At 69.3% G+C, this 82,137-nt stretch carries 73 protein-coding genes and 3 riboswitches (1 of these 76 only partly in view); of the genes, 34 read left to right on the top strand and 39 right to left on the bottom strand.

Annotated features, from left to right (window positions below; genetic code table 11):
- The 3 genes from LRF89_RS04495 to smc form a co-directional block, all read right to left on the bottom strand.
- Positions 1–206 (bottom strand): DNA ligase LigA-related protein (locus LRF89_RS04495; RefSeq protein WP_443134959.1); only part of this gene is annotated, 206 nt, incomplete at its 3' end.
- 23 nt (positions 207–229) lie between these two features.
- Complete coding sequence (locus LRF89_RS04490; protein WP_238636660.1) at positions 230–1,411, bottom strand: cell division protein ZipA C-terminal FtsZ-binding domain-containing protein; 1,182 nt, start codon at positions 1,409–1,411, stop codon at positions 230–232.
- 13 nt (positions 1,412–1,424) lie between these two features.
- Positions 1,425–4,922 carry a chromosome segregation protein SMC gene (smc, locus tag LRF89_RS04485; RefSeq protein ID WP_238636659.1) on the bottom strand — a complete coding sequence of 1,166 codons (3,498 nt, stop codon included), beginning with the start codon at positions 4,920–4,922 and terminating at the stop codon, positions 1,425–1,427.
- 71 nt (positions 4,923–4,993) lie between these two features.
- Between smc and queF the strand changes: the two genes are divergently transcribed.
- Together queF and gluQRS are read left to right on the top strand one after the other, a co-directional pair.
- The gene (queF, locus tag LRF89_RS04480; protein ID WP_201171786.1) at positions 4,994–5,350 is read left to right on the top strand and encodes a preQ(1) synthase; all 357 of its coding nucleotides are present in this window, start codon (positions 4,994–4,996) and stop codon (positions 5,348–5,350) included.
- 13 nt (positions 5,351–5,363) lie between these two features.
- On the top strand, positions 5,364–6,251 hold the full coding sequence (gluQRS, locus tag LRF89_RS04475; RefSeq protein WP_238634533.1) for a tRNA glutamyl-Q(34) synthetase GluQRS: 888 nt from the start codon (positions 5,364–5,366) through the stop codon (positions 6,249–6,251).
- Here the strand turns inward: gluQRS and LRF89_RS04470 are convergent.
- Positions 6,234–8,306: a TonB-dependent siderophore receptor gene (locus tag LRF89_RS04470; protein ID WP_238634535.1), complete on the bottom strand. Its 2,073-nt coding sequence runs from the start codon at positions 8,304–8,306 to the stop codon at positions 6,234–6,236. The genes gluQRS and LRF89_RS04470 overlap by 18 nt on opposite strands.
- A 164-nt stretch (positions 8,307–8,470) precedes the next feature.
- Between LRF89_RS04470 and LRF89_RS04465 the strand changes: the two genes are divergently transcribed.
- From LRF89_RS04465 to LRF89_RS04445, 5 genes are all read left to right on the top strand, one after another.
- Positions 8,471–8,662: a hypothetical protein gene (locus tag LRF89_RS04465; protein WP_201171796.1), complete on the top strand. Its 192-nt coding sequence runs from the start codon at positions 8,471–8,473 to the stop codon at positions 8,660–8,662.
- Positions 8,652–11,609 (top strand): ATP-binding protein, encoded by a 2,958-nt coding sequence (locus LRF89_RS04460; protein ID WP_201242923.1) that lies wholly within the window; start codon positions 8,652–8,654, stop codon positions 11,607–11,609. Before LRF89_RS04465 ends, LRF89_RS04460 begins: the two co-directional genes overlap by 11 nt.
- 6 nt (positions 11,610–11,615) lie before the next feature.
- The gene (locus LRF89_RS04455) at positions 11,616–12,980 is read left to right on the top strand and encodes a sigma-54-dependent transcriptional regulator (protein ID WP_201171802.1); all 1,365 of its coding nucleotides are present in this window, start codon (positions 11,616–11,618) and stop codon (positions 12,978–12,980) included.
- Between the two features lie 159 nt (positions 12,981–13,139).
- Positions 13,140–15,077 carry an acetate--CoA ligase gene (gene acs, locus LRF89_RS04450; RefSeq protein WP_201171803.1) on the top strand — a complete coding sequence of 646 codons (1,938 nt, stop codon included), beginning with the start codon at positions 13,140–13,142 and terminating at the stop codon, positions 15,075–15,077.
- Between the two features lie 84 nt (positions 15,078–15,161).
- The gene (locus LRF89_RS04445; protein WP_201171804.1) at positions 15,162–15,356 is read left to right on the top strand and encodes a hypothetical protein; all 195 of its coding nucleotides are present in this window, start codon (positions 15,162–15,164) and stop codon (positions 15,354–15,356) included.
- Between the two features lie 138 nt (positions 15,357–15,494).
- Here the strand turns inward: LRF89_RS04445 and LRF89_RS04440 are convergent, their stop codons facing one another.
- The 3 genes from LRF89_RS04440 to LRF89_RS04430 all read right to left on the bottom strand — a co-directional run bounded on the left by LRF89_RS04440 (position 15,495) and on the right by LRF89_RS04430 (position 18,719).
- Positions 15,495–16,094, bottom strand: coding sequence for a tetratricopeptide repeat protein (locus LRF89_RS04440; protein ID WP_201171814.1), 600 nt, complete (start codon positions 16,092–16,094; stop codon positions 15,495–15,497).
- Positions 16,091–16,327: a hypothetical protein gene (locus LRF89_RS04435; protein WP_201171817.1), complete on the bottom strand. Its 237-nt coding sequence runs from the start codon at positions 16,325–16,327 to the stop codon at positions 16,091–16,093. Before LRF89_RS04435 ends, LRF89_RS04440 begins: the two co-directional genes overlap by 4 nt.
- A 100-nt stretch (positions 16,328–16,427) precedes the next feature.
- Positions 16,428–18,719, bottom strand: coding sequence for a sodium:solute symporter family protein (locus tag LRF89_RS04430; RefSeq protein ID WP_201171819.1), 2,292 nt, complete (start codon positions 18,717–18,719; stop codon positions 16,428–16,430).
- Positions 18,720–18,996: 277 nt separating this feature from the next.
- Between LRF89_RS04430 and LRF89_RS04425 the strand changes: the two genes are divergently transcribed.
- From LRF89_RS04425 to LRF89_RS04400, 6 genes are all read left to right on the top strand, one after another.
- The gene (locus LRF89_RS04425; protein ID WP_238636658.1) at positions 18,997–20,919 is read left to right on the top strand and encodes a putative nucleotidyltransferase substrate binding domain-containing protein; all 1,923 of its coding nucleotides are present in this window, start codon (positions 18,997–18,999) and stop codon (positions 20,917–20,919) included.
- 81 nt (positions 20,920–21,000) lie between these two features.
- The gene (locus LRF89_RS04420) at positions 21,001–21,378 is read left to right on the top strand and encodes a response regulator transcription factor (protein ID WP_201171826.1); all 378 of its coding nucleotides are present in this window, start codon (positions 21,001–21,003) and stop codon (positions 21,376–21,378) included.
- Positions 21,378–23,501 carry a 3'-5' exonuclease gene (locus tag LRF89_RS04415; protein ID WP_201171829.1) on the top strand — a complete coding sequence of 708 codons (2,124 nt, stop codon included), beginning with the start codon at positions 21,378–21,380 and terminating at the stop codon, positions 23,499–23,501. The genes LRF89_RS04420 and LRF89_RS04415 overlap by 1 nt, the downstream gene beginning before the upstream one ends.
- Before the next feature lies 1 nt (position 23,502).
- Entirely contained in the window at positions 23,503–23,700 is a 198-nt protein-coding gene (locus LRF89_RS04410) for a hypothetical protein (protein ID WP_201242928.1), read from the top strand.
- Between the two features lie 5 nt (positions 23,701–23,705).
- Positions 23,706–26,504: an ATP-binding protein gene (locus tag LRF89_RS04405; protein WP_238634655.1), complete on the top strand. Its 2,799-nt coding sequence runs from the start codon at positions 23,706–23,708 to the stop codon at positions 26,502–26,504.
- Positions 26,501–27,484: a hydrolase gene (locus LRF89_RS04400; RefSeq protein ID WP_238636657.1), complete on the top strand. Its 984-nt coding sequence runs from the start codon at positions 26,501–26,503 to the stop codon at positions 27,482–27,484. The genes LRF89_RS04405 and LRF89_RS04400 overlap by 4 nt, the downstream gene beginning before the upstream one ends.
- A gap of 13 nt (positions 27,485–27,497) precedes the next feature.
- On the opposite strand, the gene LRF89_RS04395 is transcribed toward LRF89_RS04400, so the two are convergent.
- From LRF89_RS04395 to LRF89_RS04370, 6 genes are all read right to left on the bottom strand, one after another.
- A complete protein-coding gene (locus LRF89_RS04395) occupies positions 27,498–29,537 on the bottom strand; it encodes a TonB-dependent receptor plug domain-containing protein (RefSeq protein ID WP_238636656.1) in 2,040 nt (679 codons plus the stop codon).
- A gap of 129 nt (positions 29,538–29,666) precedes the next feature.
- A riboswitch (cobalamin riboswitch) is annotated at positions 29,667–29,900 on the bottom strand.
- Positions 29,901–30,017: 117 nt separating this feature from the next.
- Entirely contained in the window at positions 30,018–31,466 is a 1,449-nt protein-coding gene (locus tag LRF89_RS04390; protein ID WP_430654668.1) for a cobyric acid synthase, read from the bottom strand.
- Positions 31,463–32,071: a cob(I)yrinic acid a,c-diamide adenosyltransferase gene (gene cobO, locus LRF89_RS04385; protein ID WP_201171838.1), complete on the bottom strand. Its 609-nt coding sequence runs from the start codon at positions 32,069–32,071 to the stop codon at positions 31,463–31,465. Before cobO ends, LRF89_RS04390 begins: the two co-directional genes overlap by 4 nt.
- Positions 32,072–32,131: 60 nt before the next feature.
- The gene (locus LRF89_RS04380; protein WP_238636655.1) at positions 32,132–33,412 is read right to left on the bottom strand and encodes a cobyrinate a,c-diamide synthase; all 1,281 of its coding nucleotides are present in this window, start codon (positions 33,410–33,412) and stop codon (positions 32,132–32,134) included.
- Positions 33,413–33,423: 11 nt separating this feature from the next.
- On the bottom strand, positions 33,424–34,275 hold the full coding sequence (locus LRF89_RS04375) for a universal stress protein (RefSeq protein ID WP_238636654.1): 852 nt from the start codon (positions 34,273–34,275) through the stop codon (positions 33,424–33,426).
- Between the two features lie 22 nt (positions 34,276–34,297).
- On the bottom strand, positions 34,298–35,791 hold the full coding sequence (locus LRF89_RS04370; RefSeq protein ID WP_201242935.1) for a SulP family inorganic anion transporter: 1,494 nt from the start codon (positions 35,789–35,791) through the stop codon (positions 34,298–34,300).
- A gap of 362 nt (positions 35,792–36,153) precedes the next feature.
- Between LRF89_RS04370 and LRF89_RS04365 the strand changes: the two genes are divergently transcribed.
- Entirely contained in the window at positions 36,154–36,945 is a 792-nt protein-coding gene (locus tag LRF89_RS04365; protein WP_201171842.1) for an AAA family ATPase, read from the top strand.
- A gap of 11 nt (positions 36,946–36,956) precedes the next feature.
- On the opposite strand, the gene LRF89_RS04360 is transcribed toward LRF89_RS04365, so the two are convergent.
- The 13 genes from LRF89_RS04360 to LRF89_RS04300 form a co-directional block, all read right to left on the bottom strand.
- Positions 36,957–37,412, bottom strand: a complete 456-nt coding sequence (locus tag LRF89_RS04360) for a YaiI/YqxD family protein (protein ID WP_238635550.1) — start codon at positions 37,410–37,412, stop codon at positions 36,957–36,959.
- Positions 37,413–37,442: 30 nt separating this feature from the next.
- Entirely contained in the window at positions 37,443–37,850 is a 408-nt protein-coding gene (locus LRF89_RS04355; RefSeq protein ID WP_201242937.1) for a fluoride efflux transporter FluC, read from the bottom strand.
- Positions 37,847–38,254 (bottom strand): CrcB family protein, encoded by a 408-nt coding sequence (locus tag LRF89_RS04350; RefSeq protein ID WP_238636653.1) that lies wholly within the window; start codon positions 38,252–38,254, stop codon positions 37,847–37,849. The genes LRF89_RS04355 and LRF89_RS04350 overlap by 4 nt, the downstream gene beginning before the upstream one ends.
- Positions 38,255–38,425: 171 nt before the next feature.
- Positions 38,426–39,631: an efflux RND transporter periplasmic adaptor subunit gene (locus LRF89_RS04345; RefSeq protein WP_238636652.1), complete on the bottom strand. Its 1,206-nt coding sequence runs from the start codon at positions 39,629–39,631 to the stop codon at positions 38,426–38,428.
- A gap of 2 nt (positions 39,632–39,633) precedes the next feature.
- Positions 39,634–41,997 (bottom strand): ABC transporter permease, encoded by a 2,364-nt coding sequence (locus LRF89_RS04340; protein WP_238636651.1) that lies wholly within the window; start codon positions 41,995–41,997, stop codon positions 39,634–39,636.
- On the bottom strand, positions 41,994–42,653 hold the full coding sequence (locus LRF89_RS04335; protein ID WP_370641494.1) for an ABC transporter ATP-binding protein: 660 nt from the start codon (positions 42,651–42,653) through the stop codon (positions 41,994–41,996). The genes LRF89_RS04340 and LRF89_RS04335 overlap by 4 nt, the downstream gene beginning before the upstream one ends.
- A gap of 146 nt (positions 42,654–42,799) precedes the next feature.
- Complete coding sequence (locus LRF89_RS04330; RefSeq protein ID WP_238636650.1) at positions 42,800–43,510, bottom strand: TVP38/TMEM64 family protein; 711 nt, start codon at positions 43,508–43,510, stop codon at positions 42,800–42,802.
- Positions 43,507–44,082 carry a methyltransferase domain-containing protein gene (locus LRF89_RS04325; protein WP_238636649.1) on the bottom strand — a complete coding sequence of 192 codons (576 nt, stop codon included), beginning with the start codon at positions 44,080–44,082 and terminating at the stop codon, positions 43,507–43,509. The genes LRF89_RS04330 and LRF89_RS04325 overlap by 4 nt, the downstream gene beginning before the upstream one ends.
- Positions 44,073–44,849: an ABC transporter ATP-binding protein gene (locus LRF89_RS04320; RefSeq protein WP_238636648.1), complete on the bottom strand. Its 777-nt coding sequence runs from the start codon at positions 44,847–44,849 to the stop codon at positions 44,073–44,075. The genes LRF89_RS04325 and LRF89_RS04320 overlap by 10 nt, the downstream gene beginning before the upstream one ends.
- 9 nt (positions 44,850–44,858) lie before the next feature.
- On the bottom strand, positions 44,859–45,920 hold the full coding sequence (locus tag LRF89_RS04315) for a FecCD family ABC transporter permease (protein ID WP_238636647.1): 1,062 nt from the start codon (positions 45,918–45,920) through the stop codon (positions 44,859–44,861).
- Positions 45,920–46,801 carry a cobalamin-binding protein gene (locus tag LRF89_RS04310; RefSeq protein WP_238636646.1) on the bottom strand — a complete coding sequence of 294 codons (882 nt, stop codon included), beginning with the start codon at positions 46,799–46,801 and terminating at the stop codon, positions 45,920–45,922. The genes LRF89_RS04315 and LRF89_RS04310 overlap by 1 nt, the downstream gene beginning before the upstream one ends.
- Before the next feature lie 40 nt (positions 46,802–46,841).
- Positions 46,842–47,411, bottom strand: coding sequence for a cob(I)yrinic acid a,c-diamide adenosyltransferase (locus tag LRF89_RS04305; RefSeq protein WP_238636645.1), 570 nt, complete (start codon positions 47,409–47,411; stop codon positions 46,842–46,844).
- A gap of 140 nt (positions 47,412–47,551) precedes the next feature.
- On the bottom strand, positions 47,552–49,396 hold the full coding sequence (locus LRF89_RS04300; RefSeq protein ID WP_238636644.1) for a TonB-dependent receptor domain-containing protein: 1,845 nt from the start codon (positions 49,394–49,396) through the stop codon (positions 47,552–47,554).
- 133 nt (positions 49,397–49,529) lie between these two features.
- Positions 49,530–49,767, bottom strand: a riboswitch (cobalamin riboswitch).
- Positions 49,768–49,866: 99 nt separating this feature from the next.
- On the opposite strand from LRF89_RS04300, the gene LRF89_RS04295 reads away from it, so the two are divergent.
- The 3 genes from LRF89_RS04295 (at position 49,867) to LRF89_RS04285 (ending at position 54,231) form a co-directional block, all read left to right on the top strand.
- Positions 49,867–50,622 carry a cobalt-precorrin-6A reductase gene (locus LRF89_RS04295; protein ID WP_238636643.1) on the top strand — a complete coding sequence of 252 codons (756 nt, stop codon included), beginning with the start codon at positions 49,867–49,869 and terminating at the stop codon, positions 50,620–50,622.
- Positions 50,623–50,679: 57 nt separating this feature from the next.
- A riboswitch (cobalamin riboswitch) is annotated at positions 50,680–50,921 on the top strand.
- Between the two features lie 212 nt (positions 50,922–51,133).
- On the top strand, positions 51,134–53,107 hold the full coding sequence (locus tag LRF89_RS04290; RefSeq protein ID WP_238636642.1) for a TonB-dependent receptor plug domain-containing protein: 1,974 nt from the start codon (positions 51,134–51,136) through the stop codon (positions 53,105–53,107).
- 2 nt (positions 53,108–53,109) lie between these two features.
- The gene (locus LRF89_RS04285) at positions 53,110–54,231 is read left to right on the top strand and encodes a cobalt-precorrin-5B (C(1))-methyltransferase (protein ID WP_238636641.1); all 1,122 of its coding nucleotides are present in this window, start codon (positions 53,110–53,112) and stop codon (positions 54,229–54,231) included.
- Positions 54,232–54,234: 3 nt separating this feature from the next.
- Here the strand turns inward: LRF89_RS04285 and LRF89_RS04280 are convergent, their stop codons facing one another.
- Positions 54,235–54,930, bottom strand: coding sequence for a hypothetical protein (locus tag LRF89_RS04280; protein WP_201171883.1), 696 nt, complete (start codon positions 54,928–54,930; stop codon positions 54,235–54,237).
- Positions 54,931–55,118: 188 nt separating this feature from the next.
- Between LRF89_RS04280 and LRF89_RS04275 the strand changes: the two genes are divergently transcribed.
- From LRF89_RS04275 to cysG, 3 genes are all read left to right on the top strand, one after another.
- Entirely contained in the window at positions 55,119–55,817 is a 699-nt protein-coding gene (locus LRF89_RS04275) for a ZapG family protein (RefSeq protein WP_238635563.1), read from the top strand.
- Between the two features lie 210 nt (positions 55,818–56,027).
- The gene (locus tag LRF89_RS04270; protein WP_238632772.1) at positions 56,028–57,239 is read left to right on the top strand and encodes an MBL fold metallo-hydrolase; all 1,212 of its coding nucleotides are present in this window, start codon (positions 56,028–56,030) and stop codon (positions 57,237–57,239) included.
- 100 nt (positions 57,240–57,339) lie between these two features.
- The gene (cysG, locus tag LRF89_RS04265; RefSeq protein WP_201171891.1) at positions 57,340–58,827 is read left to right on the top strand and encodes a siroheme synthase CysG; all 1,488 of its coding nucleotides are present in this window, start codon (positions 57,340–57,342) and stop codon (positions 58,825–58,827) included.
- Positions 58,828–58,933: 106 nt separating this feature from the next.
- On the opposite strand, the gene LRF89_RS04260 is transcribed toward cysG, so the two are convergent.
- From LRF89_RS04260 to LRF89_RS04240, 5 genes are all read right to left on the bottom strand, one after another.
- Positions 58,934–59,872 (bottom strand): dimethyl sulfoxide reductase anchor subunit family protein, encoded by a 939-nt coding sequence (locus LRF89_RS04260; protein WP_201171897.1) that lies wholly within the window; start codon positions 59,870–59,872, stop codon positions 58,934–58,936.
- A gap of 14 nt (positions 59,873–59,886) precedes the next feature.
- Positions 59,887–60,600, bottom strand: coding sequence for a 4Fe-4S dicluster domain-containing protein (locus LRF89_RS04255; protein ID WP_201171899.1), 714 nt, complete (start codon positions 60,598–60,600; stop codon positions 59,887–59,889).
- Entirely contained in the window at positions 60,600–63,521 is a 2,922-nt protein-coding gene (locus LRF89_RS04250; protein ID WP_207189778.1) for a molybdopterin oxidoreductase family protein, read from the bottom strand. The genes LRF89_RS04255 and LRF89_RS04250 overlap by 1 nt, the downstream gene beginning before the upstream one ends.
- Positions 63,522–63,595: 74 nt before the next feature.
- A complete protein-coding gene (locus tag LRF89_RS04245; protein WP_201171901.1) occupies positions 63,596–63,826 on the bottom strand; it encodes a sulfurtransferase TusA family protein in 231 nt (76 codons plus the stop codon).
- A 12-nt stretch (positions 63,827–63,838) separates the two neighbouring features.
- Positions 63,839–64,030, bottom strand: a complete 192-nt coding sequence (locus LRF89_RS04240) for an Alvin_2107 family globule sulfur oxidation protein (protein ID WP_201171903.1) — start codon at positions 64,028–64,030, stop codon at positions 63,839–63,841.
- Positions 64,031–64,320: 290 nt separating this feature from the next.
- Here LRF89_RS04240 and soxB point away from each other — a divergent pair, with 290 nt between their 5' ends.
- Genes soxB through soxZ form a run of 4 tightly spaced genes read left to right on the top strand, consistent with a single transcriptional unit; the run spans position 64,321 to position 67,890 of the window.
- The gene (soxB, locus tag LRF89_RS04235) at positions 64,321–66,066 is read left to right on the top strand and encodes a thiosulfohydrolase SoxB (protein ID WP_238636640.1); all 1,746 of its coding nucleotides are present in this window, start codon (positions 64,321–64,323) and stop codon (positions 66,064–66,066) included.
- Positions 66,041–66,997: an MBL fold metallo-hydrolase gene (locus LRF89_RS04230; RefSeq protein WP_238636639.1), complete on the top strand. Its 957-nt coding sequence runs from the start codon at positions 66,041–66,043 to the stop codon at positions 66,995–66,997. The genes soxB and LRF89_RS04230 overlap by 26 nt, the downstream gene beginning before the upstream one ends.
- Before the next feature lie 57 nt (positions 66,998–67,054).
- Positions 67,055–67,540, top strand: a complete 486-nt coding sequence (soxY, locus tag LRF89_RS04225) for a thiosulfate oxidation carrier protein SoxY (RefSeq protein WP_238636638.1) — start codon at positions 67,055–67,057, stop codon at positions 67,538–67,540.
- Positions 67,541–67,596: 56 nt separating this feature from the next.
- Positions 67,597–67,890 (top strand): thiosulfate oxidation carrier complex protein SoxZ, encoded by a 294-nt coding sequence (gene soxZ, locus LRF89_RS04220; protein ID WP_201171911.1) that lies wholly within the window; start codon positions 67,597–67,599, stop codon positions 67,888–67,890.
- Between the two features lie 65 nt (positions 67,891–67,955).
- Here soxZ and LRF89_RS04215 read toward each other — a convergent pair whose 3' ends face one another.
- Genes LRF89_RS04215 through LRF89_RS04195 form a run of 5 tightly spaced genes read right to left on the bottom strand, consistent with a single transcriptional unit; the run spans position 67,956 to position 71,915 of the window.
- On the bottom strand, positions 67,956–68,462 hold the full coding sequence (locus tag LRF89_RS04215; protein WP_201171913.1) for a DsrE family protein: 507 nt from the start codon (positions 68,460–68,462) through the stop codon (positions 67,956–67,958).
- A 31-nt stretch (positions 68,463–68,493) separates the two neighbouring features.
- The gene (locus tag LRF89_RS04210) at positions 68,494–69,057 is read right to left on the bottom strand and encodes a DsbC family protein (RefSeq protein ID WP_201171916.1); all 564 of its coding nucleotides are present in this window, start codon (positions 69,055–69,057) and stop codon (positions 68,494–68,496) included.
- A 14-nt stretch (positions 69,058–69,071) separates the two neighbouring features.
- Positions 69,072–70,379, bottom strand: coding sequence for an NAD(P)/FAD-dependent oxidoreductase (locus tag LRF89_RS04205; protein WP_201171918.1), 1,308 nt, complete (start codon positions 70,377–70,379; stop codon positions 69,072–69,074).
- 13 nt (positions 70,380–70,392) lie between these two features.
- On the bottom strand, positions 70,393–70,719 hold the full coding sequence (locus LRF89_RS04200) for a c-type cytochrome (protein WP_201171919.1): 327 nt from the start codon (positions 70,717–70,719) through the stop codon (positions 70,393–70,395).
- Positions 70,720–70,769: 50 nt separating this feature from the next.
- Positions 70,770–71,915 carry a porin gene (locus tag LRF89_RS04195; RefSeq protein ID WP_238636637.1) on the bottom strand — a complete coding sequence of 382 codons (1,146 nt, stop codon included), beginning with the start codon at positions 71,913–71,915 and terminating at the stop codon, positions 70,770–70,772.
- A gap of 312 nt (positions 71,916–72,227) precedes the next feature.
- On the opposite strand from LRF89_RS04195, the gene soxA reads away from it, so the two are divergent.
- The gene (soxA, locus tag LRF89_RS04190; protein WP_238635567.1) at positions 72,228–73,673 is read left to right on the top strand and encodes a sulfur oxidation c-type cytochrome SoxA; all 1,446 of its coding nucleotides are present in this window, start codon (positions 72,228–72,230) and stop codon (positions 73,671–73,673) included.
- Between the two features lie 109 nt (positions 73,674–73,782).
- Here the strand turns inward: soxA and LRF89_RS04185 are convergent, their stop codons facing one another.
- Together LRF89_RS04185 and LRF89_RS04180 are read right to left on the bottom strand one after the other, a co-directional pair.
- Positions 73,783–74,355 (bottom strand): hypothetical protein, encoded by a 573-nt coding sequence (locus tag LRF89_RS04185; RefSeq protein WP_238635568.1) that lies wholly within the window; start codon positions 74,353–74,355, stop codon positions 73,783–73,785.
- 2 nt (positions 74,356–74,357) lie between these two features.
- The gene (locus LRF89_RS04180; protein ID WP_201242254.1) at positions 74,358–75,014 is read right to left on the bottom strand and encodes a type I-MYXAN CRISPR-associated protein Cas6/Cmx6; all 657 of its coding nucleotides are present in this window, start codon (positions 75,012–75,014) and stop codon (positions 74,358–74,360) included.
- 212 nt (positions 75,015–75,226) lie between these two features.
- Between LRF89_RS04180 and dsrA the strand changes: the two genes are divergently transcribed.
- The 9 genes from dsrA to LRF89_RS04135 all read left to right on the top strand — a co-directional run.
- Positions 75,227–76,486 carry a dissimilatory-type sulfite reductase subunit alpha gene (dsrA, locus tag LRF89_RS04175; protein ID WP_238635569.1) on the top strand — a complete coding sequence of 420 codons (1,260 nt, stop codon included), beginning with the start codon at positions 75,227–75,229 and terminating at the stop codon, positions 76,484–76,486.
- A gap of 48 nt (positions 76,487–76,534) precedes the next feature.
- Entirely contained in the window at positions 76,535–77,623 is a 1,089-nt protein-coding gene (dsrB, locus tag LRF89_RS04170) for a dissimilatory-type sulfite reductase subunit beta (protein WP_201171949.1), read from the top strand.
- 13 nt (positions 77,624–77,636) lie between these two features.
- Positions 77,637–77,996, top strand: a complete 360-nt coding sequence (gene tusD / locus LRF89_RS04165) for a sulfurtransferase complex subunit TusD (protein WP_201171952.1) — start codon at positions 77,637–77,639, stop codon at positions 77,994–77,996.
- Between the two features lie 49 nt (positions 77,997–78,045).
- Entirely contained in the window at positions 78,046–78,426 is a 381-nt protein-coding gene (gene tusC, locus LRF89_RS04160) for a sulfurtransferase complex subunit TusC (RefSeq protein WP_201172551.1), read from the top strand.
- An 11-nt stretch (positions 78,427–78,437) separates the two neighbouring features.
- On the top strand, positions 78,438–78,737 hold the full coding sequence (tusB, locus tag LRF89_RS04155) for a sulfurtransferase complex subunit TusB (protein WP_201171954.1): 300 nt from the start codon (positions 78,438–78,440) through the stop codon (positions 78,735–78,737).
- Positions 78,738–78,803: 66 nt separating this feature from the next.
- Positions 78,804–79,136 carry a TusE/DsrC/DsvC family sulfur relay protein gene (locus LRF89_RS04150; RefSeq protein ID WP_011814742.1) on the top strand — a complete coding sequence of 111 codons (333 nt, stop codon included), beginning with the start codon at positions 78,804–78,806 and terminating at the stop codon, positions 79,134–79,136.
- A 49-nt stretch (positions 79,137–79,185) separates the two neighbouring features.
- A complete protein-coding gene (locus tag LRF89_RS04145; RefSeq protein ID WP_201171957.1) occupies positions 79,186–79,932 on the top strand; it encodes a respiratory nitrate reductase subunit gamma in 747 nt (248 codons plus the stop codon).
- Positions 79,933–79,939: 7 nt separating this feature from the next.
- Positions 79,940–81,493, top strand: a complete 1,554-nt coding sequence (dsrK, locus tag LRF89_RS04140) for a sulfate reduction electron transfer complex DsrMKJOP subunit DsrK (RefSeq protein ID WP_201171960.1) — start codon at positions 79,940–79,942, stop codon at positions 81,491–81,493.
- A 48-nt stretch (positions 81,494–81,541) separates the two neighbouring features.
- Positions 81,542–82,137 carry the 5' portion of an NAD(P)-binding protein gene (locus LRF89_RS04135; RefSeq protein WP_238636636.1) on the top strand. 1,348 nt of this gene lie beyond the right edge of the window, so 596 of the gene's 1,944 nt are visible here — the first part of the coding sequence; its start codon is at positions 81,542–81,544; its stop codon lies beyond the right edge, outside the window.

The following is an 82,137-nucleotide window of genomic DNA, read 5'->3' as shown; positions in this document are numbered from 1 at the left end:
ACCCGCCGGGTGGGCGAGTCGGCGGTGGCCAGATCGGGGTAGGCCGCCTCCAGGCGCTGCAGCTCGGCGAACAGGGCGTCGTACTCGGTATCCGAGATGCTCGGCCGGTCGAGGACGTAGTAGCGGTGATCGTGCTCGGCGATCTCGGCGCGCAGCTCGGCCACGCGTCGCTGCGCCTGCTCGCGGGACGGCGTCGATTCAGCCACGCTCGCTCCTTGTCGGGTGGGTCTTATTGGCGCTTATGCACGGCGATGTGCAGCCGCCGCCGGTGCTCGCGCAGCTGTTCGCGCATGTGCTCGGCGATCTGCTGCGTCATGGTGGAACGGGTGCTATCGAGCAACTCGCCACCGAGTTCCACGGATACCTGGTAGGCCGTGGCCAGCATCGCGTCGAGCACCTGCTCGCCATCCACTGGCAGGGGTAGCTGCATGAAGAACACCAGCCCCGGGGTCTCCAGGCCCGGCAGCGTCTCCTCCGGGTCCAGATACCCCGGCTCCACCATGCTCGCCGCACTGAACAGGGTCACTCGCCCCGTCTCACTCTGCCCGCGGCGGTGCCAGATGCGTTGCTCGCCCGGAACCATGCGCACCCGCCGCAGGGCCCGCTCGATCGCCGGCCCCCGGAAACGCTCGCCTTCCGGGGCGGCCACAAACGCCACCAGGATCTTCTCCGCTTCCTCGACATCGCCACTGCGGTAGGCGGCGATCTCCACCTGCGAGGCCGGCGAGAGCTTCAGCGGCGCCGGCTCCTCGACCCCGGCGGTGGCCGTCCCGGCGCCCCTCCCTGCCGGCGACGGCTCCGACTTCTCTGCCCCGCTCCCGGCGTCGCTTCCCCCGACCGGCTCCGCGTCGGCATGCCCCGCTGGCTGCGAACCGCTTCCGGCGGCGTCCGCCCCCGCCCCTACGGGTTCACCGGCCGCCGCCTGCGGCTGCTCCCCGGCTGGTGCCAGGCCGGCGCGTTCCGCCTCGGCGGCAGCGGAGCGGTGCGGCGTGCCGGTTCGCTCGTCCGGTTCGCCGGCGGCTGCCTCGGCGGACTGCCACCAGGGCCGATCGTCGCCCTGCTCGCCCGTCTGCGGCGTCGCACCCGACGCAGCGGGCCGTTCGCCCAGATCCAACCCCAGGTCGAGCTCCTCCGGGGCCAGCTCTTCCCGCTCGGCAAGGAGATCGTCGATGCCGCGCAGCTCATCGTCATCGATCACCGGGCGCTCTGACTGGCCGGGGCGCAAATCGCCGCCACCCCCTTCCTCGCCGGCGCCGGCGACGCCCCCGCGCCCCTGTGCGCTACCCGCCGCCGCGGCGGCCGGCTTCTGCTCGGCGTGCCGGCGGCGCCGATCCCGCCACCGGCCGAAGGCGTAGATCGCCAGCAACACCAGCACCCCTACGCCCAGGATCGTCCAACGCATCGCATCCATGGGTCTCTCTCCGTTATCCGGCCTCGGCGATATCGAGCGCCTCGTCCACGTCCACCGCAACCAGCCGCGAGACGCCGGGTTCGTTCATGGTGACCCCGAGCAAGTGGGAGGCCCGCTCCATGGTGGTCCGGTTGTGGGTGATCAGCACGAACTGGACCTTCTCGGACATCTCTTCGACCAGATCGCAGAAACGACCGACGTTGGCCTCATCCAGCGGGGCGTCCACCTCGTCGAGGAGACAGAACGGCGCCGGGTTGAGGTTGAAGATGGCAAAAACCAGCGCCACCGCACTCAGCGCCTTCTCGCCGCCGGAGAGCAGATGGATGCTCGATACCCGCTTGCCCGGCGGCTGCGCCATGACCACCACCCCGGTGGACAGCAGATCGTCGTCGGTCAGTTCCAGATAGGCGCGCCCGCCCCCGAACAACCGGGGGAAGAACCGCCCCAGCCCCTCGTTGACCTGATCGAAGGTCTCACGGAAACGCGCCCGGGTCTCCCGGTCGATGCGGCGAATCGCCGTCTCCAGGGTCTCCAGCGCCTCGTTGAGATCAGCGTGCTGCTCGTCCAGATAGCCGCGGCGCTCCTCCAGCTGCTGGCACTCGTCGATGGCCGCCAAGTTTACCGATCCCAAGCGCCGGATACGCTCGCTGACCTGCTCCAGGGCCTGCTCCCACGCGGCGACGGTGGCATCCGCGGCCAGGCGCTCGGCCACCTCGGCCTCCGATTCGCCGAGTTCTGCCAGGGCATCGGCCTCGTGGCTGCGGTGGACGCGCAGCTCGCCGGTCTCCAGGCGCAGCCCCTCCAGCCCCTCGCGCAACTGCTCGGCCCGCTGCTCGGCCTCGGCCCGCGCCTGCTCCTGCTCGCGCAGCTGATGATCCAGATGCTCAGCCTCGCTGCGCGCTTCGGTCAGCTGCGCCTCCGCTTCGGACCGGCGCGCCAACAGGGTCTCGCGCTTTTCGGTCAATTCGGCAACCGGGTCTTCATCGTCGCCCAGAGCAGTCTCCAGCTCCGCCCGACGGCGGTCGTAGCGCTCACGCTGCTCCTCGGAGCGGCGCAGCTGCTCGCGCACGGACTCCAGAGCGGTGCGGGCACTCTCGAGCTTGCCGGCCAGATCGTAGCGCCGCTCACGGGCCTCGCGCAGCCGCTCGCCGGCGCGCTCGAGTTGCTCGCGCTGATCCTGCTGCTGCGCCTCGACCTCGGCGGCGCGCTCGGCGGCCGTGGCGGCAGCGGCGGCGGCCTCCTCGGCAGCGGCGGCGGCCTCCTCCTGCTCCTCGCTGGCCGCATCGCGCTGCTCGACCAGGCGGCTGCGCTCTCCGGACAGCTCCTCGCGCCGCTTCCGAGCCTGCTCGAGGGACTCGCGGCGGTGTTCCAGACGAGCCTGCAGGTCGGCGTGGCGCCGGTGCAGCGGACCAAGCTCGGCAGCCAGTTCATCGCGCCGGCGCTCGGCCTCGGCGGCCCCGCCGCGGGCGTCGGCCAGCCGGCCCTCGGCCTCCTGGACCCGCGCCTCGGCATTCTCCACCTCCTCGCGCAGAGCCTGGATCTCCTGCTCGCGCTCGAGCACACCGCTCTCGGCGTCCTCCTGCCCGGGCAGGCGCACCCAGTTGGTGCCCATCCACACCCCGTCGGGGGTGACCACCGTCTCGCCGGCGGCCAGCCCGGGGCGCAGGGCCTCGGCCGTGGCGGCGTCCGGGGCGCAGCGGATCCCGGCGAGCAGCTCGCGGGCCGCCTCGCTGCCGTGAACGTGCGCCGCCAAGCGATCCTCGGCCGGTGCCGGCAGCGACTGGACCTCGCCGACCAGGGTCAGCGACCCGCCGTCCGGGGCCCCCTCGCTGGGCAGGGCTTCCGGCTCGATGCAGACAGCCTGCAGGGCGTCACCGAGGATCGCCTCCACCGCCCGCTGCCAGGCGGCATCGACACGGACCGTCTCGGCCAGGCGCGGGGCGGCGGCCCAGCCGCGGCGTTCGAGCCAAGCGTGGCGATCGTCCCCGCGCCGGCCCAGGGCCGACTCCTGGAGGGTCTCCAGGGAGGTCAGCCGCGCCCGCGTCCCGGAGACCGCCTCGCGGGCCGCTTCCAGCTCCCGGGCCGCCTCGTCCCGCTCGGCGGCGCGGGTCTCCAGCTCCTCGGCGGCGGCATCGCGGCGCTGCTGCAGGTCCTCAAGTTCGGCGGAGAGCTGTTCCTCCTCCGACTCCAACTCGCTGATGGCGCTCTCCAGCGCGTGCAGATCCACCGAGTCGCGCTCGTCGTCGAGGGCCTCGATGCGCTCGTCGAGCTCACGGACCCGGCGGGCGGCGGCGTCATGACGAGTCCGCTCCACCTCCTCGCGCCGCTGCGCCGAGGTCTGCTCGGCGCGGACGGCGTCGGCCTCGTCGCGCCAGGCATCCAGGCGCCCGCGAGCGTCCTCCTGAGCGGATTCCGCCACCTGCTCCTCTTCGCTGGCCGCCTCCAGGGCCGGTTCCAGCTCCTCGACCCGCTCCTCGAGGACCGCGCGCTTGTCCCGATCGGCGGTCACCGTGGCGTCCAGCTCCTCCAGCGCACGGCGGGCCTCGGCCAGCTCCTCCTCCCGCCGGCGACGCAGGTCGCGGGCACTCTGGATGCGCTCGTCCACCGAGGCGATCTCGGCCCCGATCTCGTAGTAGCGGCCCTGGATGGTGTTCAGCGCCTCGTGGCGCTCCCGGGCCGACTCGCGCAGGGCCTCGATCTCACGCTCGGCGCGGCGCTGCTCGGCCACCGCCGACTCGCGCTGGTTCTCCTGCTCGCGGATGCTGGCGTCGCGCTCGGCGATGCGCTGATCCAGATCACGCAGCCGCAACAGCGAGAGTTCACCGCGTAGGCGCCGTTCCTCAGCCTTGTAGGAGCGGTAGCGCTCGGCGGTCTCGGCCTGGCGGCGCAGCTTCTCGAGTTGCTTGTGGACCTCGTCGCGGACATCCTCAAGCCGCTCCAGGTTCTCGCGGGTATCCCGGATGCGGCGCTCGGTCTCGCGACGGCGTTCCTTATAGACGGAGATGCCCGCAGCCTCCTCGAGGTAGACGCGCAGCTCCTCGGGGCGGGACTCGATCACCCGCGAGATCATGCCCTGCTCAATGATGGTGTAGCCCCGCGGCCGCAGGCCGGTGCCCATGAAGACATCCGAGATATCGCGCCGCCGACAGCGGGTGCCGTTGAGGGCGTATTGCGACTGCCCCTCGCGATTGACCTGGCGCTTGACGGAGATCTCGTTGTAGGCGGCGTACTGGCCGCCGATGGCCCCGTCGGTGTTGTCGAAAATGAGCTCGATGCTCGCCTTCCCCACCGGCGAGCGGGCGCTCGAGCCGCTGAAGATGACATCGCTCATGGACTCGCCGCGCAGGTGCTTGGCCGAGCTCTCGCCCATGACCCAGCGCACGGCGTCGATGATGTTCGACTTGCCGCAGCCGTTCGGCCCCACGACGCCGACCATGCGTCCGGGCAGGGGCACCGAAGTGGGGTCCACGAAGGACTTGAAGCCGGCGAGTTTGATCCGCTTGAGATGCATCGTAGAGACGACGGGCGCGTCCGGTTAAGATAACGGACCATTATCAAGCCTCACCGGACCCTTGGAAAGCCATGTCGACTGAACCCTCGAACGCCCTGGAGACCTTCGCAAACCCCAACCCGGAGCGGGATTACACCATCCGGATGGAGATCCCGGAGTTCACCTGCCTGTGCCCGAAGACCGGCCAGCCCGACTTCGCCACGCTCAACCTGGAATACACCCCGGACCGGCACTGCGTCGAACTCAAGTCGCTGAAGCTCTACATCTGGTCCTACCGCGAAGTAGGCGGGTTCCACGAGGCGCTGACCAACCAGATCCTCGCCGACCTGGTCGACGCCACGCAGCCGCGCCATATGAAGCTGACGGCGCACTTCAACGTGCGCGGCGGGATCTGGACCACGGTCGAGGTGGAGCACCACGGCCGCTGACCCCAGGGACGGCATGAGCGGGCCCGGCGCACCGTTCTCAACCCGCTTCGCCCCCTCGCCCACCGGGCCGCTGCACTTCGGCTCGCTGGTGGCGGCGCTGGGCAGCTGGATCGAGGCCCGCCACCACGGCGGGACGTGGCATGTGCGCATCGACGACCTCGACCCGCCGCGCGAGGAGCCCGGGGCCGCCGATGCCATCCTGCGGATCCTGGAGGCACACGGGCTGGGCTGGGACGGCGAGGTGGTCTACCAGAGCCGGCGCGGTGCGGCGTACCAGGCCGCGCTGGAGCGCCTGCGCGGCGCCGGCCTGGCCTACCCGTGCGCCTGCTCACGCCGCGAGATCCAGGCCGCCGCCCGCCGCCACGGGGCCATCGGGGCGGTCTACCCGGGCACCTGCCGCGACGGGCTGCCCGCCGGCCGCGAGGAACGCGCGGTGCGGGTGCGCACCGACGGGGCGCGGATCCGCTTTACCGATGGCGCCGCCGGCGGGATCACCACCGAGCTGGAGGCAGAGGTGGGCGATTTCGTCATCCGCCGCGCCGACGGCTTCTTCGCCTACCACCTCGCCTGCGCGGTGGACGATGCCGCCTTCGGTTACAGCCACGTCATCCGCGGTCAGGACCTGCTCGTCTGCACACCGCCACAGATCCACCTCCAGCGCCTGCTCGGGCTGCCCACCCCGATCTACCACCACCTGCCGCTGGCGTTCAACGAGCACGGCCAGAAGCTCTCCAAGCAGAACCGGGCGCCGCCGCTGAGCGAGGACCGGGCCGCGGCGAACCTGGTCGAGGCGCTGGGTCTGCTCGGCTATTCGGCCCCGGAGCGGCTGCGCCGAGCCGCCCCCGCGGAGGTGCTGGCCTGGACCCTGGCGGCGCGCGCCGGATCAGAACCGCTGGCTTAGCGCCACCCGCACCTCGCGGCGCTCGCCCTGCACCCGCGGGGCCGCCAGGTAGCGCTCGTCGGTGGCGTTGTTGACGCGCAGGTCGAGCCGGGCGCCCCGGGACCATTCGAGGGTGCCGCCGAGGCTGTGCACGGTGTAGGCGTCGGTGCGGTACTCGTTGGCATCATCCAGGTACCAGCCACCCACGTACTCGCCGCAATACCAGAGGCTGAGCGGCAGGGCGGTGTACGCGCCCAGATCGTGGCGCAGCTCCAGGCCCGCCAGGTGGCGGGGTACGCCCTCCAGGTGGTTGCCGCGCTGCTGCGGCTCTTCCTCATCGTAGCTGCGGCTGCGCTGGATGGTTACGTTGGGCACCACCTGCCAGGCTTCGGTCTGCAGCCGGTAGTGCACCTCGACCCCTTCCACCTCCACCTCGCCGACCGCGCGGAAGTAGTCCTCATCCGGATACGCCTCATCCTCCTGCGGCAGGTTCTCCTCGCGCAGGTGGTAGGCGGCCACGGCCAGTTGCTGGCGGTCGGTCGGCGCATGACGCCAGCCGAGTTCGGTGATCGCGCTCTCCCGCGAGGGGAGAAAATCGCCGTGACGATCCTCGCCCTCATTGGGGCGCAGGCCGGTCCCGGCGTGCACGTAGACGCGGCTTCGCGGGGTCACATCCAGCTCCGCCCCGGCCTGCCAAGTGACCCCACGGTCCTCGGCCACCACCGCCAGCTGGGGATCGTCCTCATCGCCCTCGCGCACCTCGTACTCGTTGTGGCGCACCCCGGCGGTGAAGGCCCAGCGCTCGCCAAGCTCGATGCGATTGGCCAGGTAGGCCCCGTACCGATCGACCTCCTCCGGGCCCTCCTGGCGCTCCAGGGCCAGGTTGCCGAGGCGGATCCCGGAGAAGTCGGGATCCCGGGGATCAACGCTGAACTGCTGCCACCAGTCGCCCTCGTCATCCCAATAACGCAGCTGGTCGCGCTGGAAGTCGATCTCCTGTCGGTGCGCATCCGCGCCGGCGACCGCCTGCCACCGTCCCCAGTGGGTGCGCCGCTCGAAATCGACCTGCAGCCGAAGATCCTCCTGGGTGTATTGATCATCGACTCTGGCCGCGTAGCCGGCCACCGGCTCCGGCGCCGGCAACAGGCCAAAGGAGTAGAACCCCAGGATCAACTCCTCCCGGTCCACCTCGGAGTACGCGGCGCTGAGCGAGACGCCCAGGCCCTCGGTGAGCTGGTGGTCCCAGTAGAGCGCACTGCGCTGATAGCGCCGGTCGCTCTCCTGCTCCGGGCTGTGCAGCGGGGTATCGTAGACCGGGCCGTCCTCCAGCCAGACGGTGCCCATGTCGTAGGGCCGACGATTGCGCTGGAATTCGTGCTCGAGGCGCAGCTCGCCGTCGGCGTGGTAGCGCCAGGCGAGGCCACCGAGTACATGGAGCCGCTCGGTCGGCTGCGCGGCGGGACGGCGCTCGCCATCCTGGCCGGCCAGTGTCAGGCGGTAGGCGAGGTCGTCGCCGATCGGCCCGGTGCTGTCAGCCACCACGCGCCGGTGGTCCGGATGGCCCACCTCCACGCCCACCTCATGGGCCGGCGTGTGTTCCGGTCGCTTGCCGTGGTAACGGATGGCGCCACCGGGTGAGCCGACCCCCTGGAGGATCGCATCGGGGCCGGGGACGATCTCGACACGCTCAATCGTGTAGGGGTCGCGGACGAAGAGCCGATCGATATCCGTCAGACCGTTCCACTGCGGGGTAGTGACGGTGAAGCCGCGCAGGGTCCAGGCGGTGCCCAGGCCGCCTTCCTCGCGCCCGGCATGCCCTCCGGGCACCCCGCCGGCCAGCCCTTCCAGGCGATCGGGGCGGCGGGTCGCGAGGGTGGACTCATCCAACTCCGTGCGGCTGAAGCCGGCCCGGTCCGTCGCACGGGCGCCCTCGCCCCCAGGGATGTCGCTGCCCACAGCGGGCTCGGAGAGGACGGTGACAGGTGGCAGGGCGCCTTCCGCAGCAACGGCCCACCCCGCGGCCAGGGGGCCGCCGAGCACCAGTGCACCCAGGCTTATGGACGGTAGCGCGCGCATCAACATCCCTTTGGTGCGGTCGACTGGGGGCGAGGATACGGGACCCCGAAGCGTCGGAACAAACTGACGGCGGCTTCGGAAACTGGCCACGCTGCGGCCGCCGTGCTACTTTCCGTAACATAACGAGAGCGCCCCGAACCGGCGCCGCCTGGAGGAGATTCCTGTTGCGCAATGGACCCGGACCCGCTGCCGGAAGCGTGGCGCTGTTCCTGCTGGTGCTCTTCCTGCTGGCCACGCCGTTCACCGACTGGTGGATGCAGGCCCAGCCGCCCTGGTACGTGCCATACCTGGGCTGGGCAGTGGTCATCGCCTTGGGCGGCTGGCTGATCGAACGGGGGAGCGGGCGTGACCTTTGACCTGCTGACCCTGTTCCTGGTGGGGGTCGCCTACCTGGGGCTGCTGTTCGTCATCGCCTTCGCGGTAGACCGACGCTGGTTCCCGCGGGCGGTGGTCCGTCACCCGGTCTTCTACGTCCTCGCCCTGGGTGTCTACGCCACCACGTGGAGCTACTACGGCTCGGTGGGCTTCGCCGACGAGCACGGCCTGATCTTCGCCACCATCTACCTCGGGGTCACCGCCGCCTTCCTCCTGACGCCGGTGCTGCTCGCCCCCCTGCTGCGCCTGACCAGCAACCAGCAGCTAACCTCCGTGGCCGACGTCTTCGCCTTCCGCTTCTCCAGCCAGTTCGCTGGCGTCCTGGTCACCGCCATCATGCTCGCCGGCATCCTGCCCTACATCGCCCTGCAGATCCGTGCCGTGGCCGAGTCGACCCTGGTGCTCACCGGCGGGGGCCACGACCCGCGCCCCCTGGCGCTGGCCTTCTGTCTGATCGTGACGGTCTTCGCGATCATCTTCGGCGCCCGCCACGTCACTCCGCGGGTGAAGCACACCGGGCTGGTGGTCGCCATCGGCCTGGAGAGCCTGGTCAAGCTCGGCGCCCTACTGATGGTCGCCTGGGTGGCCGTCGACCTCGCCTTCGACGGCCCGGCGGGCCTGTCGGCATGGCTGCGCGAGCAGCCACAGCAGACGGACGACTTCTATCAGCCGGCGCTGGAGGGGCCGTGGCTAAGCCTGCTCACCCTGACCTTCGCGGCCGCCTTCCTGCTGCCACGCCAGTTCCACATCCTCTTTACCGAGAACCTGTCGCCGCGCAGCCTGACCCGCGCCAGCTGGGCCTTCCCGCTCATGCTCCTGCTGCTGGCGCTGGCGGTGCCGCCGATCCTCTGGTCCGGCACCGCGCTGGATGCCGGCACGGCCCCCGATTACTACGTACTCGGCCTGGCCGCCCTATCCGGCTCCGAGCCGCTGACCCTGCTGGTGTACCTGGGGGGCATCTCGGCAGCGACGGCGATGATCGTCGTCTCGACCCTGGCCCTGTCGTCGATGACCCTGAACCACCTGGTCATGCCGCTGATCAAGTCGCTACCGCATCAGGAGCCCGACCTGTACGCCACCCTCCGCTGGACCCGGCGGTTCCTGATTACCCTGCTCATCGTCTTCGGGTTCACCTTCTACGAGTTGCTCGACCGCACCGAAGCGCTGGTCGAGTGGGGGCTGATGTCGTTCCTAGCCATGGCGCAGTTCCTGCCCGGGATCATCGGCGTCCTCTACTGGCAGCGAGCCACGGTCTACGGCTTCGTGGCCGGCCTGCTCGGCGGTGCGCTGATCTGGCTAGACACCGTGCTGCTGCCGGCACTGGCTGGCACCGAGCCGTTCTTCCTGCTCGGCTTCCCCCAGGCCCGAGAGAGCGCCACTGAGCTCTACGGCATCGCCACCTTCTGGTCCCTGGCCCTCAACGGCCTGCTCTTCGTGGGCGTCTCACTGTTCACGCCGCAGCGCTCGGCGGAGCGACAGGCCGCCGAGGTCTGCCGCGACCAGACGGCAGCGGTCGCACCCGGCACCCTGCAGGCGGCCTCGCCCTCGCAGTTCGTGGTCCAGCTAGCACCGGTCACCGGCGAGGAAGCGGCACGCCAGGAGGTCTCCCAGGCGCTGCACGACCTGGGGCTGCAATGGAGCGAAAACCGGCCCGACCGCCTGCGCGCCCTGCGCGATCAGGTCGAGCGCAACCTCTCCGGGATGATGGGGCCGATGCTCGCGCGGATGATCGTCGACAAGCGGCTCCAGCTCGACCGGACGGCCCGCACGGCGCTGACACACAACATCCGCCAGATCGAGGAGCGTCTGGAGTCCTCACGCAACCGATTCCGCGGCCTCGCCGCGGAACTCGACCGACTGCGCCGCTACCACCGCCAGATCCTTGAGGACCTGCCTCTGGGGGTCGTAGCGGTCACCACCCACGGCCGCGTGGTGCGCTGGAACACGGCGATGCAGGGCCTGTCCGGCATCCCGGCGAACACCGCGCTGGGCTCAAGGATCTGCGACCTGCAGGCACCGTGGGATTACCTCCTGGACCGGTTCCTGACCATCGAGCAACCACAGCACCAGGAGCAGATCCCGCAATCCGGCGGTGAGCAGCGCTGGCTGTCGCTGCACAAGACGTGCATCCGCGAATCCGGCCGCGGGCGGACCGGAGACACCCTGATGATCATCGAGGACATCACCCACATCCGCCGCCTCGAGCGGGAGCTGGCCCACAGCGAGCGGCTGGCCTCCATCGGCCGACTGGCCGCGGGCGTGGCACACGAGATCGGCAACCCGGTGACCGGCATCGACTCCCTGGCACAGAACCTGCGCGGCGAGTCCGACCCCGAGATCCTGCGCGAGAGCGTCGACGAAATCCTCGAACAGACACGCCGGATCAACAACATCGTGCAGACGCTGATCGGCTACGCCCACGCCGGCTGCGCCGACGAGCGAACACCGGACCCCGTGCCGCTGAGCGAAGTTGTCGAAGAGGCGCGCCGGCTGGTCCAGCTGAGCAAGCGCGGCCAGGACCTGGAGATCGACAACCAGCTCTGGGCCGAACTCCAGGTCCGCGGCGACCGCCAGCGGCTGGCCCAGGTCTTCGTCAACCTCTTCTCGAATACGGCCGACGCCTGCGGCCCTGGCGGACGGATCGCAATCTCGGCGCGCCGGTACGGCGACCGCGTGCAGATCCGCGTGGTGGACAACGGCCCGGGGATCCCGGCCGAACTGCTTGATAAGGTGATCGAGCCGTTTTATACCACCAAAGCCGTGGGTCAGGGCACCGGCCTCGGCTTGCCGCTGGTCTACAACATCGTCAGTGAACAGGGAGGCGAGTTCTCGATCACCGCCGACAGCGGCGGCACCACGGCGTGGATCACGCTGCCGGTGCTCGATGCCGCGCCGCCGGCCGAGCACGCCGCGACCAAGGAGGAATAACCCCAAATGGCCGACCTGCTGCTCATCGAGGACGAATCGGTCATCCGCAAGGCCCTGGAGCGGCTGCTGAGCCGTCACGGGTACAGTGTCCACCAGGCCGACTCTCTCGAACAGGCCCAGGAGCGCTGGAACCTGGACGCCTTCGACCTGATCCTCGCCGACATGCGCCTGCCCGGCGAGCCCGGCACCGAGGCCATCGAGCGCACCACGGCCCCGGTGATCATCATGACCAGTTACGCCAGCGTGCAGTCGGCGGTGGAAGCCATGCGCCAGGGCGCAGCGGACTATATTGCCAAACCCTTTGACCACGACGAGCTGCTGCTGCTCGTCGAGCGCACCCTCAAGGAAGGCCGGCTACAGCGCCAGAACGCCGCCCTCAAGGCCCACGTCGAGCGCGATTACCCGGTCACCGGCATCGTCGGCAACTGCGAGGCGATGCGGGCGGTCTTCGAGCGCATCCGCAAGGTCGCCCCCACCGATACCTCGGTGCTGATCCTGGGCGAATCGGGCACCGGCAAGGAGCTGGTGGCCCGGGCGCTGCACGAGCAGAGCGAGCGCCACGAGGGGCCTCTGGTGGCGGTGAACTGCGCGGCGATCCCCGACGGACTGATCGAAGCAGAGCTCTTCGGCCATGAGCGGGGCGCCTTCACCGGCGCCGTCGGCGCCCGTGCGGGGCTAGTGGAATCCGCCGACGGCGGCACGCTGTTCCTGGATGAGATCGGCGAATTGCCCCAGCAGGCCCAGGGACGACTGCTGCGGGTCCTCCAGGAGGGGGAGATCCGGCGCATCGGCTCGACACAGGCCCGGCGGGTGAACATCCGCCTGGTGGCCGCCACCCACCGCGACCTCAAGAGCCTGGCCGGCGCCGGCGAGTTCCGCGAGGATCTATTCTTCCGGATCAACGTGATGGAGATCCGCCTGCCCCCGGTGCGCGAACGCGCCCCGGACATCCCCGAACTCGCCCGCTTCCTGCTGGAGAAGACCTGCCAGCGGCTCAACCGCGCCCCTCTGGAGCTCTCGCAGGCAGCCATCGACGCCATGGGCGCATACTCCTGGCCGGGCAACGTGCGCGAGATGGAGAACACCATCGAGCGGGCGGTGATCCTCAGCGAAGGCAACACCATCAGCCCGGATATGCTCGGCCTGCCCGCGGCCGAAAGCGCGGCAGCCGGGTCCGAATCCGGCGCCACGGCCGAGACTGGCCCACGCCAGGACCTGTCCCTGGAGGACTACTTCCGCCAGTATGTCCTGACACACCAGGATCACATGACCGAGACCGCCCTGGCCCGAGGGCTCGGCATCAGCCGCAAGGCGCTGTGGGAGAAACGACAGCGCCACGGGATCCCACGGCCGGGTAGCAACCGGGCGTGACGTGTTACCTTTCGACACACCTGTGGACCGGAAGGCGTGCAACCTCGTAACACTTTGCTCTGCTATCCTCCCCGCGTGACCAGAGCGCGGGCACTTACGGCCGGGTCGTCGCCAGGAGACGGCCAGCTTGACCGACCAGAAATCCGGGAGGAGAGAACGATGTCGGAGACCAAGGTGTACCCTGTCCCCGAGGCGATCCAGCGGGACGCCCATCTGAACTTCGAGCAGTACCAGGAGATGTACAACCGCTCGATCCAGGATCCCGAAGGGTTCTGGTCGGAGCAGGCGGATAAGTTCCTGGACTGGTTCAGCAAGTGGGGCACCACCTGTCACTGGGATCTGGCCAAGGGCGACATCCGCTTCTTCGAGGGCGGGACCCTGAACGTGGCCTATAACTGCGTGGATCGTCACCTGGAGACCCGGGGGGATCAGACCGCCATCATCTGGGAAGGCGACGAGCCGGACCAGGATGAGCACATCACCTATCGCGACCTGTACGAGCGGGTTGGCCGCTTCTCCAACGCCCTGAAGGCCCGCGGCGTCAAGAAGGGCGACCGCGTCTGCATCTACCTGCCCATGGTTCCCGAGGCGGCGGTCGCCATGCTCGCCTGCGCGCGCATCGGCGCCGTACACTCGGTGGTCTTCGGCGGCTTCTCGCCCGAGGCCCTGCGCGATCGGATCCAGGACGCCGATGCCGAGGTCGTCATCACCTCGGACGAGGGTGTGCGTGGTGGCCGCAAGATCCCGCTCAAGGCCAACACCGACAAGGCCCTGGAGGGCTGCCCCAACGTCAAGACGGTCTTCGTGGTCCGTCGCACAGGCGGTGATATCGCCTGGAACGACGGGCGCGACGTCTGGTACCACGAAGCCTGCGCCGAGGCCTCTCCGGACTGCCCGCCGGAGCACGTGGACGCGGAGGATCCGCTGTTCATCCTCTACACCTCCGGCTCCACCGGCAAACCGAAGGGGGTGCAGCACAGCACCGCTGGGTACCTGCTTGGCACGGCGATGACCCACAAGTACATCTTCGACTACCAGGATGGCGAGGTGTACTGGTGCACTGCCGACGTCGGCTGGGTGACCGGCCACTCCTACATCGTCTACGGCCCCCTGGCCAACGGCGCGAAAACCCTGATGTTCGAGGGCGTGCCCACCTACCCCGATGCCGGTCGCTTCTGGCAGGTGGTGGACAAGCACGAGGTCTCCATCTTCTACACCGCCCCGACCGCCATCCGCGCGCTGATGGGCCAGGGCGACGACCACGTGAAGAAGACCTCGCGCAAGAGCCTGCGCATCCTCGGCACCGTCGGTGAGCCGATCAACCCCGAGGCCTGGGAGTGGTACTACCACACCATCGGCGAGGACCGCTGCCCCATCGTCGACACCTGGTGGCAGACCGAGACCGGCTCGATCCTGATCGCGCCGTTGCCCGGCGCCATGGACCTCAAGCCCGGCTCCGCCACCCTGCCCTTCTTCGGCGTGGAGCCGCAGCTGGTCGACGACAAGGGCAACGTGCTCGAGGGCGCGACCAACGGCAACCTGGTGATCAACCGCGCCTGGCCGAGCATGATGCGCACCATCTACGGCGACCACGAGCGGTTCATCAACACCTATCTCGCCGCGTATCCGGGCAAGTACTTCACCGGCGACGGTGCCCGCCGTGACGAAGACGGCTACTACTGGATCACCGGCCGGGTCGACGACGTGATCAACGTCTCCGGCCACCGGATGGGTACGGCCGAGGTCGAGAGCGCCCTGGTGCTCCACGAGAAGGTGAGCGAGGCCGCCGTGGTGGGCTACCCCCACGACGTCAAGGGTCAGGGCATCTACGCCTACGTCACCCTCATGGCCGGCGAGGAGCCGAGCGAGGAGCTCAAACAGGAGCTGGTCAAGCTCTGCATCCAGGAGATCGGCCCCATCGCCAAGCCGGACATCATCCAGTTCGCGCCGGGGCTGCCGAAGACCCGTTCCGGCAAGATCATGCGCCGCATCCTGCGCAAGGTCGCCGCGAACGAACTCGACAGCCTGGGGGACACCAGCACCCTGGCCGACCCGACCGTGGTGGATACCCTGATCGAAGATCGGGCCAACCAGTAAGGCGGGAGACGGACGGGGCCGGGCAACCGGCCCCGTCCTGCTGTTCCTGAACCCGGACCCTAGAACACCAAGCCCTAGAGACCCATGTCACCCTGGATCTACTTTCTCGTAACCCTCGCCATCGCCTGGCACGGGCTGACCTACAAGGACCCGGACGGCGATCACCCCACTGTGCACCTGCTCTTCGGCTGCATCGCCCTGATCTTCGCGATGCGGTTTCTCTTCGTCGATATCCTCGGGCTGCCGATCCTCGGCGTGGCGCCGCTGGACGCGGCCTGAACCGCGCCACGGCACGGCCCGTTGAGGCGGGCCGTGGTGGGGTTGGGTCGGGTAGGGAGAAAGGCGGGACGGACATCCCACCCGGCAGGATCGGGCACGGCACGGCAGACGCCGCACCACCCCCTCTCTTCTGATGCGCTAGTCGGGCCGCTGCGTATAGGCCCGCTGCTGGCTGTCCTTCTCCGGATCGGAAAGCTTGCGCTCCGACTCCGGCAGCGCCAATTGTTCCTCGATATAATCAGCCCGCTCGGAAATGCTCGGCTGTCCGTCCGGACCCATGTGAAAGAACCGGGTCAACCACCCCGGGCCGTCGTCCACGGCCTCGTCCAGCTCCGCCGCTTTGCGGTAATCGGCCAGCGCCTTTTCGTGCTCGCCAAGCCGGTCATAGGCAATGCCCCGATTCGCGTAGGCGCCGGCGAATTCCGGGTCGATCCACTCGATGAACCGATCGTAGAGGTCGATAGCGCGCTCGAACTCGCCGAGCTCGAGCAGCGTGGTCGCCTTGCCCAGGTGGGCGTAACGGTGCTGCGGCGCCTCCTCCAGCGCCCGGGAATACTCTTCCAGGGCGCGCTCGTAACGCCGATCCTGGAAGGCACGGTCGCCGGCGATGGTCTTCACATCGCCCGGGCCCCGATCCGGTGCCACGCCCTGGTACAGGGCATAGCCCAGCGGCAGGAGCGCCGCCACGATGGCGATCACCACCCAGGTCCGGTACCCCCGCTCGGTAATCTTGATCATTGCAACACACCCAACGTTGCGGAATTCAGGAAGAAAGAAAACACCGGCAGGATGATGGCGGTCAGCACGCGGGCCCGCCGTTTCTGCCCCGCCAGCTCCTCTTCGGACAACTCCCGATCCAGTCTCCGCTGCAGCCGCCGGACGCTCAACACCCAGATCCACTGACTGACGGGATAGAAGAGCAGGACGACCAGCAAAACGACCCAGAACAGGAATTGAAGCGTCGGATCCATATCGCTCGCTCGAATGAAGCCTTCTGGAAGGAAGGGGCGTAGGGGACCGAAATGGCCCCCTACGCTTCCCGGTCAAAGTGATCCGATGATCACCGACCCGTTACGGACGGCTGACGTCGTAGCGGGCCTTGCCCTGATCCTCGTCGAAGAGGACCTCGATTTCCTTCTCGGGCACGGTGCTCATCTCACACTTGTAGCAGGTGAACCACATCATGTAGATACCGATCACCCACCACAGCAGCTGCCAGACCCAGATGGACGGCAGGCCGAAGAACCACCAGGTATCGGGGTTGGTCGGATCGCCGAAGACCCAGTTGCCCAGCAGGGCGCCCGGACCGAAGGCGAAGATCCACCAGCCGATGACGATGGTGAAGGCGATCGGGATCAGGTGACGCTTCTCGGCCGGCAGCGACGCATGCTCACGCAGGAAGGCGTGCACCGTCATGCGGTGATCGTAGTCTTCCTTGTTGTTCTGCGTCATTGCCGAGACGATCACGGCCACCAGGGCGTTGAGCACCAGGCCCCACCCAGCCGAGTGGATGGTCAGCGGCCAACGACCCCAGGGCACGTCGACGCCCATCGCCGCCAGCAGGTCGATGCCGAGGTTCTCGGTCATCAGCACGGCGATGATGCCCACGCTCAGGCCCCAGACGACACCCGGACGGGTGAGCCAGGGGAAGAAGCAGATGGCTGCCAGGGGCACCCACATCTGCGTACCCATCGCGGTGGCCAGACCGCCGAGCAGCACCAGGGCGTCGGTGGTCACCGTTGCCACGGTCAATGCTGCAAGCACCAGGATGGTGACGAAGATCCGCCCCGCCACGACCTGGGTCTGGTTGCTGGCGTTCGGCATGATGTAGCGACGCAGCAGGTCACGGGTGAACATGCCACTGGTGGTGGACATGTACGCCGCACCGGTGGACTGCATGGCCGCCAAGGCACAGACCGCCAGCAGGGCCGCCAACCAGGGCGCTGCCGCCTCCAGCATATTCAGCAGCTGGGGCACCAGCTCGCTGTCACCGCCCCGATCCAGGGACAGGTCCAGCCAGGCCCGCTCGAGATCCCCCGGCAGGGCTGCCAGCCAGTCCGGATCCATGTTGCGCGGATCCTCACCAATGGACAGCGCCGCCAGACCGGCCGCAATGACCTGCTCGACCTCCTGACGGTTCAGCTCGGGGTGCTCGGCCTGGATCATGCCACGCTGCATGACCGCCGAGGGCACCAGCGGGCTGAGGTTCATGCCGTCCAGGGACTCACCGGCATCGAGGCGCTGGCGCACCTCGTCGACTAGCCCCCGGTGTTCCGCACCCGGCTCGAACAGCGTCCGGTACTCGGCCAGCTCCTCGCCGTACTGGTCGGAGAAGATGTCCTTGGCGAACTCGGTGTTGCCGCCCAGGCCGTGGGTGGCCATTGCCTGGATCGCCAGGAACGTGAACATCAGGGCACCGACGCCCAGCGGGGACATCCAGGTCTGCTGCGGCGCAAACGGCCGCGGGTTCTGGTTGGAGAACGCCCACATGGTGAACGAGGGCGAAGCCATGATGCCGCCCAGCGCCAGCATGTAGGTGATGTTCATCACGCCGGTCCAGACGCCGCCCTGGGCATTGGCCGCGGCACCGACCCACTGGATGGCACCCGGGATGGCGACGTAGCCGCTGGCACCGGAATCACCCGGGACCATGCCCGGCGAGATCTCCCCAGCACCGCCGGTGGCCGTCTCCCACTCGACGAGGCCGGCAATCACGTGCGTGAAGTTGTTCCAGCCGCCGATGTAGTAGAGCGCCACGATGCCGATGACGAAGATACCCGCCATGAGCAGCACGGCCTGCGCCGCATCCACGTACGCCACGGCACGCAGACCGCCCGAGGCCACGTAGAAAAGCACCACCGCGGACAGCAGCCACATGCCGATCTCGACGCCCATCCAGCCGTCGGTGAGCACATGGAACAGGAAGCCCGAAGCGCGCAGCTGGATCCCCAGGTACGGCACCGCAAAGATCAGCGCCACGATGAGGATCAGGATGCGGATCGAGTCCGTCCGGAAGTAGTCCGCGAACATCTCGCCCGGCGTGACGTAGCCCCAGCGCTTGCCGATCATCCATTGGCGCTTGAGGAACAGCATGCCGGTAAACGGGATGCAGATGGAGTAGAACGAGGCGTAGGCGTACTGCAGGCCGGCCTCGTAGATCAGGCCCGGGTGGCCCACGAACGTCCATCCCGAGAAGGACGTGGCCGTCGCCGCCAGTATGAAGACCCACATACTGACGGAACGCCCAGCCACGAAGTAGTCGCTGGCTGTGCGCGACCAGAGGTATCCCTTGATACCCCAGAAGATGCAGTAGCCCCAGTACAGGCCTACAAACACCAACAGCCATATGGCCATAGCTGACATTACGCGTCTCCCCCTCACATTTCTGGAGTTATGAGGTGTTGCACCCCCCACAGGGGGCGGCAAGCACCTAGCGAAAAACGTGCCACCCTTGCGTGGCCCGCTAACCCGCTGATGCACCTGGGCGCCGGTCCCGGCCTCCCCGCGCGGACGTTACCCGCGGTAACAGGCCACGTTCCCGCAGGTAACACCGGTGAGTAACACCCGCACAGTGATTTGTCTCCGCGGCCGGGCTTGGGCATGATCAAAGCGAGCAGACGCCCGCACAGGAGAAGCGCCAATGGCCACCGGAGCGAACAGCCCCGGGGAACCGCACGTATCCGCCGACACGCTGGATATCCGCCGCCTGGCCGAGAACGAGGTCTTCCGCAACCTCGACGACGGGGTCCTGCGTGCCCTGCTCGGCCGGGGCAGCGTCCACCACCTGGACAGTGGCGAGGTGCTCTTCCACCTCGGCGACCCGGACCGGGATACGCTCTTTATCCTCTACGAGGGGCGCGTGGAACTGCGCGACGCGCACAACGTGGTCACCGTGCGCGAGCCGGTGACCCTGCTCGGGCTGTCAAGCTACTTCGACGACGAGCCCTACACCCTCACCGCCCTCGCCACCCGGCCGACGCTGGTCGTCGGCGTCCCCTTCGAGGACGTGCGCACCCTCGAACGCGAGCACCCGGCGCTGGCCGACACCCTAAGCCGCATCATCGCCGACCGGATCCGCGCCAACTCCTGGCAGCACCGCGGCAGCCCCACTGGCGCCCTGTCGCAGCCGGCCCGCACCGCCATGTCCACGCCGCTGACCTACCAGCAGCCGGACTGCAGCCTCGCCGAGGCGTTCCGCTTCATGGACGAGCGCCAGATCGGCAGCATCGGCGTGCTCGACGAGGCTGGTGGACTGGTGGGCCTGGCCACGCTGCGCACCATCGGCCGGGCCATCTTCACCCGCGGACTCAGCCCGGACGCCTCCATCGTCGAGGCCGCCGAGCGGATCACCGCCATCGGTCCGGAAACGCCACTGTCCGAGGCCAAGGACATCCAGGCGCGGGAGAACGTCAAGTACCTGGTGGTCATGGACGGCACGCGCCCGGTGGGCATGCTCTCGCAGTCGAACATGCTGCAGGCGATCATGGCGCAGCAGACGGTCATGCGCGAGCGCACCAACCGAGCCACCAGCATGGCGGAGCTGCGCCAACTGGCCGGCGAGGTGGGCTACGTCGCCCGCGAGGCCTGGAACAACAACCGCGAGGCGAGCCGCGCCACCTACCTGCTCAGCGAATTCCACCTGCAGCTCCAGCGCCGCTGCATCGACCTCGTCCTCGACGAACTCCACGGCGAGGGATGGGGCGAGGCCCCGCGCCCCTACGCCCTGCTCGTGCTCGGCTCGCTGGCCCGCCGCGAGGCACTGATCAACCCGGATCAGGACAACGCCATGATCATCGGGGACTACCCCCGCGGCAGCAGCGAGCCCCGCCCCCTGGACGAGACCGAGGCGGAGTGGTTCGCCAACTTCGCCGAGCGGGTCAACGTCCGCCTCGACGAGCTCGGCTACGAGTGGTGCAAGGGCGATATCATGGCCCGCAACCCGGAGTACCGCCACGCGCTGGAGCGTTGGCGGCAGCAGTTGCGCTACATCGCCCGGCACCCGAACAGCACCTCGGCCCGGTGGAGCAACATCTTTCTGGATTTCGAACTCCTCTACGGTGAGCAGGGGCTGGTCACCGAGCTCTGGGATTTCGTCCTCGCCACCCTGCTGGAGCAGCCCAAACTGCTGCGCTTCATGACCGGCGACGACGCCGAGGGGCAGCCGGCCGTGGGGCTGTTCAACCGCCTGATCCGCTCGCGCCGCTCCGACAATGGTCACGGCTGCGTCGATATCAAGCGCAAGGGCCTGCGCATCATCGCCAACGGCGCGCGCATCTACGCACTCTCCGCCAACGTGCGGGAGACCAACACCGTCGCCCGGCTCAAGGGCCTGCGCCGCGAGGGTGTGCTCACCAGCGAGATGGTCGACTCGGTCCTGACCGCCCACGAGGAACTGCTCGACCTGCTGCTGACCCACCAGATCGAGCAGCATCAGGCGGGGCAGATTCCGGACAAGTACATCGACCCCGAGGAGCTGGACGACCTGACCCGGCAGTCCCTGGCGACGAGCATGAAAGCGGTCAAGCGCTTCCAGGACCGCGTACAAGGCGTCTTCGGCCTTTAGAATAGGGCGCTCGCCGGGGGGGGCAGCACGCCCCCGGCGATGGCGACCCGGCACGATAACCGAGAGGAGGCGGCCACGAAGATGAGCCAAGAGATCCTGATCGTGGACGATGAGGACAACATCGTCTTGTCCCTGGAGTTCCTGATGAAGCAGGCCGGTTTCGAGGTACGCACCGCCCAGGACGGCGAGCAGGCCCTCGAGGCCCTCGAGGCGCGCATCCCGGACCTGGTGCTGCTCGACGTGATGATGCCCCGCAAGGACGGCTACGAGGTCTGTCAGGAGATTCGCCAGCGCGCCGAGTGGGCGCACCTGCCGGTGGTCATGCTCACCGCCAAGGGCCGTGACGTGGAGCGCGAGAAGGGGCTGGCCATGGGCGCGGACGACTACATCACCAAGCCGTTCTCGACCCAGGAAGTGGTGGAGACGGTCCAGCACATCCTGGCCAACGGGGCGCAGTGATGGCCAGCGCCATGGCTCGCCGCCGGCTGAAGTTCTGGGCACCGGCACTGTTCCTGCTCCTGCTGATCGCCGCTGCGCTGGCCACCGTCGGTTACTTGACCCTGGGCCACGTCCCCGAGGGCCCGGAGCGCGCCAACGCGCTGCTCGCCTTCGGGGCCGCCGGCGCCGTGCTCATGGGGGCCACCGTAGCCATCTGGATCCTCCTCGACGCCGCGGTGATCCGCCCTCTGGGTGCCCTGGCCCGCGGCGCATCGATCATGGCCCACTCCAATCCGGCCCACGAGCTGGAGATCCCGAGCATGCACCTGCTCGGCGAACTCCCGGAGAGCTTGCAGACCCTCGGCAGCAATCTCTACGAGAGCCGCCGCGAGGTGGCCAAGGCGCTGGGCTCCGGCGCGCAGGGGGCGGAGAACCAGAAAACGCGCCTGGAGATCGTCCTGCGCGAAATCCAGCAGGGTGTGATCGTTTGCGACACCGAGGGGCGGATCCTGCTCTACAACCCGGCCGCCGGGGAGATCCTGCGCAACGACGCCCTGGGCCTCGGGCGCTCGATCTACGATGTGCTGGCCCGCTCGGCGGTGGACCACACCCTGGAGATGCTCCAGCACCGGCTGGCCATCGCCGAGGACCACACGGTCGCCGAAAACCGGGCCGAGTTCGTCTGCGCAACGGTAGACGACGGTGCCCTGCTGCACTGCCGGATGAGCCTGCTGCCCTCCTCCAGCCCGCTGCGCTCCGGATTCGTGCTGACCCTGGAGGACATCACCCGCAAGATCGAGGGGGTGGCACGACGTGACCACGCCCTGCGCAGCGCCGTCGAATCGCTGCGCGCACCGCTGGCGAACCTGCGCGCCGCCGCCGAGAGCCTCGGGCAGGGCGACGAGGCCATGGCCCGCGAGCAGCGGCAGTCCTTCGAGGCCATGATGGTCCACGAGAGCCGCGAGCTGAGCCGGCGCTTCGAGCGCATGGCCCGGGAAACCCACCGCCTGGTCTCCGCCCCATGGACGATGGCGGACATCAGCAGCGCCGATCTCTTCGCCAGTGTGCTGCGCCGCCATCCCGAGGGGCTGCCCCGGGTGGAGGTGGTCGGCATTCCGCTCTGGATGCACGCCGAGAGCCACTCCATCGGCCTGGTGCTGGAGCACCTGCTGCGCCACCTGCGCGGCGACCTGGGCATCGAGTCGGTCCGGGCCGAGCCGCTCATGGGCGACCAGCGGGTCTATCTGGATCTCTCCTGGACGGGGGCACCGATCCCGCCGGAGAAGCTCGAGGGGTGGCTCGACGAGGAGTTGCCCGAGGCCACCGGACAGCTGACACCGCGTGGCGTCCTGGAGCGCCACGACAGCGTGGCCTGGAGCCAGACCCAGCCGCGTTGTGAAGACCGCGCGGTACTCCGCATCCCCGTGCCGGTGTCGCGGCGCCAGTGGGAGCAACCGGGCGAGCGGCTGCCGCCGCGGCCGGAGTTCTACGACTTCTCGCTGGCCGACCAGGCCGCCGACCAGGGCGAGCTGCTCGACCGTCCTCTGGCCCAGCTCTCCTTCGTGATCTTCGACACCGAGACCACGGGCCTGGCCCCTTCGGAGGGCGACGAGATCATCTCCATCGCCGGGGTGCGCATGGTCAACGGCCGCATCCTCGAGGGCGAATGCTTCGAGCAGCTGGTCAACCCGGGCCGGCCCATCCCCAAGGCGTCGATCAAGTTCCACGGCATCCGCGATGAGATGGTCGCCGACAAGCCCGGGATCACCACGGTCCTGCCGCAGTTCAGTGCCTTCGTCGGCGACTCGGTACTGGTCGCCCACAATGCGGCGTTCGACATGAAGTTCATCCGCCTTAAGGAGGAGCAGTGCGGCCTGAGGTTCGAGAACCCGGTGCTCGACACCCTGCTGCTTTCGGTCTTCCTGCACGACCACACCCCCGAGCACACCCTAGAGGCCATCGCCAACCGGCTGGGGGTGGAGATCAGCGGCCGCCACACCGCGCTGGGCGATACCCTGGTCACCGGCGAGATCTTCGCGCAGATGCTACCCCTGCTCGAGGAGCGCGGCGTCACCACCCTGCGCGAGGCCATCAACGCCTCCGAACAGATGATCGAAGTCCGCAAGCAGCAGGCTCAGTTCTGACGTGACGGGACGGCGCAGCGAGCGACTCACCGCCCTGGCCCTGCTCGGGGTGGTGCTGTTTAACTACCCGGTGCTATCGCTGTTCGCGGTGGACGGCAAGGTGCTCGGGGTGCCGGTGCTCTACGCCTACTTCTTCACCGTCTGGGCCGGACTGATCGCGGCCGTCGCCCGGCTCAACCGGGCGGCCGCACGGGGGTGAGCGCCGTGCTGCCGGCCTGGACCATTCTGCTGGTCTCGGCCCTTTACGTCGGGCTGCTCTTCGCCGTCGCCTATACGGCGGACAAGCTCGGCGACCGCGGCCTGTCGCTGGTCAACAACCCGTACGTCTACACCCTTTCCATCGCCGTCTACTGCACGGCCTGGACCTTCTACGGCAGCGTCGGGCTGGCCGCTGAACACGGGCTGGCCTTTCTGACCATTTACCTCGGCCCCACCCTGATGGCCATCGTCTGGTGGGTGGTGTTGCGCAAGATCGTGCGCATCAGCAAGCTCTACCGGCTGACCTCCATCGCCGACTTCATCGCCGCCCGCTACGGCAAGAGCATGCTGCTCGGCGGCCTGGCGGCGTTCATCGCCCTGGTGGGCACCACCCCGTACATCGCCCTGCAGCTGCAGGCCGTCTCATCGAGTTTCGACGTGCTGCTGCACTTCCCCGACATGGAGGCGGTCCAGGCGGGCAGCGCCGGCCTCCTCGACGACAAGGCGCTCTACGTAGCGGTCCTCCTGGCGCTGTTCACCATCCTCTTCGGCACGCGCCACATCGACGCCACCGAGCGCCTGGAGGGCATGGTGGTGGCCGTGGCCTTCGAGTCGGTGGTCAAACTCATCGCCTTCCTGGCGGTGGGGATCTTCGTCACCTTCGTTCTCTTCGCGGGTCCGGTGGAGCTCTTCCGCGAGGCAGCGGCCACCCCGGCCATCCAGGAACTCGGGCTGCTCACCGGGCTGCCCGGCGGCTACCAGAGCTGGATCGCCATGCTGGCGCTGTCAGCCCTGGCCATTCTCTTCCTGCCGCGGCAGTGGCAAGTGAGCGTAGTGGAGAACGTCAACGAGGATCATATTCGCACGGCCTCCTGGCTGTTCCCCCTCTATCTGCTGGTTATCAACCTGTTCGTCCTGCCGGTGACACTCGCCGGTCTGCTGTTCTTCGGCGACGAGATCCCCGGGGACGACTACGTCCTCGCCCTACCCCTGGCGGTGGATCAGGGCCTGCTCGGGCTGCTGGTGTACATCGGCGGCTTCTCGGCGGCCACCGGCATGGTCATCGTCGCCACCATCGCCGTGGCCATCATGGTCAGCAACGATATCGTCACCCCGGCCCTGCTGCGGCTGCGCCGCTTCCACGCCCGGGGCCGGCACGACCTGTCGAGGCTGATCGTCGCCATCCGACGCCTGGTGATCTGCGTCATCCTGGCGCTGGGCTATATCTACTACCTGCTCATCGCCGACACCCACGCCCTGGTCTCCATCGGGCTGATCTCCTTCGCCGCGGTGGCCCAGTTCGCGCCGGCGGTGCTGCTCGGGCTGTTCTGGAAGGGGGCGAGCCGGCGCGGGGCGCTGGCCGGGCTGGTGGCCGGCTTCCTGCTCTGGGTCTACACCCTGCTACTGCCCTCGCTGGCCGAGGCCGGCCTGCTTGGCGAACAGCTGCTCCGCGACGGGCCGTGGGGGGTCGAGTGGCTGCACCCCTACGCCCTGTTCGGCCTGGAGGGTATGGATCCGATCGCCCACGCCTTCTTCTGGACCATGCTCGCCAACCTCGGGCTGCTGCTGGGGGTCTCGCTGTTCGATCGACAGGGCGACATGGAGCGCATCCAGGCCACGCTGTTCGTCGACGTCTTCCTGCGCTCCGAGCGCGACGCCCGCTTCTGGGAAGGCACGGCCACCGTGGGCGATCTGCAGGATCTGCTCGGCCGCTTCCTTGGCCCGGAACGCTCCGCCGAGGTGATCCGCGAGTATGGCGCCCACCGCGGCCGCCCGCTGGACGAGGCCGAGCAGGCTCGGCCCGAGCTGGTCAACCACGTCGAGCGCCTGCTCGCCGGGTCCATCGGCTCCGCCTCGGCGCGGGTGATGGTCTCCTCCATCGTCAAGGGTGAGGCCCTCTCCTACGAGGGCGTGATGGAGATCCTCGACGCCACCTCGCGGGCCATCGAGTACTCACGGCAGCTCGAGGAGAAATCCCGCGCCCTGGAGAGCGCCACCGAGGAGCTGCGCGCGGCCAACGAGCGGCTCAAGGAGCTCGACCAGCTCAAGGACGAGTTCGTCTCCATGGTCAGCCACGAGCTGCGCACGCCGCTGACCTCCATCCGCGCCTTCGGCGAGATCCTGCTCAACAACCCCGAGATGGACGCCGATCAGCGCCGCGAATTCCTTGAGGTCGTGGTCCGCGAGAGCGAGCGTCTGACCCGACTGATCAACCAGGTGCTGGACCTGTCCAAGATCGAGAGCGGCTCGGCCCAGTGGCAGCTGGAGGACGTCGACCTCTCGCGCCTGGCCCGCGAGGCGGCCGAGTCTACCCAGCAGCTCTTCGCCGACCGGCAGACGCAGCTGCACATCGAGGTCACCAGCGACGACAACGCCGTCAAGGGTGATCCGGACCGGCTGATGCAGCTGATCATCAATCTGCTCTCCAACGCCTCGAAGTTCACCGAGCCCGGCGAGGGGCAGGTCTGGCTGCGCCTGGAGCCGGGCCGCGGCGACACCCTGCGCCTGTCGGTGACCGACAACGGCCCGGGCATCAGCGAGGAGGATCAGCGACGGATCTTCGACAAGTTCCACCAGATCTCTCAGCAACAGGCCGGCAAGCCCAAGGGCAGCGGTCTGGGGCTGGCCATCTGCCGGCTGATCGCCGACGCCCACTGGGGCACCCTGTGGGTGGAGAGCGAACCCGGCGCCGGGGCCAGCTTCGTCTGCGAACTGCCGTGCGCCGGCGGCGAGCACAGCAACGTCACCGGCTATGTAGCGTTCACCGAACACGGACCGACATCCCCAGGAGAGGCATCCGCGTGACCGATCCGCAGCCCCCCGCCTTCCAACCGGCCTGGTGGCTGCCGGGCCGCCACGCCCAGACCGTCTTCCCGGCCCTGCTGCGCAGCCCGCCGCGGATCCCGCTGACGCCGGAGACCTTTGAACTGCCCGACGGCGACTTCCTGGAGCTGGCCTGGGGGCCTCCGGGCCAGGGGCTGGCGATCATCGGCCACGGCCTCGGCGGCAGCAGCGACTCGGCCTACGTGCGCGGCGTGGTGGCGGAACTGGCCCGGCGCGGTATCGGATCGGTGGTCCTGCAGTCGCGGGGGGCCGGGCGGCGGCCCAACCGCCATCGGCGCTCCTACCACGCGGCGGCCTGGGACGATCTGGAGGCGGTGGTCACCGGTCTGGCGGAGCGGCGGCCCGGACAGCCCCTCGCGGTGGTGGGCTTCTCGCTGAGCGGCTCGATGCTGCTCAACTGGCTGGCCGAGCGCGGCGACAGCCCGGTGGCGCTGGCCGTGGCCGTCTCGGTGCCATTCGAGCTGGACCGCTGCGCCGAAGCCCTGGAGCAGGGCTTTGCGCGCGTCTACCAGGCCTACCTGCTGCGCCGGCTGCGGGCGATGGCCGCGGCCAAGTTCGCCGCCCGCAACGATGCACCGGTGCCGGTGGAGCGGATCCGGCGCATCCGCCGGCTGCGCGAGTTCGACGATCTGCTCACCGCCCCGCTGCACGGCTTTCGCGACAGCGCCGACTACTACCAGCGGGCCAGCTGCCGGCAGCGTCTCGGCGCCATCCGCCAGCCCACCCGGATCCTCCACGCGGCGGACGACCCCTTCGTGCCATCGGAGACCATCCCGCAGGCCGACGAGCTCGGCCCCGGGGTGTGTCTGGAACTGCAGCGCCACGGCGGGCACGTCGGCTTCGTCCACGGCACCCGGCCCGGCCAGCCCGGCTACTGGCTGGACGGGCGGATCGCCGGGCTCATCGAGGCCGCCCTGGGCAACCCGCCCGCTACCGGCTAGACCGGCCCCGGGATTAGAAGCGCAGCGTCCCGGTCACCCGGACGTCCCGGCCCGGCTCGTCGCGGATGTAGAAGTTGCCGCCGTCCTCGTCGACGAGTGAGGTGTGCTCGGCGTACTGCTCGTCGAAGAGGTTGTGCACCGCCAGCGCCAGGGTCAGGCGGTCGTCGGCCCACGGCTGCCACTCGGCCTGAACGTCATGGAGGTGGTAGCCGTCGCGCTCCGGCTCGTCGTCGGGGACGTCGGTGTGATCGCCTACCCAGGTGAGCGTGTACCCCAGGGTCAGGGTCTCGTGGGCCGCCCAGCGCTGATCGAAGACCAGGCGGTCACCGCCGCCCCCGCCCAGGCGCCGGATCACCCCCACCGGGTCGCCGTCGTCGTCGACGGCCTCGGCGCTGAGGAACGAGAGCCGGGCGTCGTAGGGACCCACGCCCCAGGCGGCGCGCAGCTCGTAGCCGCGCAGGCGGACCGGGTCGCGCTGAATGACCCCGTCGATATAACCATGACCGCTTGATACGGCGGGGGGCCCGCTATCCGTGCGAGTCAGACTGTTCTTGATCCGCGTCTCGAAGAGCGTCGCCTCGAAGTCGAAGCGGTCGCGGGCCGTGATCCAATCCCGCCCCTGGTAGCGCAGGCCGCCCTCGGTGCGGCGCGACTCCTCGGCCTCGAAGGGCTCGCCGTCGTTGAGGTTGGTCTTCTTATCGTCGATGTACTGCAGCCAGCCGATTGGCAAAATACCGGCGCCGCTGACCGCCTCGCCGTAGCCGGCGAACGCACTCCAGCCGGCGCTCATCTCCAGCTCGGCGCTGAGGTTGGGCGAGACGGCGTCGCCGTCCAGGTCCTGCTCCACCAGGTCGGTGTTGTAGTCATCGAAGCGCAGCCCCGCCGAGAGGCGCAGCCGCTCCCAACGCATCCGGTTCTGCAGGAAGGCGCCGAAGTTGCGCGAGCGGTGGCTGAGCCGCGGACCGTCGGTCTGGCCGATGCGCCCGTCCTCGGTGTAGTAGTCGAAACCGGCGGTGAGCCGGTGACGGGTCGGCCCAGCGTCCAGGGTAAAGGTGTTGCGCAGGTCGCCACCGTGCTCCACGGCCCGGGTGGCGGTGCCCTCATCCTGGCGCTCGAGGCGATTGTCGTTGCGGTAGACCCGGGCCTGCCAGTCCACGTGGGGGTCGGCCGGTTGGTAGCGGTGCTCGGCGGTCCAGGTCTCACGCCGCTGCTCCTGGCCCGTTAGCTCCTGGTTCGGGTGGGTCCGCTCGCGGGGGTCGCCGAAGTCACTGCCCCAGGAACCGTAGTGGTGGTCCCCCTCGAAGGTGTTGCGCTGCACGCCGAAGCGCAGCTGGTGCCCGCTGGCCGGAACCCGGCTGATGCGGGCCAGGTAGTCGCGGTCGCGGCCGCCGGAGTACGGCATGCTCCCGCCGCCGCCAACGCGGTAGTCATCCCGGTTGACCGCACCGATGTGGGCCAGGACGCCCCAGTCGCCGCCCAGCCGGCCGAAGGCGGTGGCCGAGCCGCGCTCGGCCTCGTCGGCGCTGGCGTAGCCAGCGCGCAGGCGGGCCCCGATCTCCTCGTCGGGGTCGAGCAGGTCCTGGGCATCCACGGTCTCAAAGCGAACCGACCCCCCCAGGGCACCGGGGCCCTGGTCCGCCGCCGGACGCGGGTCGAGATCGGCCGACCGCAGCAGGTCCGGGTCGAGGCCGGTCAGGCCACCGCGGTGCTGGTGAAGATTGCGCCCCTGGCGGGCGCCGTCGACGCTGACGTTGAGGTTGCTCGACTCGACACCGCGCAGGTAGAGGCGCTGGGCGTTGCGGCTGCCGCCACCGACCCCGGCCGAGGCCTCGCCGCGGAAGATCTCGGCGCTGCTGGAGGCCTGGCGGCGCTGCAGGGCTTCGCTGTCCGCGCCGCGTCCCAGGGGATCGCCGCCGGCCTCGATGCGCACCGGCGACAGATCGGTGGAGGAAGCGATCGGTTGGTCATCGTCCGCGGCGTGGGCCGGGACCGACACCGCCGTGGCCAGCAAGGCACCGAGCAGGCGCCCGGGTTTTCGATCGTTCGGATTCATGTTCAGCGCTCCTCGTCTTGCGACGGGCGCTGGCGACTCAAACTGGGGGAGCGACGACGGCTGCAGCGCCGCCGCCGGACGGATGGGATCACCGGCAAGCTCACCCCCAGGCGCGCCGCCCGCACGCCGTTTCGTGGGTTGCTGTGGGCCGGTCTCCGGGCTCGTGGGGGGACGCTGGATGCGTCGTTGCGGATCGCCTTCCCGCGAGGGCCGCCGGGTGACGGCTGTCTCGCAGTGGCCTGTGATCCGCAGGCCCCACCTACCGTTGCGGGGGCAGCGCCGGCTTCACTGCTGGGTGCAGCTGGACCGGACTTCCCGTTTAACCCCAGGCGATCCTGTTGCGCCTGCGGGCACCCACATCGAAGTCGCGGAGTTTAGGCAGGCTGATCGGCCGGTTGCAAATCGACGAGCCGGACAGTTCGTCGCAGGGGGCGCGATCCCCGTGCCCACCCCCGGGGGATGCACCGACGGAACGCGCACCTAGCCCGCCGGCCGCCCCGGCACGCCGAGCGCCTCCAGCCAGGCGGGTTCCAGGGCCTGCTCCAGGGTGTCGGCAAGGCGATCCAGCTCCGCCTCGATGCGCGCCTGCTCGTCGCCACCCTCGCCCTCCAGGGCGAACCACTCCACCAGCAGGGCGCGGCGGAACGGCCCGCTGTCGAAGAGCCGGTGGAGGTAGCTGCCGAGCACGCGGCCGTCGTCGGAGCGCGCCACGAAGGGGAAGAGGCCCTCTTGGGCGCCGGTGACACCGTGGTGGATCTCGTAGCCGGTGACGGTCACCGGCGCCGGCCACTCGGCGTGGCCGTGCACCTCGGCCAGCTGCTTGGTCGCCGCCAGGCGGGTGCGCACCGGCAGCAGGCCTAGGCCCGGGGCGCTGCCGCCGCCCTCGACCCCTTCCGGGTCCTCGATGTGCTCGCCGAGCATCTGCAGCCCGCCACACAGGCCGACCACCCGGCCTCCATACCGACAGTGGCGCAGCAGCGCCTCGGCCACGCCGGATTCACGCAGCCAGGCCAGATCCGAGAAGACGTGCTTGGAGCCGGGCAGGACGATCAGATCCGCCCCGTCGAGATCCCGCGGCTGCCGGGCGAAGCGGACGTGGACCCCGGACTCCGCATCCAGGGCGTCGAGGTCGTCGTGGTTGCTCATCCGCGGATAGGCCACCGCCACCACCTGCAGGGCGCCGCCGGGGCCGCGCGGCCCGGCCATCCGGTAGGGGGCGTCCTCCTCGGGCAGGTGCAGATCGGGCACCGCCGGGACCACGCCGATCACCGGCACGCCCCCGCGCTCGGCGAGCTGCGCCGGCGCCTCGCCGAGCAACTCCGGGCTGCCCCGGAAGCGGTTAATGATCAGCGCCTCGACCCGGCGCCGGTCGGCCGCATCAAGCCACTCCAGGGTGCCGAGCAGGGAGGCGAAGACGCCGCCGCGGTCGATATCGCCCACCAGCCAGACCGGGACGTCGGCGGCCTCGGCGAAGCCCATGTTGGCGATGTCCCCCTGGCGGAGATTGGGCTCTGCCGGCGAGCCGGCGCCCTCGACCAGCACCACGTCGTAGGCGGCACGCAGGCGCTCGAAGGACTCGAGCACCGGCGGCAGCAGCGGCTGGCGGGCCTCACGGAAGGCGCGCGCCTCGAGCCGCCCGGTGACCTGGCCCTGGAGCACCACCTGGGCGGTGCGCTCGGCCTCGGGCTTGAGCAGCACCGGGTTCATGTCGGTGTGCGCCGGCACCCCGGCGGCCAGGGCCTGGAGCCACTGGCCTCGGCCGATCTCGCCGCCGTCGCGGGTGACCGCCGCGTTGTTGCTCATGTTCTGCGGCTTGAACGGCGCCACGCGGACCCCATGGCGGGCGAGCAGGCGGCAGAGACCGGCTACCAGCGCCGTCTTGCCGGCGCCGGAGCAGGTGCCCTGGAGCATGAGGGTGCGGGCACTCACCACTCGATCCCCGGCTGGGCGCGCACCCCGGCCTCGAAGGCGTGTCGCACGGCGCCTACCTCGCTGACCGTATCCGCGGCGTCGATCAGCGGCTGCGGCGCGTGACGGCCGGTAACCACCACGTGCTGTTCGTAGGGCCGCCGGGACAGGTCATCCAGGACCTCGCCCAGTTCCAGGTACTCGTAGCGCAGGACGATGCACAGCTCATCGAGCACCACCAGCGACGGCCCCTCCTCACACAGCCAGCCCCGGGCGGCGCGCCAGGCCTCGCGGGCAGCCGCCACATCCCGCTCGCGGTCGGCGGTCTCCCAGGTGAAGCCCTCGCCCATCACCTGCCAGTCGACCCCGGGCTGGTCACGGAAGAAGGCCTCCTCGCCGGTGGCCCGGCCGCCCTTGATGAACTGCATCACCCCGGCGCTGCGGCCGTGGCCCAGGGTCCGCGCCACCATGCCCAGCGCCGACGAACTCTTGCCCTTGCCCGGGCCGGTGAGCACCAACAGCACACCGCGATCCTGCTGCGCGCGGGACCGGCGCTCCTCCATGACCGCCCTCTTGCGCTCCATGCGCGCCGCGTGCCGCTGCGGATCCTTCGCGTCTTCACGCATCGCTTCGCACACCTCGTTGCTCGGGAGAAACCGCTCCCCGGGGAAGCGGCGACAGGTAGCCTACCGGCTCAGGAGCCCGGCGACGACCTCGGGCGCCGAGGGAAAATACGCGTGGAAGTAGGTCGCCGTCAGGCTGCCGACCCGGTAGACGCCCTCGGCCGGGCTGCCGCTGCGCCGCACGGTTTGCTCCGTGGGCTCCAGGGCCGTCTCCAGCCGCGAGTGGTGGAAGGTGTGGCCGCGCAGCTCGCCCTCCGGGCGGGACAGGCTCTGCAGGCCGATGCCCGTCAGCCGCCCGGCCATCTCGGCACGCCCCGCGAGGAGGCCGAGCATCGGGTGCTCGACGCCCTCGCCATCGACCAGCGACTCGGCGCAGTACATCAGACCGCCGCACTCGGCGAGGGTCGGCCGGCCCGCCGCGTGGTGCTCGCCGATGGCGGCCCGCATCCCGTCGTTGGCGGCCAGGGTGGCGGCGTACAGCTCCGGGTAGCCGCCGGGCAGCCAGAGGGCATCGCAGGGGGGCAGCGTCGCATCGCGCAGCGGCGAGAAGGGCACCACCTCGGCCCCCATCGCCTCCAGCAACTCGAGGTTGGCCCGGTAAGCAAAGGCAAAGGCGGCATCCCGGGCCACCGCGATCCGCTGCCCATGCAGCCGCCGGGGCGGAGCCGGCGGCGCCTCGCCGTGCAGGGCCACCGGGGGCGGCAGGCGGCCCAGGCCGGCCTCGGCGAGCACCGCTGAGGCCGCATCCAGGCGTGCATCCAGGTCGGCCACCTCGCCGGCCTGGACCAGTCCCAGGTGGCGATCAGGTACATGCAGGGCCTCGTCGCGGGGCACCGCCCCGAGCCATTCCACCCCCTCGGGCAGGCTGCCGGCGAGCATGCGCGCATGCCCCGGACTCCCCACCCGGTTGGCGATGGCCCCGATCACCCGCACGTCATCGCGGTGGCGGGCCAGCCCGCCGACCAGGGCCCCGAAGGTCTCGGCCATGGCCCGGGCGTCGATCACCACCGCCACCGGCAGGCCGGCCAGGGCGGCGAGATCGGCACTGGAGGGGTCGCCATCGAAGAGCCCCATGGAGCCCTCGACGAGGATCAGGTCGGCCTCGCGCGCGGCCTCGGCCAGGCGCCAGCGGCACTCGGCCTCGCCGGTCATCCACGGGTGGAGCTGGTAGACCGGCGTCCCGCTGGCCCGCTCCTGGACCATCGGATCCAGGTAATCCGGGCCGTGCTTGAACACCCGCACCCGGCGCCCGGCATTGCGGTGCAGCCGGGCGAGCGCCGCGGTGATCATCGACTTGCCCTGGCCGGAGCCCGGGGCGGCGATCAACAGAGCGGGGACCGTCATTGCCCGAAACCCTAGCGCAGGATGAGCAGCGGCGTGCTCGAGCGCATGATCATGTGGGTGGTCGTGCTGCCGACAAAGAACCGGCGCAACCGCGAGTGGCCGTAGGCGCCCATGGCCATCAGGTGGATATCCTGCTCCTTGCGGTAGTTGCACACCGTCTCGTCGATCCCGCCGGGACGGACCTCGGCGTGGACCGTGAAACCGGCCGCCTCCAGCTGCTGACGCGGGGCGAGCAACCGCTCGCGGTTGACCTCGGTATCGGCGTCAACCAGAAGCAGGTGCGCCTCGAGCCCCTGGAGCAGCGGGCTCTCGGTGATGCGATCGACCACCTTCTGGGCCGCCGGGCTGCCGTCGTAGGCGATCAGGAAGCGTTCCGGCTCGCGGAAGGCCAGCGGCGCCACCAGGATCGGCTTCTGCACCCGGCGGATGGTGCTCTCCAGGTGGCTGCCGATATGCTGCTCGACGGCATCGCCGTCCTCGCCCTGCTTGCCGAGCACCAGCAGGCGCATCTCCTCCTGCGCCTTGTCCAGCACATCGGTCACCTCGCCGTTGCGCAGCAGCCGCCCGGGGGTCTCGATGCCCTGTTCGCGGGCGCGGCTCATGGCGTCCTCGAGGATGGCGCGCGCCTGCTCGCGTGCGAGCCTGCCCCGCTGCTCCTCAAGCTGCACCATCTCGTCGAGGAGGTTTTCCCGCACCCCGAAGGTCAGGTTGCCGCTGAGATCCGCCTCGCGCTCACCGTGCGGGTTGCGATAGGCGTGCAGGAACGTCAACGGCGCCTGCAGGCGCTGTGCGGCCCAAACCGCGTGATCGCAGACGGAGGGCGACGAGCGGGATCCGTCGACGCTGGCGATGACTTTACTCATGGTCGTTGACTCCTTGCCCGGCTCAGTGACCCATCAACCGCTCGACGGCATCCGGCTCGTTGTGGACCGCGTAGCGATCGACGATGGTCGCCGTCGCCTCGTTCATGCCGACCACGTCCACCGCGACGCCTTCGCGGCGGAAGTTTATGACGACCCGATCCAGTGCGGCCACCGACGTGATGTCCCAGAAATGGGCCCGGGTTAGATCGATGGTGACGGTGTCCAGGTCCTCGCCGAAATCGAAGGACTTGCGGAAACGCTCCGCCGAGGCGAAAAAGACCTGGCCGACCACCTCGTAGCGGCGGTGCAGCGTCTGGTCGTCAGGCAGGCTCTGCACATCCGAGCGCACGTACATGAAGCGGCTTACCTTGTTGGCGAAGAACAGCGCCGCGAGCAGGACGCCGGTGAGCACGCCGATGGCCAGGTTATGCGTGAGCACCGTTACGGCCACGGTGCTGATCATGACGATGTTGGTACTCATCGGGTGCTTGGGCAGATCCCGGATCGAGGCCCAGCTGAAAGTGCCAATAGAGACCATGATCATCACCGCCACCAGCGCCGCCATCGGGATCATTTCCAGCAGCGGGGTCAGAAAGACCACGAGGATCAGCAGCACCAGGCCGGCGACCAGCGACGACAGCCGCCCCCGCCCGCCGGATTTCACATTGATCACGGACTGGCCGATCATCGCACAGCCGGCCATGCCCCCCAGGCTGCCGGCGGCGATGTTGGCAACGCCCTGCCCCTTGCACTCGCGGTCGCGGTCGGTCTCCGTATCGGTCAGATTGTCCACGATCCCCTGGGTCATCATGGACTCCAACAACCCCACCACGGTCAACGCCAGCGCATAGGGGAGGATGATCCAGAGCGTCTCCAGGTTCAGCGGGACATCCGGCCAGAGGAACACCGGCAGGGTGTCCGGCAGCTTGCCCATGTCCCCCACGGTGGGGATGTCCATGCCGAGGAACCAGGCCAGCGTGGTCAGGACGACGATGGTCACCAGCGGGGACGGCACCATCCGGGTCAGATACGGGAACAGGTAAAGGATCGCCAGACCGCCGACAACCATCGGGTAGACGGTCCACGGCACATCGATCAGCTCCGGGATCTGCGCCATAAAGATCAAGATGGCCAGAGCATTGACGAAACCGGTCATCACCGAGTTCGAGATGAAACGCATCAACTGCCCGACCCGCAGATAGCCGGCGATGATCTGCAGCACGCCGGTCAACAGGGTCGCCGCCAGCAGATACTCCAGCCCGTGCTCCTTGACCAGGGTGACCATCAGCAGCGCCATCGCCGCGGTGGCCGCCGAGATCATCCCCGGCCGCCCGCCGGTGAAGGCGATCACGACCGCGATGCAGAAGGAGGCGTAGAGGCCGACCTGCGGGTCCACACCGGCGATGATGGAGAAGGCGATGGCCTCGGGGATCAGGGCCAGTGCCACCACGATGCCGGCGAGCACGTCGCCCCGGATGTTGCCGAACCACTCCCGCTTGAGCCTGCTCCAGTCCATTCCGTTCCCCAAGTCACCAGACCATTACGCCCCCTTTCGGACCGCTCCAGGACCGAGGGCTCGTACGCAATACGAAACCGCGATGGTGCGCTCACGGGCCGGGCCCGGAGCCTGGATGCCGCGAATCACCAGCAGACCCGGAAGGGCCCGCCACCAAGGAGGGCGCTGTTCGTGCCAATCGCGAAAGGGCGAGGATCCTACCAGCCCTGGGGGGGCGAATGACAGACGGAGACCTCCGCGAAGCGCACCGCACCCTCGCCGGCGGGCACACGGATTGACGGCACATGCCCTGCGGCCGGATACTTACCGGCAATTTGCCGGCGATCCGTCCAACCGGTGGCAACACGGAGCGGGAGGCAAGCGTGAACCGCGTGATCTTTAATCAGAAAGGCGGGGTGGGCAAATCCACCATCACCTGCAACCTGGCCGCCATCAGCGCCGCCTCCGGGTTGCGGACGCTGGTGGTCGACTCCGACCCGCAGGGCAACTCCTCGCAGTATCTGCTCGGCGCCGATGCCGACGCGTGCGAGTCCACCATCGCCGACTTCTACGCCTCGACCCTGGGTTTCCGTCTCGGCCCCCGCAAGCCGGCGGATCTCGATCAGTTCATCACCGAGACCCCGTTCGAGAACCTCTCGATCCTGCCGGCCAACCGGGAGTTGGAGGCGCTGCAGAACAAGCTGGAGGCGCGCTACAAGATCTACAAGCTGCGCGACGCCCTCTCCAGCCTGCAGACCCCATTCGACGCCATCTACATCGATACCCCGCCGGCACTGAATTTCTTCAGCCGCTCGGCGCTGATCGCCGCGCAACGCTGCCTGATCCCCTTCGACTGCGACGACTTCTCCCGCCGTGCGCTCTACGAGCTCGTCGAGCACCTGGAAGAGATCCGCGAGGATCACAACGAGGCGCTGCGGGTCGAGGGCATCGTGGTCAACCAGTTCCAGCCCAGCGCCAATCTGCCACGGCAGCTGGTCGAGGAACTGATCAACGAGGAACTGCCCATCCTCGCCCCCCACCTGAACACCTCGGTCAAGGTCCGCGAATCGCACCAGAACGCCCAGCCGCTGATTCACTGGGCGCCGAGGCACAAGCTCACCGGACAGTTCCGCGAACTCTACGAGAACCTCAACGGCGCGACGGTGGCCTGCTAGGGCGCGCCCGGCTACCCGTCCGTCCCGCGGCGGGCCAGAATCCGGTCGAGTTGGTTGGCGAAGGCCTGGCGGTCACGCTGGCTCAGCGCCGCCGCCCCACCGGTCTCCACCCCGCTGGCGCGCATAGTATCCATGAAATCACGCATATTCAGGCGCTCCCGGATGGTGGCGGGCGTGTAGAGCTCGCCACGGGGGTTGAGCGCCTGGGCGCCGGCGTCGATCACCTCGGCGGCCAGCGGGATATCGCCGGTGATGACCAGATCCCCCGCTGCCACCTGGCGGACGATCTCATGATCGGCGACGTCAAAGCCGGGCGCCACCTGGACGGCGCGGATATGCTTGCACGGCGGCACCCGGATCGGGTGGTTGGCCACCAGCGTCAACGGCACTCCCGTGCGCTGGGCGGCGCGAAAGAGGATCTCCTTGATCGCGCCCGGGCAGGCATCCGCATCGACCCAGATCTTCACAGTGTCCTCCAGGCAGGTTCCGTATCGGTCTCAGGAGGCGGCCGGCCATCGAGCCTGTAGCCACCGCGCCACTCCAGCGTAACCGATCGCCACCGCCGCCAGGCAGAGGACCGTGGTGGCTAGCACATTGGCGCCGGCAAGAGCGGGCGCCCGCTCGAGGAGGGTCAGCGTCTCCAGGTTGAAGATGGAGAACGTGGTGAACCCGCCGCAGAAGCCGTTCACGGCGAACTGCCGCCAGTGGGTGGGCAGCGTCCGCTCCGCCGGATCCGCCGCCGCCCAGGCCGCCACGGCACCGATGAGCAGCGAGCCGAGGGTGTTCACCAGCAGGGTCCCCCCAGGGAAGGCCACCCAGCCGGCCACGTGCATCAACCGGTCCACGCCGTAACGGCTCAGCCCGCCGAGGGCGCTGCCGGCGGCGACCCAGAGGGTGATCCTCATGAGCCGCCTCCGGCGATCCACGCCCCCGCCTGCAACCCGATCCAGGCGCCCGCCAGGGTCAGCGCCAGGGTGGCGGCGATGTTCCCCACGGCCCGGACTCCGCTACCCGTCCGGGCGAGGGTGTAGGTCTGCAGGGCGAAGGAGGAGACCGTGGTGTAGCTGCCGCAGAAGCCGATCAGCAGCAGCCTCTCCAGCGTGGCGAATCCGCCGGCCGTGGCGGCGAGCACAGCGGCCAGCACCCCGGCAAGCAGCGCCCCGGTGACGTTGACCACCAGCGTCCCCCAGGGGAAGGCCTCGCCCAGGCGCCGGTTGACGGCCGCCGCCACCCAGAAACGGCCCACCCCGCCGAGGGCACTGCCCACGGCCACCGCCAGCGCACCGGCCATACCCGCCGAGGATGCCATGGCTCAGGCCGCCCTCAGGGTGCGAATCCCGTACTGGCGGATCCGCTCAAGAGCTGGGACTTGGCCTCATGAATGTTGACCTGTTTCATCGCACACCGGTATTCGCTAAGTCGGACTAGGCTATACGCCGCGGCCAGGGCCGGACAACGCCGCTGCGCCCTGGCGGCCCGGTCAGCGGCGCACGCTCAGCCGCCCTCCGTCGGCCAGTTCCCGGGGCGGGTGCACCACTACCTCGGCGCCGGCCTCCAAGCCCGAGTGGACCCGGGTCAGACGGGCACCGCGTTCGCCGATAGTCACCGGCTGCAGCCGCGCCCGCCCCTGCTCGACCACGAAGACCGCCCAGCCGTCGTCGTGGCGGAACAGGGCGCTGGTCGGCACCCGCAGCACGTCCTCCGCCGACCAGAGCACGAAGACCGCGTTGACCCGGTAGCCATCGCCAAGGCGCGCCCACGCCTGCCGGGGCGAGGCGAGATCGGCGATGACCCGCACCCGCCGCTCCTCCACGCCGAGGGCGGTAATGTACTCGAAACCGTAGGGCTCCACCCGGCGGACCACGGCCTCCAGGGGCTCGGCCTCGCCCCAGCGTTCCAGGCGCACCAGCATCCCGGGGGCGATGCGCACCGCATCCGCCGAGCGCACCTCGACCTCCACCTCCAGCCGGGCGAGATCGGCCAGTTCCAGGATCGGATCACCGGGCTGCACCACCCGGGCGCTCTCGAAGTGGCGCTGGAGGATCACGCCGTCGATGGGGGCACGCAGACGGATCGGCTCGGCAGCGCCGGCGTCCAGGGCCTCCTCCCCCTCCCAGCGCAGGACCGCCTGGGCCTGATCCCGCTGGGCCTCGGCGCTGGCCACCCGGAACTGCGCCGAGCGCCAGGCCGCCTGGGTCTGCCGGCGCTCGGCGTCGGCCCGCTCCACGCTCCGCTCCGAGACCGCCCCCTCCTCGCCCAGGGCCGCCAGACGGCGGTACTCATCGGCCGCCGATTCCGCCGTCGCCCGAGCCGCCTCGGCCTCCTCGCGGGCCGCCTCCAGCGCCGAGCGCGCCGCCTCCAGCTGGGCCCGGGCCTGCTCCCGGGCCCGGGCGTCGAGCACCGGGACGGCCATCGGGTCGAGGGTGGCGAGGACCTGCCCGGCCTCCACCCGATCCCCGGGCTCGGGAGTGACCCGCCGGGCCTGGGCCGTTGCCGGGGCGGAGAGGAGATAGCGATCGGCCACGCGGGTCTTGCCCTCCTCCTCCAGGGTGACCTCCAGGGCGCCGCGGCTGACCGCCTCGGTGTCCACGAGGATCGGCGCCGGCCGCAGCACCAGAATAAGCAGGCCGATGACCGCGACCCCGGCCAGGGTCCATGCGATGACCGATTTCCAGCGTGGCTGCATCCCTACTCCCTCGATTTCAGGGCCTCGACCATGTCCAGCCGGTCCAGCCGGCGCCGCACCACCCAGGCCGAGAGAGCGGCGACGCCAAGCAGGACCAGGGTGGCCAGCGCCATGCCAGCCGCCGACGGGATCATGGGGACCCGGTAGAGCTCCGACTCCGCCGCCTGGACGATGATGGCGTAGAGGTGGTGGCCGATCACGAACCCGATGGACAGGGCGGCGGCGATCAGCACCGCCTGCTCGCCGAGGAGCAGATAGGCGATCTCGCGCCGGGTGAAGCCGAGCACCCGCAGGCTGGCCAGCTCGCGCCCGCGCTCGGCCAGTGCGATCCGGGCGTTGTTGTAGACGACCCCGAAGGCGATGGCACCGGCGAGCAGCGTGGTCATCGCCGCGGTGGCCATCATCGTGCCGGCCACGTTCTCCTCGAAGTTGCGCATGGCGGCATCGGCCTCGGTGGCCCCGGCCACCCGCGGGCGGCGGTCGAGCTCGCGCAGCAGGGGGCCGCGCTCCTGCCCGGCAAGACCCAGCCAGGCCCCGGAGATCGCCTCGCCCTCGCCGAGGAGCCGATTGAGTGCGTCCAGCTCCATGTAGACCGACACCCCCAGGTACTCGGCGATCACCCCGCTGACCGGGACCTCCAGCGTCTGCTGCCGCCCCTCGAGCACGCGGATCTCCAGCGTATCCCCGGGCCCGACCTGCAGCTGTTCGGCCAGGTAATCCGTCAGCAGCACCCCCTCCCCCGGCAGCGGCACCGTACGCAGGTCGGTATCGAGCAGCCGCCGCAGGTCCGCATCCGGCTCCAGGCCCAGCACCGCCATGCGGTGGCTGCGGTGTCCGAAGGCGACCTCCGCCGCCACCTGGCGAAACGGCTCGGCGCGATCGACACCGGGCAACCCGGCAAGCTCGTGGATCACCTTGCGCGAGGTCGGCTCGTAGAAGGAGACCGTCACGTCATCGCGCTGAACCAGGTTGAACTGGACGTCGATCATGGTGTTGAGCGCGTTGCGCTGATACGGGCCGATCATCAGGATCGCCACGGCCAGGGCGATCCCCACGGTGGCCAGCCCGGCGCGCAGGGGACGGCGCTCGAGACCGCGCAGGATCATCCGCGTCGGCTGGCTGAACCAGCGCTGCAGCCCAAGGCGCTCGATCAGTGTAGGCTGATAGGTCGGCGGCGGCTCCGGGCGCATCGCCTCGGCCGGCGGCAGGCGGGCGGCACGGCGGACCGCCAGCCACGTCCCGAGCAGCGCCGAGAGCGTGGTCACCGCCGCGGCGATGGCGACCACCGGCGGCTGGAGCCGAAACCCGAGGAAGGGGAAGCGGAAGAAGCCGGCGTAGATCTCGGCCAGCTGCACCCCCAGCCAGTACCCCGCGGCCACGCCGGCGAGCACCCCGAGCACGACGATGAGCAGCACCAGCCGGACGTAGTGCCCGGCGATGGCCAGCCGCGAGTAGCCGAAGGCCTTCAGGGCGCCGATGATCTCGCGCTGCGTGGCCACCAAGCGGCTGACCACCACATTGAGCAGGAAGGCGGCCACACCGAGGAAGATCGCCGGGATCACGTAGGCCAGGTTGGCCAGCTGGGTCAGCTCGTCCTCGAGCAGAGCGTGGGAGAGCTGATCCCCCCGGTCGTGGGCGCCGCGCCCGCCCCAGGGCTCCAGTAGGCGGTCCACGGCCTCGATGACGTCACCGGGCCGGGCGCCGTGCTGCAGGGTGAGAAGCAGGTCGTTGAAGGCCCCGTCCATGTCGTAGGCCGCGGCCAGGGCCCGGCGATTCATCCACAGGATGCCGTAGCGCTCGTAGTCGGGGAGGATCTCGCCCGGGCGGATCTGGTAGATGAACTCCGGCGATACCGCCACGCCGACCACCTCCAGGCGCTGGTAGCGGCCGCGGATGATCGCCGCCAGATCATCGCCGGGACGCAGCCCATGGGCCTCGGCGAAGGCGTCACTGACCACCACCTCGGCCTCGCGGTCCGGCTCCGGCAGCCGCCCCTGGCGCAGGTGGAGGCGGTTCATGTCCGGCTGCCGACCCTCGGGCAGCGAGAGGATGCGCCCGGTCACCGGGTTGTCGTAGCCGGGGACGTCCAGGTTGGCCGCGGTGACCACGCGGTCCTCCACGCGCTGGACGCCGTCGATCCGTTCGATCTCCGTCACCAGGCCCCGGGGGGCCCGCTCGGCGCTAGCGAAGAGATCGGCGAAGCGGTACTCCTGGTAGAAGGCGTCGCGGGTCTCGGTCAGGGCAAAGAGCGCGGTGAGGAACATCATCAGCGTCGCCACGCCGCCGGCGATGACCACGGCGATGGCGATCACCTGCCCGCGCAGGGTCACCAGCTCGCGCAGCAGCTTGCGGGTGAGCGCGCTCACCAGACCAGCTCCGCCGCCCGGCGCCGCTGGTCATTGATGTGCACCGAGTCGATCAGCCCGTCCTTGAAGTCCACTACCCGGTGGGCCATGGAGGCGATGTCCGCGTTGTGGGTGATCAGCGCGGTGGTAGTGCCCAGCTCCGCATTGATGCGCTCGAGGACCTCGAGCACCGCCACCCCGGTCTTCGAGTCCAGGGCGCCGGTGGGCTCGTCGCAGAGCAGGACCTGGGGGCGCTTGGCCACGGCGCGGGCGATGGCCACCCGCTGCTGCTCGCCGCCGGAGAGCTGCGAGGGGAAGTGGTCCAGTCGGCTGCCCAGCCCGACCAGCGCCAGCGCCTCCTCGGGGGGCATGGGGTCGCGGGCGATCTCGGTGACGATGGCCACGTTCTCGCGGGCGGTCAGACTGGGGATCAGGTTGTAGAACTGGAAGACGAAGCCGACGAAGTGGCGGCGAAAGGCGGTCAGCTCCGCCTCCCCGGCCCGGGTGAGATCGCGCCCCTGGACGATGACACGACCGCTGGTGGGCGTATCGAGCCCGCCGAGGATGTTGAGTAGGGTCGACTTGCCACTGCCCGAGGGCCCGAGCAGCACCACCAGCTCCCCGGCGTAGAGGACCAGGTCCACCCCGCGCAGGGCGTGCACGGCCACCTCGCCCATGCGATAGACCTTGGTGATGCCCTCGGCGCGGAAGACTTCCTGGGCGGGCAACGGGGCGCCTCACGATGACCGGGCAGCGGTTCCCCCTATTCTAGGCGGTCCGCGGCGGCCACGGCCGATGCCCGGGGCATGGCCCCCCGTGGCGCTCAGTCGCCGCGCCGGCGCCGATCCGCCCGAAGCCGGGCGGCGGCGAGGCTGGAGAGCAACGGGATGGCGCCGAGGGCCACCAGCGAGGCGATCATCCCGGTGCTCATCAGCTCCGCCGGGGTGTGGACCGCCTCCAGCTGCGCGCCGGCATTGGTGAGGATGGCCACGCCCGGGAACATCCCCAGCAGGCTGACCCAGAAGTAGGTCCGCGCCGGCATCCGCGTCAGCGCGAAGAGCGCGTTGATCAGGAAGGTAGGAAACGGCTCGGCGATGCGCAGCAAAAACAGCGCGCTCGGACCGTGGTCGGCACAGTGGCGGTCGACGCGCCGCAGCGCTTCCGGGAATCGGCGGCGTACCGCGTCGTGGAGGGCGTAGCGGGTGAGCAGGAAGATCGCCAGCGCGCCGGTGCTCACCGCCACCAGGACCAGCGCCAGACCGGCCCAGAAGCCGAACATCACCCCACCGGCGACGGTCAGCACCCCGCTTCCGGGGACTGAGACCACCGAGAAGAGAAAGCGCAGCGACAGGAAGACGAGCGCCGCCTGCACCGGCTGCGACTCGGCCACCTGCCGCAGCTGTTGCAGCTGGCCGTGCACCCACGCCCACTCCGGCGCGCTGCCGGCCAGCAAGGCGCCGAGCAGGGTCAGCACCAGGGCCGCGAGCGCGGCGCGGGCACCGAGGGTCGTCCAGCTGAGAGTGGCTCCGCTCACGTCGTTTCCGGTGGCCGATGGAGATAGAGCGCGGTGCGGTCGAAGGTCGGCATCCCGTGCCGGCAGCTCCCGGCCGCCTTCTCGCCGTCCGGCGCAGCCCCGTACTGGCCCTCCAGCCCGGGCCGCGGCAGGCGAAAGAGGATACGGGCCGGCGCACGCTGGCGGCGGATGTTGGCAAGGATCGACGTCCGCGGGCAAGCCTGCAGGGCGATCAGCGCCACATCCACCTCGGGCAGGGCGTCGGCCGCCGCATCGGCACAGAGGACCCGGACGCGCCCCGGTCCCTCACCGAGGAGGCCCAGGTGCGCCACCACCGACTGTGCCCCGGCCACGGCGGCGGCGGAGTGATCCACGGCGATCACCCGAGCCCCGCCCAGACGCGCGGCCAGCACCGCAGTGAACGGCAGCGCCCCGCAGCCTACATGCAGCAGCCGCTCGCCGGGCACGACCCCGGCCAGGCGCAGCTCCCGGGCCACCAGCCGGCGGTACGGCCAGGCGTAGAGGTGGAAGAGGAGCGGCCAGCGCGCGCTCCAGCGCTCCAGGGCGGCGACGCCGGGGGCGATCAGCCGCACGGCACGCCGCCTGCGGGCACGAAGACGCGGGCCCCGTCGGCCTCGGCGGCGACCAGCCGCTGGCCGTACAGCGCCTCCAGCGCCTCGGTGACGAGCATCACCTCGGCGGGCCCCCAGCAGGCATCGCCGTTGGGGTAGAGCAGCAGGATGTGGGTACACCAGCGCGCCGCCAGGTTGATGTCGTGCAGGCAGAGGAAGACACCGCGCCCTTCCCGCGCCTGGCCGGCCAGCAGATCCATGACGGCCACCTGATGGCGCAGGTCCAGGTGGTTGGTGGGCTCGTCGGCCAGCCAGACCGCCGGGTCCTGGGCCAGCACGGTAGCCATCGCCAGGCGCTGACGCTCGCCGCCGGAGAGGGTGCTGACCAGCCGCTCCTCGAGCCCGCCGAGCTCCAGCCGCTCCAGCGCCTGCCGGGCGCAGGCCAGATCCTCGGCGGTCTCCAGATCCCACGGCGTCAGGTAGGGGTGGCGACCGATGAGCGCGGTCTCCAGCACCGAGGCCGGGAAGCCGTCGTGGCGCTCCTGGAAGACCACCCCCAGGCGCCGGGCCAGCGCCTTGCGCCGCCAGCGGCGCAGGCTGGCGCCGTCGAGCTCGACCGCACCGGCACGGGGCGCGCGCAGCCCGGCCAGGGTGTGCAGCAGCGTCGTCTTGCCCGCGCCGTTGGGCCCGAGCACGCCCCAGATCTCCCCGGGCTCGATGGTGAGGTTGAGCGGATAGCCATCGGGCCGCTCGGGGATGTCGATGATCAGATCCTGGGCCTGGAGCATGCTTCCCCCCTAACGACTGCGGTGCAGCAGGTAGAGGAACAGCGGCACGCCGAGCATCGCCGTGATCACGCCCACCGGAAGCTGCTCCGGGGCGATGAGCGTGCGCGCGAAGACATCGGCCAGCGCCAGCAGCGCCCCGCCGGCCAGCGCCGCGGCGGGCAGGATCAGCCGCTGGTCGTTGCCCAGCACCAGGCGCAGCATGTGCGGGACCACCAGCCCGACGAAGCCGATGCTCCCGGCAGTGGTCACGGCGACGGCAGTGAGCACGCTGGCCGCCACATAGACCGCCCACTCCAATGGCCGCACGGCGACGCCGAGCGCCGCCGCCTGCAGAGGCCCGCGGGCGAGGACGTTGAGGCTGCGCCCGAGCGGCAGCGCCACCAACACGGCCACGGCCAGGGCGGCCAAGGCGAGCCACGGGCTGCGGGCGTAGGCCAGATCGCCCATGAGCCAGTAGAGCATGCCGGGCAGCTGCTCGGTGGGCCCGACGGCGAGCATGAAGGTGACAAGCGCCCCCCAGCCGGAGGCCACCACCACGCCGGTGAGCAGCAGCCGGGTCGGCGTCCAGCTGCCGGTGCCGTGGGCCAGGCCGAAGACCAGCAGGGTCGAGAAGAGCGCCCCGACGAAGGCCGCCCCGGAGACCAGGGCCATGCCCAGCCCGAGGAGCATCGCCGCCAGGGCGCCCACGGCGGCCCCGCCAGAGAGCCCGAGCACGTAGGGATCGGCCAGCGGGTTGCGCAGCAGCACCTGCATCAGCGCCCCAGCCACGGCCAGCAGCCCGCCGACGGCGAAAGCGGCCAGGGCTCGCGGCAGGCGCAGCTCCAGGACCAGGGTCTGGTGCAGCGGCTCGCCGCTGCCGGCCAGGACCGCGAGGACTTCGCCCGGGGTCAGGGGCACGCTGCCGATGGCCACCGCCGTGGCCACCGCCAGCAGTGCTGCCAGCGCCAGCACGCCCAGGGGCAAAAGGAAGCGCACCGGCGATCCAACCCCACTCGACTGGGCCAGCGCCCCGCCCTCCTCGCTCACGGCGCCGGAGCGGCCCCGCTGATCGGCTGTGCGCCCAATCCCCATCAGCGATTGCGCCGGGCCTGCTCGAGCTTGTCACACAGCGCCCGCGTCCCCTCGAGGATGCGCGGCGTCGGGCGCTGGATCGTCGAGGGCTGGACGAAGAAGAGGTTGTCCCTGGCGGTGGCCTCCAGGACGTCGTAGCGCCGCCACTCGTCCAGCCAGGCGTCGTCGGCCTCGCCCATCCCGCCGGCGACAATCGCCTCCGGGTCGGCCTCGAGGACGGACTCGGTATCCAGCCGCGGGGTCAGGCTGCCGAGATCGCCGAAGACGTTCTCGCCGCCGCAGATGCGGATCGACTCACTGATGATCTGCTCGTCGTTGATGGTCATCACCGGGTCCGGCCAGATCTGGTAAAAGACGCGCACCGGGTCGCGGCCGGCGTACTCGGCCTCGAGTTCCGTCACCGCGTCACGGAAACGGGCCGCCTCGGCCTCCGCGGTCTCCTCGCTGCCGGCCAGGGCCCCGAGCCGTTCCAGGGAGGTGGCGATCTCCTCAAGCTGCCGGGGATCGCTGCGGTAGAGCGGCACGCCCAGCGACTCGATGCGTTCGAGCTGGCTGCTGGAGTTGCCGCTGGTCCAGCCGATGACCAGATCCGGCTCATGGGCGAGGATCGACTCCATATCGAGCCGGTCGTAGCTGCCCACCCGAGGCAGATCGGCGGCCTCCTCCGGGTAGTCGGCGTGGCTGACCGCAGCCACCACATGATCGCCGGCGCCGGCGGCGAAGAGCAGCTCCGTCGCCCCAGGCGACAGCGCCACAACCCGCTGCGCCGGGGCCTCCAGGCAGACCTCTTGGCCGGTGTCGTCCTCCACACAGCGCTCGCCGGCGTGAACCGGCGCCCACGCCGCCAGCGACACCAAGGCGCCGAAAGAGCCGGCTGCCATCACGTGCGTCCACCTTGCCGCCGCGCCCACCATCGACACTTTACGCGGTCTCATCCGCCGCCCGCTGACCGGCCGGGCGCCAGAGCACCTCGCCGCCGTTCTCATAGCGGGAGAGGACCCGGGCAACCACGAAGAGCAGATCAGAGAGGCGGTTGAGGTAAGCCATCGACTCCGGCCGCACCGCCTCATGGTGACTGACCGCCACCACCTTGCGTTCCGCGCGCCGGCACACCGCCCGGGCGACGTGGCAATCCGCCGTGGCCCGGCCGCCACCGGGGAGGATGAACTCCTTGAGATACGGCAGCGAGTCGTTGAAGTAGGCCAACGCCGCATCCAGGCGGTCCACGGCGGCATCCGGGAACGCCTTGTGGCCGGGCACCGAAAGCTCGGCGCCCAGATCGAAGAGTTCATGCTGGACCTGTGCCAGGACGGGCGCCACGTCCTCGGGCAGTTCATGGGCCAGCAGACGCCCCAGGAAGCTGTTGAGCTCATCCACCTCGCCGACGGCCTCGACGCGGTGGCTGTCCTTGTCCACCCGCGACCCGTCACCGAGGCCCGTGCGGCCCTCATCACCGGTGCAGGTGGCGATCTTGGAAAGTCGGTTTCCCATGGTTTCCTTCCTACTCCTCTAGCGGGGCGGCGCACCCGCACAGTAACGCGCCCGGTGCCCTGCGGCACCCTACGCCCCGTGCGGGTGCCCCGCGAATCGGGGTCTGCAGTCGATGCATCCGCTCCATCGACACGCCCCGGTTAATGCTGATTGAAGTGCAGAGAGACGTAGACCGCCCGGCCCGGTTGGTTGTAGCCATCCGCGGTCTCGTAGTCCTTGTCCAGGGCGTTCTCCAGCGTCCCGCGCAGGGTCCACTCCGGGGTGATGGCGTAGCTGGTGCGCAGGTTCAGAAGGCCGTAGCCGGAGAGGCGCGTGTCGTTGGGCCGGTCGTCGTAGCTGCGCCCCCGCGCAAGAGCAGTGGCCCCCACCGAGAAGTCGCCAAGCTGCCGGTCGATATCCAGACGCGCCGATTCATTGGGCCGACGCGGCAGCTCATTCCCGGTATCTCTATCCTCGTGATCGAGGTAGGTAAAGGCGCCGGAGATCTGCCATTCCTGCCAGTGGGCACCCGCCTCCAGCTCGGCGCCGCGGATGCGGGCCTCGTCAACGTTGAAGGGTTGATCTTGGCCAGGCGCCACCTCTCGAGCGGCGATCAAATCATCAATTTCCGTCTGGAAAACGAGCGTATCCACATACACCCGTCTCCCCTGCCAGCGCGCACCTACCTCCGCCGAGACGGACTCTTCCGGAGTTAAGTCCGGATTACCAACCCAAGACGGGAAAGGAGAATAAAGCTCATTGAATGTCGGCGCTTTGAAGGCCGTCCCATAACTCGAACGAAGGCGGAGCCGATCCGTCGCATCGAACCCCCAGGCGACCTGGCCGGTGACGTTGTCGCCGTAGGCCTCGTTGTCGTCGTAGCGCAGGCTGCTGCCGAGATCATGGCGACCCAGGTCCAGCTCCAGCTGGGTGTAGGCGCCAGCGTTGTACCGGCTCGTTTCGTCGTAATCACTGGAGGTATCAACCTCTTCTTCACGCCAGTCCCCGCCGAAGGCCCAGACGTGCCCGGCGCCCCAATACAGCTCGTTCCGCCAACTCACCTCATGGCGCTCGGTGTAATGCCAGGACTCACCGCCACTACTGTCGAAGGTGTCCTGCTCGTCCTTCGCCTGGGAGACCGCCAGCTCGCTAAACCATCGGTCGGTTAGGTCCCCGCGGACACCGCCACGGAGGGCCTGGAAAACGTGGTCCGTCCAGTCCTCTTGGCCTGTGGCCCCATCGAATTCGCTCTGCCCCTTCGAACGGAACCCCGTCGCGAAGAGTTCGGCGCCGCCCGGCAACCGATGGCTGAAACGGCCGCTGAAGCTGGTGTTCTCAAAGCCGTCGGGATCCTTATCGCCCGCACCGTCCTGAACGTTGATCCCGTCCGTCTCGTAGTGGCTGGCCGAGAGCGCGTAGCGGCTCGCCGCGGTCCCGCCGGAGACGCCCACCCCGAATTCCTGAGTATTGAATGAGCCGGCGCCGCCAAAGGCGCGGAAGCGCGGCGGCCCCTCCTCCCCCTCGCGGGTAAACACCTGCACCACGCCGCCGATGGCATCGGCGCCGTAGACGCTGGTGCGCGGTCCGCGCACCACCTCGATGCGGTCGATCTCGGCCGGGGGCAGATACTGCCACGCTGCCCCGCCAAAAGTTGCCGAATTCATCGGCACCCCATCGACCAGCAGCAGGGTGTGGTCGGAGTTGGTGCCGCGCATGGAAAGGTTGGTGGTTTTGCCAAAAGGACCATTGCTCGTCAGGCCCGTGCCCGCCCGCCCCTGCAGCAGATCCGAGACCTGCCGCGGCTGCTGGCGGTCGATCTCGTCGCGGTCGATGACGGAGACGGAGGACAGGGATTCATCGACGGTCTGGGCCATCCGGGTCGGCGTGACCACGAGGGGGGCGAGTTGCGCCGACTCGCCGTCGGTATCGGCCATGGCCGGGACGCTGCTCACGATCAGGCCGGCCGCCACGCCCGCGGCGACCCGGCTGGTGGTGTTGCTGGACATAGTTTCCTCCCTTCCGCGCGCCACCCGCACGCGCGTCGGTTTGATTCCACCGCAGGGAGGAAGACAGGGATGGGGGAGGGATCGCGCTTGCGCCCGGCAAACGGTGGCCTGCCCCGGTCTGCCGCCTCCCGCGGCACCTGGGTTCCTTCAGGCCGGTCTCCGGGCTCGTGGGTGGGGTCGGTGACCCCGGGCGGATCGCCTTCCCGCAGGGCCCGCCGCCGAACGACGACGCCTTGCAGTGGCTTTGATGACCCGCCCCCCACCTACCGTTGCGGGGGCAGCGCCGGACTCGCCGCTGGGTGCGGCTGTACCGGTCTTCCCGTTTCACCCCGCCGCTGCTCGCGCGGGGCACCTGAGGAGCTTGGTACTCTAGGCAGCCCGAGCCTCGCCGTCAAACCGCCGCACCCCGGCGTCCAAAGGAGACGTGATGCAACGCCACCGAGTGGCACAGACCACTGCCCCGGCCCGCCATGGCGCCTGAGCCGCTGCGTATCCTGCTCCTCGGCGGTACCGGCGAGGCGCTGGCACTGGGCCAGGCGCTGGAGCAGGAACCCGGGATCGCCGCGGTCTATTCCGTGGCCGGGGTGACCCGCCGCCCCCGCCTCCCCCGGCTGGCGGTGCGCCGCGGGGGGTTCGGCGGCGTTGCCGGACTGGCCGAGTACCTGCGCCAGCACGGCGTGCACTGCCTGGTGGATGCCACCCACCCGTTCGCCGCCGGCATATCGGCCAACGCGGCGGCGGCCGCGCGGCAGACGGGGACGGCCCTGCTGGCGGTGCGCCGGCCAGCGTGGCAACCGGGCCCGGACGAGCAGTGGCACCGGGTGGCCGATATGGCCGCCGCCGCCCAGGCGCTGGGTCCGCAGCCGGGCCGGGTGCTGCTGACCATCGGCAATCAGGAGGTCCCGGCCTTCTGCGCCGCACCCCACCACCACTACTGGATCCGCTGCCTGGAGCCGCCGCAGCGGGTGCCGCCCGGGGCCCGAATCCTCTTCCAGCGCGGGCCGTTCCATTACACCGACGAGTGCCGCCTGCTCCGCGAGCACGGCATCGACACCCTGGTCACCAAGAACGCCGGCGGGGCCGCCACCCGCAGCAAACTGGATGCGGCCCGGGACTGCGGAGTCCGCATCGTGATGGTCGAGCGCCCGCCGGACCCGCCGGAGGCGGAGGTGGCCATCGACGTCGAGCAGGCGCTGGCGTGGCTTCGCCAAAAGCGGCGGCCCTGACAACCATCACTCTTTCCATAGATGAGTGGACGTTTACAGATCCAGGGGCGGCTGCTAACGTCCCTCGCGCTATTGGGTGCCCGCCGAGGACGCTGCGCCTCGCGGGTTAAACGGGAAGACCGGTTCAGCCGCACCCCGCGGCGAGTCCGGCGCTGCCCCCGCAACGGTAGGTGGGGGGCGGATCACTAGGCCACTGCAAGGCAACGTCGTTCGGCGGCGGGCCTTGCGGGAAGGCGATCCGCCCGGGGTCACCGACCCCACCCACAAGCCCGGAGACCGGCCCATGGCCAACCGGAAGACCGCGGGAGGCGGCGTGCCGGGACCGGGTTCCAGTGCTCACGGCGATTAGCCATAAGCCGTCCCAGGCTGCACGCAACTCGACCCCCGATTCGCTGACTCCCCGCGGTAGGCATTCACGAGCAATCGCGCACGGGCGGTGCGTGAAGGAGTCAGCATGGCTAGAGGAAAGCCCGTCACTCGGGCGTTGATAAGCGCCGCAACCCTCCCCCTGATGACAGCCCCCCAGGTCCACGCCACCGAAGAGGCCCCCACCCTCCTACCCGACCTGACCGTCACTGCAGCCACGCGCACCGAGCGCCAGGTCGAGCGCACGCCGGCGGCGACGGAGATCCTCTCCGGGGAAGACGTTCAAAGAAGCGGTGCGACTATGCTTGACGAAGCGCTTCGGGCCGAGTCAAGCATCTACACCGGAGCCGACAGCAATGCCTTCTCCATTCGCGGCGGCAAACGCGAGGACGTGCTGTATCTCGTCGATGGCCGCCGCATCGCGGGCACCTCCTCTCGGAGCCAGGTGCTCAACCGGATCCCGGTCAGTCACGTCGAGCGCATCGAGATCGTCAAAGGACCTGGCAGCGTGGTCTACGGCGCCGATGCGGTGGCCGGGGTCATCAACGTGATCACGCGACGGCCGGAGCCGGGCCTGGAAGGCGGCGTTTCCGCCCAGGCTGGGACGCCCACCGACGCGGATGGCGGCGAGCGCTATCAAGGGGGCCTCTACCTGGGCGGCGGCAGTCAAGATACACGCTTCCGACTCTTCGCCGACGCACTGGAGCGCAAGGTGTACTCGGAGAAGACCACCACTGAACCAGACGGAGGTGGCGCCCCATCTTCCCAAACCTTTGATCAAGATCTTCGCCCCTCCGCCGATGTGTACACCCTCCGCGGTGGCGTGACCCACTGGTTCACCGATCGCTTCAATATTGATCTCGAGGCCGGTTTCCTGACCGAGGAGCGGCAGGCGCGCCTCACTCAGGGCAGCGGCCCGGGCGGCATCAAAGAGTTTGCGGCCGTGGAGACCGAGGAGAGCGACCGACGTGACCTGGCGGCGACGGCGGAGTGGCTGGCCACCGAAACCCTGGAGCTGCGCTACCAGGCCTACGAGAGCCACTACGAATTTGACCGCGTCCGGTCGCACCTAGCCCCGCAAGACTTCATGTCGGACAACGCGGATAAGGATTTCGGCTTCCGCGAGGCGACCTTCACCGAGCGCGTCAACGACTTCCTGGCGCAATGGCAGCCGGCGCCCCGCCACACCGTACTGACGGGCCTCGAGCACAAGCAGCAGATCTACCAGGACCTCCAGCCAGAAGACGAACCCGAGCACGACCAGTGGGTGGGCGGCGGCTTCCTGCAGCATGAGTGGCAGGCCACGGACCGCCTGGATCTGGTCTACGGTGTCCGGCACGACGAGACCTCCACGGAGGCGGACAGCACCTCGCTGCAGGCCGGAGCGGTCTACCGCCTGGCCCCCGAAGCCCGACTGCGCGCCCAGTACGCGGAGGGCTTCAAGCTGCCCGAGCTGCGGTCCTTCCACGTCGACACGGAGGACGGTCAGGGTCGCGAAGTTCGCGGCGCCTACGTGATAGATGAAGATGTCGGCAAGGACGAGCGGCACGAACTCGATCCGGAAAGCAGTCGCAACTACGAACTCGGCATCGCCGGCGATCTGGACCTGCACAGAGATGTCACGGCGTTCTACGACATCGGATTGTTCTACACCGAGTACGACGATCGCATCGGGCGGGCACCTGGCAACGGTTACCAAACCTTCAAAAACGTCGACAATGCGCGCAGTCAGGGAACCGAACTCCAGTTCGGTGTCGCCTTCGACCCGCAACTGGAGCTGAGCCTGGCGGCCACCTACCTCGACGCCATCGACCGCGACAGTCGGGAGACCCTTCCCGACACACCCGAATGGACGGCGGTGGCGAAGGCCCTGTGGACCCCGACGGACCCACTGGAGCTCCAGCTGCGGACCCGTTACGTGGATGAGGTCTCCGATGGCAACGACGACTGGGACAGCGCCTACACCCTCACCAGCCTGGACGTCGGCTATGCGCCCGCGGCCTGGGATGGGCTCAGGCTCCAGGGCGGCATCGAGAATCTGTTCGATGAGAGCAACGACTCCTCCCTCGAAACCGACCCGGGGCGCTTCGCCCGTGCGGGGGTACGGTATGATTTCTAGCTATGAGTCAGGATGCCTCCCAGCCGGCTGATCCCAAGGCCGGCACCGCCCTGCGCCGCGGCTGGACCACCGGCGCCTGCGCCGCCGCCGCGGCACGGGCGGCCTTCACGGGGCTGATCAGCGGCGCCTTCCCGGATCCGGTCACCGTCCGCCTGCCGCGGGAACGCGCCCCGGCCTTCGCCTTGGCCGCTCAGGCCTGCGGCGACGGCTGGGCGCGAGCCGGCGTCATCAAGGACGCCGGCGACGACCCGGACGTCACCCACGGCGCCCTGGTCTCGGTGACCGCACGCCCCGGCGCACCGGGCGGCGGGGTGCGGCTGCGCGCCGGCCCCGGCGTGGGCACGGTGCGCCGCAGCGGTCTGCCCGTCGCCGCCGGCGAGCCAGCGATCAACCCCGGTCCGCGGGGCTACATCGAGCAGGGTATCCGCGAGGCGGCGGCCGAGCTGTCGGTGCCGGCCGACGTCACCCTGGAGGTCGCCATCGAAGACGGGGAACGCCTGGCGGCGCAGACCCTCAACCCGCGATTGGGGATCGAGGGCGGGCTGTCGGTGCTCGGCACCACCGGGGTGCTGGTGCCCTTTTCCTGCGCCGCCTGGATCGACGCCATCCAGCGCGGCATCGACGTGGCCCGGGCCGCCGGGCTCGGGCATGTGGCCGGGAGCACCGGACGCACCTCGGAGCAGGCGGTGCAGGCCTACCACGGGCTCCCGGACGAGGCGCTGATCGACATGGGCGATTTCGTGGGCGGGATGGTCAAGTACCTGCGCCGGCACCCGGTACCGCGGATCACCATCGCCGGCGGCATGGCCAAGATCACCAAGCTCGCCCAGGGCTTTCTCGATGTGCATTCGCGCCGCGGGCAGGCCGATCTGACGGCGCTGGCCGAGACCGCTGCACAACTCGGCGCGGATGCCGCCTGCCAGGAGGGCATCGCCACCGCCAACACGGTCGCCGAGGCCTTTGACCTCGCACAGGCCGCTGATCTCCCGCTGGGCGACGCGGTGGCGCGGGAGGCGCAGCGCACCGCCCTGGCCCTGGTGGATCCGGCAACCAGCGAGGTGGAGGTGCTGATCTTCGATCGCCGCGGCCAGCCCGTGGGCCGGGCCGGCTGGGCACGGCACTGAGACCTACCAGCGGCGGGCCGCTGCCTCGGCCTCGGCATTGGTCGGCCGCGCGATCAGGCCGCCCCGGGTGACCGCCACCCGGTACTCGGCGCCGTCGGCCATGGGCAGGTAGGTGGCGCTGCCGTAGGTGGCGTCCACCCAGGGGAGACGATCGCCGTGGCGCTGACCCAGCAACCAGGGGTCGATACCCCGCTGCGGCGGGGCCAGGGGGTGCACGGTACGCAGCGCGGTGCGCTCGGCCTCGGGGTCGGCGTAACGACCACTGATCCGCTCCAGCCGGTAGCGGGTCTCCAGACCGAGCACCGTCGCAAAGCCACTCCAGCGCAGCACGCGGGCATCCACCTGCCACTGATCGCCGGCCAGCGGCACGGTCACACGCCGCCCGTCCGGGTAGATCAGCCGCGCCACATAGCGCTGTCCGGCCACCTCCTGGAAGCGCAGCGCCAGCACCGGGCGCTCCCGCTCCAGCCGCTCATAGGCCAGCAAACCCAGCCCGAGGGCGCCGGCGGTTCCCAGCCCGCCGAGCAGGATCAGCCCGGCGGCGAGCACGGACACCCCGCGGAGTAGGCGACCGCGCAGCAGCGCCCACCCACCCGTGACGGCCAACCCCAGGGCGAGGACCAGCAGCACCGCCGCCGCCATCAGCACCGCCCAACCGGCCCCGCTGATCTGAGCTGCCGTTTCAAGCCCCCCGTGCATGCGGCCTCCCGCGCCAACGCGCGACGCTGTACCCTGTGCGGGATGATACGCTGTACGATTGCGTATATGGTGTCCGGAGCGCTCGGCCGGGGCCGTCTCAGCCGGGCTCGCGGTGTAAGCGCGCACCCTGTTCCGCGCAATCAGTCGTTTGATACAAAGTAGCCGATGAACTAATCGGGAGGTCCGGTATGGAAGCGTTTGATCCAATCCTGCTACTTGTCGTCGGTGCCGTGGTCGGTGCCGCTGTGGGTGCCTACGTCGGGCGCGCCTCTTCGCCCAACACCCAGGAGATCCGCGACGCCGAGAGCGTGGCCCGCCGCAACCGCGAGGAAGTGCGCAACGTCCGCAGCGAGGTGGACCAGCACTTCGAGCAGACCGCCCAGATCATGGGCGAGGTCACCAAGGCGTACCGTCGCCTCTACGAGCACATGGCCACCAGCTCCCAGCGTCTGGCGCCCCGCCGCACGCAGGACCTGGTCAAGTCCCTGGGTGACCAGCGCCTGCTGTCCCAGGACGTGGTCGAGCAGTCCGCACGACGCATGAGCGAGATGAAGGCCAAGGAGCAGCGTGAGGCCCAGGCCCGCCGCCAGATCAGCCAGGAGCGTTCCGAGCGCTCTTCCGGCGACCGCTCCGCCAGCAGCAGCAGTGGCGGCAGCAGCCGCAGCGCCGGCAGCAGTCGGAGCAGCGGTTCCTCCGAGTCGGCCATCGGCTCCTCCAGCCGCTCCTCCGAGTCCGCCATCGGCCGTCGCCCGACGCGCAGCCGCTCCACCACCTCTTCCTCCCGGTCCCGCAGCAGTGCCCCGGAGCGTACCCGGAGCACGGCCACCGAGGAGCGCAGCAGCAGCAGCGGTGAGAAGCGGCGTCGGCGCCCGAGCATCTTCAGCTGAAGAGCTGCCCGGGGACGTGAACGGTCCACCGACCGTTCATGGCGATACGGACCCCGGGGCCTGCCGGCCCCGGGGTTTTTTTGACCCATCGACCAATCCTGATTGGTTCCAGTTCTTATCTCTTTCGGGATATAGCACCCCGACGCTGCGCCTCCATCCTTGGTGAAAGATCAGACATTTTGTCGCACCCAAGGAGTGAGGAGGCTAACCATGCTGGACACCCTGAAGACCGCCTGGACACCGGCCGTTGCCTGGGAGCACCTGCTCGGCGCCGAGCGGCTGTTCATCCTGGATGTGCGCAACCCCGACGAGTTCGAGCGCTGGCGCGTCGAGGGCCCGCACGACACCCCGACTATCAACGTCCCCTACTTCGAGCTGCTCGACCTCGATGAGGACGCCGACGACGTGGACGCGGCCGTGCTGCGCGGCATCCGGGCGCAGCTGTCCGACCGGTTACCCACCGACCACACCATCCTGACGGTCTGCGGCGAGGGGCACACCTCGGAGCACCTGGCCCACGGCCTGCGCGAACTCGGCTACCCGGCTCTGAACCTGGAGGGCGGCATGGAGGCCTGGGGCGATTTCTACTACCACCGGGTAGTGGGCAACCACGAGCGCTACACCGTCTACCAGGTGATCCGCCCGGCCCGTGGCGACCTGAGCCACGTGATCATCAGCGACGGTGAGGCCGCTGTCATCGACCCCAATCGCCACGTGGACGTCTACGAGGAGCTGATCCATGCGCGGGGAGCCCGCATCACCCAGGTCCTCGACACCCACGCCCACGCCGACCACATCAGCGGCGGCCCGGAACTGGCCCGTCGCCACCGGGTCCCCTACCACCTGCATCCCTACGACGCCATCCACCCGATGGACATGCTGCCGGCCCGCATCGACTTCGCACCGCTGTATGCCGATCAGTCGGTGCGCGTCGGGGCGATCACGCTGCGCGCCCTGCACGTCCCCGGCCACACCCTGGGCATGGTGGCTTTCCTAGTCGACGAACAGTACCTGGTCTCGGGGGACAGCATCTTCCTGGAGTCCATCGCCCGCCCCGACTTGGGCGGCGCCGCCGAGGCTTGGACGCCGCTCTTCCATGACTCCCTGCAGCGGCTCCTGGCCCTGCCCGAGGACACCGTGGTCCTGCCCGGCCACGCCACCGACCCCAGCGTCGCCGATACCCGGGGCCGTTTCTGCGCCGAACTCGGTCCCCTGCGCCGCAGCAATCCGGGGCTGCGACAGGTGGATGCCGGTCCGGAGCCGTTCCGCAGCTATATCCTCGGCAGCCTGCCCCACTTTCCCAAGGCGTATATCGAGATCAAGCGGGTCAACATCGGCCTCGTCCAGCCCGACGAAGCAGAGGCCCGGCGCCTGGAGGTGGGCAAGAACGTCTGCGCCCTGAGTGAGGCCGCGGCCGCCTGATAGCGGCCCGGCCCGCGGTACCCCGTTGGAGATATTTGCATGACACATGCGCGCGTCATGATGGATGACGCACCAGCCAAGACCAGCAGGGGACCCCGCGATGGACCACTACCCGATCTTCCTCAAGCTCCACGGCCGCAACTGTCTGGTGATAGGCGGCAATGAGACCGCCGCCCGCAAGGCCGAGGATCTGCTCGACAGCGGGGCGACCGTCACTCTGGTTGCCCGCGAACTCGGCGGGGACTGTGAGGAACTGCTGCAGCGCCATCCCGACCGGGCCCACCATCGGGCCGAGGACTACCGCCCCGGCATGGAAGAAGGGGCGGCGCTGGTGCTCAACGCCGCCAACCACGAGGCCACCGACCAGCTGGTCTACCGCCGATGCTGCGAATGGGGCATACCCGTCAACACCGTCGATCGGCCGGAGTACTGCAGCTACATCACCCCGGCGGTGGTGGACCGCTCCCCGCTGCAGGTGGCGATCACCAGCGGTGGCGCCGCGCCAGTGCTGGCCCGTCAGGTACGCAGCCAGATGGAGACCCTGCTGCCCACCGCCTACGGGCGGCTGGCCGCCCTTGCTGGCCGCCTGCGGGAGCGCGTAGCTGCCGCCCTCCCCACCGGGCGGCAGCGCCTGCGGTTCTGGGAACAGGTCTTCGAAGGCCCGGCGGCGGAGTCCATGCTCGCGGGTCGGGAGCGGGAGGCCGAACAGGCAATGCTCGAGCTGCTGCGCCAGGAACAGGCCCGCAGTGACGGGCGCGGCGAGGTCTACCTGGTGGGTGCCGGCCCAGGCGACCCCGACCTGCTCACCTTCCGCGCCCTGCGCCTGATGCAGCGTGCCGACGTAGTGCTCCACGACCACCTGGCGGCGCCCGCGCTGCTGCGCCTGGTGCGCAAGGACGCCGAGCGGATCCCCGTCGGCAAGCGCCGTGGCCGGCACACGCTGCCCCAGGAGGCGATCAACGACAAGCTCATCGAGTTGGCCGCTGCCGGCAAGCGGGTGCTGCGCCTCAAGGGCGGGGACCCGTTCATCTTCGGCCGCGGCGGCGAGGAGATCGAGGGGCTGATCGAGCACGGCATCCCGTTCCAGGTGGTGCCGGCGGTGAGCGCCGCCCAGGGTGCTGCGGCCTACGCCGGCATCCCCCTGACCCACCGGGATCACGCCCAGAGCTGCCGCTTCCTGACCGGGCACCGCCGCCACGGCGCCCTGGAACTCTCCCAGTGGGCCCCGTTCCGCCGCGACGAGACGCTGGTGGTCTACATGGGGCTCACCCATCTGGAGACGGTCTGCGCCCAGCTTCAGTCGGGCGGCCTGCCGCCGGACCAGCCCGCCGCAGTGATCGATCAGGCCACCACCCCGGCACAGCGTGTGATCACCGCCCCGCTCGGCGAGTTGCCCGGACAGGTGCGCAATGCGCGGCTCCAGGGCCCGGCGCTGATCGTCGTCGGCCCCACCGTGACGCTCCAGCCGCAACTGGGGTGGTACCACAGCTCACCCAACGCCGAGCCGGCCTTCCCGGAGCACGGCTGCCTGAACAGCGAGCCGCGCCCCGTCCGCCGTCGCGTCCCGGCGGATACCGAACAGGCCTAAGCGGCCGTCCACCTCCTGCGCAATAACCGAGACCCGGGCCGAGCTGGCCCGGGCCTCGGCGGTTTAAGGCGGGGCGGCGCAGAGACCCCGCCGGGGCTTGCGCGCCTTACAGCCGCGCCTCGTGGTAATAGAGACGCACCGCGTGGCGGGCCTCGGCGAAGACCAGCCAGCGTTCGATGAGCGCGCCGAGCAGCGCCACCGCCACCGCCGCGTAGGCCCACACCGCCCCGGCCCCAAGGGCCACGGCGCTCAACGCGGCGATGGGGAAGGCGAACGTTGCGGCCAGTGCCAACCCACGGTAGACCTGCGCGCGCCCCTCGGGCAGGGGGTACTGGAACTCCCAGGTCAGGAAGTTGCCGGCGGTGTGACCGGCGTCGACCAGGCGCACCGGGGCACCGCTCAGCCCCAAGGCCGTCGTCTTGCTGGAACTGCCGGGACGGCGGTTCCACAGGTACCAGGCCGACTTGGTCACTGCGGCCACCGCCAGCAGCGCCACCCCCATGGCCGCCGCCGGGGCCGGATCGGCGCCGAAGAAACCGCGCACGGCGGCGAGCACGGCGGCGCCCAACCCCAGACCGATGAGCAGGTAGTTTACCGGGGTCAACCCCTGGCTCCACTCGCGGATGGCGCGGACACAGGCGTAGATCATGCCCGTCGCCACGACCGTGGCCAGGGCCAGCACCGCCGTCAGCCCGGCGAACACGAGGGTCACGGCGTTGTGCTCCAGCCCGAGCAGGAAGTAGGGCCCGAAGTAGAGCAGGGCCACCGGGTAGAAGAGCACGGCGAGCACCGCCTCGCGGGACAGCCAGGAGGTCCGGAAGCGAGCGAAAGAACGCCAGGCATTGCGCGGATTGGCGAGGTGACCGGCGGACGACATCAGGCCGATTGTGATGAGCACGGCACCGATGGCGACCGCGGCCAGCAGCTCTCGCTGCCCGACCGCGCCACCAAGGGCGAGGATATCGGTCAGGGCGAACAGGGCGACGAAGCCGTAGCCGGCACCGGAGAGCACCGTGAAGAAGACAACGGACCAGGCGGGATGCATGGGTGAATCCTCCCTCAGCGGTGAACGACGCGGTTGGGCCAGTGCTGGACGCTGGCCGGATCGGTGCCCTGCCCCGGGGACGTACCGGTCGTTTCGGGCAGCGGACGGCTGGCTTCGGGCGGGCGCACCGGCAGGTAGTGGTTGACCGGCTGGCACCCCATCTCGGGGAGCATCACGAAGCCCCGCCGCTCGCGCACCAGCTGGCTGACCCGCGAGTCGGGGTCGTCGAGATCGCCGAAGTGCCGTGCCCGGGCCGGACAGGAGAGCACACAGGCGGGCTGGCGCTCGGCCTCGGGGAGGCGGTCGTCGTAGATCCGGTCGATGCACAGCGTGCACTTCTTCATGGTGCCGCTGGCGTGATCGAGTTCGCGGCAGCCGTAAGGGCACGCCCAGGCGCAGTAGTTGCAGCCCATGCACTTGGCCTCGTCGACCAGCACGATCCCGTCGGCGTCACGCTTGTAGGACGCGCCTGTGGGACAGACATCCACGCAGGGCGGCTCATCGCAGTGCATGCAGGAGACCGGCACGTTGACGGTCTTGCTGTTCGGGTACGTCCCTTCCTCGTAATGACGCACGCGGTTGAGCATGACCCCGCTGGGGGATCCACCGTAGGGGTGGTAATCGGTCAGCGGACCGACCGTCCCCGAGGTGTTCCACTGCTTGCACGCCACCACGCAGGCGTGACAGCCGACGCAGGTATCGAGATCGATGACCAGTCCCAGTCTCATCAACGCCCCCGGCTCAGAATGTCGCGCATGGAGCGGTGCAGGCGCACCGCCTGGTGGGTTGCGTAGCGCATGAGCCTCATCGGCCCGTTGTCGACGCCCGGCGGCGGGATCAGATCGGTGAACTGCGGTTGCGAGATCCCGCCCTCCCCGGGTGCCGCCCTGTGGATGCGCACCTGCAGGTCGTACCAGGCCGCCTGCCCGGTGATCGGATCGGAGTTGCTCAGCGGCTTCTCGTCATCCCGGCGTGGCAGGCGGTCATCGATCAGGTGGTTGAGGAGGAACCCCCGGCTGGCCTCCGGCCCGCCGGGCTCCAACCCCCAGGCCCCGGAGCGCTTGCCCACCGCATTCCAGGTCCAGACGGTATCCGCCTGCACGCCCTCGACCAGCTGCAGCGGCACGCAGATGCGCCCATTGTGCGACTCGACCCAGACCCAGTCGCCATCGCTAAGGCCCAGCGCCTCGCCGCGTGCGCGGTTCATGTAGAGGACGTTCTCGGCCATGATCTGGCGCAGCCAGGCATTCTGGCTGTCCCAGGCGTGGTAGTGGGTCATCGGCCGCTGGGTGATGGCGTGGAAGGTATACCCCTGCCCCTCGACGCGGCTCTGTTCCAGCGGCGCGTAGTGGAAGGGCAGCGGATCACAGTAGGTGCGCACCCGCTCGCGGTCCACGGGATCCTGGGGTTGCGGCCCGTCGTAGAGCCCCTCGGCGGCGAGTCGAAAGCGCTGCAGGGGCTCGGCGTAGACGCTCATGACCATCGGCTCGGCGGAGCCGTTGATCCCGGCCGCCTCGGCCCACTCCAGGTAGCCCTTGTTGGCGAACTTGTAGAACTGATGCGAGAGCGGCAACTCGTACTGGAAGAAACCGCCGTTCTCGATGTAGTGCTCCCACTGCCGGGGGTTGGGCTCGCCGCGCAGCGGCTTGCTGCCGTCCTCGCCCCGCCAGCCGGCCAGGAACCCGACCCCCGGCGCCTTCTCGAAGCGGACGATGAAGTCCTCATAGCCGCTGTACTTCGGACTGCCGTCCTCGTTGGTGAACGCCGGCAGCCCCAGGCGGGCGCCGAGTTCGATCATCACCTCCTGCCAAGGACGTGCCTCGCCCTCCGGCTCCAGGATCGGCTGACGGATGGCGTCCGCCGGCCCCTCGGCGGTGGAGATCGGCCGGTCGAGCATGGAGATGCAGTCGTGGCGCTCCAAGTAGGTGGTATCCGGGAGCACCAGATCCGCGTACTGCACGGTCTCGGAGTGGAAGGCGTCCACCACCACCAGGTAGGGGATGCGGTACGCGCCGGATTCGTCCCGGGCGCGCAGCATGTCCTGGATACTGGTGGTGTTCATGGTGGAATTCCAGGCCATGTTGGCCATGAACAGCATCAGGGTATCGATGGGGTACGGATCCCCGTCGTGGGCGTTGCTGATGACCGTGTGCATCTTGCCGTGGGGCGAGACCGGCGCCTCCCAGGAGAACGCCTTGTCGATGCGCAGCGGCCGGCCCTCGCCGTCGATGACCAGATCCTCGGGCGCCACCGGGAAACCCAGCGGCGAGGCCGCCAGCGGAGTATCCGGTGCGGTCTCCCGGGCGGGACGCAGCGGTGGCGGGATCGGCTTCGGGTACGGGGGCTTGGCCCGATGCCCACCGGGGCAATCCACCGAGCCGAGCAGCAGCTGCAGCAGGTGCAGCGCACGGGCCGCCTGGAAGCCGTTGGAGTGGGCTGAGACCCCCCGCATGGCGTGCATGGAGACCGGGCGGCCGATGAACCGGTCGTGCCGGCGTCCAGCCCAGTCGGTCCACTCGCACTCGATCTCGATGGTTTCCTGGAAGGCCACGTGGGCCATCTCGGCGGCCAGGCGCTCGATGGTCTCCGCCGGCACGCCGCAGACCTCGGCGGCCCGCTCCGGGGCGTACTGTGCGTCCAGGTAGCGCTCGGCGAGCAGGGTCATGGCCGTTTTCACCGGCCGCCCGTCAGGCGCCGTCCAGGCACCGAAGAGCGCCGGCGCAATCCCGGCCTGCGTGCCATCGACGAACGCCTCCTGCTGCAGATCCCGGACCAGCGGCGCGCCCTGCTCATCGCGCAGGAACAGCCCATCCCCGGCCTGCCCCGGGGTCTGAACCACCAGGTAGGGGGCGTTGGTGTAGCGGATGAGATAGTCCTGGTCGAACTGCCCGTCGCGCAGCAGGCAGTGGATCAGCGACATGGCGAGCATGCCGTCCGTGCCCGGACGGATGGGCACCCACTCGTCGGCGACGGCCTGGTAGCCGGTGCGCACCGGATTGATGGCGACGAAGCGCCCGCCGCGGCGCTTGAGGGTGTCGATGCCGAGCTTGAAGGGGTTGGAGGCGTGATCCTCGGCGGTGCCCCAGAGCAGGAAGTAGCGGGTCCGCTCGAAGTCCGGATCACCGAACTCCCAGAAGGCGTGCCCCAGGGTGTAGAGCCCCGCAGCGGCCATGTTCACGGAGCAGAAGCCGCCGTGGGCCGCCCAGTTGATGGTGCCGAACTGCGTGGCCCAGAGCCCGGTCAGCGCCTGCATCTGATCACGACCGGTGAAGTAGGCGAGCTTCTTCGGGTCTTCGGCGCGGATCCGGCGCAGCCGCTCGGTGAGCTCATCCAGGGCCTCGTCCCAGGAGATCTCCTCGAAGGCGCCCTCACCGCGCTCCGTGCCCGGTTTGCGACGCAGCGGGCGGCGGAGTTTCGCCCTGGAGTTCTGCTTCATGATGCCGGCGTTGCCCTTGGCACAGAGCACGCCGCGGTTGACCGGGTGATCCGGGTTGCCCTGGATGAAGCGAACCTGGCCGTCCTCCAGGGTGACCTGAATACCGCAGCGGCAAGCGCACATGTAGCAGGTGGTGTAGCGGACTTCCTGGCGGTCCCGAGGCTCAAGACGAGCGGGGTCGTCCGCCACCTCGGCTTGCGGGGTGACGCGCATGGCTGCCTCCATGGCCGGCTTGCGGGTGTGGGATCGGGGCGGGGCCGCCAACCGGGGCCGGCCCCGCAGCCGGCTCAAGCGCGCTTGAGCCGGAAGTGGTAGGTCCCGTCCTCTTCCTTCTGCTCGAGCAGCTCGTGCCCCGTCTGCTTGCTGAAGGACTCGAAGTCCTTCACCGATCCCGGATCGGTGGCCATGACGTAGAGCACCTCGCCGGTGTTCATGGTGGCCAGGGTCTTCTTGGCCTTGAGAATAGGCAGCGGGCAATTCAGCCCGGTGGCATCGAGGGATTGATCAAACTCCGCCATCTCCGGTGCTCCTCAGTTGGACGCCACGATGTTGTCGGTACGACCCTCCAGGCCGTCGGCGTAACCCGCTTCATAGCGGTCATTGACTCGCTGCTCTTCACGCTTGGGGTTCTGCAGATAGCCGCCGATCCAACCGGCCATGTAGTCGGCATCGACCCCCTGTTCCTCCATCCGCCGGACGGCGTTGTAGTACTCCCGGTTCATCACCGCCTCTCCCCGCTGTCGTTGTGCGACGCTACGTTTCGCTGAAGAATGCCCATGTCCTGATATATGCAACAACCTGCCAAAGGGGAGACCGCACACGGGGCATCTATCCCCGAGGGGGTATTGCGACCAGCCCTCCGCCGCGCCGCCGCACGCCCCTCCCCAAAAGGGAATAGGCCGGCGCCCCGGTTGTCACCCACCAATGGGTATTCCGCCACTGCGCACGCGGTCCTACGTTTGATTTTGATCGATCGCAATCAAACCAACGAACGCAACCGAGGAGCCTGGCGATGCGCTTATCCCGGCGCGACTTCCTGGAGCTGATGCTGGCCGCCGGCGCGGCCGGCGCGCTGGCCCGCCCCGGCAAGAGCCTGGCGGGCGGCAACGGCGCGGGCGACTGGCGGGCAATCCCGGAGAATTTCTACGACCTGCCGCGCAGGGGCAACGTCCACTTCCTCCACTTCTGCGACCTCCACGGTCAACTCAAGCCGGTCTATTTCCGCGAGCCCAACATCAATCTGGGCCTCCACGACTTCAAGGGCAAGCCACCGCTGCTCGTTGGCGAGGAGCTCCTCCGCCACTACGAACTCGATCGCTTCAGCCCCGAGGCCCACGCCTTCACCCACCTCGACTTCCAGGCGGCGGCCGAGTATTACGGTCGTGTCGGCGGCGCCGCCCACCTGGCCACGGCGGTGAAGCGGGCCCGCGCCGAACGCCCCGACGCCCTGCTACTCGACTCCGGAGACACCTGGCACGGATCAGGCCCGGCCCTGTGGACCGAAGGCCGCGCCATGGTGGATTTCCAGAAGCAGCTCGGGGTCGACGCCTGCACCGGGCACTGGGAGTTCATCTACGGCGACGAGCGCGTCCAGGAGCTGGTCGCCGACCTCGACGAAGCCGGGGTGCGCTTCCTCGCGCAGAACGTGCTTGACCGCGACTGGCTCGACCCGATCTTCGACGCCTACACCCTGCACGAACAGAACGGCGTCCCCGTGGCGGTGGTCGGCCAGGCCTTCCCCTTCACCCCCATCGCCAACCCCGGGTATATGTTCCCGCAGTGGGAGATGGGTCACCGGCTCGACCGCCTTCAGGAGCAGGTGAACAAGGCACGCGAAGACGGCGCGCAAGTGGTGGTTCTGCTCTCCCACGCCGGCATGCTCACCGACATGGCCTACGCGCGGCAGCTGCGCGGGGTCGACGCCATCCTCGGCGGCCACACCCACGACCCGGTCCCCTACCCCGAGCGGGTCGAAGACCCCGACGGCGAACCGACGCTCGTTGTGAACAGCGGCTCCAACGGCAAGTACCTCTCCGTGCTGGACTTCGAGGTCCGCGACGGACGCATTCGCGACTTCCATTACCGCAACCTGCCGATCTTCTCCAACGCCCTCGACCCGGACCCGGAGATGCAGTCGCTGGTCGACGACATCCATGCCCCGTACGAGGAGAAGCTCTCCGAGGTGGTCGGCGAGGTCGATGGGGTGCTGTACCGGCGCGGCAACTTCAACGGCACTTTTGATGAGGTGCTCGCCCGGGCCCTGATCGAAGGACGCGACGCCGAGGTCGCCTTCACCCCGGGGTTCCGCTGGGGACCGAGCGTCCTGCCCGGCAAGGTCACCTTCGAGGACTGCATGAACCAGACCTGCAGCACCTACTCGGAGACCACCCGCAACGAGATGACCGGCGAGGCGATCAAACACGTCCTCGAGGACGTCGCCAATTCCATCTTCAACAAAAATCCGATGCTCCATCGCGGTGGCGACATGGTCCGCAGCGCCGGGCTGCGCTACGCCATCGATCCGACCCGGGAGATGGGCGATCGCATCAGCGACCTGGAGATCAACGGCGAGCCCATGGACCCCAAGCGCAAGTACGTCGTGGCCGGCTGGGCCGACGTCAACGAGCCCCAGGACGGACCGCAAGCCTGGGATGTGCTGGCGGACTACTTCCGCAACCACAACGCGCTGCGGGTCGAGGAGCCCTACGTGCCGAAGCTCAAGGGGGTCAGCGATGACAACCCGGGTCTCGCGCTCTAACACGTTGCCCGCCGGCGGGCTGGTGGCTGGGGCGATGCTCCTGTCACCTGCCCTCGCCGATGAGCTGTTCGTTCCGGAGGCCGAGCCGGTGACCGACGGGATCCACGCGATCATCGGCCCGACGGATGCCCGCACCTACGAGAACCACGGCATGAACGCCAACTACGGCATCGTCGAGACCGACGAGGGCGTCCTGCTCATCGACTCGGGGCCCACCGCCTTCAGCGCGGAGCTGATCGAGGAGGCGGTGGCCGAGGTGACCGACGCACCGATCCGCTGGGTTCTGAACATCGGGGTCCAGGACCACCGCTGGCTGGGCAATGACTATTTCCAGCGCGAGCACGACGCCGAGGTCATCGCCTTCGAAGAGACAGTGACCCAGCAGGAGGCATTCGCCGACGACCACCTCGAGGGGCGCCTCAGGGAGGCCGTCGGGGGCCGGCTCGAGGGGACCGAACCGGCCTTCGCCGAGCGCCGCCTGGAGGGCGAGGAGGCGACCCTGGAACTCGGCGGGGTGACCATCGAGATGCAGCGCACCGATGCCCACTTCCCCGGCGACGCCATGGTCCACCTGCCCGATGCGGACGTGGTGTTCACCGGCGATCTGGTCTACGTCGATCGCATGCTCGGCGTACACCCGTGGTCGAGTGTGAAGAACGGCTATGAGGCCTATCAGGAGCTCTCGGAACTGGACCCCGGAACAGTCGTCCCCGGCCACGGGCGGATTAGCGACATGGAGCGGGTCGAACAGGACACCGGCGCCTACTACGAATTCCTCGTCCACGAGGTCGGCGCCGCCGCCGAGGAGCTCGAACCTCTCGACGAGGTGGTGGACCGGCACCGCGAAGAGCCGGCCTTCAAGCACCTGGAGCACTTCGACGGCTGGCATACCACCAACATCAATCGCGCCTACCTGGAGTTCGAGTGGTAGGACGCAGCAACCGAGTCGAGCAACCGGCCCAACGGGCCGCAACGGGAGGAATCCACCATGGATAAGCAACAAGTCGACACCCAACGCCGCAAGCTTCTCACTGGCGCCCTGGGCCTCGGCGGCGTAGGAACCGCTGTGGGCCTGGGCATGCTGGCCCCGTCCCAGGCCCTGGCCTCCTGGCGGGAGGAGTCGATCATGGCCACCAGCCTCGAGGACGGCCTCAAGGCGGTACTCGGCGCCGCGGATTACGAGGAGAGCGACGAGATCCGCATCGACGCCCCGGAGGTAGCTGAGAACGGCGAGACGGTACCGATCACCATCGATACCTCGCTGCCGGACGTCGAGAGCATCACGGTCTACGTGCCGGAGAACAACGCGCCGGTCTCGGCGGTCTTCGAGCTCGGCGGCAAGACCAAGCCCAAGGTCTCGCAGCGGATCCAGATGGCCGACACCTCGGACGTCGTGGCGATCGCCAAGAGCAACGGCAAGCTCTACGGCACGAGCCGCCGCGTGCGGGTCACCATCGGCGGCTGCGGCGGCTGAGCTGCCGACCGGCGGCGTTCACGTCACACCCGCGAAAGATCACGAGGGAGCCAACCATGTCTTCGATTCGAGCACGCGCAACCCTGGTCGACGGAATGGCGGAGGTCCGCGCCCTGATCAGCCACCCGATGGACGCCCCCGACGAGGAGACGGGCGATGAGGGCCACTTCATCCAGGAGGTGATCGCCGAGATCAACGGCGAGAAGGTCCTCCACGCCCACTGGGGGCCGAGCATCTCGCCCAACCCCCTAATCGAGTTCGAGACCGAGGCCGAAGCCGGCGACACCCTCAAGATCCGCTACACGGACAACCGCGGCGAGGGCGACAGCCACGAGATGGAGCTGACCTGAAGCCGGACGCGGGGCGCGGAGGGCGTCGGTCGCGACGCCCCCCGCCCACGCGCCGGTTACCTGCCTTACTGAATCTTGATGTAGGAGAAACCGCGGCGCTGGAGCTCCTCGAGCCGGGTGGCGCCATAGTCGATCAGCTCGGCCTCCACCGCCAGGTCCTCCGCCGCCAGGCCCGCCTCATCCATGGAGCTGGCGCAGACCTCCAGCTGCACGTCGTAGGTATCGGCCAGCGAACGCAGCCGCTCGAGCAGCTCATCGCGTTCGGCCCGCTCGGCGTCATCGACCTCATAGGCGGTATCCGCCAGCCGGTCCTCGGTGACGTACTGCAGGCCGAACCCGTGCAGGACAATCCGCACATCGTAGTCGAGCAGCTGCCCCTCGTAGTGGCTGGCGGCGTTGTTGGCGTTGAAGATGGTGGAACTGACCCGTTGCGGCTCCTCCATATCCACGTGGAAGACCAACCGGGGCTCGGGGAATTCCTCCGCGGAGACCCCGCCCAGCGAGAACCCGAGTGCCACCAGGCCGGCGGCCAACACCCCCTGGCGGCCCCGTGAACGGCTCTGTACGGTCATGGTGATCCCTCCTGCGGGCCGACCGACCCACCTACTGCGCTTCCTGCTCGAGCAGATCGGCAAGGTCCTCGGGCGTCAGGCGGAAGGAGAGCTCGCCCCCCGGGGTGGCCATGGTCGGTGTGCCGGGCACACCGATCTGCTGCGCCGTTTCCTGATGGCGATCCACCGGCGAGGCGTCGCAGGCCTCGGCCTCCGGCTGTTCACCGGATTTGGCCGACTCCAGCGCCTGGTGCCGATCCTCGCTACACCAGACCCGGTCCATCAGCTCCCGCGAGGCATCTGAGAGGGCGAAGGCGGCGTAGCGCACGCGGATACCCTGCTCCAGGTAATCATCCAGGTCAGCGTGGAGGTCCTGGCAGTGCGGGCAGGTCACGTCGGTGAAGACCGTGACGCTGTGCTGCGCCTCCCCCGCTTCGGGCTCGAAGATGATCAGATCCTCCTCCGGCATGGCCTCGAGGGTCTCGGCGATCTCCTCCGGCATGGCACCGGAGGCGGCCATCGCCGCGCCCATACACCCCCCCAGCACCAGCCCCCGGACGGCGCCGCGGCCGGTCCGGGGGAACGGTTCCCAGGTTCTGGTCGGCTCCCTGCGCATGGCGTCCTCCCTCGCTAACCGAAGATGTCTCGGGTGATCGAGGCGTACCAGCCAGGGGCGTAGTCGGCCTCGCGCTTGCGGAACTCCCGCGAGGCGCCCTCGGGACTCAGGCCACCGGCCCCCTCCACCGAGCGCATCGCACCGTCCCGGTACTCGTAGACCGCTGCGACGGTTACACCCCAGTCCGGCGCGGCCAGGCTGTAGCAGGTATTCACCGTGGGGAAGCTGGGCACCTCGTGGCCGCGCAACTCACTGACGATGCTCGCCGCCACCAGCTTGGCCTGGTTGTTGGCGGCGTGGCCCGACTTGGGCATGTCGCCGGCGACGGCGGCGTCCCCGACCACGTAGACGTCGTCGTGACGGGTCGAGCGGAAGGTACGCTGGTCCACCGGGCACCAGCCGTCGTCGTCGGTCAGCCCGGCCCGCTCGGCGATGGCGCCGGCCTTCTGCGGCGGGATCACGTTGAGCACGTCGGCGCGGTGCTCGGCACCACCGCCATCGGTGAAGACCTTGCGATCACGCACCGAAATCCGGTCCGGCTTGCCGCCGTCCGCGGCCGGCACCCACTCGATCATATCGCCGTAGAGTTCCTCCCACGCCTCCTCGAACAGCCCCTGTTTGGAGAAGCTGTCCTTCGGATCCAGGGCGAGGACCTTGGCCCGCGGCTTGTGCTGCTTGAGGTAGTGGGCGATCAGACTCATGCGCTCATACGGCCCCGGGGGGCAGCGATACGGCCCGTCCGGCGGACAGATGACCACGGTACCGCCGTCGTCCATGGCCTCGATCTGGCCGCGGAGGATGGAGTACTGCGCCCCGCCCCACCAGGCGTGGGGGACAGCAATGGTGTCGTCGCCGTCCATCCCCTCGACCCGGTCCCAGTCGAAGGCGATGCCCGGCGCCACCACCAGCCGGTCGTAGGCGATGGAGCCGTTCTCGGCGGTCTCCACCCGGTGACCATCCAGGTCAATGTCCCGGGCCCGATCGTGGATAACCTGGATGCCGTACTCGTCGCGCAGGGTGTGGTAGCCGTGGCGAAGGGTACGCAGCTCGCGGAAGCCACCCAGATACCAGTTGCCGGCGTAGCAGGTGTAGTAGCTCTCGTTGGGTTCGATGAGGGTCACCTCCAGCTCCGGCGCGTGGTGCTTGAGGTAGCGCGCGGCGGTGGCACCGCCCGAGCCGCCGCCGACCACCACCACGCGCCCCTCGACCCGGCCATTGACTTCCGGTTCTCTGGGGGCGCAGCCGGCCAGACCCAGTCCGGCACCTGCGGTCCCGAGACCCGCGAGGCGGATGAAATCCCTTCGCGTAAGACGTTTGCTCATGCCTGCCCTTCCCTTATTGATCCATCTCGGCGATATAGGCAGCCGCCGCGCGCAGCTGCTCATCGGTGTAGCCGGTGGCGTGCCGGTCCATGACCGTGGGGTCGCCCCGTCCCTCGCGGAACTCCTTCATCACCTCGACCAGGGCCTCCTCGTCCCAGCCGGCCAGTGGCGGCATGCTCTCCGCACCCTGTCCGCCGGGGCCGTGGCAGGCCAGGCAGCTGTTGGCGATCATCTCGCCCTCGGAGATCGCACCGTCACCGGCCGCCGCCGTGCTCCCCCCGAGCACCAGCCCCAGGGTGACGGCACCGCCGAGCAGTGCCCTGCGCGCTGATTGCTGCATGGATCCCCTCCTCCTTCTCTCATGGTCGGGGGCGGCCACGGCCGCCCCGCTCAGAACGTGGCGCCGAAATCGTACCGGGCGCCGATGGCATAGGTGGTCAGGTAATCATCCTCAGCATCACCGGCCCGGCCAATGGCGTCGTCGAAGGCCTGGTGCTGCACACCGGCGTAGACACGGAAATCCGCGTGGGGCCGGTGGACCAGCGCGCCGGTGACCGAGGTCACGTCCTCGTCGTCGCCATCGGCATCGGCGTGGCCGAAGGCCAGCACCCAGGTGTTCCGGCCCTGCTCGTAGGTCCCGATCAAGGCGTGGTGATCGACCGAATCGGTGAAAACCCCAATGCCGTCTTCATCATCACCGTCTACCCGGTTCGAATCGTCCCCCCGCAGGTTGTCGATCCGCCCGGCACCGGCCGGGCCGCGGATGATCTCCGCCGACTCGTACTGGTAGGCGAGCGAGAAGGCGTCTGGCGACCAGCGCGCCCCCACCTTCCAGTTGGTGTCGCCGTCGTCGACGTCGTCCACGTCGGTGAACGGCTCGTCGAGGTGCATCACCGCGGCGATGAACTGCCAGTCGGGCAGGCCGGTGTAGTCGGCCCCGAGGATGACATCGCCCTGCCGCATTGCCGGATCCGCGTCTCCGTCGTCTGTACGATCCTGGTTGTCGTCCTCCGTCCCGATCTGCGCGTGCAGCTGCCAGCCAGCCAACTCCGGGCTGACGTACTGCACGGCGCGGTCCACGAAATCATTGTGGCCGAACGATCCCCCGGACATGCCCCCGGTCCGCCGCTGCTGCAACTCGGTGGTCACCAGCGGATCCCAGCGGACGCCACCGAGGGTCTTGTAGGCGGCGTGGACCGCACCCACCACCACCTCGCCGTAGGGGCCGTCCACCCCCACGTAGCTGATCCGGCGGCTGAGATTGTCCTCGCCCAGATGGGGCCCGACGGCCCACTCCAGCTGCCCGATGGCCGCCCAATCACCGTCCAGGAGCTGTCGGCCGGCAACCCCGAGGCGGGTCCGCCCCTGATCGGTGAATTGGGTGACATCCGAGGCGTCCTCGTAGGAGAAGTGGTTCAGCCCCGCATGGACCTGCCCGTAGAGATCGACCTCAGCGGACCCGGACTGCGCCACCCACGGGATGCCGCCCAGGCTAAACGCGCCTGCCAGTACCGCCGCCGTTGTTGTTCTTTTCATGGTGCCTGCCTCCGGTGCCTGTTGGGGTTCCGGGCCGGAGACCGCGCCGAGTCCGCAGGGGACCTTCGCCGTCTCGCCAGCCCGCTCGCGCACCGGCCAGCCTGTTGCAACGCCCGAGAGCCAACAACTGCCCAGTTGGGCAGCCCGGCCTGCCCGATGGGGATAGGGCTTTGAACAACAGCTCACCCTAAAAAGGGTATTCGCACGCTCCCCCCCGCCCGCTAGCCTGCCAACACAGGCTACCCAGCCCACGATGCGACCAGAAATGGCCAATCGGACAATCCATATTCCGGGTTTCAAGGAGGGGGTCCCATGACAGCGCGCAGCCCTACACGCTCGGCACGAATCGCAGCAACCCTCGGCCTCTGTACCGGCGCGGCGGCCATCGGTCTCCTGGCGACACAGGGCGCCGGCGCCGGAGAGCAGGAGCGGAACATCGAGCCGCGCCCGGCCCCCGACGGCATGGATCACCACACCAGCGAGACCTGGGAATCCCTTGCCACGGAGCCCTCCCAGGGCCGGATCGTGGAAGAGGACGGCGAGACGCGACAGATCCGCTACGAGTTCGGCGGTTTCCCGGGTGAGGAGAACGAAGACTTCGGCGACTGGCCGACCCACTCCTACGCCGACGAGACCGAATACCCGGAGCCGCAGGAGGCGGACATCCCCGACGACCTCGAGGGTGATCCCGAGCGCGGCCGCGAGCTCTTCGCCAAGGGCGAGCTTGGCCCCTGTTCCTCTTGCCACTTGGTTCCCGAGGCGGGGATCGATTCGCCAGGCAATGTGGGCACCGACCTGCGCACCGTCGGCGAGTGGGCCCCGGACAAGGAGTGGCTCTACCAGGTGGTCTACGACCCCCGGGTGTTCTACGGCGAGGACAGCCCGATGCCCCCGTTCGGCCTGAGCGGTATGTGGTCCGAAGAGCAGATCGTCGACGTGGTCGCCTACCTGATGACCCTCGAGGGCGACGAGGACGGCGAGCCGATCACTCCGGAGGGGGTGGATCGGCACTGGGACCCGAACACCCGCCCCGCGCTGCAACCCGCGGGCGAACACTTGGATCCGTTCGACAATCCGGCGCTGATGCATGCCGAGCAGATCGCCGTCCCGCTCTGGGACGAGCCAGGCCCCAACGGCGAGTCCTGCGCCAGCTGCCACGGCGAGCTGGAGCCCGCCGATGAGTTGCGCCCGGTCGGCGTCATCGAGGACCTGGAGGGCGTGGCCGCCGAGTACCCGAAGTGGTTCGACGAGTACGACCGGATGATGTCCATCGAGGACTTTCTGGCGGTGCACGCCAAGGAGGAGCAGGACATGGAGCTGCCCACGCAATCGGACGAGAACCTCTATATGTCGCTGCTGGTGCACAGCCAGTCCAACGGCATGGCTTACGACCTGGATGACGAGGACCCCAACGTCCAGGCGGCCATTGAACGGGGCGAGGCACTGTTCCACCGTCCGGTCGGGGAACGGGCCCACGCCTGCGCCAACTGCCACACCGACCGCGGCGGTGGGGATAAGTGGCTCAGCGGCCGTATCCTCGCCAATATCGAGGCCGAAGGTACGGCGATGAGCAACCACCCCTACTGGCGCACGGCGCAGAGCCGGGTGTGGGATCTGCGCACCCGCTTCCAGTGGTGCATGACCCCGCTGGGCACCAACTACCTGCCGGGGGATGCGCCGGAGTACGCGGACCTGGAGACCTACCTTATCTCCGAGCAACAGGGCGAGGAGGTGCTGGTCCCGCGCTACGCTCACTGACCGGCGCCCGCCGCCCCGGCGGCCCGCCACGGCCGCGGCCCGGAGTCTCGGGCCGCGGCCGCTCCATGGACGAACCCGCGCGGGCCGAACCCGCCCGGACCAGGGCCCTTTAGGCCCCGGCCGGCTCATCCGCACCCACCCCGAGATTGCCCAACAGCCCACCGATGACCGGGCGCAAATTGGCGACCATCTCGGGCCCTTCGACCTCGGTCAGCCGCCCGTGCAACCACAGATCCCGCGGCCGGTCGCTGGCATCGCAGCCGCGCTGACCCAGCAGGTTGTAGGCCGGGAACCCCGGATCCTCACCGGCATAGGTGATGCGTGCATACTCGTTGAGGCGCTCGCCGGCGCGGGCCAGGAACGCCCGCCCCGCATCGGTGTCGCTGCCGTTGTCGCGGATGCCGTCGGCCAGGCGCTTCACCATGGCCTCGACCAGCCGGCGGCGCGACTCGTCGGCCAGCCCCCGCAGCCAGGCCAGCCGGTCGGTGTACTGCACGGCGAAGAGCAGCAGCTCCTCCACCAGGGCCAGATGCCCCCCGGTGCGATCGGTGATCGGGCCGTCCTCGGAGAGGGTGCGCACCGCCGCGGTGGCGACACGCCAGGCACGGATCGACGCCGCGGCGCCAACCTCCTCGGGCTGCTGCTCGTCGCGGGGGCGGAACCAGTGGGTCTTGGTACGCATGATCAGATCACTGCCTTGTGGGGAATGAACAGCCCGCAGCCCCAACAGCGGCCGCGACCCAGCCCCCGGGCCTGAAGCCTGCGCCCGGCCTGGGGGCCCATGCCGTCGACCAGCAGACTGCGTGTGGCCACGGGCCCATCCGCGGTCACCAAGGTCTCCTGGCGACCGCAGAGCAGGCGCTTGGGGTGGACACCCATGCCTGCGAGCTCCTCGCGCGCCGCCGCCAGCAGTGCAGTCTCCTCCACTGCGCCGCGCTGTGGCCCCAGAACCCGATGGGCGTAGACGGTGGCCGCGGCGGGGATCTCAAAGCTCTGGGCCTGCCCCAGCGCAAGGACCTCGCCGGCGACATCCAGCGTCGCCCCGGTCAGCCCGGCCACGGCCCCGGCGTGCTCGCGGGGCACGCGCAGCACCAGGCGGCTGCGCCGCGGCAAAAGGATCGGTTGATCCGGCGTGCGCCACCAACCGTGGCCACTGGCCGGCAGGTGGGTGATGCGCACCCCCACCTCGTCGGGATCGAGCTGCGGCACCAGGCGCGGGGCCAGGGCCTCCGCCAGGGGCGCGGCGTAGGCCTCGGGCAGTGCGCGACCGCTCAGCGCGAAGGCCACGTCCACCGCCTCAGCGGTCTCCTGTGCCTGCTCCTGCTCGGTTTCCCAGTACACCGCGGCCTCCACACCGTTCGGGCTGACCCGAGTACAACCGCGCACCGAGCAGCGCTCTATATCCCGAAAGGGATACGCCGTATTCCTATTCAGCTCCTTGAATGGATATTCCCTCGCCCCGGCCCTCTGGCTAGCTTGGTCACCAACCGAGACCGGGCCGCCTCCCGCGGCCCTGAGATCCGTCAGCCGCAGGCGAGGTGAGGATCAGCGCCATGACCGACAAGACGTACAACACCCCGAAACTCGACGAGCTGGAGAGCGGCCCGTGGCCGAGTTTCGTCACCGGGCTCAAGCGCCTGGCCGAGGACAAGCCCATGATCGCCGGCGTGCTCGGGCAGCTGGAGCACTCCTACACCGACCGCAAGGGGTACTGGAAGGGCGGCACCATCGGCGTCTATGGGTACGGCGGCGGCATCATTCCCCGCTTCACCGAGCTCAAGGACGACGACAGCAACCCGATCTACCCGGAGGCCCAGGAGTTCCACACCATGCGCTTCATCCCGCCGGCCGGGATGCACTACTCCACGGAACTGCTGCGCGACATCTGCGACATCTGGGAGAAGCACGGTTCGGGGCTGATCGCCCTGCACGGACAGACCGGCGACATCATGCTCCAGGGCATCACCGCGGACAACGTCCAGGCCTGCTTCGATGAGCTCAACGCCTACGGCCTCGATCTCGGCGGCGCCGGGCCGGCGGTGCGCACCGGCATGTCCTGCGTCGGCGCCGCCCGCTGCGAGCACTCGTGCTGCAACGAGCAGAAGATCCACCGCCTACTCGTCAACAACTTCCTCGACGACATGCACCGGCCCAGCCTGCCGTACAAGTTCAAGTTCAAGGTCTCGGGCTGCGCCAACGACTGCATGAACAGCATCGAGCGCTCGGACTTCGCGGTCATCGGCACCTGGCGCGACGACATCCAGGTGGATCAGGCCGAAGTCCAGGCCTTTGTCGAGACCAAGGGCCGCAAGCACACCATCGACAACGTGGTCAGCCGCTGCCCTTCCGGCTCCCTGAGCCTGAACGACGACAACACCCTGGAGATCGACAACGCCAGCTGCGTGCGCTGCATGCACTGCATCAACGTCATGACGCGGGCCCTGGCGCCGGGACAGGACCGGGGCGTCACCATCCTCGTCGGGGGCAAGCGCACCCTGCGCATCGGCGACCTCTTCGGCACGGTAGTGGTGCCCTTCCTGCCCCTGCGCAGCGACGCCGACTACCAGCGCATCCTCGAGATCGCCCAGGAGATCGTCGACTTCTTCGCCGAGAACGCCCTCGAGCACGAGCGGGTCGGCGAGATGATCGAGCGCATCGGCTTGGTCAACTTCCTCGAGGCGGTGGGCCTGGAGGTCGACCCGAACATGATCCACGAGCCGCGCTCGATCTCCTACGTCCGCACCGACGACTGGGACGAAGAGGCCGAGAAGTGGTACCGGCGCCAGCACATGCAGTCCGAGCAAGCCTCGTGAGGCACGCGTCAACGCCCCGGGCGCTCAGCAGCGGAGGAAGAGCGAATCATGGCTGAAGCAAGCACCACCAACCAACCGCGGTCCCCCGTCGAGAGCGGGACCCCGGATCCGTTCCCGCACATGCACGCCACGCTGCGCCGCAACTTCGGGCTGTGGCGCCACCACGACCGGCCGCAGCCGGGCGTGCTCCACCACGTCTCGGAGACCGGCGAGGAGGTCTGGACGGTGCGCGCCGGCACCCAGCGGCAGATGGACCTGGCCACGGTGCGTAAGCTCTGCGACATCGCCGACGAATACGCCGACGGCTACCTGCGCTTCACCATCCGCTCCAACGCCGAGATCACCGTCGACCGCGAAGAGAAGGTCCAGCCGCTGATCGACGCCCTACGCGGCGCCGGTTTCCCGGTGGGCGGCACCGGCCCGTCGGTGACCATGATCTCGCACACCCAGGGCTGGCTGCACTGCGACATCCCCGCCACCGACGCCTCCGGCGTGGTCAAGGCGCTCATGGACGAACTGCACCAGGAGTTCGTCCGCGAGGAGATGCCCAACCGCGTGCACATCACCACCTCGTGCTGCCAGATCAACTGCGGCGGCCAGGGCGATATCGCCATCAACATCCAGCACACCAAGCCGCCGAAGATCCAGCACGACCTGGTCGGACAGGTCTGCGAGCGCCCCTCGGTGGTGGCCCGCTGCCCGGTGGCCGCCATCCGCCCGGCGGTGGTCGACGGCAAACCCTCGCTGGAGGTGGACGAGAGCAAGTGCGTCGCCTGCGGCGCCTGCTACCCGCCCTGCCCGCCGATGCAGATCAACGACCCGGAGCACTCGCGCCTGGCTATCTGGGTGGGCGGCAACCACTCCAACGCCCGCGGCGTGCCGACGTTCCACAAGCTGGTGGTGGCCGGCCTGCCCAACAACCCGCCGCGCTGGCCCGAGGTCGCCGAGCACGTGAAGAAGATCCTCTACACCTACCGCGACAACGCTCGGGACTACGAACGCGTCGGCGAGTGGATCGAGCGCATTGGCTGGAAGCGCTTCTTCGAGCTCACCGGCCTGCCCTTCACCAAGCACCACATCGAGAACTGGCAGGGCTCGCGGCACAAGCTCAACGCCTCGGCCCATCTGCGCTTCTAGGCAAGGAGGACCCATGCAATTCGGAATCCTGGTCAACGAGGGGCCGTACCAGCACCAGGCATCGGACAGCGCCTACCAGTTCGCCGTCGCAGCCTTGGAACAGGGCCACGAGGTGCCCCGCGTCTTTTTCTACATGGACGGGGTGCACAACGCCAACCGGCTCCAGGAGCCGCAGCAGGACGACCGCAACATGGTCCGACGCTGGTCCGAGCTCGCCGAGCGCCATCACACCGATCTGGTGGTCTGCGTCGCTGCCGCCCTGCGTCGCGGCATCAAGGACGAGATCCTGGCCCCGGGCTTCCGCATCTCCGGGCTCGGTCAACTGGTCGAGGTGGGCATCCAGGCGGACCGGCTGGTGACCTTCGGCGACTAGCGACGCCGGCGCAGGCAATTCGACAGGAGGCGAGACCGTGAGCGAGGCAATGGATCTGGAACAGGAAGGCGATATCAAGCGGTTCATGTTCATGAACCGCAAGGCGCCGCACGGGAGCATCTACGCCCTGGAGGCACTGGAGGTCGTGCTGATCGCCGCCGCCTTCGACCAGGACGTCAGCCTGGCGTTCCTGGACGACGGGGTCTTCCAGCTGCGCCAGGGGCAGAACGCGAAGGCCATCGACATGAAGAACTTCGCACCCACCTTCCGCGCCCTGGAGGACTACGACATCGAGAAGCTTTACGTCGAGCGCGAGTCCCTCGACGAGCGAGGGCTCACGGAAGCGGACCTGATCGTCCCCGTCGAAGTCGTCGATCGGGCGCGCATGGGCGCGCTGATGGCCGACCAGGATGTCGTGCTGTCGTTCTAGGAGGAATCGTCGTGCTGCACACCGTCAACAAATCCCCCTGGCAGACCCCCAACCTCGACGCCTGCCTGGCCCATCTCGGCAACGAGCGTCTGCTGCTGATCGAGGACGGGGTCTACGCCGCCGTGGCACGCAGTGACGCGGCCGGCAAGCTCGACACCCCGGCCCGCGACGGGCGGGTCTACGTCCTCGGCCCCGATCTGGAGGCCCGCGGCATCGACCCCGAGCAGATCGCCGAGGGTATCGAGGTGGTCGATTACACCGGCTTCGTGCAACTGGTCGCCGAGCACGGGCCGCACCAGGCCTGGCTCTGAGCACCGGAGGCACGGCCGCACCGGCTCCACGAGAAGAGAGACGACCGCAGAAGAGGAGAGCGAACCATGGCAATCCAGGTCAACGGCACCACCATCCCCACCGACGAGGAAGGCTACATCGAGGACCTGAGCCTCTGGAGCCCCGAGGTGGCCGAGATCATGGCGCAGGAAGATGGCCAGGAGCTGACCGAGCAGCACTGGGAGGTCATCAACTTCCTGCGCGAGTACTACGACGAGTACCAGATCGCACCAGCGGTGCGGGTGCTGACCAAGCAGATCGGCAAGCGCCTGGGCCCGGAGAAGGGCAACAGCAAATACCTCTACGAACTCTTTCCTTACGGCCCGGCCAAGCAGGCCTGCCGCTACGCCGGCCTGCCCAAGCCCACCGGCTGCGTCTAGGCCCACGGCAACAGCGCCGCCCCGGGGAGCGACAGGGAGAGCGAGTACCGTGCTGACAGCAACCTTTGCCGTGCTGTTCTACACCGCCACCGTGGTGCTGGTGCTCGGCCTGGCGGCGCGGGTCTACCTCTACGCCCGCACGCCAGCGCCGCTGCGCATCCCCACCACGCCCGCCCCGACTTCCCGGGGCGGCGCCGCCCTGCGCGTGACCGGCGAGGTGGTGGCCTTCCGCAGCCTCTTCCGCGGCGAGAAGCTGCTCTGGCTGCTCAGCTGGGCCTTCCACGTGGCCCTGCTGCTGGTCATCCTGCGCCACCTGCGCTACTTCCTCGATCCGGTGCCGCAATGGCTGGTCTGGATCCAGCCGCTCGGGCTGTATGCCGCCTACGTTCTCGCGGCAGCCCTGATCGGCCTGTGGCTGCGGCGCCTGTGGATCGAGCGGGTGCGCCACATCAGCACCCCCTCCGATCACGCCGCCCTGGCCCTGTTGCTGGCCATCGGCTTCACCGGGCTGGGCCTGCAGCACTTCCAGCCCACCGATATCGTGGCGGTGAAGGCGTTCTTCATCGGCCTGATGCAGTTCGACTGGCAGCCGCTGCCGACCGAACCGCTCCTGCTCCTCCACCTGGCGCTGGTCGCCCTGCTGATGATGGTCTTCCCGTTCAGCAAGCTGCTGCACGCCGCCGGGGTGTTCTTCAGCCCCACCCGCAATCAGCCGGACAACCCGCGGGAGCGCCGGCATACCGCCCCGTGGGCACGCGCCCTGGAGCAGGAAGCCACCCACCAACCGCACGAGTGAGGATGCCGTGAGCCAGGATCCCTTCCAAGTGCCGCCCCTTGCCGCGGACCCCGAGGCCAACGGCCCGCCGCGCATGGAGAACGAGGCGACCGGGCACGTGCGCCCGCACCCGGCAAGCAGCGATCACCAGGAGGCGCTCGGCTTCCCGGGCGAGATCCCGGAGGACTGGCAGGAGCGCGCCCTGGCGCGCATGGAGACCCTGCTCGAGCGCAACCGCTCGCTGCGCGTCTACATGGACGCCTGCGTGCGCTGCGGTGCCTGCACCGACAAATGCCACTTCTACCTGGGCACCACCGATCCGCGGAATATGCCAGTGGCACGCCAGGACCTGATGCGCGATGTCTACCGCCGCCACTTCACGGCGGCCGGCCGCAACTTCCCGGGTCTGGTCCGCGGCCGCGAGCTCACCCGCGAGGTCATGGAGGCGTGGTTCACCTACTTCCATCAGTGCTCGCAGTGCCGGCGCTGCTCGGTCTTCTGCCCCTACGGCATCGACACCGCGGAGATCTCCATGGCGGCCCGGGAGATCCTCGACGCCGCCGGCTTCGGCCAGAAGTACACCAACGAGATCATCGGCAAGGTCCACAAGGTCGGCAACAACCTCGGCCTCCCCGGCCCAGCCCTCGAGGACACCCTCGAGGGCCTGGAGGAGGATCTCAAGGACGACACCGGTCACGACATCCGCATCCCGCTCGATCAGGAGGGCGCGGACATCCTCCTGGTCACACCGTCGGCGGACTTCTTCGCCGAGCCCCACGTCGACGGCCTGATGGGCTACGCGAAGGTCCTTCACCAGGCCGGCCTCTCCTGGACGCTGAGTTCCTACGCCTCGGAGGCGGCCAACTTCGGCATGTTCATCGGCAGCTACGAGCAGATGAAGCAGATCGCCGAGCGCATCCGCAAGGCCGCCGTGGACCTGGGTGTCAAACGCATCGTGGTCGGCGAGTGCGGCCACGCCTGGCGCGTTGCGTACAGCTTCTGGAACACCCTGGCTGGCATCGGCCGCGGGGCGGATGCCGACGACACCTACGCGCGGGCGCTACAGCGCCAGCTCGATCCGCGCTACCCGGTACCGCAGCACATCTGCGAGCTGACCCAGGACCTGGTAGACAGCGGCGCCATCCGCCTCGACCCGGAGGCCAACAGCCACTACGGCGGCGTCACCTTCCACGACTCCTGCAACGTCGCCCGGGCCTCCCGCATGGGTCAGCGCCCCGGGGGGCAGCTGGAGATCCCCCGCCGTCTGCTGCGCGCCAGCGTGCACAACTTCCGGGACATGGCCGACGCCACCATCGGCGACGAGACCTTCTGCTGCGGCGGCGGGGGCGGGCTGCTCACCGATGAACTCATGGAGCTGCGCGTCAAGGGCGCGCAGCCCCGCGTCTCCGCACTGCGCGAGACCATGGACGAGCACGGGGTCGACCGCATGGTGGCCATCTGCGCCATCTGCAAGGCCCAGTTCAGCAAGGTCCTGCCGTATTACGACATCCCGCGCGAGACCGTCATCAGCCTCCACGAGGTGGTGGGCAACGCGGTGCGGCTGGACCGCAGCGAGGCTTAAGCCGGCGCTGGGCCCGCGGGCCCCGGCCGAATAACGAGGGAGAGAGTCATGGCGACCCACGCGGAAGAGATCCCCTTTACGTTCCGTCGCTACCGCGACGGCGACGACCGGCAGCGCGCCTGGCGCGAGCAGATCTTCAAGGCGGACACGTCCCATAAATGCCCGACGTACGTCCACCGCACACCGCCGTGCCAGGCCAACTGCCCGGCCGGCGAAGAGATCCGCGGCTGGCTGCACGCCGCCCGCGGCCTGGAGAAACCCGCCGAAGGCGAGGCCTGGCAGGCGCTCGCCTTCCGCCGCCTGGCCGCCGCCAACCCCTTCCCCGCGGTGATGGGGCGCGTCTGCCCCGCGCCCTGCCAGCAGGGTTGCAACCGGCGGGTCGTCGACGACCACATCGCCATCAACGCCATCGAGCACACGATCGGCGACTACGCCCGCGATCACGGCCTGGACCTCGGCGAGCCCGGAGCGGACACCGGGCACCACGTGGCCGTCATTGGCGGTGGCCCGGCAGGGCTGTCCGCCGCCTACCAGCTGCGCAAGCGCGGCCACCGCTGCACCCTGTTCGAGGCGCAGCCAGAGCTCGGCGGCATGATGCGCTACGGGATCCCCGGCTACCGCGTTCCGCGCGAGGTCGTCGACAC

The organism is Halorhodospira sp. 9621 (genome assembly GCF_022228055.1).
In the GTDB taxonomy this organism is placed as follows: Bacteria; Pseudomonadota; Gammaproteobacteria; order Nitrococcales; family Halorhodospiraceae; genus Halorhodospira; species Halorhodospira halophila_A.
The sequence above is the reverse complement of the archived record's forward strand: the minus strand, read 5'-3'. Positions and strand labels throughout refer to the sequence as shown.

Excerpts from the sequence above, each read along its gene's own strand:
- LRF89_RS04210 (WP_201171916.1), bottom strand. The coding sequence starts at position 69,057 with ATGCGCAGGGAGCCGACCAGAACCTGGGAACCGTTCCCCCGGACCGGC.
- LRF89_RS04230 (WP_238636639.1), top strand. The coding sequence starts at position 66,041 with ATGACAACCCGGGTCTCGCGCTCTAACACGTTGCCCGCCGGCGGGCTG.
- LRF89_RS04240 (WP_201171903.1), bottom strand. The coding sequence starts at position 64,030 with ATGAACCGGGAGTACTACAACGCCGTCCGGCGGATGGAGGAACAGGGG.
- LRF89_RS04215 (WP_201171913.1), bottom strand. The coding sequence starts at position 68,462 with ATGACCGTACAGAGCCGTTCACGGGGCCGCCAGGGGGTGTTGGCCGCC.
- LRF89_RS04200 (WP_201171919.1), bottom strand. The coding sequence starts at position 70,719 with ATGCAGCAATCAGCGCGCAGGGCACTGCTCGGCGGTGCCGTCACCCTG.
- queF (WP_201171786.1), top strand. The coding sequence starts at position 4,994 with ATGTCGACTGAACCCTCGAACGCCCTGGAGACCTTCGCAAACCCCAAC.
- cobO (WP_201171838.1), bottom strand. The coding sequence starts at position 32,071 with ATGCGTGAAGACGCGAAGGATCCGCAGCGGCACGCGGCGCGCATGGAG.
- LRF89_RS04415 (WP_201171829.1), top strand. The coding sequence starts at position 21,378 with ATGGCCAGCGCCATGGCTCGCCGCCGGCTGAAGTTCTGGGCACCGGCA.
- LRF89_RS04470 (WP_238634535.1), bottom strand. The coding sequence starts at position 8,306 with ATGCGCGCGCTACCGTCCATAAGCCTGGGTGCACTGGTGCTCGGCGGC.
- LRF89_RS04310 (WP_238636646.1), bottom strand. The coding sequence starts at position 46,801 with ATGGCAGCCGGCTCTTTCGGCGCCTTGGTGTCGCTGGCGGCGTGGGCG.
- soxZ (WP_201171911.1), top strand. The coding sequence starts at position 67,597 with ATGTCTTCGATTCGAGCACGCGCAACCCTGGTCGACGGAATGGCGGAG.
- LRF89_RS04270 (WP_238632772.1), top strand. The coding sequence starts at position 56,028 with ATGCTGGACACCCTGAAGACCGCCTGGACACCGGCCGTTGCCTGGGAG.
- LRF89_RS04375 (WP_238636654.1), bottom strand. The coding sequence starts at position 34,275 with ATGAGTAAAGTCATCGCCAGCGTCGACGGATCCCGCTCGTCGCCCTCC.
- LRF89_RS04370 (WP_201242935.1), bottom strand. The coding sequence starts at position 35,791 with ATGGACTGGAGCAGGCTCAAGCGGGAGTGGTTCGGCAACATCCGGGGC.
- LRF89_RS04420 (WP_201171826.1), top strand. The coding sequence starts at position 21,001 with ATGAGCCAAGAGATCCTGATCGTGGACGATGAGGACAACATCGTCTTG.
- LRF89_RS04335 (WP_370641494.1), bottom strand. The coding sequence starts at position 42,653 with ATGGGCGAGGTGGCCGTGCACGCCCTGCGCGGGGTGGACCTGGTCCTC.
- soxA (WP_238635567.1), top strand. The coding sequence starts at position 72,228 with ATGACAGCGCGCAGCCCTACACGCTCGGCACGAATCGCAGCAACCCTC.
- LRF89_RS04345 (WP_238636652.1), bottom strand. The coding sequence starts at position 39,631 with ATGCAGCCACGCTGGAAATCGGTCATCGCATGGACCCTGGCCGGGGTC.
- dsrB (WP_201171949.1), top strand. The coding sequence starts at position 76,535 with ATGGCTGAAGCAAGCACCACCAACCAACCGCGGTCCCCCGTCGAGAGC.
- LRF89_RS04425 (WP_238636658.1), top strand. The coding sequence starts at position 18,997 with ATGGCCACCGGAGCGAACAGCCCCGGGGAACCGCACGTATCCGCCGAC.
- LRF89_RS04185 (WP_238635568.1), bottom strand. The coding sequence starts at position 74,355 with ATGCGTACCAAGACCCACTGGTTCCGCCCCCGCGACGAGCAGCAGCCC.
- tusC (WP_201172551.1), top strand. The coding sequence starts at position 78,046 with ATGGATCTGGAACAGGAAGGCGATATCAAGCGGTTCATGTTCATGAAC.
- LRF89_RS04320 (WP_238636648.1), bottom strand. The coding sequence starts at position 44,849 with ATGCTCCAGGCCCAGGATCTGATCATCGACATCCCCGAGCGGCCCGAT.
- LRF89_RS04445 (WP_201171804.1), top strand. The coding sequence starts at position 15,162 with ATGTCACCCTGGATCTACTTTCTCGTAACCCTCGCCATCGCCTGGCAC.
- LRF89_RS04295 (WP_238636643.1), top strand. The coding sequence starts at position 49,867 with ATGGCGCCTGAGCCGCTGCGTATCCTGCTCCTCGGCGGTACCGGCGAG.
- LRF89_RS04395 (WP_238636656.1), bottom strand. The coding sequence starts at position 29,537 with ATGAATCCGAACGATCGAAAACCCGGGCGCCTGCTCGGTGCCTTGCTG.
- LRF89_RS04290 (WP_238636642.1), top strand. The coding sequence starts at position 51,134 with ATGACAGCCCCCCAGGTCCACGCCACCGAAGAGGCCCCCACCCTCCTA.
- LRF89_RS04305 (WP_238636645.1), bottom strand. The coding sequence starts at position 47,411 with ATGGGAAACCGACTTTCCAAGATCGCCACCTGCACCGGTGATGAGGGC.
- acs (WP_201171803.1), top strand. The coding sequence starts at position 13,140 with ATGTCGGAGACCAAGGTGTACCCTGTCCCCGAGGCGATCCAGCGGGAC.
- soxY (WP_238636638.1), top strand. The coding sequence starts at position 67,055 with ATGGATAAGCAACAAGTCGACACCCAACGCCGCAAGCTTCTCACTGGC.
- LRF89_RS04435 (WP_201171817.1), bottom strand. The coding sequence starts at position 16,327 with ATGGATCCGACGCTTCAATTCCTGTTCTGGGTCGTTTTGCTGGTCGTC.
- LRF89_RS04315 (WP_238636647.1), bottom strand. The coding sequence starts at position 45,920 with ATGGGGATTGGGCGCACAGCCGATCAGCGGGGCCGCTCCGGCGCCGTG.
- LRF89_RS04245 (WP_201171901.1), bottom strand. The coding sequence starts at position 63,826 with ATGGCGGAGTTTGATCAATCCCTCGATGCCACCGGGCTGAATTGCCCG.
- LRF89_RS04205 (WP_201171918.1), bottom strand. The coding sequence starts at position 70,379 with ATGAGCAAACGTCTTACGCGAAGGGATTTCATCCGCCTCGCGGGTCTC.
- LRF89_RS04490 (WP_238636660.1), bottom strand. The coding sequence starts at position 1,411 with ATGGATGCGATGCGTTGGACGATCCTGGGCGTAGGGGTGCTGGTGTTG.
- LRF89_RS04440 (WP_201171814.1), bottom strand. The coding sequence starts at position 16,094 with ATGATCAAGATTACCGAGCGGGGGTACCGGACCTGGGTGGTGATCGCC.
- LRF89_RS04380 (WP_238636655.1), bottom strand. The coding sequence starts at position 33,412 with ATGACGGTCCCCGCTCTGTTGATCGCCGCCCCGGGCTCCGGCCAGGGC.
- smc (WP_238636659.1), bottom strand. The coding sequence starts at position 4,922 with ATGCATCTCAAGCGGATCAAACTCGCCGGCTTCAAGTCCTTCGTGGAC.
- LRF89_RS04430 (WP_201171819.1), bottom strand. The coding sequence starts at position 18,719 with ATGTCAGCTATGGCCATATGGCTGTTGGTGTTTGTAGGCCTGTACTGG.
- cysG (WP_201171891.1), top strand. The coding sequence starts at position 57,340 with ATGGACCACTACCCGATCTTCCTCAAGCTCCACGGCCGCAACTGTCTG.
- LRF89_RS04150 (WP_011814742.1), top strand. The coding sequence starts at position 78,804 with ATGGCAATCCAGGTCAACGGCACCACCATCCCCACCGACGAGGAAGGC.
- LRF89_RS04300 (WP_238636644.1), bottom strand. The coding sequence starts at position 49,396 with ATGTCCAGCAACACCACCAGCCGGGTCGCCGCGGGCGTGGCGGCCGGC.
- LRF89_RS04260 (WP_201171897.1), bottom strand. The coding sequence starts at position 59,872 with ATGCATCCCGCCTGGTCCGTTGTCTTCTTCACGGTGCTCTCCGGTGCC.
- dsrA (WP_238635569.1), top strand. The coding sequence starts at position 75,227 with ATGACCGACAAGACGTACAACACCCCGAAACTCGACGAGCTGGAGAGC.
- LRF89_RS04195 (WP_238636637.1), bottom strand. The coding sequence starts at position 71,915 with ATGAAAAGAACAACAACGGCGGCGGTACTGGCAGGCGCGTTTAGCCTG.
- tusD (WP_201171952.1), top strand. The coding sequence starts at position 77,637 with ATGCAATTCGGAATCCTGGTCAACGAGGGGCCGTACCAGCACCAGGCA.
- LRF89_RS04285 (WP_238636641.1), top strand. The coding sequence starts at position 53,110 with ATGAGTCAGGATGCCTCCCAGCCGGCTGATCCCAAGGCCGGCACCGCC.
- LRF89_RS04355 (WP_201242937.1), bottom strand. The coding sequence starts at position 37,850 with ATGAGGATCACCCTCTGGGTCGCCGCCGGCAGCGCCCTCGGCGGGCTG.
- LRF89_RS04455 (WP_201171802.1), top strand. The coding sequence starts at position 11,616 with ATGGCCGACCTGCTGCTCATCGAGGACGAATCGGTCATCCGCAAGGCC.
- LRF89_RS04350 (WP_238636653.1), bottom strand. The coding sequence starts at position 38,254 with ATGGCATCCTCGGCGGGTATGGCCGGTGCGCTGGCGGTGGCCGTGGGC.
- soxB (WP_238636640.1), top strand. The coding sequence starts at position 64,321 with ATGCGCTTATCCCGGCGCGACTTCCTGGAGCTGATGCTGGCCGCCGGC.
- gluQRS (WP_238634533.1), top strand. The coding sequence starts at position 5,364 with ATGAGCGGGCCCGGCGCACCGTTCTCAACCCGCTTCGCCCCCTCGCCC.
- LRF89_RS04280 (WP_201171883.1), bottom strand. The coding sequence starts at position 54,930 with ATGCACGGGGGGCTTGAAACGGCAGCTCAGATCAGCGGGGCCGGTTGG.
- LRF89_RS04275 (WP_238635563.1), top strand. The coding sequence starts at position 55,119 with ATGGAAGCGTTTGATCCAATCCTGCTACTTGTCGTCGGTGCCGTGGTC.
- LRF89_RS04255 (WP_201171899.1), bottom strand. The coding sequence starts at position 60,600 with ATGAGACTGGGACTGGTCATCGATCTCGATACCTGCGTCGGCTGTCAC.
- LRF89_RS04250 (WP_207189778.1), bottom strand. The coding sequence starts at position 63,521 with ATGCGCGTCACCCCGCAAGCCGAGGTGGCGGACGACCCCGCTCGTCTT.